This is a genomic window from Microvirga sp. GN3 (genome assembly GCF_055792825.1).
The window spans coordinates 113681-220760 of the sequence record NZ_JBVVAK010000002.1; the positions used below are offsets into that span (position 1 = coordinate 113681).

At 59.8% G+C, this 107080-nt stretch carries 108 protein-coding genes and 2 pseudogenes (1 of these 110 only partly in view); 40 read left to right on the forward strand and 70 right to left on the reverse strand.

Annotated elements, in window-relative coordinates:
• The 8 genes from ACS5Q1_RS01560 to ACS5Q1_RS01595 all read left to right on the forward strand — a co-directional run.
• Positions 1–488 carry the end of a putative bifunctional diguanylate cyclase/phosphodiesterase gene (locus ACS5Q1_RS01560; protein WP_473096546.1) on the forward strand. 1267 nt of this gene lie to the left of the window's left edge, so 488 of the gene's 1755 nt are visible here — the last part of the coding sequence; its start codon lies off the left edge, out of view; the stop codon is at positions 486–488.
• Between the two features lie 755 nt (positions 489–1243).
• A complete protein-coding gene (locus ACS5Q1_RS01565) occupies positions 1244–1711 on the forward strand; it encodes a Tat pathway signal protein (RefSeq protein WP_473096547.1) in 468 nt (155 codons plus the stop codon).
• Between the two features lie 22 nt (positions 1712–1733).
• A complete protein-coding gene (locus ACS5Q1_RS01570) occupies positions 1734–2408 on the forward strand; it encodes a MotA/TolQ/ExbB proton channel family protein (protein WP_473096548.1) in 675 nt (224 codons plus the stop codon).
• Entirely contained in the window at positions 2408–2854 is a 447-nt protein-coding gene (locus ACS5Q1_RS01575; RefSeq protein WP_473096549.1) for an ExbD/TolR family protein, read from the forward strand. The genes ACS5Q1_RS01570 and ACS5Q1_RS01575 overlap by 1 nt, the downstream gene beginning before the upstream one ends.
• Before the next feature lie 17 nt (positions 2855–2871).
• A complete protein-coding gene (locus ACS5Q1_RS01580; protein WP_473096550.1) occupies positions 2872–3744 on the forward strand; it encodes a TonB family protein in 873 nt (290 codons plus the stop codon).
• Between the two features lie 133 nt (positions 3745–3877).
• Positions 3878–4834: an MBL fold metallo-hydrolase gene (locus ACS5Q1_RS01585; protein WP_473096551.1), complete on the forward strand. Its 957-nt coding sequence runs from the start codon at positions 3878–3880 to the stop codon at positions 4832–4834.
• A gap of 30 nt (positions 4835–4864) precedes the next feature.
• A complete protein-coding gene (locus ACS5Q1_RS01590) occupies positions 4865–6469 on the forward strand; it encodes an FAD-dependent oxidoreductase (RefSeq protein WP_473096552.1) in 1605 nt (534 codons plus the stop codon).
• Positions 6466–6684, forward strand: a complete 219-nt coding sequence (locus ACS5Q1_RS01595) for a DUF2783 domain-containing protein (protein ID WP_473096553.1) — start codon at positions 6466–6468, stop codon at positions 6682–6684. The genes ACS5Q1_RS01590 and ACS5Q1_RS01595 overlap by 4 nt, the downstream gene beginning before the upstream one ends.
• 13 nt (positions 6685–6697) lie before the next feature.
• On the opposite strand, the gene ACS5Q1_RS01600 is transcribed toward ACS5Q1_RS01595, so the two are convergent.
• The 5 genes from ACS5Q1_RS01600 to ACS5Q1_RS01620 all read right to left on the reverse strand — a co-directional run bounded on the left by ACS5Q1_RS01600 (position 6698) and on the right by ACS5Q1_RS01620 (position 11241).
• Positions 6698–7402, reverse strand: a complete 705-nt coding sequence (locus ACS5Q1_RS01600) for an ABC transporter ATP-binding protein (protein ID WP_473096554.1) — start codon at positions 7400–7402, stop codon at positions 6698–6700.
• On the reverse strand, positions 7395–8177 hold the full coding sequence (locus ACS5Q1_RS01605; RefSeq protein ID WP_473096555.1) for an ABC transporter ATP-binding protein: 783 nt from the start codon (positions 8175–8177) through the stop codon (positions 7395–7397). Before ACS5Q1_RS01605 ends, ACS5Q1_RS01600 begins: the two co-directional genes overlap by 8 nt.
• Complete coding sequence (locus ACS5Q1_RS01610) at positions 8174–9121, reverse strand: branched-chain amino acid ABC transporter permease (protein ID WP_473096556.1); 948 nt, start codon at positions 9119–9121, stop codon at positions 8174–8176. The genes ACS5Q1_RS01605 and ACS5Q1_RS01610 overlap by 4 nt, the downstream gene beginning before the upstream one ends.
• Positions 9122–9123: 2 nt before the next feature.
• Positions 9124–9996, reverse strand: coding sequence for a branched-chain amino acid ABC transporter permease (locus tag ACS5Q1_RS01615; RefSeq protein ID WP_473096557.1), 873 nt, complete (start codon positions 9994–9996; stop codon positions 9124–9126).
• 78 nt (positions 9997–10074) lie between these two features.
• Positions 10075–11241, reverse strand: a complete 1167-nt coding sequence (locus ACS5Q1_RS01620; protein WP_473096558.1) for an ABC transporter substrate-binding protein — start codon at positions 11239–11241, stop codon at positions 10075–10077.
• 301 nt (positions 11242–11542) lie between these two features.
• On the opposite strand from ACS5Q1_RS01620, the gene paaG reads away from it, so the two are divergent.
• From paaG to ACS5Q1_RS01640, 4 genes are read left to right on the forward strand one after another with little or no spacing between them, the layout of a single operon-like run.
• A complete protein-coding gene (gene paaG, locus ACS5Q1_RS01625; RefSeq protein ID WP_473096559.1) occupies positions 11543–12337 on the forward strand; it encodes a 2-(1,2-epoxy-1,2-dihydrophenyl)acetyl-CoA isomerase PaaG in 795 nt (264 codons plus the stop codon).
• A complete protein-coding gene (gene paaI, locus ACS5Q1_RS01630; protein WP_473096560.1) occupies positions 12337–12798 on the forward strand; it encodes a hydroxyphenylacetyl-CoA thioesterase PaaI in 462 nt (153 codons plus the stop codon). Before paaG ends, paaI begins: the two co-directional genes overlap by 1 nt.
• 23 nt (positions 12799–12821) lie before the next feature.
• Positions 12822–14156: a phenylacetate--CoA ligase PaaK gene (gene paaK / locus ACS5Q1_RS01635; protein ID WP_473096561.1), complete on the forward strand. Its 1335-nt coding sequence runs from the start codon at positions 12822–12824 to the stop codon at positions 14154–14156.
• A gap of 9 nt (positions 14157–14165) precedes the next feature.
• Entirely contained in the window at positions 14166–14798 is a 633-nt protein-coding gene (locus ACS5Q1_RS01640; RefSeq protein WP_203442421.1) for a TetR/AcrR family transcriptional regulator, read from the forward strand.
• Positions 14799–14820: 22 nt separating this feature from the next.
• On the opposite strand, the gene ACS5Q1_RS01645 is transcribed toward ACS5Q1_RS01640, so the two are convergent.
• The 7 genes from ACS5Q1_RS01645 to ACS5Q1_RS01675 all read right to left on the reverse strand — a co-directional run bounded on the left by ACS5Q1_RS01645 (position 14821) and on the right by ACS5Q1_RS01675 (position 20460).
• Complete coding sequence (locus ACS5Q1_RS01645) at positions 14821–15624, reverse strand: Phenylacetic acid catabolic protein (protein WP_473096562.1); 804 nt, start codon at positions 15622–15624, stop codon at positions 14821–14823.
• A 28-nt stretch (positions 15625–15652) separates the two neighbouring features.
• Complete coding sequence (gene paaE / locus ACS5Q1_RS01650) at positions 15653–16729, reverse strand: 1,2-phenylacetyl-CoA epoxidase subunit PaaE (protein WP_473096563.1); 1077 nt, start codon at positions 16727–16729, stop codon at positions 15653–15655.
• Between the two features lie 17 nt (positions 16730–16746).
• On the reverse strand, positions 16747–17259 hold the full coding sequence (paaD, locus tag ACS5Q1_RS01655) for a 1,2-phenylacetyl-CoA epoxidase subunit PaaD (RefSeq protein WP_473096564.1): 513 nt from the start codon (positions 17257–17259) through the stop codon (positions 16747–16749).
• A gap of 13 nt (positions 17260–17272) precedes the next feature.
• Positions 17273–18031 (reverse strand): 1,2-phenylacetyl-CoA epoxidase subunit PaaC, encoded by a 759-nt coding sequence (gene paaC / locus ACS5Q1_RS01660; RefSeq protein WP_473096565.1) that lies wholly within the window; start codon positions 18029–18031, stop codon positions 17273–17275.
• Positions 18031–18321: a 1,2-phenylacetyl-CoA epoxidase subunit PaaB gene (gene paaB, locus ACS5Q1_RS01665; protein ID WP_201829897.1), complete on the reverse strand. Its 291-nt coding sequence runs from the start codon at positions 18319–18321 to the stop codon at positions 18031–18033. The genes paaC and paaB overlap by 1 nt, the downstream gene beginning before the upstream one ends.
• A gap of 14 nt (positions 18322–18335) precedes the next feature.
• Entirely contained in the window at positions 18336–19331 is a 996-nt protein-coding gene (gene paaA, locus ACS5Q1_RS01670) for a 1,2-phenylacetyl-CoA epoxidase subunit PaaA (protein WP_203442416.1), read from the reverse strand.
• A 235-nt stretch (positions 19332–19566) separates the two neighbouring features.
• Complete coding sequence (locus tag ACS5Q1_RS01675) at positions 19567–20460, reverse strand: PaaX family transcriptional regulator (RefSeq protein ID WP_473096566.1); 894 nt, start codon at positions 20458–20460, stop codon at positions 19567–19569.
• Between the two features lie 210 nt (positions 20461–20670).
• On the opposite strand from ACS5Q1_RS01675, the gene paaZ reads away from it, so the two are divergent.
• From paaZ to ACS5Q1_RS01690, 3 genes are read left to right on the forward strand one after another with little or no spacing between them, the layout of a single operon-like run.
• Entirely contained in the window at positions 20671–22698 is a 2028-nt protein-coding gene (paaZ, locus tag ACS5Q1_RS01680) for a phenylacetic acid degradation bifunctional protein PaaZ (RefSeq protein ID WP_473096567.1), read from the forward strand.
• Complete coding sequence (locus ACS5Q1_RS01685) at positions 22695–24785, forward strand: 3-hydroxyacyl-CoA dehydrogenase NAD-binding domain-containing protein (protein ID WP_473096568.1); 2091 nt, start codon at positions 22695–22697, stop codon at positions 24783–24785. Before paaZ ends, ACS5Q1_RS01685 begins: the two co-directional genes overlap by 4 nt.
• Before the next feature lie 57 nt (positions 24786–24842).
• Positions 24843–25262: a PaaI family thioesterase gene (locus ACS5Q1_RS01690; RefSeq protein ID WP_473096569.1), complete on the forward strand. Its 420-nt coding sequence runs from the start codon at positions 24843–24845 to the stop codon at positions 25260–25262.
• A gap of 304 nt (positions 25263–25566) precedes the next feature.
• On the opposite strand, the gene ACS5Q1_RS01695 is transcribed toward ACS5Q1_RS01690, so the two are convergent.
• On the reverse strand, positions 25567–26022 hold the full coding sequence (locus tag ACS5Q1_RS01695) for an Lrp/AsnC family transcriptional regulator (protein ID WP_473096636.1): 456 nt from the start codon (positions 26020–26022) through the stop codon (positions 25567–25569).
• 160 nt (positions 26023–26182) lie between these two features.
• On the opposite strand from ACS5Q1_RS01695, the gene ACS5Q1_RS01700 reads away from it, so the two are divergent.
• A complete protein-coding gene (locus tag ACS5Q1_RS01700) occupies positions 26183–29653 on the forward strand; it encodes an indolepyruvate ferredoxin oxidoreductase family protein (RefSeq protein ID WP_473096570.1) in 3471 nt (1156 codons plus the stop codon).
• Positions 29654–29843: 190 nt separating this feature from the next.
• Here ACS5Q1_RS01700 and ACS5Q1_RS01705 read toward each other — a convergent pair whose 3' ends face one another.
• A complete protein-coding gene (locus ACS5Q1_RS01705) occupies positions 29844–30257 on the reverse strand; it encodes a response regulator (protein ID WP_473096571.1) in 414 nt (137 codons plus the stop codon).
• A gap of 249 nt (positions 30258–30506) precedes the next feature.
• On the reverse strand, positions 30507–32177 hold the full coding sequence (locus tag ACS5Q1_RS01710; RefSeq protein WP_473096572.1) for a methyl-accepting chemotaxis protein: 1671 nt from the start codon (positions 32175–32177) through the stop codon (positions 30507–30509).
• Positions 32178–32344: 167 nt separating this feature from the next.
• Between ACS5Q1_RS01710 and ACS5Q1_RS01715 the strand changes: the two genes are divergently transcribed.
• Positions 32345–32968, forward strand: coding sequence for a hypothetical protein (locus ACS5Q1_RS01715; protein ID WP_473096574.1), 624 nt, complete (start codon positions 32345–32347; stop codon positions 32966–32968).
• Positions 32969–33060: 92 nt separating this feature from the next.
• Here the strand turns inward: ACS5Q1_RS01715 and ACS5Q1_RS01720 are convergent, their stop codons facing one another.
• A complete protein-coding gene (locus tag ACS5Q1_RS01720) occupies positions 33061–33735 on the reverse strand; it encodes a transglutaminase-like cysteine peptidase (RefSeq protein ID WP_473096575.1) in 675 nt (224 codons plus the stop codon).
• A gap of 330 nt (positions 33736–34065) precedes the next feature.
• Positions 34066–34203, reverse strand: a complete 138-nt coding sequence (locus tag ACS5Q1_RS01725; RefSeq protein WP_473096576.1) for a hypothetical protein — start codon at positions 34201–34203, stop codon at positions 34066–34068.
• A 191-nt stretch (positions 34204–34394) separates the two neighbouring features.
• On the opposite strand from ACS5Q1_RS01725, the gene ACS5Q1_RS01730 reads away from it, so the two are divergent.
• Positions 34395–34769: a hypothetical protein gene (locus ACS5Q1_RS01730; RefSeq protein ID WP_473096577.1), complete on the forward strand. Its 375-nt coding sequence runs from the start codon at positions 34395–34397 to the stop codon at positions 34767–34769.
• Between the two features lie 4 nt (positions 34770–34773).
• On the opposite strand, the gene ACS5Q1_RS01735 is transcribed toward ACS5Q1_RS01730, so the two are convergent.
• From ACS5Q1_RS01735 to flgF, 21 genes are all read right to left on the reverse strand, one after another.
• A complete protein-coding gene (locus tag ACS5Q1_RS01735; protein ID WP_473096578.1) occupies positions 34774–35562 on the reverse strand; it encodes a DUF1217 domain-containing protein in 789 nt (262 codons plus the stop codon).
• A 56-nt stretch (positions 35563–35618) separates the two neighbouring features.
• Positions 35619–36197, reverse strand: coding sequence for a hypothetical protein (locus ACS5Q1_RS01740; protein WP_473096579.1), 579 nt, complete (start codon positions 36195–36197; stop codon positions 35619–35621).
• A gap of 74 nt (positions 36198–36271) precedes the next feature.
• A complete protein-coding gene (locus tag ACS5Q1_RS01745; protein ID WP_473096580.1) occupies positions 36272–37204 on the reverse strand; it encodes a flagellin N-terminal helical domain-containing protein in 933 nt (310 codons plus the stop codon).
• Between the two features lie 401 nt (positions 37205–37605).
• Positions 37606–38457 (reverse strand): CheR family methyltransferase, encoded by an 852-nt coding sequence (locus ACS5Q1_RS01750; protein WP_473096581.1) that lies wholly within the window; start codon positions 38455–38457, stop codon positions 37606–37608.
• A complete protein-coding gene (locus ACS5Q1_RS01755) occupies positions 38454–39569 on the reverse strand; it encodes a protein-glutamate methylesterase/protein-glutamine glutaminase (RefSeq protein ID WP_473096582.1) in 1116 nt (371 codons plus the stop codon). The genes ACS5Q1_RS01750 and ACS5Q1_RS01755 overlap by 4 nt, the downstream gene beginning before the upstream one ends.
• Before the next feature lie 4 nt (positions 39570–39573).
• Positions 39574–39957 (reverse strand): response regulator, encoded by a 384-nt coding sequence (locus tag ACS5Q1_RS01760; RefSeq protein WP_473096583.1) that lies wholly within the window; start codon positions 39955–39957, stop codon positions 39574–39576.
• A 52-nt stretch (positions 39958–40009) separates the two neighbouring features.
• Positions 40010–40459, reverse strand: coding sequence for a hypothetical protein (locus tag ACS5Q1_RS01765; protein ID WP_246776736.1), 450 nt, complete (start codon positions 40457–40459; stop codon positions 40010–40012).
• On the reverse strand, positions 40456–40803 hold the full coding sequence (locus ACS5Q1_RS01770) for a hypothetical protein (protein WP_473096584.1): 348 nt from the start codon (positions 40801–40803) through the stop codon (positions 40456–40458). The genes ACS5Q1_RS01765 and ACS5Q1_RS01770 overlap by 4 nt, the downstream gene beginning before the upstream one ends.
• 41 nt (positions 40804–40844) lie before the next feature.
• Positions 40845–41357: a rod-binding protein gene (locus ACS5Q1_RS01775; protein WP_473096585.1), complete on the reverse strand. Its 513-nt coding sequence runs from the start codon at positions 41355–41357 to the stop codon at positions 40845–40847.
• A 50-nt stretch (positions 41358–41407) separates the two neighbouring features.
• Positions 41408–41806 carry a hypothetical protein gene (locus ACS5Q1_RS01780; RefSeq protein WP_473096586.1) on the reverse strand — a complete coding sequence of 133 codons (399 nt, stop codon included), beginning with the start codon at positions 41804–41806 and terminating at the stop codon, positions 41408–41410.
• A gap of 5 nt (positions 41807–41811) precedes the next feature.
• Complete coding sequence (gene fliR, locus ACS5Q1_RS01785; RefSeq protein WP_473096587.1) at positions 41812–42567, reverse strand: flagellar biosynthesis protein FliR; 756 nt, start codon at positions 42565–42567, stop codon at positions 41812–41814.
• A complete protein-coding gene (gene flhA / locus ACS5Q1_RS01790) occupies positions 42564–44639 on the reverse strand; it encodes a flagellar biosynthesis protein FlhA (protein ID WP_203442394.1) in 2076 nt (691 codons plus the stop codon). Before flhA ends, fliR begins: the two co-directional genes overlap by 4 nt.
• A 123-nt stretch (positions 44640–44762) precedes the next feature.
• Complete coding sequence (locus ACS5Q1_RS01795; protein WP_203444047.1) at positions 44763–45029, reverse strand: flagellar biosynthetic protein FliQ; 267 nt, start codon at positions 45027–45029, stop codon at positions 44763–44765.
• Between the two features lie 2 nt (positions 45030–45031).
• Positions 45032–45427, reverse strand: coding sequence for a flagellar hook assembly protein FlgD (gene flgD / locus ACS5Q1_RS01800; RefSeq protein WP_473096588.1), 396 nt, complete (start codon positions 45425–45427; stop codon positions 45032–45034).
• Positions 45428–45441: 14 nt separating this feature from the next.
• On the reverse strand, positions 45442–45864 hold the full coding sequence (gene flbT, locus ACS5Q1_RS01805; RefSeq protein WP_473096589.1) for a flagellar biosynthesis repressor FlbT: 423 nt from the start codon (positions 45862–45864) through the stop codon (positions 45442–45444).
• Positions 45861–46208 carry a flagellar biosynthesis regulator FlaF gene (flaF, locus tag ACS5Q1_RS01810; RefSeq protein WP_203442391.1) on the reverse strand — a complete coding sequence of 116 codons (348 nt, stop codon included), beginning with the start codon at positions 46206–46208 and terminating at the stop codon, positions 45861–45863. The genes flbT and flaF overlap by 4 nt, the downstream gene beginning before the upstream one ends.
• A 16-nt stretch (positions 46209–46224) precedes the next feature.
• Positions 46225–47274 carry a flagellar hook-associated family protein gene (locus ACS5Q1_RS01815; RefSeq protein ID WP_473096590.1) on the reverse strand — a complete coding sequence of 350 codons (1050 nt, stop codon included), beginning with the start codon at positions 47272–47274 and terminating at the stop codon, positions 46225–46227.
• Positions 47275–47277: 3 nt separating this feature from the next.
• Positions 47278–48741, reverse strand: coding sequence for a flagellar hook-associated protein FlgK (gene flgK, locus ACS5Q1_RS01820; protein ID WP_473096591.1), 1464 nt, complete (start codon positions 48739–48741; stop codon positions 47278–47280).
• Between the two features lie 32 nt (positions 48742–48773).
• A complete protein-coding gene (locus ACS5Q1_RS01825) occupies positions 48774–49973 on the reverse strand; it encodes a flagellar hook protein FlgE (RefSeq protein ID WP_473096592.1) in 1200 nt (399 codons plus the stop codon).
• Positions 49974–50069: 96 nt separating this feature from the next.
• On the reverse strand, positions 50070–51392 hold the full coding sequence (fliI, locus tag ACS5Q1_RS01830; protein WP_473096593.1) for a flagellar protein export ATPase FliI: 1323 nt from the start codon (positions 51390–51392) through the stop codon (positions 50070–50072).
• Positions 51393–51400: 8 nt separating this feature from the next.
• Positions 51401–52126 carry a flagellar basal-body rod protein FlgF gene (gene flgF / locus ACS5Q1_RS01835; RefSeq protein WP_473096594.1) on the reverse strand — a complete coding sequence of 242 codons (726 nt, stop codon included), beginning with the start codon at positions 52124–52126 and terminating at the stop codon, positions 51401–51403.
• A 201-nt stretch (positions 52127–52327) separates the two neighbouring features.
• On the opposite strand from flgF, the gene motA reads away from it, so the two are divergent.
• The 8 genes from motA (at position 52328) to ACS5Q1_RS01875 (ending at position 58327) form a co-directional block, all read left to right on the forward strand.
• Positions 52328–53209 (forward strand): flagellar motor stator protein MotA, encoded by an 882-nt coding sequence (gene motA / locus ACS5Q1_RS01840; protein ID WP_203442385.1) that lies wholly within the window; start codon positions 52328–52330, stop codon positions 53207–53209.
• Positions 53209–54141, forward strand: a complete 933-nt coding sequence (locus ACS5Q1_RS01845) for a flagellar motor switch protein FliM (RefSeq protein WP_203442384.1) — start codon at positions 53209–53211, stop codon at positions 54139–54141. Before motA ends, ACS5Q1_RS01845 begins: the two co-directional genes overlap by 1 nt.
• Positions 54122–54436, forward strand: coding sequence for a hypothetical protein (locus ACS5Q1_RS01850; RefSeq protein WP_203442383.1), 315 nt, complete (start codon positions 54122–54124; stop codon positions 54434–54436). Before ACS5Q1_RS01845 ends, ACS5Q1_RS01850 begins: the two co-directional genes overlap by 20 nt.
• Before the next feature lie 11 nt (positions 54437–54447).
• Entirely contained in the window at positions 54448–54813 is a 366-nt protein-coding gene (gene fliN / locus ACS5Q1_RS01855; protein ID WP_203442382.1) for a flagellar motor switch protein FliN, read from the forward strand.
• A 14-nt stretch (positions 54814–54827) separates the two neighbouring features.
• Positions 54828–55856, forward strand: a complete 1029-nt coding sequence (locus ACS5Q1_RS01860; RefSeq protein ID WP_473096595.1) for a flagellar motor switch protein FliG — start codon at positions 54828–54830, stop codon at positions 55854–55856.
• A 172-nt stretch (positions 55857–56028) separates the two neighbouring features.
• The gene (gene flhB / locus ACS5Q1_RS01865; protein ID WP_473096596.1) at positions 56029–57093 is read left to right on the forward strand and encodes a flagellar biosynthesis protein FlhB; all 1065 of its coding nucleotides are present in this window, start codon (positions 56029–56031) and stop codon (positions 57091–57093) included.
• Positions 57090–57593 (forward strand): hypothetical protein, encoded by a 504-nt coding sequence (locus tag ACS5Q1_RS01870; RefSeq protein WP_473096597.1) that lies wholly within the window; start codon positions 57090–57092, stop codon positions 57591–57593. Before flhB ends, ACS5Q1_RS01870 begins: the two co-directional genes overlap by 4 nt.
• 26 nt (positions 57594–57619) lie before the next feature.
• Positions 57620–58327, forward strand: coding sequence for a hypothetical protein (locus ACS5Q1_RS01875; protein ID WP_473096598.1), 708 nt, complete (start codon positions 57620–57622; stop codon positions 58325–58327).
• A gap of 31 nt (positions 58328–58358) precedes the next feature.
• Here the strand turns inward: ACS5Q1_RS01875 and ACS5Q1_RS01880 are convergent, their stop codons facing one another.
• The 16 genes from ACS5Q1_RS01880 to flgB all read right to left on the reverse strand — a co-directional run bounded on the left by ACS5Q1_RS01880 (position 58359) and on the right by flgB (position 71297).
• Positions 58359–58982, reverse strand: a complete 624-nt coding sequence (locus ACS5Q1_RS01880) for a transglycosylase SLT domain-containing protein (RefSeq protein ID WP_473096599.1) — start codon at positions 58980–58982, stop codon at positions 58359–58361.
• Positions 58927–59670, reverse strand: a complete 744-nt coding sequence (gene fliK, locus ACS5Q1_RS01885) for a flagellar hook-length control protein FliK (protein WP_473096637.1) — start codon at positions 59668–59670, stop codon at positions 58927–58929. The genes ACS5Q1_RS01880 and fliK overlap by 56 nt, the downstream gene beginning before the upstream one ends.
• A 662-nt stretch (positions 59671–60332) precedes the next feature.
• On the reverse strand, positions 60333–61592 hold the full coding sequence (locus ACS5Q1_RS01890) for a chemotaxis protein MotC (RefSeq protein ID WP_473096600.1): 1260 nt from the start codon (positions 61590–61592) through the stop codon (positions 60333–60335).
• 2 nt (positions 61593–61594) lie between these two features.
• On the reverse strand, positions 61595–62818 hold the full coding sequence (locus tag ACS5Q1_RS01895; RefSeq protein WP_473096601.1) for a MotB family protein: 1224 nt from the start codon (positions 62816–62818) through the stop codon (positions 61595–61597).
• A gap of 6 nt (positions 62819–62824) precedes the next feature.
• Positions 62825–63217: a hypothetical protein gene (locus ACS5Q1_RS01900; RefSeq protein WP_473096602.1), complete on the reverse strand. Its 393-nt coding sequence runs from the start codon at positions 63215–63217 to the stop codon at positions 62825–62827.
• Positions 63218–63471: 254 nt separating this feature from the next.
• Positions 63472–65109 (reverse strand): flagellar basal-body MS-ring/collar protein FliF, encoded by a 1638-nt coding sequence (fliF, locus tag ACS5Q1_RS01905; RefSeq protein ID WP_473096603.1) that lies wholly within the window; start codon positions 65107–65109, stop codon positions 63472–63474.
• 118 nt (positions 65110–65227) lie between these two features.
• Complete coding sequence (gene fliP, locus ACS5Q1_RS01910; RefSeq protein ID WP_203442371.1) at positions 65228–65965, reverse strand: flagellar type III secretion system pore protein FliP; 738 nt, start codon at positions 65963–65965, stop codon at positions 65228–65230.
• Positions 65966–66037: 72 nt separating this feature from the next.
• Positions 66038–66547 (reverse strand): flagellar basal body-associated FliL family protein, encoded by a 510-nt coding sequence (locus tag ACS5Q1_RS01915; protein ID WP_203442370.1) that lies wholly within the window; start codon positions 66545–66547, stop codon positions 66038–66040.
• 24 nt (positions 66548–66571) lie between these two features.
• Positions 66572–67270: a flagellar basal body L-ring protein FlgH gene (gene flgH / locus ACS5Q1_RS01920; RefSeq protein WP_203442369.1), complete on the reverse strand. Its 699-nt coding sequence runs from the start codon at positions 67268–67270 to the stop codon at positions 66572–66574.
• Complete coding sequence (locus ACS5Q1_RS01925; protein WP_473096604.1) at positions 67267–67782, reverse strand: MotE family protein; 516 nt, start codon at positions 67780–67782, stop codon at positions 67267–67269. Before ACS5Q1_RS01925 ends, flgH begins: the two co-directional genes overlap by 4 nt.
• Entirely contained in the window at positions 67779–68876 is a 1098-nt protein-coding gene (gene flgI, locus ACS5Q1_RS01930) for a flagellar basal body P-ring protein FlgI (RefSeq protein WP_473096605.1), read from the reverse strand. Before flgI ends, ACS5Q1_RS01925 begins: the two co-directional genes overlap by 4 nt.
• Before the next feature lie 2 nt (positions 68877–68878).
• Entirely contained in the window at positions 68879–69340 is a 462-nt protein-coding gene (gene flgA / locus ACS5Q1_RS01935) for a flagellar basal body P-ring formation chaperone FlgA (protein WP_473096606.1), read from the reverse strand.
• Between the two features lie 24 nt (positions 69341–69364).
• Positions 69365–70153, reverse strand: coding sequence for a flagellar basal-body rod protein FlgG (gene flgG, locus ACS5Q1_RS01940; protein WP_203442365.1), 789 nt, complete (start codon positions 70151–70153; stop codon positions 69365–69367).
• A gap of 10 nt (positions 70154–70163) precedes the next feature.
• A complete protein-coding gene (fliE, locus tag ACS5Q1_RS01945) occupies positions 70164–70493 on the reverse strand; it encodes a flagellar hook-basal body complex protein FliE (RefSeq protein WP_473096607.1) in 330 nt (109 codons plus the stop codon).
• A 1-nt stretch (position 70494) separates the two neighbouring features.
• Positions 70495–70911, reverse strand: coding sequence for a flagellar basal body rod protein FlgC (flgC, locus tag ACS5Q1_RS01950; RefSeq protein WP_203442363.1), 417 nt, complete (start codon positions 70909–70911; stop codon positions 70495–70497).
• Positions 70911–71297 (reverse strand): flagellar basal body rod protein FlgB, encoded by a 387-nt coding sequence (gene flgB, locus ACS5Q1_RS01955; protein WP_473096608.1) that lies wholly within the window; start codon positions 71295–71297, stop codon positions 70911–70913. Before flgB ends, flgC begins: the two co-directional genes overlap by 1 nt.
• A 388-nt stretch (positions 71298–71685) precedes the next feature.
• Here flgB and ACS5Q1_RS01960 point away from each other — a divergent pair.
• The 4 genes and pseudogenes from ACS5Q1_RS01960 to ACS5Q1_RS01975 all read left to right on the forward strand — a co-directional run.
• Positions 71686–72864 (forward strand): annotated as a pseudogene (locus ACS5Q1_RS01960) (PAS domain S-box protein); the annotation flags it as partial.
• A 3-nt stretch (positions 72865–72867) separates the two neighbouring features.
• Positions 72868–74433 (forward strand): PAS domain-containing sensor histidine kinase, encoded by a 1566-nt coding sequence (locus ACS5Q1_RS01965; protein ID WP_473096638.1) that lies wholly within the window; start codon positions 72868–72870, stop codon positions 74431–74433.
• On the forward strand, positions 74399–75019 hold the full coding sequence (gene fixJ / locus ACS5Q1_RS01970) for a response regulator FixJ (RefSeq protein ID WP_473096609.1): 621 nt from the start codon (positions 74399–74401) through the stop codon (positions 75017–75019). The genes ACS5Q1_RS01965 and fixJ overlap by 35 nt, the downstream gene beginning before the upstream one ends.
• Before the next feature lie 170 nt (positions 75020–75189).
• Positions 75190–77949 carry a heparinase II/III domain-containing protein gene (locus ACS5Q1_RS01975; protein WP_473096610.1) on the forward strand — a complete coding sequence of 920 codons (2760 nt, stop codon included), beginning with the start codon at positions 75190–75192 and terminating at the stop codon, positions 77947–77949.
• A gap of 115 nt (positions 77950–78064) precedes the next feature.
• Here the strand turns inward: ACS5Q1_RS01975 and ACS5Q1_RS01980 are convergent, their stop codons facing one another.
• From ACS5Q1_RS01980 to ACS5Q1_RS02000, 5 genes are all read right to left on the reverse strand, one after another.
• Complete coding sequence (locus tag ACS5Q1_RS01980; RefSeq protein ID WP_473096611.1) at positions 78065–78766, reverse strand: protein phosphatase CheZ; 702 nt, start codon at positions 78764–78766, stop codon at positions 78065–78067.
• Positions 78767–78785: 19 nt separating this feature from the next.
• A complete protein-coding gene (locus ACS5Q1_RS01985; protein WP_203442357.1) occupies positions 78786–79169 on the reverse strand; it encodes a response regulator in 384 nt (127 codons plus the stop codon).
• Positions 79170–79222: 53 nt separating this feature from the next.
• Positions 79223–79711, reverse strand: coding sequence for a chemotaxis protein CheW (locus ACS5Q1_RS01990; protein ID WP_473096612.1), 489 nt, complete (start codon positions 79709–79711; stop codon positions 79223–79225).
• 2 nt (positions 79712–79713) lie between these two features.
• Entirely contained in the window at positions 79714–82515 is a 2802-nt protein-coding gene (locus tag ACS5Q1_RS01995; RefSeq protein ID WP_473096613.1) for a hybrid sensor histidine kinase/response regulator, read from the reverse strand.
• A 696-nt stretch (positions 82516–83211) separates the two neighbouring features.
• A complete protein-coding gene (locus tag ACS5Q1_RS02000; RefSeq protein ID WP_473096614.1) occupies positions 83212–83898 on the reverse strand; it encodes a response regulator transcription factor in 687 nt (228 codons plus the stop codon).
• Between the two features lie 914 nt (positions 83899–84812).
• Between ACS5Q1_RS02000 and ACS5Q1_RS02005 the strand changes: the two genes are divergently transcribed.
• From ACS5Q1_RS02005 to ACS5Q1_RS02015, 3 genes are all read left to right on the forward strand, one after another.
• Entirely contained in the window at positions 84813–87809 is a 2997-nt protein-coding gene (locus ACS5Q1_RS02005; RefSeq protein ID WP_473096615.1) for a bifunctional diguanylate cyclase/phosphodiesterase, read from the forward strand.
• Positions 87810–87976: 167 nt separating this feature from the next.
• Positions 87977–88366, forward strand: a complete 390-nt coding sequence (locus ACS5Q1_RS02010; protein ID WP_473096616.1) for a response regulator — start codon at positions 87977–87979, stop codon at positions 88364–88366.
• A gap of 126 nt (positions 88367–88492) precedes the next feature.
• Complete coding sequence (locus ACS5Q1_RS02015; RefSeq protein WP_473096617.1) at positions 88493–89368, forward strand: aldose 1-epimerase family protein; 876 nt, start codon at positions 88493–88495, stop codon at positions 89366–89368.
• Positions 89369–89412: 44 nt separating this feature from the next.
• Here the strand turns inward: ACS5Q1_RS02015 and ACS5Q1_RS02020 are convergent, their stop codons facing one another.
• Positions 89413–89799: a response regulator gene (locus ACS5Q1_RS02020; protein ID WP_473096618.1), complete on the reverse strand. Its 387-nt coding sequence runs from the start codon at positions 89797–89799 to the stop codon at positions 89413–89415.
• Between the two features lie 71 nt (positions 89800–89870).
• Here ACS5Q1_RS02020 and ACS5Q1_RS02025 point away from each other — a divergent pair, with 71 nt between their 5' ends.
• The gene (locus ACS5Q1_RS02025; RefSeq protein WP_473096619.1) at positions 89871–90107 is read left to right on the forward strand and encodes a hypothetical protein; all 237 of its coding nucleotides are present in this window, start codon (positions 89871–89873) and stop codon (positions 90105–90107) included.
• 94 nt (positions 90108–90201) lie between these two features.
• Here the strand turns inward: ACS5Q1_RS02025 and ACS5Q1_RS02030 are convergent, their stop codons facing one another.
• The gene (locus ACS5Q1_RS02030; protein ID WP_473096620.1) at positions 90202–90411 is read right to left on the reverse strand and encodes a hypothetical protein; all 210 of its coding nucleotides are present in this window, start codon (positions 90409–90411) and stop codon (positions 90202–90204) included.
• Between the two features lie 264 nt (positions 90412–90675).
• On the opposite strand from ACS5Q1_RS02030, the gene ACS5Q1_RS02035 reads away from it, so the two are divergent.
• On the forward strand, positions 90676–91869 hold the full coding sequence (locus tag ACS5Q1_RS02035) for a YihY/virulence factor BrkB family protein (protein WP_473096621.1): 1194 nt from the start codon (positions 90676–90678) through the stop codon (positions 91867–91869).
• A 24-nt stretch (positions 91870–91893) separates the two neighbouring features.
• Here ACS5Q1_RS02035 and ACS5Q1_RS02040 read toward each other — a convergent pair whose 3' ends face one another.
• The 5 genes from ACS5Q1_RS02040 to ACS5Q1_RS02060 form a co-directional block, all read right to left on the reverse strand.
• Positions 91894–92181, reverse strand: coding sequence for a hypothetical protein (locus ACS5Q1_RS02040; protein ID WP_473096622.1), 288 nt, complete (start codon positions 92179–92181; stop codon positions 91894–91896).
• A 65-nt stretch (positions 92182–92246) separates the two neighbouring features.
• Positions 92247–92708: a hypothetical protein gene (locus tag ACS5Q1_RS02045; RefSeq protein WP_203442345.1), complete on the reverse strand. Its 462-nt coding sequence runs from the start codon at positions 92706–92708 to the stop codon at positions 92247–92249.
• A gap of 100 nt (positions 92709–92808) precedes the next feature.
• Positions 92809–94353, reverse strand: coding sequence for a SpoVR family protein (locus ACS5Q1_RS02050; RefSeq protein WP_473096623.1), 1545 nt, complete (start codon positions 94351–94353; stop codon positions 92809–92811).
• Positions 94350–95654, reverse strand: a complete 1305-nt coding sequence (locus tag ACS5Q1_RS02055; RefSeq protein ID WP_203442343.1) for a YeaH/YhbH family protein — start codon at positions 95652–95654, stop codon at positions 94350–94352. The genes ACS5Q1_RS02050 and ACS5Q1_RS02055 overlap by 4 nt, the downstream gene beginning before the upstream one ends.
• Before the next feature lie 29 nt (positions 95655–95683).
• Positions 95684–97630, reverse strand: a complete 1947-nt coding sequence (locus ACS5Q1_RS02060; protein WP_203442342.1) for a PrkA family serine protein kinase — start codon at positions 97628–97630, stop codon at positions 95684–95686.
• Between the two features lie 610 nt (positions 97631–98240).
• Between ACS5Q1_RS02060 and ACS5Q1_RS02065 the strand changes: the two are divergent.
• Together ACS5Q1_RS02065 and ACS5Q1_RS02070 are read left to right on the forward strand one after the other, a co-directional pair.
• Positions 98241–99304: pseudogene (locus ACS5Q1_RS02065) on the forward strand (NAD(P)-dependent alcohol dehydrogenase).
• Between the two features lie 177 nt (positions 99305–99481).
• The gene (locus ACS5Q1_RS02070; protein ID WP_473096624.1) at positions 99482–100384 is read left to right on the forward strand and encodes a YihY/virulence factor BrkB family protein; all 903 of its coding nucleotides are present in this window, start codon (positions 99482–99484) and stop codon (positions 100382–100384) included.
• Between the two features lie 15 nt (positions 100385–100399).
• Here the strand turns inward: ACS5Q1_RS02070 and ACS5Q1_RS02075 are convergent, their stop codons facing one another.
• Together ACS5Q1_RS02075 and ACS5Q1_RS02080 are read right to left on the reverse strand one after the other, a co-directional pair.
• On the reverse strand, positions 100400–102109 hold the full coding sequence (locus ACS5Q1_RS02075) for a catalase (protein ID WP_473096625.1): 1710 nt from the start codon (positions 102107–102109) through the stop codon (positions 100400–100402).
• A 238-nt stretch (positions 102110–102347) separates the two neighbouring features.
• The gene (locus ACS5Q1_RS02080) at positions 102348–102647 is read right to left on the reverse strand and encodes an HlyU family transcriptional regulator (RefSeq protein ID WP_473096626.1); all 300 of its coding nucleotides are present in this window, start codon (positions 102645–102647) and stop codon (positions 102348–102350) included.
• 187 nt (positions 102648–102834) lie between these two features.
• Here ACS5Q1_RS02080 and ACS5Q1_RS02085 point away from each other — a divergent pair, with 187 nt between their 5' ends.
• Genes ACS5Q1_RS02085 through ACS5Q1_RS02095 form a run of 3 tightly spaced genes read left to right on the forward strand, consistent with a single transcriptional unit; the run spans position 102835 to position 104554 of the window.
• Positions 102835–103188, forward strand: coding sequence for a DUF6152 family protein (locus ACS5Q1_RS02085; protein WP_473096627.1), 354 nt, complete (start codon positions 102835–102837; stop codon positions 103186–103188).
• Positions 103189–103195: 7 nt separating this feature from the next.
• Positions 103196–103663 carry a hypothetical protein gene (locus ACS5Q1_RS02090; protein WP_473096628.1) on the forward strand — a complete coding sequence of 156 codons (468 nt, stop codon included), beginning with the start codon at positions 103196–103198 and terminating at the stop codon, positions 103661–103663.
• 54 nt (positions 103664–103717) lie between these two features.
• Positions 103718–104554: a transglycosylase SLT domain-containing protein gene (locus tag ACS5Q1_RS02095; RefSeq protein WP_473096629.1), complete on the forward strand. Its 837-nt coding sequence runs from the start codon at positions 103718–103720 to the stop codon at positions 104552–104554.
• A 59-nt stretch (positions 104555–104613) separates the two neighbouring features.
• Here the strand turns inward: ACS5Q1_RS02095 and ACS5Q1_RS02100 are convergent, their stop codons facing one another.
• Positions 104614–105399, reverse strand: coding sequence for a hypothetical protein (locus ACS5Q1_RS02100; protein ID WP_473096630.1), 786 nt, complete (start codon positions 105397–105399; stop codon positions 104614–104616).
• Positions 105400–105815: 416 nt separating this feature from the next.
• On the reverse strand, positions 105816–107080 hold a 1265-nt coding region (locus ACS5Q1_RS02105), incomplete at its 5' end, for an aldehyde dehydrogenase family protein (protein ID WP_473096631.1).

A 107080-nucleotide genomic window follows, 5' to 3' on the forward strand; every position in this document is an offset into this window, starting at 1 on the left:
CCGCAGAGTTCCAGAGCGGTCGCTTCGCCGAGCAGGTGCTTGAAAGCCTCAGAGCGGCGGGCGTTCCGACGCACTGCCTGGAGCTCGAGGTCACGGAGACCGTGTTCCTCGGCCACAGTGCTGAGGATGTTGCCCAAGCGCTCAGAACCCTGAGTTCCGAAGGAATCAGCATCGCGTTGGATGATTTCGGAACCGGCTATGCGTCTCTTCTGCACCTTAGGCAGCACCCGGTCGACGTCATCAAGATTGAACAATCGTTTATCCGCAACCTGTCGAGCAGTTCCGAGGACGCGGCGATCCTGGCGGCGGTTCTGGATCTCGGGACAAACCTCAATCTTACAACGGTGGCCGAAGGAATCGAGAGTCCCGCGCAGGCCGCGTACCTCCGGGCAGCAGGCTGCGATCAAGGGCAAGGATTTCTGTTCGGCAAGCCCGTTCCACGGAACTCCATTGTTGATCTGATTGCGTCATGGGAACCGCACCTGTAGCACTCTTTCGGCCCAACGTGTTCCTGTGCAACGGCGTGGGACAAACTTAGCGTCTTACAAGCTTCGAAGGTGATGCTTCGGAACCAGCAGTAAGCGGGCATCCCGAACTCCAAGCGGGCTGATCCCATCCAGGGAGTGTGTTCCTGTTGGCGACGCCCGCTTGTGACTAAGCCGCCGGAGAACCACCGCTACGGAGCCCGCGCTGTGGCCGGTTATGCTCGAAACAGCCATCCTTATTAAAATGGGGTTATTGGGTAGCCATCGAACGTCAGAGCTGAGTATCAAGACTATCAAGCAAGAAAAAGTCATCGTGACCGTTGAAGCACAAGAAAAATCGCTTGAAATTGACCGCTGTCCCTCACCGTAGTCGCAAAACGGTATTCTCGTAAAACTGGTCCAATCGAACAAGGATGAGCGACACTCAGGGAGCAACTGGAGGCCATGTGCGAAGCCAGAATATGCCCTCCTATGTCTACGTAGCTTAAGAAATCTTACTTTGAAGCGCTTTTAAGGAAGCGAATTTCATCCCGATCTCAAAGCTCTAGCACCTGTTTTAGAATACCTCTGATTTTCTCCTAACCCCTTGATCAGACTTAATTCTTTCAGATATCTCATCAGGACTGTCCGCGGGAATTCTCCCGGTCTTGGGCATTCGATTGATCTGCCGAAGATACTCGCCCTCAGCACCTCCACGGAGACTCTGGAAGCGCGCATCACATCGGGCAGTCGCTCGCCAGCATGAGGAGAATGAGTTCATGGGCATGAGCACCTGGAATGAGCCTGGGTTTGCAGCTGGCAGCATCTTCGCCTGTCTGGCCCTGCTCCTGCCTTTCAGTGGGACGGCCCTTGCTCAGGACAATGCGACGGCCTCAAGCCCCTTGCGCATCGAGTTGAACAAGATCGAGGCTTCGGGAGAAAGCTGCGGGACCTACTTCCTCATCGACAATCAAAAGGGCGAGAACTGGAAATCCCTGAAGCTAGATCTGTTTGCTCTCGACACCGATGGCGTGGCCGCCAAAAGGCTCGCTGTCGAGGTCGGCCCGGTGCCTCGCCGCAAGACCCTCATCAAGCTCTTCGATTTTCCCGGACTGAACTGCTCGCGCTTCGGACGTGTTCTCCTCAACGATGTCCTTACATGCGAAGGCGCAACCAGTGCGCGGGAGGATTGCCTGTCTGCGATTGAGACGGTCTCCAAGATCGACACTGTATCCTTTGTGAAGTGAGATTGCCATCATGAACGAGGCCATGCCTGCAACAACACATGACATGTCCTTCCTCGGCCTGTTCCTGCAAGCCGATCCGATCGTCAAGAGTGTCATGATCCTGCTCGTTCTGGCGTCTCTCGGCTGCTGGACGATCGTCTTCGAGAAGCTTCTGCGCTTCAGAAATGTCCGTCGTCAGGCTCGCGCTTTCGAAGCTGCGGCCCGTTCGGGTGACAGGCTTCATCCGCAGATGGCCGGGGCCACCGGCCGGATTGTTGCGGCAGGCCATGAGGCCTGGCGCGATCAGGACGTCTCCGAGAGCCGCGCGGAGCGGCGGGAACGCATCGAGCGCGCCATGCGAGCTGCGCTCTCCGTCGATATGCGCCAGCTTCAGATCGGATTGCCCTTTCTAGCCACCATAGGCTCAGCCGCGCCCTTTATCGGTCTGTTCGGCACGGTCTGGGGTATCATGAACTCATTCTCCGCCATTGCCGCGAGCCAGGACACGAGCCTCTCCGTTGTGGCGCCCGGCATTGCAGAAGCCTTGTTCGCAACGGCCATTGGCCTCGTGGCCGCCATTCCGGCCGTGATCGCCTACAACAAATTGACAACCGATCTCGGCCGCCTGCAGCAATCCTTTGCTGCAGGCATTACCGCGCTCGGCGACCGTCTGGCGCGTGACCGCAAACCCCACGTTCGAGCAGAGGCTGCCGAATAATGGGTATGGGACCAATCTGGGCGCAGGATACGGACGACGAGTTCGGGGCTGTCCCCCTATCTGAGATCAACGTCACGCCGCTCGTGGACGTGATGCTCGTTCTGCTCATTATCTTCATGGTGGCCGCGCCACTCATGACTGTCGGCGTACCTGTGCAGTTGCCGAAAACGGCCGCCCCGAAAGTGGCGCAACCGAAACAACCGGTCGTGGTTACCATCGATGCACAGGGTCAGCTGTTCCTCGACAAGGAACCCCTTGCACCTGAGACCATGATGCCGCGCCTGCGGCAACTTGCAAGCGTGGATCCGAGCCAGGTTGTCCTGGTCCGCGGCGACAAGGCCGTTCCGTACGGCCGCATCATCGAGATCGTGGGCCAAATCAATGCCGCAGGCTTCAGCAAGGTGTCCCTGATCGCACAGGCCCCGAGCGGATCGGCCGCGCAATAGTACCTGTAGCAGATCCGATGTCCGTTCAAAGCATAAGATCGATCCAGGAGCCCAGCCGCCTCGGCATTGCCTTCATCACGGCGCTCATCCTGCACGGAGCCGCATTGACGGCCGTGACCCTCTGGCCGTCCGATACCACGGACACGCCGGGCGAGCAGGAGGTCACCATCAATCTCGCTCCCGCCATGGAAGAGCTCGTGTCGGTGGCGCCATCGCTTGAGCAATCCCAGGAAGTGCCGCCTGTTGAGACGGAGCCGCTGCCTGTCGAGGCAGAAACCGTCGACGAACAGCCTCCTGAGGAGATCATCGAGGAGCAGCCTCAGGAAGTGACCGAAGCGGTGCCTATTGAAGCGGAGCCGGTCGAACAGGAGACGACGCAGGCGGAGGCTGTTATCCTTCCACCGCCTGAAACTGTGGTCGCCAAACCTCTCGAGGAACCGCCTCCGCCCAAGCCTGAGAAGAAGCCTCCTCCGAAGCCGGTGGAGCGTAAGCCTCCTCCACGCCGGACGGTTGCGGAACAGAAGCCGTTTCCATCGGACGCGCGCCAAGGGCAAGCTTCAGCCTCTCGGGAAAATATGAGCGGTCAGGCAGCTTCGGCTGATCCGAACGCACGTAATCGCTATCTGGCCAGTCTTGTGGCTTCGTTACGTACTCGCCTGCGCTATCCAGACGTCGCACGCAACCAAGGCGTCACGGGTGTCGCAACCGTGCGGTTCTCCATGGACCGGTCCGGCCGCATCGTCAGCGCGTCTCTCGTGCGGAGCGCAGGCCATGCAGCCCTCGATCAGGCTGCGCTTGCTGCGGCAAGCCCTGGGTCATCCCTGCCACCCATACCGGACTTCATCCCGCAATCGACGTTCACCGTGCCGCTACGCTTTAACCTGCGTTGAGCCCAGGTCTGACCTGTCATAGCGAACTTGACGGTCGTCGGATCGAGGCTACCCTGTCCCCGTTGCACCAGCCATCGTCTTCGACATCGAAATGCGATGGCGTGAGACGCAGTTTGCGACAGGGAGAAGCGTCATGGCCGAGAAGGCTTTCGCCTCGACTGGGGACACGGCCGCTAAGACGGTGTCGTTCACGGAAATCGGGCCGGATCTGTATGCCTATACGGCCGAAGGCGATCCGAACTCCGGCATCATCGTCGGTGACGATGGCTGCATGGTCATCGATGCCCAGGCCACGCCCGCCATGGCCGAGGACGTGATCGCTCGCGTCCGTACCGTCACCGACAAGCCGATCAAGTATGTCGTGCTCTCGCACTATCATGCCGTGCGCGTGCTCGGTGCCTCGGCCTACCAGGCGCAGGGCATCATCGCGTCGAATGCCACCTACGATCTCATCGTCGAGCGCGGCGAGCAGGATAAGGCCTCCGAGATCGGCCGCTTCCCGCGCCTGTTCCGCGGCGAGAGCAGCATCCCGGAAGGCCTGACCTGGCCGACACTGACCTTCGAGAGCGGCCTGTCCGTGTTCCTCGGCAAGCGCGAGGTCAAGCTGTTCCACCTCGGCGCCGGCCACACGGCGGGCGATATCGTCGCCTGGGTGCCGGATGCCAAGGTGATGTTTACCGGCGATCTGGTGGAATATCACTCCGCTTGCTATTGCGGCGACGCTCACTTGCGCGAATGGCCGCAGACGCTTGATGCGATCCTGGACTTCCAGCCCAAGGCGATTGCGCCGGGACGTGGCGACGCTTTGCAGGGAGAGCAGCAGGTACGTGAGGCGGTGGCGATGACGCGCGACTTCGTCACCAGCCTGTATGGGGCGGCCGAGCTGTCGGTGGCGCGAGGCCACTCCTTGAAGGAGAGCTTTGCGGCCACGCGCGAGGTGATGGATCCGAAGTTCGGCGACTTCGCTATCTATGAGCACTGCCTGCCATTCAATGTCTCGCGTGCCTTCGACGAGGCCTCCGGCATCGACCATCCCGTCATCTGGACCGCCGAACGCGATCGCGAGATGTGGGCCGCCCTGCAAAGTTAAAGCAGGCGATCGCGAGGAAACGGACACGCCATGAACACCCGCAAAATCCTCTACCAGTACGGCTATCGCCGCAGCGCGGACCAGGATCGCCCCACCCCGGCCCGACATCCTGTCACCGTCGTCGGCGCGGGTCCTGTCGGCCTTTGCACCGCCATCGACTTGGCACAGCGCGGTGTGCCCGTAGTGCTGCTGGACGATGCGGATCGCATCGGGGAAGGATCGCGTGGCATCTGCTATGCCAAGCGAACACTCGAGATCCTCGACCGGCTCGGTGTTGCCGAAACCTGTCTCGAGAAAGGCGTGACCTGGAAGCTTGGAAAAGTGTTTCAGCGCGACGACCAGCTTTATGACTTCGATCTGCTGCCCGAGGCTGGGCACAAGATGCCGGCCTTTATCAACCTGCAGCAGTATTATCTTGAACATGCGCTCGTAGAGCGCGCCGCAGAGCTGCCCAATCTCGACCTCCGCTGGCGCAATAAGGTGAACGGTCTCAAACGCCGCAACGATGGTGTGGCGCTGATCATCGAGACACCTGAAGGCTCCTACGATCTCGATGCGGATTGGGTGGTGGCAGCCGACGGAGCCCGCTCCGCCGTACGAGGAATGCTCGGGCTCGACTTCCAGGGTGAGGTTTTCGAGGATCGATTCCTCATCGCGGATGTGAAGATGAAAGGTGACTTCCCACCCGAGCGCTGGTTCTGGTTCGATCCGCCGTTTCATGAAGGCCGCTCCGCCCTCCTTCACAAGCAGCCGGACGATGTCTGGCGCATCGACCTTCAGCTCGGGCCCGAGGCCGATGCAAAGGCCGAGCAGGCGCCGGAGCGTGTGATTCCCCGGCTACGGCAGATGTTGGGACATGAGGATTTTTCGCTCGAATGGGTGTCGGTCTACACGTTCCAGTGCCGGCGCCTGGAGCGCTTCGTGCATGGCCGTGTGGTCTTTACCGGCGACGCAGCGCACCAGGTTTCACCTTTCGGCGCGCGCGGCGCGAATTCCGGCATTCAGGATGCGGAGAACCTTGCCTGGAAGCTCGCGCTCGTCGCCAAGGGGGAAGCACCGGAGAGCCTGATCGACAGCTACGATCTCGAACGTTCGGCAGCGGCCGACGAGAATATCGGACATTCGACCCGCTCGACGGATTTCATCGCTCCCCGCTCGGCTCAAGAACTGCGGTTTCGCGATGCGATTCTTGCTCTCGCGCGTCACGCACCCTTCGCCAAGCGGATGGTGAATTCCGGCAGACTTTCGATGCCCTCGACCTATGAGACGTCTCTGTCGACCCCAGATGAAGGCGCTTGGTCCGGCTCCGCTCGCCTCGGCGCGCCCTTACCGGATGCCCCGATGCGCAACAGCCGCGGTCAGCCGGTGTGGCTGCTCGAGGCACTGGGCGGCGAGGAGACCCTCATCCATGTACAAAGCGTAGAACCTCGGCCAACGGGCGCTCGTGTTCTCGTCATCGGGGAAGACCTCATCGATGCGGAAGGCGTCTTCACTCAACGTTTCGACGCTACACCTGGCAGTACCTATCTCGTGCGTCCCGATCAGCATCTTGCAGCACGGTGGAGGCACGCGACAGCGCCGCTGATTGAGCGCGCGTCGCGCCGCCTGAGGGGTTTCGAGGGAGAGCACGCATGAGCACACTCGTCACCGAAAGCCGCTTTCCCGATCCGGATCGCGCCTACCGTGCGCTGATCGAGGCTCATCGTGGATTGTCGGATGAGGAGAGTGCCGCGCTCAACTCTTCCCTCGTGCTGGTCCTTGCCAATCACATCGGCGATCACGCTGTGCTTCAGGAGGCTCTCGTGCTTGCGAAGCAGAGCATGGATCAGACGAAATCCACGTCGGGCTGATGCGAAAGGCTGATCACTCGATGCCGAGATAGGCCGCCTTGATCTGGGGATCGGCAAGCAATGCTGAGCCCGCTCCGCTATAGGCGACCTTGCCGGTCTCCAGCACATAGCCGCGATCCGCAATCGCGAGAGCCGCGCTGGCATTCTGCTCGACGAGCAGCACCGTGATGCCATCCTTCTTGAGAGAAACGATGGCCTCCAGAATCTGATCGACGAGGAGCGGCGACAGGCCAAGCGACGGCTCGTCCAGCAGCAGAAGTTTGGGACGGCCCATGAGCGCGCGGCCGATGGCCAGCATCTGTTGCTGACCGCCCGACAATCCACCGGCCAGAAGCTGCCTTTTCTCGGCGAGAACCGGGAACATGCCAAAAATGCGGTCGCGATCCTGATCGATCTCCCTGTCGCGCCGTCGATAGGCGCCGAGCCGCAGATTGTCCTCGACCGTCAGCGGCCCGAACACCTGCCGGCCCTCCGGCGACTGTGTGATGCCGAGCTCCACCCTCTGATGAGGCGGCAGACGGTCGATGCGCTGTCCCTTGAAGCGGATCTCGCCGCCGGTCATCGGCTGAACGCCCGAGAGCGTGCGCAGCAGCGTGGTCTTGCCCGCTCCGTTCGAGCCGACCAGCGCGACGATCTCGCCCGTCTGAACGTCAAGATCGATGCCCTTGAGCACCTCGATCCGGCCATAGGCGCTGCGCAGATTCGCAACCTCAAGCACGGGCAGCCTCCCGTGCGCCGTGTTGTCCCAGATAAGCCTCAAGGACCCTTGGATCATCGCGTACCTCCCGCGGTGTTCCCTCGGCCAACGGGCGCCCGCGCTCGAGCACAAGGATCCTGTCGGAGATCTTCATCACGAGCTTCATGTCGTGTTCGACGAGAACGACGGCGACGCCTCTGTCGGCGACTTGTTTGATCAGGTGATCGATCTCCTCGGTCTCTACCGCATTGCAGCCAGCGGCGGGCTCGTCGAGCAGAAGCACACGCGGCTCTGCCGCGAGAGCGCGGGCAATCTCGAGACGCTTGCAGGCGCCGTACGGCAACGACCCGGCCGGAACGTCCGCGACCTCCTTCAAGCCCACATCGGCAAGAAGATCGAGCGCTGCGGTTCGCGTCTCGCGGTTCTGACGTGTGACGGAAGGGGTTCTGAACAGGGCCGGAAGAAGACTGCACTTTTCCTGCAGGTGGCGCCCCACCATCACGTTCTCGCAGGCGGTCATGCGCTGGAAGATCTGCAGGTTCTGGAAGGTCCGGGAGAGCCCGCGCGCGGCAAGCTTGTGAGGGGCAAGCCCCGTCACATCGTCGTCGACGAGATGGATCGACCCGCGGTTCGCGGCATAGACGCCGGATACGATATTGAAGAGAGTGGTCTTGCCCGCCCCGTTCGGGCCGATAATCGACAGGATCTGCCCGGGATCGACCGAGAAGCTTACACCATCGACAGCCTTCACGCCGCCGAAGGAAATGCCGATATCCGTTGCCTTCAGGATGCTCATGAGCGTGCCCTCCGGAAGACCAGAGCCGAGAGACTCAGCACGATGCCGTTGCGCATGAAGATCATCGCCACGATGATGATGAGGCCGAGAAGAAGATGCTCGTATTCCTGAAAGATCGTCAGTGCCTGCGGAAGCGACACGAGCACGGCGGCGCCGACGATGCTGCCGACCACGGATCCAAGACCGCCCAGCACCACCATGGTGACGAGTTCCACCGAATGCAGGAAGCCCGCCTGATCCGGGTTGATGAAGCCATTCATGAACGCGAGAGCGGAACCGGCCAGCGAAGCGTAGACGGCAGCGATCACAAAGGCCTGCAGCTTGAAGCGCGCCACATCGACGCCGACCACCTGTGCAGCCACCTCGCTGTCGTGCAGCGCGCGAAAGGCACGACCCGTCGGAGTCTCGTCGAGATTGAGGGCGACCCAGGTTCCGATGAGCAGGAGAACGCCCGTCACCCAGTACCATGTATAGGATCCGCTGACCCGCCAGCCGAAGAGAGACAATCTCTCGACCGGCATGCCATCCGGTCCGCCGGTCCAGCGGCTTTCCGTCGTGATGACGAGAGCGACCAGAACGCCGAGGCCCAAGGTGGCGATGGCGAGATAATGCCCTTTCAGACGCAGGATCGGGCGCCCCACCAGATAAGCAAGAGCAGCCGAGAGAACCGCCCCGATGAGAAGCGCGACCCACGGAGGAATGGCGAAATGAGTCGGCCCGATGGCGACCGCATAAGCGCCGATACCGAAGAACGCTGCGTGCCCCAGGCTGACCTGACCCGCCTGTCCCATGAGAATGTTGAGGCCGATGGCGGCCAGCGCCGACACCCATACGAGCGAGGCCACACGGAAATAGTAGCTCGACGGAAAGACGAGCGGGAGAGCGGCGATCACGACCGCCAGCACGACGAGCGTGATGGAACGTTGGTTGACGAGAGCACGCATTCTCACACCCTCTCCACGACACGACGCCCGAACAGGCCCTGAGGCGCTGCGAACAGGACGATGAGGATGACAAGGAAAGCAAAGGCATCCTTGTAGGTCGAGCTGATATAGCCTGCGCCGAACGCCTCCAGCAGACCGAGCAACAACCCGCCGACAACCGCACCGACCGGATTGCCCATACCACCCAGCATGGCGGCGGCAAAGCCCTTCAGCGCCAGCAGCGTCCCGACATCGTAGCTCGTCAGCGTGATCGGCGTCACCAGAATTCCGGCAACCGCACCGATAGCGGCCGAACCGCCAAAGGCCAGAGCCATGATCGTGGTCGTGTTGATGCCGACCAGACGCGCCGCAAGCCGGTTCGCTGCGGTGGCAAGAACTGCCTTGCCCACGATCGTGTGCTCAAGAAAGACGTAGAGCGCCAGCACGACGATTGCAGTCCCGCCGAGCACCCAGAAGCTCTGCGGCTGGACGGCTGCGCCCAAGATATCGATCGGGCTCTCGCCTGTGAAGGCAGGCAGCTTGTGAAACTGCTTGTCGAAGACGATGGCAGCGAGGCCGCGCAACAGGATCGATGCACCGATGGTGATGATGATGAGCGTCACGGCGGATGCACCGCGAGCAGGCTCGATGGCGAAGCGATGGAGCAGAAGGCCGATCGCGACGGCGGCGCAAATGGCAATGAGGGCGGCCAGTGGCAAGGGTATTCCGGCAGCCGACGCGAACACCGTCACCATGCCGCCAAGCATTACGAACTCGCCCTGCGCGAAGTTCACGACGCCCGAGGCATTGTAGATCAGGGTGAAGCCGAGTGCGACCAGCGCATAGACGGCTCCCACCGTCAGACCGGAAAAGAGGAACTGGAGGAACTCGGCCATGATGCTGTCCCGCGACCTTCAGGTTGCCGAACGGGAGGCCGACGAGCAGCCTCCCGTTCAATGGGTTGCAAGAAGAGATCAGCTTCCGGAGGCGACCAGGTTCCAGTCGCCGCCCTTGATCTCGAGCATGCGGAAGGCTGAAAGGTCGAGGCCAAGATGGTCGGTAGGCGACGTATTCACGATACCGCCCGTGCCGACAAAGCCCTTAGTCTTCTCGATCTCGTCGCGGATCTTCTGGGGATCGGTCGAGTTCGCGCGCTTCATGGCCTCGACCAGAATGAAGAGACCGTCATAGGCGTGACCGCCGAAGGTCGAGACCGGCTGCTTCGTGGCACTCTCGTAGGTCTGCTTGTATTCCGTCACGACCTTCTTCTGCGGATCGCTCTCCGGCAGCTTGTCGCCGACGAGGAGCGCCGCAGCCGGGAGCCGAACGCCTTCAGCCGCAGCACCGGCCAGATCGATGAAACTCTTCGAGGCCACGCCATGGCTCTGGTAGAACGGAATGTTCGTCATGCCGAGCTGGGCATAATTGCGGGTCACGATGGCCGGTCCCTGGCCGAAGCCCGGATTGACCACAGCCTGCACGCCGGCCGTGTTCTTGATTTTCGTGAGCTGGGCCGTCATGTCGCTGTCTCGTGGGCCATAATTCTCGTCAATCACGATTTGCATGCCGTAATTCGGAGCAACCTTGACGCATTGCGCACGCATGGAAGCACCGAAACCATCCGTGCCGGAAATCAGACCGATCTTGGTGAGGTTGCGTTTCTTCAGATCCTCGAAAATCTTCTCGCAGGCCATCTTGTCGGTATGCGGCGTCTTGAAGACGAACTTGCGCACCGGATCAATGACCTCGATGGCACCCGCGAGCGAAATGAACGGAACCTTCGCCTCTTCGAAGACGGGGATCATCGCCATCGTGCTTCCGGTGGTCGTTCCACCGACCATGGCGATCACCTCGTCGTCCTCGATGAGGCGGGTCGCGAAGGTGCGCGCCTTGTTGGCATCGCCGCCATCATCGTAGATCACCAGTTCGATCTTCTTGCCGGCAACGCCGCCAGCCGCATTGATCTTATCGACATAGATCCGCAGCGTCTTGTCCTCGGGCTCACCGAGGAAGGACGACGGTCCGGTGACCGAGAGAACCGATCCGATCTTGACGGTGTCCTGGGCAAGCGCGCCATGGGTGAGACCGAAGCCCATGACAGAGGCGACGAGCAGAGTTTTGAGAGTTGCCTTCGAGTTCATTTGTTTCCTCCGAGTGTCGTTGTCGTTTGTTGTTCTTATTGTTGCGCAAGGATCAGGCGGCCAGGAGCCTGCAGATCGTTGCGGGATGAGGGCAGTTGGGAAGGAAGGCGCAAAGCCGGCGTAGCTGCGCGCGCAGATCTCGCCGATCGTCGAAACATGCCATCCCGCGTTGCTCCCTGAAGGGCCGAGTGTTGGCTCATTGACGCTGTTTCTTCCATCAATATAATTGACCGGACGGTTGGTCAATAGTAAACAAGTCGCAAGACCATCCGCTTGCCATCAGCGAAAATTCGGGAGGGCCATGGTGGAGAACGATCTCATCATTACGGAGCGTCAAGAGGGCTATCGTGTCCTCACTCTCAACAGGCCCGACCGCCTGAACTCCTTCAATGAGGCTATGCATGCGGCCCTGATGTCGGCCCTCCTCGACGCAGAGGCGGACGACAGCTGCCGCGCTCTCTTTCTCACGGGTGCCGGGCGCGGCTTCTGTGCCGGTCAGGATCTGTCGGACCGGGTCTTCAGCCCTGGCCAGGTTCCGGACCTCTCCTCCACCCTGGAGCGTCTCTACAATCCTCTCGTCCGCAAGCTCCGTGCATTGCAGATGCCGGTCATTTGTGCTGTCAACGGCGTTGCGGCGGGGGCAGGTGCCAACATCGCGCTCGCCTGCGATATCGTCCTGGCGGCTCGCTCGGCCAAGTTCATCCAGGCCTTTGCGAAGCTCGGCCTCGTGCCGGACTCGGGAGGTACTTGGTTCCTGCCACGTCTTATCGGCCCGGCGCGCGCCCGTGCGCTCGCCCTGTTGGCCGAACCGGTTCCGGCGGAGCTGGCGGAAGCGTGGGGCATGATCTGGAAAGCGGTCGACGATGCCGCCCTGATGGATGAGGCTCATCGCCTTGCAGCCCATTTCGCGGTTCAACCCACCGTGGGCCTCGGGTTGATCAAGCAGGCGCTCGATGCCTCCGAGACGAACGATCTCGACCGGCAGCTCGATCTGGAACGCGATCTGCAGGGACAGGCAGGCCGCACGCCGGATTACCTGGAAGGCGTCACCGCCTTCTTCGAGAAGCGGCAGCCGAAGTTCTCCGGGAGGGCGTGATGGACGCACAATCGACCCGTCTGGAAAACGCGCCTCGCGAAATCGCCGAAGCATGCGCCGAAGCCATGTGGGCGGAGGATCAGGCGAGCCAGGGGCTCGGCATGGAGATCGTGCGCGTGTTGCCCGGCGAGGCCGTCATCTCCATGACGATCCGCGCCGACATGACGAACGGACATGGCATCTGCCATGGCGGCTTCATCTTCACGCTCGCCGATTCAGCCTTCGCTTTCGCCTGCAATACCTACAATCAACGCACGGTCGCGCAGCACTGCGCGGTGACGTTCCTGCAACCGGGACGCCTGGGGGACAAGCTCACGGCCCATGCGGTCGAGCGCAATCGCTCAGGACGGTCCGGCATCTATGACGTGACGATCCGCAATGGCAAGGGCGAAGTCATTGCCGAATTCCGTGGTCACTCGCGCACCATCGCCGGCACGCTTCTTGGCTCAGATACCCAATAAGAACGAACGAATGGGAGATTCCCTTGCTTCAGATCCCGCTTCGCAAGTTGTCCGAACTCAAACCTCAAGCAACCCAACTCGATCGTTTCGAACTGGCATCGCGGGACGAGCTTGCCGCCTGGCAGCGCGAGCGCCTCGCCTGGTCCTTGCGTCATTCCTATGAGAACGTGCCGCATTACAAGGCGAAGTTCGACGCGGCCGGCGTGCATCCGGATGACTTCAAGGATCTGAGCGATCTTTCCAAGTTTCCCTTCACCACTAAGGCCGACCTGCGGGACAATTATCCCTTCGGCATGTTCGCCGTTCCACAGAACCAGATCGCCCGCGTGCACGGCTCGTCGGGCACCACCGGCAAGCCGACGGTCGTGGGCTACACGAAACGCGACATCGACACCTGGGCCGACGTGGTCGCCCGCTCGATCCGCGCCAGCGGCGGGCGCCCGGGCATGAAGGTGCACGTGGCCTATGGCTATGGTCTCTTCACCGGCGGATTGGGCGCTCACTATGGTGCCGAGCGGCTCGGCTGTATGGTGATCCCCATGTCGGGCGGCATGACCGAGCGTCAGGTGCAACTGATCCAGGATTTCCAGCCCGACATCATCATGGTCACGCCGTCCTACATGCTGGCGATCCTCGACGAGTTTAAGAAACAGGGCCTCGATCCGCGCCAATCCTCGCTGAAGGTCGGGATCTTCGGCGCCGAGCCCTGGACGAACGCCATGCGGGCGGAAATCGAAGAGGCCTTCGACATCCATGCCGTCGACATCTACGGCCTCTCCGAGGTGATGGGGCCGGGCGTCGCCTGCGAATGCGTGGAAAGCAAGGATGGGCTTCACATCTGGGAAGATCATTTCTATCCCGAGGTGATCAACCCGGTGACGGGCGAAGTCCTGCCGGACGGCGAGGAAGGCGAACTCGTTTTCACGTCCCTGACCAAGGAAGCGATGCCTGTTATCCGCTACCGCACCCGAGACTTGACGCGCCTCCTCCCCGGCACGGCGCGAAGCATGCGCCGCATGGAGAAGATCACCGGCCGCACCGACGACATGATGATTGTCCGCGGCGTCAACGTCTTCCCGACTCAGATCGAGGAAAAGCTCCTCACGATCCCGGCCCTGTCGGGACATTACCAGATCATCCTGACCCGCGAAGGTCGGATGGACCAAGTGGAGATCCGGGCCGAGATCAGGCCGGATGCCGATTATCCCGAAACCCGAAAAGCGGCCGCCGAGCGCTTGAGCCAGGCAATTAAAGATACCATTGGCATCACGGCACAGGTAAATGTCCTCGATCCTGAAGGAATCGAGCGCTCACTCGGCAAGGCAAGACGCGTGATCGACCGCAGACCGAAAGAATAGAAGACACCCATGGCCCGCACCCGTGCCACCGATTATGACGACAAGCGCCGGGCGATCCTCGATCGCTCGGCTGAACTCTTTGCCGAGCATGGCTATGACCGTGCCTCGATGAGCAAGATCGCCGAAGCCTGCGGCGTCTCCAAGGCCAATCTTTATCACTACTACAGGGATAAGGAGGAACTGCTCTTCGACGTCATCCGCTTCCATCTCGAAGAACTGCTCGAGGTGGTGGAGGCGGCAGACCACCCGGATCTCTCCCCGGCAGCTCGCCTAAAGGCACTGGTCGCAGCCCTGCTGGAGGCCTACCGCGATGCCGATGCCCAGCACAATGTGCAGATCAATGGCATGCGTCTATTGCCGGCCGACCGCCAGGGCGAGCTCAAAGCAGTGGAGCGCGACCTGGTGCGGATCTTCTCGGATGCCGTGGCGGGCGTCGCGCCGCAACTCAAGGGAACCAAGCTGCTCAAGCCCGTGACCATGTCCCTCTTCGGCATGATCAATTGGCATTACCTCTGGTTCAAGAGCACCGGCGAGGTGACCCGCGCGGATTATGCCGAACTCGTTTCGCAGCTGATCATGGATGGAACCCGCAATCTTCATGCGGAACCCGCCCCGTCGCAACGCGTCAGCGCTGCGGAATAGGATTCCCTTTAGCGCTCAGCCGTCACTGCAAGGAGGCTTGCTCGCCGAGCCTGAGCGATGCTTGTCCCGGAACGCCAAGGCCAAAGCGCGAGAGCATCGGATGAACGAGACTCTGCCAGTGGGCGGTCAGCTCTTCCCTGCCCTTCCGACGCAATCCATACTTTCGATGCTGCGCGAAATGATCCGACGTGCTGCTGCCGAAGGTATCGGCCACGCGCGGATACCAATAATTGACTGAGGCCTGAGCGTCCGTCCTGTCGTGCCCCCTCTCCAACGCGGCCTGCAATCCATGCTCGCCAAGCGCGGCGTGACGCTTCTCGATGGGAAGAATCTCGACAAGGGTGTCGGCAAGAGGCTGATAGGAACCGCGCGTCAGCTCGTCGAGCTGCACCACGGTGGCCTGACCCATCAGGCAATTCATCACCACCGCGTCGACCCAGCCGTTGATCGGATAATGGAAGACGTTGAGGCGCATGTCGCCCTCTATGCGCCGTGTGCCGAGATTGACGCTGCGATCAAGGCGCGCCGCCCAGGGATGGGCACCGACATACTGCGCCGTATTGGCGCCGAACTGCTCCATCAGGTCGAGAACCTGCCGTGCATGATTGAACTTGTCGAAGACGATGCGGGTCGCAATGATCCGTTCCTTCAAGCCGGGCGCCAGATTGATGCAATCGGCGAAGCCCGAGGCGCCTGCCATCTCGGAATCGACGAAGATCGCCATCAGGCGCATGAGCTCGCCACGATAGCGAGGCGTGACGTTGTCCGGCGCGCTTAAGCGCCCGCCACCGGCCACGAAGTTGACGACGCTTTCTTCATCGACCATGGGAGCACCTTCCTGATTAGTTGCCTCATCACTTGTCGAAATCGACCAGGATCTTATCGCTCACCGGATAGCTCTGGCAGGTCAGGATATAGCCGCGCGCGATCTCGTAATCCTCGAGCGCGAAATTCGCATCCATGTCGACCTCGCCCTCGACCAGCATTGCGCGGCAGGTGGAGCAGACGCCGCCCTTGCAGGCATAGGGAAGCTCCAGCCCCTCATGCATGGCGGCATCGAGCACCGAGGCCGTGCCTTTCTCGAAGGACAGGGTGCGAGAGCGCCCGTCGATGACGATGGTGGCCTCGCACAGATTCTTATGGTCTTCCGCTGCTGTCCCCTCCGGCCTGCGCTGGCGGCGGCTCGGGGTCGAGGTGGCGAAGAGTTCGAACTTGATCTGCCGCTTGTCGAGCCCATGCTCTTCCAGGCTCTGGGCGACGCCCAGCATCATGTCCTGCGGCCCGCAGATGAATGCCGTGTCGATGGACGCCACATCGATCCAATGGTCGAGAAGCTGGTCGCACTTCTCCTTGCTCAGCCGTCCGTTGAACAGATCGATATCCTGCTGCTCGCGACTCAGAATATGGATGAGGCTGAAGCGGTCGAGATGCTCGTTCTTCAGATCTTCCAGCTCCTCGCGGAACATGATCGAGCTCGAGGCGCGGTTGCCGTAGAACAGGGTGAAGGACGATTGAGGCTCCGCGACGAGCGTCGTCTTGACGATGCTGAGCAGCGGCGTGATCCCGCTGCCGGCGGCAAAGCCCACGAAGTGCCGCTTGCGGGCCTGATCGAGCGGCACGAAGAAATTGCCCATGGGGGGCATGGCTTCGATCGTCTGCCCGGGCGACAATTGCTCGCTCGCCCAGTTCGAGAAGGAACCGCCTGCGATCTTCTTGATGCCGACCCGGAGCTTGCCGTCCGTCGGCGCCGCGCAGATGGAATAGGAGCGCCGCACCTCGTCGCCGTCGATCTGGGTGCGCAGGGTCAGATACTGGCCGGGCGAGAAATGGAACGCGTCCTTATGCTCCTCCGGCACATTGAGGGTGAGGACGATGGCGTCTCGGGTCTCGCGCCTCACATCGGCGACGGTGACGGGATAGAACCTGGTCATGGAGCGTCCGCTCGTTGTCAAATGCACTTGAAATAATCGAAGGGCTCGAGGCATGCGCGGCACTGGTACTGCGCCTTGCATGGGGTCGAGCCGAACTCGCTGATCCGGGCCGTGTCTTCCGAACCGCAGCGCGGGCAGGCGATCGTCAGAGGCTTGCGCAGGAAGCGGTCGAAGGGCGAAGGCCTGTCCGCCTTCTCGGCCGGCGGCGCGATGCCGTAGGCTTGGAGCCGCTGCCGCCCTTCTTCAGTGATCCAGTCCGTCGTCCAGGGCGGCGAGAGGCGCCGCTCGATCCGCAGGTTGTCGAGGCCTTTCGCCCGCAGCGCCATCTCAATATCGAACGCGATGACGCTGGTCGCGGGGCAGCCGGAATAGGTCGGCGTGATTGCGACGACAAGCTCGTCGCCGTCCCATCGCACATCGCGGACGATCCCGAGATCCGTCACCGAGACAGCCGGCACTTCCGGGTCAGGAACGTCTCCCAGCCAGGTCCTGATCTGATCCAGATCCGGCCGCGTCAGGCTGTCCGTCATGGCATCCCGCTCCTTACCACGTCGCGTTGGGATAGGCCCGCTGCAGGAACTGGAGATCGGCGAGAATATAGCCGAGATGCTCGGAATGGAGCCCCTGCTTGCCGCCCTTCTGCGCCCAGCCTGGCTGTTGCAGGCTCAAGGTCGCCTCCTCCGCCGTCGCGCGCACGAGGCCGAGCCACGGATCACGCAGCGCCGCAGGATCGGGACCCAGTCCCTCGCGGATGATCGCCGCGTCCACCGCATCGGCCTCGAACAGCTCGCCGGTATACACCCAGAGATCGTCGATCGCCGCCTGCATGCGGCGATGGCTCTCCTCTGTGCCGTCGCCGAGGCGCAGCACCCATTCCTGGCTCCGCTCCAGGTGATATGTGACTTCCTTGAGCGCCTTCGCGGCGATCTCCGCGATGCGGCTGTCCGTGGAGCCGGTGAGTTCGCGCAGCAGCAGATAGTGCCAGGCATCGAAATAGAACTGGCGTGCCATGGTCATGGCGAAATCGCCGTTCGGCTGCTCGACCAGAAGCACGTTGCGGAAGTCGCGCGCATCGCGCAGATAGGCGAGCTTGTCGGCATCCCGCCCCTTGCCTTCGACCTCGCCCGCAAGGTTCAGCCAGAGCTGCGTCTGGCCGATGAGGTCGAGGGCGACATTGGAGAGCGCCAGATCCTCCTCGAGCGCCGGAGAATGCCCGCACCATTCCGACAGGCGATGCCCCAGGATCAGCGCATTGTCGCCGAGGCGCAGAAGATAGTCGAAAAGCGCGTCCTTATCGGCCATCACATATGCCCCAGCTCTTCAGGGATGTCGTAGAAGGTCGGGTGGCGATAGACCTTGCTGTTGGCAGGATCGAAAAGCGGGCCCTTCTCGCTCGGCGAACTTGCCGAAATGTCGGACGCCCTTACGACCCAGATGCTCACGCCCTCGTTGCGCCGCGTATAGACATCGCGCGCATTCATGATCGCCATCTCGGCATCCGGCGCATGCAGGGAGCCGACATGCCGGTGAGACAGGCCGTGCTGGCTACGGATGAAGACCTCCCAGAGAGGCCATTCCTTCTTATCGGTCATCGATGCTCTCCCGCTCACGCCGCCTTGGCTTTCGCCTGTGCCGCCTTCTTCGCCGCATAGGCGTCCGCGGCATCGCGCACCCATTGGCCCTCTTCGTAGGCCTTGACCCGCGTGCGCAGGCGCTGGCGGTTGCAGGGGCCGTTGCCGGCGATCACCTGATAGAATTCGTCCCAGTTGATCTCGCCGAAATCGTAATGCCCACGCTCGGCATTCCACTTGAGATCCGGATCGGGAACGGTGAGGCCGAGATACTCGGCCTGTGGCACCGTCTGATCGACGAATTTCTGACGCAACTCATCATTGGAATTGATCTTGATCTTCCAGCGCATGGACTGCGCGCTGTGGACCGATTCCGCATCGGACGGCCCGAACATCATCAGCGACGGCCACCACCAGCGGTTCAGCGCATCCTGCGCCATCTGCTTCTGCTCGGGCGTGCCCTGGGCAAGCTTGGTCAGTGCGTCATAACCCTGACGCTGATGAAAGCTTTCTTCTTTGCAGATGCGGATCATGGCGCGGGAATAGGGGCCATAGGAGCAACGCTGCAGCGGCACCTGGTTCATGATCGCGGCACCGTCCACGAGCCAGCCGATGGCGCCGATATCGGCCCAGGTCAACGTCGGGTAATTGAAGATGCTCGAATACTTGGCCTTGCCGCTGTTGAGCTGCTCCATGAGTTCGTCGCGGCTCACGCCCAGCGTCTCGGCGGCGCAGTAGAGATAAAGGCCGTGACCGGCCTCGTCCTGCACCTTGGCGAGCAGGATGGCCTTGCGCTCGAGGGTGGGGGCACGTGTGATCCAGTTGCCCTCCGGCTGCATGCCGATGATTTCGGAATGGGCATGCTGGGAGATCTGCCGGATCAGGGTCTTGCGATAGGCCTCCGGCATCCACTCCTTGGGCTCGATCTTGATGTCGGCATCGACACGGTCCTGGAAGGCGCGCTCCTCCGGAGACATCTCCTCCTTGGACTGGAGGTGCTCGACGCCCGTTTTCACCATCTGTGCGTACACGGCGCTTCTCCCTGCCTTCTTAAAAATCTGTTCTGTCGCCTCGGCCGGGCGCTCATTTTCCGCCGAAAGACCAAGCCTGACCGGGGGGGCATCTCGCATCGCCCTGCGATCACTGATTCAACGCGGATCGGGCACTCGTCGCCTCAAGCGCGCGCAAAATCCCTCGCAGGCCATGGCGCTGATCTCAATATGTCACAAAAATTTTTCTTTTCAACATTTTTTGTAACACATCTTTTCAGATGACCTGCCGCGGAGCCAAAGGGCGGACCGCCGCGAACCTCTGCCCGAAATCTCGGTCGACTGCAGGCAAGCCCCCCCGATCGTTCTGGGCATAGGCGTCGAGCCATCGCTCAGCAGCCGGAAGCAGGGTCTTGTAGATCGCACCGCACAGATCTCGCGCAGCGGTCCCAGCCCAGGGCTTCGGTAGAAGCTGAGCGGGCAGCAGCGGGTCCTTCAGAACCGCCCGGCGATAATCGTGGATCAGGAGGATCCGAACCAGGAGCGCATGGAGATCCGTGAACGAGGCGCCCCGCTCCAGCGCCGCGAGCGTCTCAGAATAAGTATTGATGAAGCACCTGTACCGACCTTCGATCTCTGCCAGGGGCCAGGCGCGCTCGGCCAGGCGCCGGGCGGTCGGCAGGTCGGCGGGCGATCCGGACAGCCGCAGGAAAGCACCTTCCCTGGCCGCAGCAGCCGGCGCGATCAGGAGGTCCGGGCCGAGAGAGCCATAGCCCGCCCCCGAGAGTTCGCTCCGAAGGGGACCTCGCTCCTGGCCGTTGTCGAGAAGGAGGAGATCGAACGTGCCGTGCCAATCCTGCGGCGGCTCGGCATAGATCCGCAGAGTTGCCAGGGCAAAGGCCTCCTGCCCCTGTTCCGTGAGCCGGTAATAGCTGTTGCGTCCCACCTTCCAGCGCTCGAACCAGCCCTCCGAGACGAGACGGGACAGGGCGGTCCTGACGAGAGTGTCGCTGATGCGGAAGGCGCGCATGATGTCGTGCAGAGAACTCAACGACAGCACCCCGCCTCGGGGTAGGACCGCGTCGCCGAACACCGTCACGATCAACGAACCCGCCCGGATCGGCGTCCGCTCGTGGAATGCGTCCAGGAGAGTTTCGACAAACGCGGCCATTCAGCTCACTCCGGTTGCTCCAAGCCCCGGACCTCATCGATCCACGAGCCATGCCTAATCTCGTCTATCCACGCCCGACTGCAACTGTCGAGCCTTGACGCCCGGCGGGGCGTCTCCCAAAATTCCTTGACTAACCGGCCGGTCGGTTAATAATACAGGCAGGATAGCAGCATCGCCAATGCGGCTGCGCGGATCATCCCAAGGTGCCCCATGAGACTTGAAAGCTTCGTTCGCGGAAGTTGGATCTCGCCCGGCCAGGACCTGGCCCAGATCTGCAGTGCCGTCACCGGCGACGTGGTTGCCGAAGTGGCGAGCGGCGGTCTCGACATGGGCGGGGTGCTCGCTTACGCCCGGCAGGTCGGCGGCCCCGCCTTGCGTCGGCTGACCTTCCATCAGCGCGCTGAGATGCTGAAACGTCTTGCCATTCATCTGTCAGAGCGCAAGGACCAGCTCTACAAGCTCTCGTACCAGACCGGGACTACCCGCACGGACAACTTCATCGACGTGGATGGCGGCATCGGCACGCTTTTCGTCTATGCCTCCAAGGGCCGGCGCGAGCTGCCCAACACTACCTTCCTTCTGGATGGAAATGTCGAATCCCTTTCGAAGGGCGGCAGTTTCGTCGGCCAGCATGTGATGACGCCGTTGCATGGCGTCGCCGTTCACATCAACGCATTCAACTTCCCCTGCTGGGGCATGCTCGAAAAGCTCGCGCCGGCGATCCTGGCCGGCGTGCCGGTGATGACGAAGCCCGCCACGATCACCTCCTATGTGGCACATGCGCTCGTGCGCATGATCGCGGAATCCCGCATCCTCCCCGATGGCGCACTCCAGTGCATCGTCGGTTCCACGGGCGATCTGTTCGATCACCTGACCTGCCAGGATGTCGTATCCTTCACCGGCTCGGCCGACACGGCTCAGAAGCTGCAGCGGCATCCGGTCATCGCCCGTGAATCCGTGCGCTTCGTCGCCGAGCGCGACTCCCTGAATTCGGCGATCCTTGCACCTGACGCCGGACCGGGCACGCCGGAATTCGACCTCTTCATCAAGGAGGTCGCGAAGGAGATGACAGTCAAGGCCGGGCAGAAATGCACGGCGATCCGGCGCGCCATTGCCCCCAGCGCCCATGTATCTGCCGTGATCGAGGCTTTGGATGAGCGGCTCTCCAAGATCAAGGTCGGCAACCCGGAGCTCGAGAGCGTCCGCATGGGGCCCGTCGTCGGCCTCGGCCAGCGCCGCGATGTGCTAGCGCAGGTGGCGAAGCTGCGGGGCGAAGCGGACATCGTTGTGGGCGATCCCGATAATTTTGCGGTCGAAGGCGCGGACCGCGAGCGCGGCGCCTTCCTTCCCCCTCTCCTGCTGCATTGCCCGGACCCGATCCGCGCCACCAACGTGCACAGCGTCGAGGCTTTCGGGCCCGTCTGCACGGTGATGGGCTATGACGGGCTCGATCAGGCCGTGGCCCTGGCCAATCGCGGCGACGGCAGTCTCGTCGCCTCCCTCTATACCTACGATCCCGCCACGGCGGCCGACCTCGTCTTCGGCGTCGGCGCTTTCCACGGGCGCCTCGTGCTGATCGACCGCGACTGCGCCAAGGAGCAGACCGGGCACGGCTCGCCGATGCCGCACATGGTTCATGGCGGGCCCGGACGCGCCGGCGGCGGCGAAGAACTCGGCGGCATCCGCGGCGTGCACCACTACATGCAGCGCACAGCCCTGCAGGGCTCGCCCGCGATGCTCTCCCGCGTGACGCAAAGCTGGATCAAGGGCGCTCCGACCATCGAAGAGGGACGACACCCCTTCCGCTACTATTTCGAGGATCTCGCCATCGGCCAGACTTTCGTCTCGAAGGAGCGCACGATCACCCTCGAGGATATCGAGCATTTCGCGGAATTCACCGGCGACACCTTCTATGCGCATATGAGCGAGGAGGCGACGAAGAACCATCCGTTCTTCCCCGGCCGCGTCGCCCATGGCTATCTGCTCCTGTCCTTCGCAGCAGGCTTGTTTGTCGATCCGGATCTCGGACCGGTGCTTGCCAATTACGGTCTCGATTCCTTACGGTTCATCAAACCCGTACAGCCGGGCGAGACCATCAAGGTCCGGCTGACGGCCAAATCCAAATCGCCGCGCAACGAGCAATACGGCGAGGTACGTTGGGACGTGGAGATCATGACGGACAAGGGTGAAACGGTCGCGACCTATGAGCTCCTCACGATGAACGCGGTGCGCCCATGACGGCGGCAGTCACACCTGATGGGACAGAACCTGTCAGGCTGGTCCAGACGACTCCTATCGCCCTGATTGAGATCGACAATCCTCCGGTCAATGCCACGTCGCAGGCGGTCAGAGCGGGATTGCTCGCAGCAATTCAGGAGGTCGACCGCAATTCGCAGATCAAAGCTGTCGTGATTGCCTGCGCCGGTCGTACCTTCGTGGCGGGAGCGGACATTCGCGAATTCGGTCAGACTCCTCGGGAGCCTCATCTGCCCGATGTGATCAACGCCGTCGAGGCCTGCTCCAAGCCGGTCGTGGCGGCGGTTCACGGCACGGCTCTCGGCGGCGGCTGCGAGATTGCGCTGGCATGCCATGCCCGTGTGGCCGTGCCTGACGCGAGTTTTGGCATGCCGGAGGTCAAACTCGGGCTGGTTCCGGGAGCCGGAGGCACGCAGCGTTTGCCTCGGCTTGTCGGCTTGGAAGCTGCCCTCGATCTCGTGACGAGCGGAAGAACCGTGAAGGCGGCGGAAGCTCTGCGCCTCGGCCTCATTGACCGCCTCTCCTCCGGCGATCTGCGTCAGGATGCGGTGGAACTCGCGCGAGAACTGATCGGCCAGCCGCTGCGCCGCACCGGTGAGCAGACTGTGACCGATATGGAGGCCCAGGCTGCCGCTGCAAAAGTCGCGGACATCCGCAAGAAGGCCCGAGGCGCCGAGGCGCCCGGCAAGGCTGCGGAACTTGTCCTGCTGTCTGCTACTCTGCCGCTGAGCGACGGCATGGCACGGGAGCGTGAGACGTTCCTCGCATTGCGTTCGTCCGAGCAGTCGGCCGCCCTGCGCCATGCCTTCTTTGCCGAGCGGGAAGTCACACGCCTTCCGGGGCTCGACTCAGTTGAGCCGCGTCCCGTCCAGAAGGTCGGGATCGTTGGTGCCGGAACGATGGGCTCCGGCATCGCCATTGCCTTTGCCGATGCAGGCTTCGACGTCAAAGTGGTCGAGACGAGCAAACAGGCCCTCGCAGCCGGGCAGGCGCGGATCGCGGACGTTTACGACAAGCAGGTTGCGAGCGGCCGGCTCACAGCTGCGGCAAGGGACGAACGCCTGCAGGCCGTTAGTTATGCGGTCGGGACGGATGCCCTGTCGGATCGCGATCTCGTCATCGAGGCGGTGTTCGAGGATCTGGAGGTCAAGCGGGCGCTGTTCCGCGATCTCGATGCGATCCTGAAGCCCGGCGCAATCCTGGCAACGAATACCAGCTACCTTGACATCAACCTGATAGCCGACGCCACATCGCGGCCGGTCGATGTGGTGGGGCTGCACTTCTTCAGCCCCGCCAACATCATGAAACTCCTCGAGATCGTGCGCACCGATACGACGGCCGACGATGTCGTCGCCACGGGCCTGAGCCTCGCCAAGCGTCTGCGCAAGATTCCGGTCGTCTGCCGCGTCTGCGACGGCTTCGTCGGCAACCGCATCCTGTCGCGCTATCGCCAGCAGGCGGAGTATCTGCTCGAGGAAGGCGCTCTGCCGCATGAGGTCGATGCGGCTCTCGAAGCCTTCGGATTCCCGATGGGGCCGTTTGCCGTATCGGATCTCGCGGGCCTCGACATCGCCTGGGCTCGCCGCAAGCGTCTGGCGCCGACCCGCGATCCGCGCGAGCGCTATGTCGACATTGCCGACCACCTTTGCGAAGCAGGCCGCTTCGGGCGCAAGACCGGAGCCGGCTGGTATCGCTATGAGGGCGGCAAGCGAGAGATCGATCCCCTCGTCACCGCGCTCGTGGAGGAATCCTCGCAGCGGCGCGGGCTGACACGGCGCTCGATTTCGGCAGACGAGATCCAGTCGCGCATCCGGGCCGCCATCGTCAACGAAGCCTGCAAGATCCTCGACGAGCGCATCGTCGAGCGTCCGCTCGATGTCGATGTGGTGATGATGCACGGCTATGGCTATCCGGCCTGGCGCGGCGGGCCGCTGTTCGAGGCGGACCGCGTGGGACTGCAATCCATTCTCGATCAGGCGAGGGAGCGGGCCGAACGGGACGGTCCCGGCTGGGAGGTCGCCGACGGCCTCGCCAGCCGCGCGGCCTCGAACGCGAAGTTCTATCCGTAAACCCGCGCCTCAAGAGCGCGGAATGAACGATAAAAGCCAATGATGGGGGGATCATTCATGTTCGACAGAGCAACCGCCGAGGAGATGATCACGGGCGTCTTCGCGCCCTGGGTGCAGGAGCTCAACCTCTCAATCGAGAGCCTCAGTAATGAAGGCGCCGTCCTGCGCATGCGATTTTCTGAAAAGCTCTGTCGCGACAATGGCGTGATCTGCGGCCAGGCGCTCATGAGCCTTGCCGATACGGCGATGGTGTTCGCGGCCTCCTCTGCCGGAGGCGCCTATCGCCCCATGACGACGGTGGACCAGACCATGCATTTCCTGCGTCCCGCGGCCAATGCCGATGTGCTGGCGGAGGCAAAGGTCGTTCGCCTCGGACGGACCATGGCGTTCGGGAGCGTGACGCTCACCACCGACAGCGATACGCGCCCCGTGGCGATGGCACAGCTTGCCTATGCTCTGTTGCCGGAGAGCAAATAGCGTCTCGCCTACCGCTCAGAGACTGGTTCATAAAAGCTGTACACTGTCTTCCTCTTCCTTTGCAGGGAAGAGATGGCTCGACTGAGTGAGACCTTCTCGTCATGGCCGGGCTTGTCTCGGCCATCCCGATGCTGTGAAGCACCGCTCTTTTCCAATCGGGATCACCGGCACAAGGCCGGTGATGACGTGTAGAGGCGGCTTGTGTCTTGAATCAAATGCAGCGTTCTAACTTTCCGCCCCCACCCTTCATCCCTCCCCATAAGGGGGAGGGAAACACGCGTTTCGTTGTCCATAAGCCAACCTCTCAGAACGGCAGCGCCACACTGGTCTTGATCTCCTTCAGGACCACGTTGGTGCGGACATAGCGGATGCCGGGCAGTCGGAACATGAACTCGTCCAGGAACTCGTTGTAGGCCTTCATGTCGCGCACCACGACGCGCAGGTGATAATCGGCATCGCCGGTGGTCGCGAAGCACTCCATGACCTCGGCGCGCGCCGTGACACGAGAAACGAACTCGTCGACGAATTTCGCATCGTGCCGCTCGAGCGATACATGCAAGATGGCGGAGGTCGCAAACCCCGCCTTCTCCCGGTCCACGAGGGCCGAATAACCCACGATCACGCCCGATTCCTCGAGTGCGCGCACGCGCCGCCAGCAGGCCGAGGTGGACATGCCCACATCCTCCGCCAGTTGCTGGTTCGTGGTGCGCCCCTCCTTCTGAAGCTGCGCCAGAATGTGCTCGTCCTGCTTCTCCAGCATGACACCCTCTATGGTATTTTCTACCATTTATAGGTCCTACTCGCAGAATATCTACCGGAAAGCGCCTTTGAAGGGGAATGAATAGAAAGCACCTACCAGCAGTTCAGGATTATTCTAGAGAAGCCGGCAAAGTGGCGCTTCTCGTTCCGGGATCAGGCTCATGGACCACGCTTCCTCACTCGATTCCTATCGGCTCGCCGACCGATACAGCCGTGAAAAAGGCAGGGTCTTTCTGACAGGCACACAGGCCCTCGTCCGCATCGTGCTCGATCAGGCCAAGCGGGACAAAGAAACAGGGCTCGATACGGCAGGCTTCGTGTCCGGCTATCGGGGATCGCCGCTCGGCGGCGTCGATCTCGAACTCTGGCGTGTGAAGGATCAGCTGAAAGAGCACCGGATCGAGTTCCTGCCCGCCGTCAACGAGGATCTCGCCGCCACGGCGGTTCTCGGCTCGCAGCAGGTGGAGACCAATCCCGAAAGGCAGGTCCAGGGCGTGTTCGGCCTCTGGTACGGCAAAGGGCCCGGCATCGACCGCTCGGGCGATGCGCTCAAGCACGGCAACGCCTATGGCTCGTCGCCCCATGGCGGCGTGCTGGTGATCGCCGGCGACGATCATGGCTGCGTATCCTCGTCGATGCCGCATCAATCCGACGTCGCCTTCATGAGTTGGTTCATGCCGACGCTCCATCCGGCAAGCGTCAGCGAATATCTCGAGTTCGGCGAATACGGTTATGCGCTGAGCCGCTTCTCCGGCATGTGGGTCGGCTTCAAGGCGGTCTCGGAGATCGTCGAATCCGGCGTCTCCGTCGAGTTGCATCCTCCCCGACAGTTCCGGGAACCCGACTTCACGCCTCCGCCCGGCGGCCTGCATTATCGCTGGCCGGATCTGCCGGGGCCTCAGATCGAAGAGCGCATGGAGGCGAAGAAGCATGCGGTCTATGCCTTCGCCAAGGCCAACCCCATCGACCGCCGCATCTACGATATTCCGCAAGCGACCTATGGCATCGTGACCGCCGGCAAGGCCCATCTCGATCTGATGGAAGCGCTGCGGCTGATCGGGCTCGATGAGGCCGCATGCCGCGCGCGCGGGATCGACATCTACAAGGTCGGCATGGTGTGGCCGCTCGCCCTGCACGATGCGCTGGAGTTCGTGAAGGGCAAGCGCGAGATCCTTGTGGTCGAGGAAAAGCGCGGCATCATCGAGAGCCAGTTCAAGGAATACTTTTACGATTATCCGGGCTCGAAGCCGGAGCGCATGGTCGGCAAGCATGACGAGACCGGCGAACGGCTCATCCCGTGGACGGGCGAGCTCTCGCCACGTTTCCTTGCCGGCGTTCTCGCAAGGCGCCTCGATCCGATCTTTCCCGATCTCGACCTGACACAGCGTGCGGCGGCGCTCACGCCAGACGCAGAGCGCGTGATCGCCGTGCCGGGCGCAACGCGCACGCCCTATTTCTGCTCCGGTTGTCCGCACAACACCTCGACGAAGGTGCCGGAAGGCTCGAAGGCGCTGGCCGGCATCGGCTGTCACTTCATGGCGAGCTGGATGGATCGCGAGACCTCGTCGCTGATCCAGATGGGAGGCGAGGGCGTCAACTGGGCCGCATCATCGAAATTCACAGGCCAGGGGCATATCTTCCAGAATCTCGGCGAGGGCACCTATTACCATTCCGGCTCCATGGCGATCCGGCAGGCCATCGCGGCAGGCGCCAACATCACCTACAAGATCCTGTTCAACGATGCAGTCGCCATGACCGGCGGCCAGCCGGTGGACGGTCCGGTGAGCGTCTACGCCATTGCGCACAGCGTTCGCGCCGAAGGCGTGTCGCGCATCGCACTGGTGTCGGACCATCCTGAAAAATTCATCCCGGCGGACCTCCCGAAAGGCGTGACGATTCATCCGCGCGAGGACCTCGATGCGGTGCAGAAGGAGCTGCGCGACATCACCGGCGTCACGGTGCTGATCTACGAGCAGGCCTGCGCCACGGAAAAGCGTCGCCGCCGCAAGCGCGGCCAGATGGAGGACCCGAAGCGCTTCGCCTATATCAATGACCTCGTCTGCGAAGGCTGCGGCGATTGTTCGGTGGCGTCCAATTGCCTGAGCGTCGAGCCGAAAGAGACGCCGTTCGGCCGCAAGCGCAAGATCAACCTCTCCACCTGCAACAAGGATTTTTCCTGCCTCGAAGGCTTCTGCCCCAGCTTCGTCACGGTGGAAGGCGCCACCCGCCGGGCCAAGACCACGACGGGTTTCGACGCTGCTGCGCGGGCCGCGACGCTACCATCCCCTGCCCTGCCCGCTCTCGACAAGCCATTCGATCTGCTGGTGACCGGCGTCGGCGGTACCGGTGTCGTCACCATCGGCGCGCTCATCAGCATGGCGGCGCATCTGGAAGGACGCGGCGTGTCGGTGCTGGATTTCACCGGTTTCGCACAAAAATTCGGCCCCGTGCTGAGCTATATCCGGCTTGCAGCGAACCCCGACGCGCTTCATCAGGTCCGCATCGACCAGGGTGCCGCCGATGCACTGATCGGCTGCGATCTCGTCGTCAGCTCCTCGCCCAAGGCGTCGGGCACCTATCGCCATGGCGCGCGGGCCGTGGTGAATACGGCGGAGATGCCGACTGGCGACGTGGTGCGTTTCCGCGATGCGGATCTCGCCAGCCGCACGCGCCTGCGCGCCATCGAGCGGGTGATCGGAACTGGGAACATGGCGACGCTCGATGCCAACGCGCTTGCCGAGACGCTGCTCGGCGACACCGTCTATGCCAACGTGATGATGCTCGGCTTTGCATGGCAGCAGGGGCTCGTGCCGGTTTCACTCGCAGCCCTGTCGCGCGCCATCGAACTCAACGGGGTCACCGTCGAGCGCAACAAGCAGGCCTTCGCCTGGGGCCGGCTGCTCAGCGCCGATCCTGACGTCGTGCACCGGGCGGCCGGCGACAAACCGGACGAGATCGAGACGCTCGATCAGGTGATCGCGCGGCGGGTCGCGTTCCTCACCGATTATCAGAATGCTGCCTATGCCGCTCGATTTGCGGCCATGGTGGCGCGCGTCCGCAAGGCGGAAAGCGCGCTCGGGTCCGAGACGCTGACCGACGCCGTGGCGCGCGCTCTCTTCAAGCTCATGGCCTACAAGGACGAATACGAGGTCGCGCGCCTTCACATGGAAACCGGCTTCCTCGATGAGCTGCAGCAGAAATTCGAGGGCGACTTCACGGTACATTACCATCTGGCGCCGCCGCTTCTGCCCTCGAAGCTCGATGCCCGCGGCCGCCCGAGGAAGCACAGCTTCGGTCCCTGGATCCAGACCCCGATGTCCGTTCTCGCCAAGCTGAAGATGCTGCGCGGCACGCCGTTCGACATCTTCGGCTACACGGCCGAGCGGCGCACGGAACGGGCCCTGATCGGCTGGTACGAGAATCAGATCGACAGGATTCTCGGCAATCTCGATCAACAGCGCTTCACCGACCTGCTCGCCATTGCCAAAGCCCCGATGGACATTCGCGGCTACGGCCCGGTCAAGGACGCCGCCATTCATCAGGTGCAGTCGCATGTCGAGCGCCTGTGGGAGCGTCTGGCCGCGGAGCCCGTGATGATGGACAACCGCGAGCCGCAGCAGCTTCGCGCGTGATGGCCACCTCTCCCCACCATCACCGGCCTTGTGCCGGTCATGACGTGGGAGAGGAGGCAACAGTGTCATTCCCGGTCGGAGCGCAGCGGAGGGGAAGGGAATCCATCGCGCTACGCCTGATCGTGAATCCCCTTCCCTCGCTTCGCTCGCCGGGGATGACACGCGGGTCTGTTCTCTGAATGACTTGGCTTTAAGATTCCTGAGTCATGCTGCCTTGCGGCGTTGTCGCCATGACCTTGACAAGGGCCGCCACCAGATCGTCCGGGCGAATGGGTTTGTGAAGAAAGTCGGTGTTGGGCGGCAGATCGCCCGGGCCGGGGCCGGTTTTGCCGGAGATCACGAGCACCCCCACCTCCGGCCATCCCTGCCGGACGAGACGCGCAAACTCGAATCCGTCCATGGAGCCTGGCATGTTCACGTCCGTGAGCACGGCCGAGATGTCGGGGCGCGTCTTCAGCAGATCGAAGGCCTCGTCGGCATCCTGTGCCTCGACGACCCAGAACTCGGCCTCCCGCAGGATATCGACCTGGGTGAGACGAACGAGGGGTTCGTCTTCGACCAGGAGGACCACCGGCTGCTTGAGGATCCTACGGTGCGGCTTCATGCAGCAGAAACGGGCCTGCCCCGATCCAGTTCCCATCGGTCGCACAGGCGTGAGCCGTCCAAAGGCTCGCGCCGTGACAGGAATCTTGTCAGGGACGGCGAGCCCTGACCGCGAGCTGTTTGATGCGATCCACGATATCCTGTGACGGATAGGGCTTCTTCAACTGGGGCCGGCTTCGCAGAAACGGAAAGTGCCTTTTGAAAACAGGATCCGGCTCTGACGGAGCCAGATCCTGCTCACCGCTCAGGTTCAAGCGGCGCGGACATTCTGGAGGAAGCCATCGACCTCCTTGCTCAAGGCATGCGAGTTGGATGCCAGCTCGCCGGCCGCGGCCAGAACCTGGGACGCGGCCGAACCGGCATGGGTTGCGGCCCCCTGAACCTGGACGATGCTCTCGCTCACATCCTGCGTACCCCTTGCCGCTTCGCTGACATTCCGCGCGATCTCCTGCGTGGCAGCCTGCTGCTCCTCGACGGCCGCGGCAACGCTGGTCGCAACCTGATGCACCTCTTCGATGGTCAGACCGATATCACGGATGGCCTCGACCGCGTCCTTCGTCGATTGCTGGATCTGATGAATGTGGGAACTGATATCCTCGGTCGCGCGCGAAGTCTGGTTTGCAAGTTCCTTGACTTCCGCGGCCACGACGGCGAAGCCCTTGCCGGCCTCGCCTGCTCTGGCAGCTTCGATCGTGGCATTGAGCGCGAGAAGATTGGTCTGGCTCGCGATCGTGTTGATCAGGGCGACGACCTCGCCGATCTTCTGCGCACCATCGGCCAGCGTTTCCACGAGTTCGTTGGTCTTGCGCGCATTCTGCACGGCTCTCGCCGCGGCAATGGACGTCTGCGAAACCTGCGAACCGATCTCGTTGGAGGAAGCCGCGAGTTGCTCCGCAGCTGCCGCGACGGCCTGAACGTTGCTCGAGGTCTCCTCCGCCGCGGCCGCCACCGAGTTCGATTGCTGGTTGGTCTGCTGAGCGGTCACGGCCATCGAGCGGGCTGTTGCTTCCATCTGCTGGGCAGCCACTGAAAGATGCTGAACGAGACCGCCGACGCTACCCTCGAAGCTCTGGGCCAGCGTCATCATCTCGATCCTGCGTCGCTCGGCAGCCTGCTTCTCGGCTTCGGTCTGCGCATGTCGCAGATGTTCCGCCTCCTGCATGGCGCCGGCGAACACCTGGGTCGCCTTCCAGATATCGCCGACCTCATCCTTGCCGGCTTTCGCCTGCGGCAGGTTGTAGTCACCCGCGGCGAGCTTCTGAATGGCTTCGGTCACGCGTTTCAGCGGCTGCGCGATCTGGCGATGACCAACGAGCCAGCCGATCAGAAGCGCAATGAGAGTACCCGCCAGCGCAATCGAGATGAGCAGCATCAGGCGCTGGTCATACAATTCGGTTGCTCGCCGATCGACAGCAGCGATCTCCTCGCTTCCCCGCTTGGTCAGGGCATCGATGCTGGCCTGGAAGGCTTTCCGGTTGGCGCGGTTGGCGTCGTTGTTGCCCTGCGCATTGGCGGCCACGGGCGAGACATCGGTGCCCAGGCGAACCGTCTCGGAACGGAACTTCTTGAACTCCGCGGCATCCTTGACCACGGCGTCGAACAGCGCCTTGCTGTCGTCCGGGACGATCGGTTCCCATTCTTTCAGGAGACCATCGATGTCCTTCAGCGTCGCAAGAAGCCCGTCGCCGAACTTACGTGCTTCGGTGGTATCCTTCGAGGCATAGATGCCCCTGGCTTCCATGACGACATGGGTGACCAGCCGATTGAGACGCTCTCCATAGAGAGCGCCGGTCGCCGCGAGCCTGACATCCTCGACAGCCTGGTTGTAGGTTTGCAGCGTGCTGATGCCGACCGCAGCCGTCATGACGGCGACAACGCTCAACGCCGCGACGAGCGCAAAAATTTTCGTTCTAATCTTCATTATCAACCCCGAAGCACCAAAGCCACCGCGCAACATCCATGAATGGCATTTCAGGATATCGCGCGGATGCTTGTGTGAGGCTTGTCTTATCCTTCAGGTGGATACGGCCAAGTTTCTCCAGATCAGGTGACGGATTGTTAAGTATAAACCCATAGGAATGATTGCACGTGATTCTCAACGTGGCGGTTTCCATGGGCATTCGGTTCGACAAGGTTTTGGAGCAGGTGGCCAGGGCCGGAAACGTCAAGGGCCCGGTCTCCACGGCCGAACAACGAGAGCGCAAGGTTCAACGCATCGAAGAATCCATCCGCGCCCGCGAGGCGGTGGGCGACCGGATCGTGATGTGCTTGGGCTTGGCCCTCACCCTCTCGGCCATTGCCCTGCCGGTCTATGCCCTGCATTTCAGCGATAGCTATACCTATCTCACGTCGGCCGTGACCGACACGACCATCGGCAGAGCCGTCCCGGCGAACGCGACGCGCTCCGTCGATCTGAGCCCCGCGACAACGGGTTCGCTGACCAAGAAGGACGCGGAACTGGCAGGGCGCACGGGAAGCACGGCAGCGCAGAGCATCGACAGAAGAGCGCAGTTCCAGCGCTACGTCGTCCATCGGGCGACAGGCGGATCCGCTCTGATCGAAGGTCCCGAAGGCCTCTGGTGGGTCACGCCCGGAATGACGCTGCCGGGAATCGGCCAGGTCATCTCCATTGAGCGTTCCGATGCCGGCTGGGTGGTGCTGACCACCGAGACCATGATCACCCAATCACCGGCTGCGCGAGTGTCGAGCTAAGAGCGCAAGGGCACAATCTCAATGCCCCGCATGATGCCTTCGCGCCGTCTTGAGCGACGCTGAAATCGGGCTTTGTCCTACAGTCTCATGGCTTATTTCGTCGCCGTCACCATCGGTGCCGTCTGGTTTCCAAGCCAGACCCAGTCTGCACTGTCGGTCCCTTCCCGCTTCACATAGCGATAGCCTGTCTGCTGCCAGGGCAGGACGGCATTGCGCTTGTTGTCGAGAATGTAATCGCCGCGATCCGTTCTCGCCATGAGCACGGCATGCCCGGCTCCAAGCTCGTCGATGACCACCGTCATGCGCAGGGCTCGTTGTGGCAGGCCCGCTTCGGTGAGACGACGGCGCTTCAGCAACTGGATGTCCTCGCAATCGCCGAGTCCATCATCCGGATAATCCCAACGATCCGCGACCCCCCAATGATCCTGATCCGTTACCGGCAGGATCTCTTTGTTCACCCGCTCGTTCACATCGACGATGGTTTTCCAGATCTCCCGATCGAGAACGATCGTGTCGGGTTCGGAAAGGTTGTGAGCGCATTCCTGAGGTTGCTGCGTGCAGAACTCGACCCAGGCCGGGGTCGGCCCAGCCGCTCCAACCGAGAACAGAGCATCGCCGTGCACGGGCATTGCGGATTGAGAAAATGCAAGAGCCGAACCGGCTCCGACCATGACGGACAGGACAACAGCGCCGAGGCCGGCCGAAGTGAGAATGCGATTGAGGCGTTTACTCCGCCCCCCTAAAATCTCGAAAGTAATCCCGCACATGCCCCGCACCTGTTCAGCATTATTCTTTTCAATAAAGCTGTCAGCAGCGGAAGCTCAGCGCAAGCAGGAACTCGTCGCAAGGTCACGAACGACCTGACACTGTTGACTTCCAGCAACAGAGCAAGCAACCAGTTCCGAAGACCTATTTGAATGAAGAGGAAAGATCAGTGCCGAGCGTTTCCAAATAAATTCGGCCTATTCGTCTCCCGATCGGTGTCCGGACTCGGTGAAATGGTCACTCCAATGAGCGATCGGGATCTCACTCTCTAACTTCAATCATGATCGGCGCATGTCAATTCAGCGCCTCGACCCATGGGGGCATCGTTTCGTTCAGTATCGGCTCTGTGCCATGCTGCGACTTCTGGCCCAATGCTTCGTTCTCTTCGAAGAGATCATGAGCCGCATGACAGGCATTCCAATAAGCCCGACCAGGGATGCAGCGACGACCGGCACGAGAATGACAGCCATGGAACTCTCCTCATCATTTAGAGGTACTCCTTTGTATGGCATCGCAAGCTTGCCCGAACCTGACGAAGTGCTTTTACAGCGTCATCGCGCGGGCTCGAGGTTTACTACGTTCATAGGAACGGCTTCAGCTCATCTGAATCAGGCATATATTGTTGAAACAAAGACCATTGAGAGTTCCTTGGGAGATCTGCTTGAGAACGCTCTTCGTAACGCTCGCAGTGGCCATCGGCGCCGGCGGCTGTGTGCCGATCGCCCAGGAAACGGTCGCCCTGTCGTGTTCGGACTATATCGGCAAGCCCATTTCCGCGCGCATCGCCGCCTGGGGACCACCTCGAACGGTCTATCGGATCGACCCAATCCAGGTCGGCTACATCTTCGAAAGCAAGCAGACTACCTTCATTGGCGGCGAGCCCTTTTACACGGTGAATTACTTGATCGGCGCCGACAAGCACCGCACACCGGTCCGCAAGGTCACGACAACCTGCAGCGGCGTCTTCGTCGTAAGAGCGCCGTCCGATGCAATACCCGCCAACGAGCGGATCGTCGTCGACGTCGTTTCAAAATAGCGGGTTATGAGCCGCCGAGCCTGAGCTTGGTGATGCTCATCATCAGGTCCACGCTGAACCCCTGCTGCACCGACGACTGATCGAAGAGCGTCAGAACTGGCGCAGCCATGGTCGTGCTGGCATTGTTGATATCCCACATGGCGCTGAAGCGCTGAATGAGCTTGTCGACCTTCTTTGGATCCTGTAGATCCTTTACATTCAGATGCTTCTCAAGGTTTCTCACCTGGATATCGAGATCAGCCCTTGAAGCCGATTCCGGAATACCAAACGTAGTCTGTACGAACTTGAGCAAGGCTTTATCGGCTAGAATGCCCATCGTCTTCGTGACTGACGAAGCTTTCCGCTTGAAATACATGGCAAGCTGAACGCCCTGGTTCTGCTCTCCCTCTTTCGTTTCGAGCGTCAACTGGACATATTTTTCAACCGCCTCTGTCGTGGCGCTCGCGGCGGATGTCGCGGCAGCCCCCTTCCCGACGAAATCGAAGGCCTTGGCAAACTCCTTGTAGAGTGGATTCGTCATCTTGTTCGCCATGCTTGTCGAACTCGAGACGCCCTCTTGGAGCAGTTTCTTGATGAGGCCTTTGCCGAAAGCCATGTCCTCAAGCCCATAGGCCTTCATGGCGAACTTGAAGATCCGGTCGTTCTTGATGAATTCATCAATCGTTTTGATGTTCTTGATGTTGGCTTGATAGTACCCGATCTCCCGCTTCGTCGCAGGATCCTTCTCGATCAGGGCCTTGGTCCGGGCGAGATTGTTCGAAATGATCTGGTAACGTGCCGATGTGCTGATCATGGAACAGCTTTCCGTAGCTTGGTTGCGAGGGGGCCTGACTCAGGGATTGAGCGGATTCATTCGACTGACTCGCGGAGAATATCCCGGCAATCCTGCCTGAACCTGTCGGCAACGTTCCTCGTATCCCCTGCGTTGAGATGGAATTCGAGCTTGCGGGTTTCATAGCGGTAATTCGACAGCTCAACCGTCAGGCTTTGCGCCCGCGCAAGCTTATCGACGAAAGCATGAACCTGTTCGGGCTGCGGGATCTGGCCGTATCGGTCACGATAGATCCAATGGCCGACCTCCGGAGAGCCACCGTCAAACCAGTAGACGGTGCTCCTTCCGCGAGAATCGCTCCGGCCGAGAAATTGCTTCTGGGCAATAGCAGCGGTGATGAACGATACCGGCAGCTGGTCGCTGTCCAGCACCTGGCGCCGGCAGGTCAGCCACAGGAGGGAACCGTTCTCCCCTCGCAGGCGGGCAAAAGCCGCCAGAGGTTGTCCCTCGGCATCGTGCCTGAGCACGTAATCCCATGATCCGAACCAGTTCGCCACGGCACCCGCTTCGTTTGAGGTGGCGAGCAACGCCCCGATGGAGGCGAGACCAACCATCCGCGCCGTAATACGGGAACGGAACGATAGCTTCTTCAGCATCGCAATACCCTCTTCAACGAAAGAAGCCTCGCCCTTTGCAAGGCGAGGCTCCCTTCAGGTAGATGCCAGAACTCTTACTGGAAGAGCTTCAGGATCATCTGGCTGTTCTGGTTCGCCATCGAGAGAGCCTGCACGCCGAGCTGCTGCTGGGTCTGCAGCGCCTGGTTGCGGGTCGAAGCCTCGTTCATGTCGGCATCGATGAAGGTGCTCACACCGGCCGTCAGCGAGTCGGAGAGAACGCCGATGAACTCTTCCTGCGTCTCGAGCAGGGCCTTGTTGGCGCCAAGCATCGCCGAGCCCTTCGTCACCGCATCAATGGCAGTGTCGATGGTCTGCAGCATTGTCTTCAGATCGGCTTCTTTGGCAGCAGCCGTGCCGGCCGTGAAGGTTGCGTTGGTTAGATCGATGTCAACAACTGAAGCCTTATACGCATCTGTTGCAGTGGCCTTCAGGATGCCACCGACCGTTGCTGTGTCGGTCTCGAAGAGCTGGATATCCTCGACCTGAATAGCAAGCGTTCCAACCGCGTTTGTGGAAGCATCGTAGGACGTGACGAGCTTAACATCTAGAGCTGCAGTTCCGGCAGCAGCGCCTGGCTTGGTGACGAGCCAGTTCTGGCCATTGAACTGCGCCGAGGTAGCGGCGCTCTTCATACCTTCGATATTGGCTTTGAACTCGGTTTGAATCTTGGCGAGGTCCGCGCCCGGCTGCTGGGCGGAAACCAAGCCTTCCTTCATCTTGTTGAGGTAGACCAGCGTCTTGCCCAGCGCCGAGCTGAAGGTGTTGATCATCGCCTTGGACTGGCCGATCGCGTCCTTCACTGCGCTGTGAGCGCCGTTGTCGGACTTCATGGTTGTGGCGATCGACCAGTAGGAGGCATTGTGCGAGGCCTCGCCGACGCGCAGACCCGTGGAGATCTGGTTCTGGTTCTTGTTCAGCGCATTCTGCGTCGCCTTCAGCGACTGCAGGGCGGTCATGGCGGAGAGGTTCGTGTTGATCGAAGACATGTGCTTCTTCCTTGAATGAGGTGATTGTTCAGGGAATGTCGGAGTTTAACCGACCCAGCGGAGTGGCCTCATGCCTCGAGGGAATCTCGATCCGCTGCTCACATGGCATCCGGGCTTTTACCGGCAAAATGGATTGGCATCATGCCTGGCCTTCATCGGAAGGCGTACCATAGTGCTTTCTTGGCACCTGAAGTGAATGAGCACTTCATCAGCGGTGCTTGTGCTTCACTGTTTACCGATGCCCGTCCGTCCCGTCAAGCAGAAGGATAACAACTTTCGCAAAAAAACTATGTATTTACAGTTTGTTAACTATAGCAGCACCTTGCCCGGAATGGAAAAAGCGCCCAGCCATAGGCCGGACGCTTCTCATGAAGGAGCCAGTATTCGGTTCCTGGAGAGGCCTAACGTGCCCCGACGGCAAACATTTTCGGCGCAGTCGCCGTCAGGGCTTTCGCGTAGAGACCGCGATGAGCCGGATCCAGCGCCAAGGCGTCCGTGACCCCGAGCACGGTCTCGGATGCCCCGAGGAGGAGCGAGCCGTCCGCCGCCATCGTGTTGGCGATCCTGCGCAGCACATCGGCTTTGAGAGGCGCGTCGAAGTAGATCAGAACGTTGCGGCAATAAACGATGTCGAACGGTCCCAGACGGCTGAAATCGTCGAGGAGGTTCAGATAGCGGAAGTCCACCATTGACCGGATCTCGGGTGAGATCTGCCACTGATCACCCACCTGCGTGAAGTACTTCACGAGAAGGCGGATCGGCAATCCGCGCTGCACTTCGAACTGGTTGTAGAGACCTGCCCTGGCCTTCTCCAGCACGTCCGTGGAGATGTCAGAGGCAATGATATCGATGTGCCATCCCGGCATCCGGGCAGAAGCTTCCTTCAAAAGCATCGCCAGAGAATACGGCTCCTGGCCACTCGATGCCGCGGCACACCAGATCCGCAACCTGCGGCTGGACGCCCGTTCCTTGAGATACTTGGGAAGCAGGACATCCTGGAAGAGATCGAAAGGCGTCTTGTCGCGAAAGAAGAAGGTCTCGTTCGTCGTCATCGCCTCGATCGTCGCCTTCTCGAGTGCGATCACGCGACCAGTCCTGATCTCACGGACGAGGTGCGACAGGCTCTCGATCTTGAAACGCGTGCAGACGGATGAGAGGCGGCTCTCGACGAGATATCGCTTGTCAGGCGAGAGGGCCAAGCCCGACCGGGCCTTCAAAAAGACGCGCAGGGCTTCGAATTCGGATTCGGTCATTTCGAAGCTCCAGTCATGAGGCCTTTCAACGAGCGGCCGATGGATTCCAGGGGAAGAACCTCGTGAGCGAGGCCCGCCTTCACGACGCTGCCCGGCATTCCCCAGACGATGCTCGTCGCTTCATCCTGGGCGATCACGGCCGCACCCGCCTTCGTGAGGAAGCGCGCGCCATGCGTTCCGTCCGAGCCCATGCCGGTCAGGACAACGGCAAGCGCCGATGCGCCATAGACCGCCGCGGCCTCTCGGAACAGGACATCGACGGCTGGACGGCAGAAGTTCTCGGGAGGTCCGTCATTGAGCCGGATGATCGCCTTGCCGCCGGACGATGCGACTCCCATATGCCTCCCGCCGGGAGCAACGAGAATCGTTCCGGGGACGATAGCGTCTCCATCTCTCGCCTCTCGTGCCGGAATGGACAACAGAGCTTGCAGATGTTCTGCAAAGACCGCAGTGAACATTGCCGGCATATGCTGAACAATCAGCACTGGGATACTCGGCAGCACCGGCCGCATGTCTGACAGAACCCGTTCAACAGCCCGTGGACCGCCCGTGGAGGAGCCAATCAGAAGACATTGTGGCCGCGTGACACTGGATCTTACGGGAGACAGCGGAAGCGAAGAGACAGCCGTCGGAGTCAGCGCTGCATAAGTCCTGGGTTGGCGAGTCCTTGTTTCACTCAACGCTCGCATCTTCTCGACGAGGTCGCGGCGAAAATCATTCGCCGCCCCAGCCGCCCGCGCGCTTTCAGGCTTCGCCAGATAATCGACAGCGCCGAGCGAGAGGCATTTTAGGGAGATCTCGGCATTCCTCTGTGTGAGGGTCGAGATCACGATCACCTTGCTTGCCGGGTGCGCCTTCAGGATCAGCGGCAGAGCCGCAAGGCCGTCGACTTCCGGCATCTCGATATCGAGCAGGATAATCTCGGGTTTCGAACGTTCCGCGGAATCGACCGCCATTCGGCCGTTGGATGCCGTGGCGACAATCTCGAAGCCGCCCGCTTCGGTGAGCCATCGACCGATCATGCCGCGAATGACGGCACTGTCATCCACGATCATCACGCGGGTGGAGCGACCAGGGCTCGAGCTTGTCCGGGATACAGGAGCGAGCGCCATCGTCTTACACCGAATGCGATGTGGAAAGAACGCCCAGCTCTTGGAACTTGGCCGCGAGAATGCCCTTGTCGAAAGGCTTCATGACATATTCGTCTGCGCCGGCCTCCAGCGCACGCGTAATATGATCCAAGCCGTTCTCCGTCGTGCAGAAGACGACTTTCGGCGCCTGACCTTCCGGAGTGCTGCGCAACTCCTTGAGGAAGCTGTAGCCGTCCATGACGGGCATGTTCCAATCGAGGAGAATCACGTCCGGCATTTCAGTCTGACAGGCCTTCAGGCCCGCCTCACCGTTCTCGGCCTCCGAGACGCGGAATTCGAGGCTCTCGACGATTTCGCGGGATACCTTCCGGATCACGCGGGAGTCATCAATGATCAGGCAATAATTCATGAAAGAAATTCCCAGGCCTCATCGCCCTGCTGCTTCAGATGGAAGGCTGGCATCAGGAGCGAATGTCGGATTTATCGACGAAGTTGAAATTCTCGACCAAGATCTCCTTGACGATCTCGGCTCCTAAACGCTTATTGATTTTCTCCCGTACATTACCGATCATTCCATTGACGTTGTAGCGAGAGAGCTTTTTGAAATCGAGCGTCTCATCGGCATAGACATGGCGAAAGACCTCGTCCTGGATGAAGGCCTCTGGCGGCACTGAGATTTCGCGCAGGGTCTTGGCATCAGCCGTGAAGACCAGATTCGCGATCACATAGCCCTGCACGGCCCCTTCCGCGACAATCGGGATATTCATCGGGGGCAGCTTCTTATACTGCAACCCTTCGTAATTTCCCTTCTCCTCGGCAGGTGCCTTGCCGACGGTCCAGGTCACGGCCGCATAGCAGGATGCCAGCGTTACGGCACAAACCCAGAACCCTGCCATGACGTTCTTCATCATGCGCCGTAGCCCGCCTTGTTCATATGCGCCGAATAGGTGCTGTCGGACTCCGCGCTTTGGATCGCATTCGAGATGATGCTCGCGACCTCCTGCACGGCATGCATGTGACGCCGCAGAATATCCTGGTTGACCTCGATCTTTGACTGGAGATCCTGAAGACGCTTCGTTGCCTTCTGATCGAGGGTGTGGATTTCGGCAGTCCGGACGATTCGGCTGATCTCAAGAAGGCATTGGCTCTTGCGCCGGTTGAATTCCTCGAGGTTGGATAGGTCCCGTGCCATGAGAGCAGCGGTTTCCATATCCAGAGTTTCTTCAAGACGATCCAGGGACTTCATCAGCATCATGTTGCTTCCTGCTTTCTGGCGATGATCGGCCGCCAACCTCGTCAAATCTTTTGGGGTGCAATCTTACCGGAGAAATTCGGCGCCAGCGGAGCGGTTAGGATATCTGATGACGGGGCTGCATCTCTGGAACCGAGAAACTGCTTTGCAATGCCTATGCCACCTGCCTTCGAAATCTGCGCTCCGATCTGCTCAGCCATCATGGACTTCCAGATCGATCCGGCGTTACCCTTGCCATAGGTGTTCTCCGCATCCTTCGGGAGCATGGACTCGACGAATGTCTGAAGAATATAGGCTTCGAATTCCTGGTGGGCCTTCTTCGTTTTGGTGGCACTGATTGACTCAGCGTCGTTACGAAGCGAGTTCCGGAGGGTGTAAACATCGGCACCGGACGCCATCAGAGGCTGACCGGCCACGGACTTCACGGCATCCTCGAAGCTGGCTCCATCCACGGCAGACGCGCCATCAAGAAGCTTCTGCGCCGCGGCTTGATAGCGCGCGGGATCTGCTGCCCTCGCGACGTCATTGACAATATCTGAGGGCGGGCTGATCGCCATCTCGCATCTCTCAAGTTTCTCGACTTGAGACAACATGTAACCTGGCTAGCTTACGGGAAGCTTGCGCTCTTTCCCTTTGCGAGCGTCTCAAGAATGGAAGCGAGATCCTTTTTCTCGACATCCCGGCGGTCCTGATCCTTGAGGCCGGACAGCATCTTCTCCGTCCGCTTCGACTGCATCGCTTTGTCAAGGGTGACGACCTTCTGCACCGCCTTCGCCTTCTCGACTGCGCTGGCTTGAGACGCCAATCCTTGCAGGCGCTTGGCGGCGACATCGACGAAGAGGCCGTGAAGCGTCTCATGATCGTTCATCGTCTGAATGAGCGTCTCCTGGGCAACCTTGAGCTCCGACGCTTCCCTCTGAAGATTGGCGAGCTTCAGCTCGGCCTCCTTCTGAAGATGCTGCTGGACCTTCAGGATGCGGTCGATTTTTCGAATTCTCTGTTTCATCTACCCTACCCGTCCCGCAACCAGGTTGAGAACGCTTCCATGAAAAGGAGAATGTAATCGCTTGCGGCAAAGTAGACGATCAGCAATCCACCGATCATGATGAAGGGAGTCGCCAGGAAGTAAACCGGGATCTGCGGCGTGAGCTTGTTGGTCAACCCGACCGCCAGATTGACGATAACCGAATACAAGATAAAGGGGCTGCTGATCCTGAGGGCGAGCACGAAGGCGACGCCAATCTGGTCGACCAGCTGCGTCAGCGAGAGCCTCGTGCCGAAACCCTCCCCCATTGGCAGCCGTGAGTATGAGGCGATGAGCCCGCGAAACAGCTCCCAATGAAGGTCGGATAGGAAGAGAACGGCCGTCGCCACCATCATGATGAAGGAACTGATCGGAGGCAGAGGCTCCGCCTCATCGATCGGTGTTCCCGGCATGCTGCCGAGGCTCAGCGCCATCGCGACGGCACTCACCATCGTTTGCAGCGCCAGGAAATACACGCGCCCCAAAAGACCGATCAGGAGGCCGGTCAGCAACTCCGACCCGATATAGACCAGAATCGCGGCAGGAGCCTGAGATGTGATGCCGGCCTGAACTTTCTCCAGAAGGACCGGAGCCAGCGCCAGACTGGTGGCCAATCCGATAAAGAGCCGCACCTGGATCGGAATCCGGCTGCTCGAAAAGCCCGGAGCGATCATGAGGCACCCGCCGATCCGGCAGAAGATCAGGAAGATCCCCAGCAGGATCTCAGGGGTTACCTGGCTCACGAGATCGTACCAAGCGAGTTGACCTCGACCCCCCGGGCGATTTCCAGATGCGACAGAACCGGCAGGGACGAGAACATACGCTCGATGATCATGCGCACATAAGGACGAGCATCCGGCGCCGTCACGACGGCAAAGGTATGAACCTGTCCCATGCGGGTCTTGATGGCGTCGGATGCCTCGGCTCCGAACTGCTCGACGAGACGCGGATCGATGTCAAACTCGATGACGTCACCCTTTACATCCCGCTTCAGGCTCTGATGGAATGCGATATCCCACTTGTTGCCGAGCCGGAGCACATTCAGGGCGCCTCCCTCTGCGAGATCGCCGCAGATCTGCTGAGCGATCCGCACCCGCACATGTTCCACCAGTTGCTCGGCCCGGCGAGCGTGAGGGGCAATCTCGGCGATTGCCTCGAGGATCAGGCTCAGGTTGCGGATGGAGACCCGCTCGGCCAGCAGGAGCTTCAAGACGGATTGAAGTCCGGAATAGGAGATCTGCGACGGGCAGATGTCGTCAAGGAGACGCTTGTATTCGGAATCGAGACCGTCCAGGAGATTGCGAACGTCCTTGTAGGACAGAAGCTGAGGCAGGTTGTTGCGGATCACTTCGCTCAGATGCGTGAGGAGAACCGAGGCCCCGTCCACGGCCTGAAAGCCCTGTCGCTTGATCTCGTTCAGATAGACGTCCGAAACCCACAAGGCTTTCATGCCGAAGGCCGGCTCCCGTACCTCATCTCCCGGAACGTCGGGCGTTGGGCCATCGCCGAGCACGACGAGAAGATCGCCCGGGCGGACTTCCTGCGTCGCCACGACGGTGCCGTGGATTTTGATCTGATAGCTCTTCGGCGGAATCATGAGGCTGTCGGAGAGCTTCACATCCGGCAGAACGAAACCGTAATCCTGAGCGAACTTTTTGCGCATCTTGCCGACGCGGTGCGCCAAGTCCCCGTGCGAGCTCGCAAGATAGGACGCCAGATGCTTGCCGAGGCAGAGCTCGATCTCGGCGAGCTTCAGAGATTCCTTGACCGAGTCACGCGATTCCAAAAGGTTCTGCTGCTGCTCCTGCGCCAGCTTGGCCTGAGCCTGCGCTTCCTGATCGGCCCTCTGCTTGGGGATCGAATAGGCGATGAAACCCATGCAGCCGCCGAGCACCAGGAATGGGATCATCGGCAGACCTGGCACGATGGCAAAGACGAACATCAGGGCAGCAGAAACCATGAGGGCCCTGGGATAGGCACCAAGCTGCCCGAGCACGGCCTGTTGTGCCTGCCCCCTCGTTCCACCCTTCGAGACCAGGAGACCCGCAGCCAGGGAGACGACAAGAGCCGGAATCTGGCTGACTAGTCCGTCACCGACGGAGAGCTGGACGAAAACATCGGCTGCCTTGGACAGAGGCATACCGTGACGCGTGACGCCGATGACGATGCCGCCAAAGATGTTGACCGCGATCGTGATCAGGCTTGCGACAGCCTCGCCGCGGACGAATTTCGAGGCACCGTCCATGGATCCGAAGAAGGCGCTCTCCTCTTCGAGCTCACGCCGTCTCTTCTGGGCTTCCTTCTCATCGATCAGGCCCGCGGACAGATCGGCATCGATCGCCATCTGCTTGCCGGGAATGGCATCGAGCGTAAACCGGGCGCCCACCTCGGCGATACGGGTCGCGCCCTTGGTGATGACCAGGAAGTTGACTGTGATCAGGATGATGAAGACGACGATGCCGATGACAAAATCGCCGCTCATCACGAACTGGGAGAAGCCACTGATCACATGACCTGCGGCATCGACGCCTTTGTGGCCATCGGACAAGATGAGACGAGTCGAAGCGATACTCAGCGCAAGTCGCAACAAAGTTGCAATGAGGAGGACGGTCGGGAAAGCGGAAAACTCGAGAGGCTTCTGAATCCAGAGCGCCACCATCAGGATCAGGACGGACAGCGCAACCGAGAGGGCAAGACCCATATCGATCGCAAGCGGTGGAATCGGGAGAAAAAGAATGGCAAGGATGCCGACCACGGCGCCGGCGAATGCCAAATCCCTGCCGCGCCCTTGGGCTGTAACTTCACTTGCTTCCATGTGCCTGTCAGCTCAACGAATGAACGGTGAGACTGACACATGAACCATGAAGCTTGCGCGAGGGTCGCAAACCCGCCTTGAGGAGCTGCTCCTCACCCCGCATGCCGTTCCAACGGCGACGATTTAGAACCCTGTTACAATTCGGCCATAAACCAGTTCGGTAAAGGCGAAGATCTGCGACCCGACGAAGGATCCCGTCACGAGGGCCACTACCAGAATGGCGATAATCTTCGGGATGAAGGTGAGAGTGACTTCCTGGATCTGCGTCAGTGCCTGAATGAGGGCAATGACGATACCGATGATCATTGCCGCGGCGACGGCAGGTCCTGCAGCAATGATGACGGTCCAAATGGCTGCCCGCACAAGCTCAAGGGCATCGACCTCGTTCATCGTCAGCTCACAACAACGCCTGGGCCGAGAAGGAGATGAGTCCCATCCTTGAGCCTTGCGACGGCCCCCTCGCTGGTGATCGTGACGGAGGATACCTCGCCCGAGACCTTGCCATCGGCGGTCGAGACCTTGCGACCGATAACACTGTCAGCCTGCGACCACGCGGAAGACGTTAGCAGGGCATCGAGCTTGGAATTGCTTTTCACGGTCTGCTCGACCTGAGAGAAGGTCGCGAGCTGAGCCATGTAGTCGGTCGACTTCATGGGCTCGGTCGGATCCTGGTTCGTCATCTGCGCCATCAGCAGCTTCAGGAAATTGTCGTAGTTGACGGTCGAAGAACTTTCGGTCGTGGTCGATCGCTGCGTGGTGAAAGCACTTGAGACTGAGGAGACGTTCATCGTGAGGCTCCTAATTATGCCGCCTGAACTGCGGCGGCTTCCTCTGGTGTGGGTTGATGAGCCTCGACCGGCTCGAACAAGGTTCGGATGAGCTTCAGCGCCTCGAATGTCCGGTCGGCCTCCACAAGATCGCCGACCTTGCGCAGGGTATCCTTCACGCCCTCATCGGTTGAGACCTGGAGCAGAGCATCGTGCAGCTTGCGGAACGCACCCATGACCTTGCCCGCTTCCTGCGGATTGATCAGGAGAGATTGCACGACGAAATAGAGCTGACGCATCGGGGTCGTCGCCTCCGTGACCTGGAGAACATGGCTCTCCAGGAGAAAGCGCGCTTCGTTCAGAAGACTCAACGTTACCTTCTGACTGACGGTCAGGACGGCGCCATTGATAAAGATGCGCTCACCGGCCTTGAGGGAGAATCGCATTTTGGCTTTCATTTCAGACCTTCCTGGATCATGGCATTGATATCGATCAGCGCTTCGAGACTTTTCTGCTCACCCCGGACTACACGATCCGATTCACGCATCACCCAGAGGCCGATGGAAATGAGCTGCCCTTTCAGCTGATCGGACAACCCGTTGTCAGGATGCCCCAGATCTTTGATCAGGAAAGTCCAAAGCCGTTGAACGAAAACGATTGCATCGATCATTTCAGGGGATTGCGAGGGCTTCCCCTCGGCGCCTTTCATCAGGTTGATGGCGCGATCAAAGAGTTCGTATTCACGTTGACGGCCTTCTCTGGAAGAGTCTTCGATAACTTCTGCGTAGGAAAAACGATACATTACTGAACTCCGACAATCAGATGAAGTTGATCAGACTCAAATTCTTGAGTTGCGCCGTTAGGGAGTAGGATGTTTGAAGTTGAGTCGACAGCTGATCGATTCTGATCTTTGCCTCCGCAGGATCGACCGCTTCTAAATGCATGATCTTTTCGTCAAAGATGTCTTTCTGCAGGCTCATCCTCTCGCCCGCCTGCTCGATCTTCTCCTGCACGGTTCCCAGCTTCGCCTGCATACCGGTCATGCCTGTGGTGGCACCAGAGAAAGTTTCGATGGCCTTATTGATCAAGACCTCTTTCGTCTCGTCATTGAGCCCGCCAAGGCCAAGATCGAATATCATCGTATAGGCCATCGACAATTTCTGAATCGCTTCATCGTTGGCATTGGCGGACGTCTCGAGTCTCTCTTGTGGAGAGATCCGGCTCTGGATGTTCTCACTTGAGGCGTTCGACCAGTTCTGCCAGTTGGCACCCTTGAAGAGATCAGCGAACGGCCCGTCTAGAAACGCTTCCATCTGAGCGGGAGTGATCGTCGATACAGCTGCGGCGTCCTGATTGAATCCGAAGCCAAGCGGCGGTGCTGCCGCGAAAGCCGCATCCACAGCGGCTTTCGCAGCTCCGCCCTCATAGCTGTTAAGAGGCTTCTCCTGGGAGTTCAGGCCGCCGAAGATGTATTGACCACCAGCTCCGGTGTTCATGGCCGATATCATGTTGGCAAGATTGGCTTTCGCCTGATACGCGATCGTCTTAGCAGTTGCTTCGGTTATCGGCGTGGAGATCAGAGCCTCCATGAGCTTGTCCGCAGTGGTTCTGATCTGATCCAGCGCCTTTGTCGTCGACTTGATGCGCAGAAAAGCGGACGCATTGCTATCGGTTAGGGCATCGAGCTCGGCGCGATCCTGACGCAAGGACAATGTGGTTCCCGTCTTGTAGCCGAGCTTCAGGCCGACATCGGCCTCGCGCCCGGAAACGAGCTCCTTGTTGGCCTTCACCAGATTGGCCTGGAGCTTGTCCAGGGACGATTTGGACGAATTCCAAAGGGACATTGTTGAGACGAAAGTCGTTCTCATGGCTTAGCCTACGACGCTGAGAAGGGTTTTGAGCATTTGGTCGATGACCGACAGCAATTTTGCCGAGGCCGAATAGGACTTCTCCAGCTGCAGCATGAGCGCTGTCTCATCGTCCATGTTGACGTCGGTCGCATTCGAGAGCGCCTCGGACGCATGTCCGAGGAGTGTCGTCTGATAATCGACGCTCTGGCTTGCGCTCTGGCGTGAGGCCTCCAGCCAACTCCCGGTCAGGGAAGCAAAGCCCTGCAGGGACGCGGTCGGCCCGAAGCCCAAGCTAGGATCGAACGGGCGCTGGGCGACCATGCCCTCCGTCAGGGAGGAAAGCCGCTCGGAGAATGCGGCGTTCGCATTGCCGTCCGGATTGTAGACGTAGTCGACGCCGTTGATTCCGCCATCGCGGATATTCTCGAACTTGCCGCCTTTTGTCGGATCGATGGCATCGTTGACCCGGATCAATCCGGCAAGTCCCGCCGTCGCAGGCATCGCGGGAATGCCCGTGGCACCGGCGAAAGTGAAGACGCCGGGCATATCCGGCTTTCCCGCGCCGCTCTGATCGCTCTCGGCAAAAGTCTGGATCAACCCGCGGGCGAGTTCATCGAGCTGCTTTTGGTAGGTGACCGCAACGTCGTCCCGCAAGCGCGCCAATCCGACAAGATTGCCGGAATTCAGCGGCATGAGTGCCCCTGGTCCCGTCACGCGGATCCCGTCGATGAAGACGTCCCCACCTGTCGTAGCCGGCCCGTAGACCGTCGTCGGGTTGAACGTCACCGGCCGTGCCGTACGTTCGAACAGCGGCACACCACTATCCGTGTACAGCGCGATGTCGTTGCCGGCGCGCGGCACGACCGTAATCCCGATCTCCTCGGACAGCTGTGCGATCAGGCCGTCGCGCGTGTCCATGGCGTCGCTGACGTCGGCGCCAAGAGCGGAACCGCTCACGACCTGCTGGTTTGCCTTTTCGAACTTGAGAAGGAGATCATTGATCCGGGCAACCGAGCCGGCCATTCCTCCATCTGCCTCCAGGCGGACGGATTGGATCGTGGCAGTGGCCTGGTTCAAGGTATCCGCCAGGTCCGATGCAGCCTTGACGAATGCCCGTGCCAGAACTGGATTATCGGGTGCGTTGGCATATTGCTGCAGCGCGCTGTTCAGCGCACCAACCCGTGCCGCGGCGGATTGATCCAATTCCGTATCGCCGACCGTCTGACTGAGCTTCTTCAACCCTTCAAGCAGGGCCTTCTGGGTGGCGGAATCGGACGTTGTTTCCAACATCTTCGTCAGGAGCGCCTGATCGCTGGCCCGGAGGACCGTGATGCGGGCATACCCGCCTGTCGTTGTGAGGGCAGCGATCTTGCGCGAATAGTTCGGGTCGGAGGCCCCGGACGTGTTGCGGGATACGATCGCCATCTGCGATTGCGATGCCTGCAGCGATGAGCGCGCCGTGTTATAGGCTACTGACAGAGACATGGATCAATGATCCTTGAGCAAAGGTGAAAGAGTTACCGCTTCAGGTTCATCAGGACGTCGAGCAGTTCAGATCCGGTCTGGAAGACCTTCGAGTTCGCCGTATAGCTGGTCTGCGCCTCGATCATCGCCGTGAGCTCGGTGCCGATATCGACATTCGATCCTTCGAGAGCACCGGATGCGATGGACCCGAAACCGGAGGTTTCCGGGAAGCCGACCTGATAGCCGCCAGAGGCAGCGGTCGTCTCATAGACGTTGCCGGCACGAGGGCTCAGGTTGTCCGGGCTCGACACATTCGCCAGCGGGATCCGATAGGCGCCAACCCGGGTTCCGTCCTCGTAGACCGCATAGACCGTGCCATCTGCGGCAAACTCGACATCCTTCACCGCAGACGGGGCGTTGCCATTCGCCTCACCCGTGACGTTGTACTCGCCGGCCAACTGCGTCATGCCCGCCATATCAAGGGCAAATGGTTCGCCGCCGGGAATGCCGAAGTTCAGCACGGATGGTCCTGTCAGTTGACCATCCGCGTCGAAGGTCAGGGTCATCGTTGTCGTTCCGGTCAGCGGATCAGCGCTCGTTCCATTCGCAACGCTGATGCTCCATTGAGTATCGCTGATCTTCGACAAAGAAATGTCGATCTTGATCGGATTGCCGACCTTGTCGTAGACCTGAAGCGAAGATTGCTTACTGACGGCCGGAAGTGCAACGACAGGCGCGCCATCCGGCAGATTGCCCTTGAAGGTTCCCTTCGTCGATCCGGTTGCCTGCATGGCAAAGGAAGCCATATTGACCGGCTCGACACCGTCGAGGCTGTTCAGAGAGGGATTAACGGCTCCCGCTCCCAACTTGTAGCCCATCAGGGTGAACCCGGATGCATTGACAAGATTGCCCGTCCGCCCGTCCTTGACGAAGTTGCCGGCGCGCGTCAGGTAGGGGGATCCGCTTGGGTCGCTCACCACGAAGAAGCCGTTACCCGAAATCGCCAAATCCGACGCCGACGTCGTGTAAGCAATGGGGCCTTGATCGGCGATCGTGTAGCGAACCCTGCTGGTGACCGAGCCGGAATTATAGTTGCCTTCGCTTGAAGGAAGAATAAGGGATGAGAACTCCGTCGAAGCGCGCTTGTACCCATTCGTGCTCGAGTTCTGGATGTTCTCGGCGACGGTACCCAACTTGTTCGACTGTGCGTTCATGCCAGAAACGCCGCTACGAAGAACGCCATAAAGACTCATCTGAAGCTCCTACGGTTTCAAACTGGACCTAACACCATGACGCTTGTGCGAGGCTGTATTCCGATCCAGGGTCAATGCTGCGGGACGTGAACAACTCTATTGCTTGAGGGCCTGCGCCAGATCCATGAAGGCATCACGGCTGGCAGGCATGGACGGATCCTGCCGAAGCGCTTCGTAGATCTTCGGGACGAGCACGACCGCTTGGTCGAGCTCCTGATCGTTGCCCGGGTGATAGCCGCCCATCAGTCGGAGATCCCGCGTATCCTCGAAGCGGGCGATCATCCCGCGAAGGCGACGCACGAGTTCCTTCTGATCCGGGGACCAGACATGATCGGCCAGACGCGAAATCGATCCCAGGACATTGATGGCCGGATACCGCCCCTGATCCGCGATCGAGCGGTCCAGAACGATGTGACCGTCGAGCGTTCCGCGAATATTGTCGGCGACAGGGTCGTTGTGATCGTCACCGTCGATGAGGACGGAGAAGATGCCCGTGATGGAGCCTTTTCCCTCCGCCCCAGGCCCCGCCCGTTCCAGCAGACGGGGCAGGTCGCTGAAGACGCTAGGAGTATAGCCACGGGCGACCGCCGGTTCTCCGGCTGCCAGGGCCACGTCGCGGGCGGCATGAGCATAACGCGTCACGGAATCCACGATGAGCAGAACCGAATCGCCGCAGTCGCGGAAGTATTCGGCGAGTGCCACTGCCGTTCTCGGAGCCTGGCGCCGCATCATCGGACTCTCGTCCCCGGTCGACACCACCATGACCGATTTATGCAGGTTCGCGTGAATGGGCCCTTCCAGGAACTCCCGCACCTCGCGGCCGCGCTCCCCGACCAGAGCGACGACGATCGTGTCAAAGCCCTCGCACTTGGCAAGCATTGTCAGCAGCGTGGACTTGCCGACGCCGGAACCCGCGAAAATGCCGATGCGCTGCCCCTGGCAGATCGGCGTGAACAGGTCGATGGCTTTGACGCCGGTTTTCAGAGGCGTCTTGACCCTCGCTCTCGTCATGGCGGACGGTGGCTCAGCGTCGTTCTGTACCGGCTTGTGACCCGGAATGAGAGGTCCCAGATCATCCAACGGCTCACCGAGAGCATTGATGACCCGCCCCCGCCAGTTGTGATCGGGGCTCAAGCCGGTATCGCTCACAATGAAGGCAGGCGTTCCGATACCGGTCTCGATGCGCCCATTGAAGGGTTTGACGGTAATGCCGCCGTCATCGATGCGAACGACCTCTCCGGTCTGCGTCTTTCCTCGAGCTGCAAAGCCGACACGGTCCCCGAGCTTCACGAACTGCGACAATCCCGAAACCCGGTAATAGCTGGGATTCACCTCGCGGATGGTCCCGCTGATCTGAATCTTCCGCCGCCCGAGGGCTTCGGTCAGAACGAATTCTTCAAGCTTTTGGAGAGCGTTCATCGCTGCCATCAGGAGCTGGGGCCAAGGGTCCGGATGGCATCCATGAGGGTCGACTCGCTCTCCTGGATCGTCGTCGCCGCGCTATCGAAATTTCTCTGGACCGCGATCATCTTCGTCATCTCCAGAACGGGATTGACGTTCGATCCTTCGCTGAAACCCTGCTGAACTCCGGTAGAGTTGAAGTCCTGAACGACTTCACCCGGAATGTTGGATATGACACCAGAATTTCCGAAGCGGCTGAGCTTGCTGTCATTTCTCAGATTGAAGAGACCGATCGCTCCAACCTGGTTGGTTCCCTGCATGATTGTGCCGTCACGGCTGACGGTCGGAGAACCTGCCATGGGATCGAGGGCAATGGGTGCGCCGCCGGCGTCAAGAACCTGATAGCCTTCGACGGTCAGAAGATCGCCGTTCTCGTTCATCTTGAAGCGGCCATCCCGGGTATAGACCGTTCCATTGGGGCCATTGAAGGCGAACCAGGCCTCTCCCTGAATGGCGACATCGAGCGGATTGTCGGTCTTGGTGATAGGGCCGGTCCGCCGCGACACGAAGTTTTGCCCGGAGGACGCGAAGGACACGTTCTCCTTCGCTGCGAGCGAGAGAATTTCCTCAAACTTCACCTCGTCCGCCCGGAATCCGCCCGTGTTCATGTTTGCAACATTGTTCGCAATCGTGTTGAGGCGCTTTTCCATGGCCACCTGGGCGGACAGCGCAACATAAAGCGAAGATTGCATCGAGGAGCTCCGGCCTTTCTCTCATGAGGGCAGCCTGCGAGGCCGGCCCTGATGGCGCGACATCTGTCTGCCGCATGAACCTGGCCGAGGGGTAATCGAACAGCCTTGCACGAGGCTTGCTCCCCTGTTTCCAGCTTCGCGCAAGCCTCCGCGCTTAAGACATCCTCAACAGGTTGGACTTTCACAAAAGGGACCACAACTTTGGGCGTTTTGATCGGATTGGCAGTCGCCATTGGCTCGCTCGTGAGCGGCTATGTCGCCATGGGCGGTCACTTGGCTGTGATTTGGCAGCCTTGGGAATACGTGATCATCTGCGGCATCGCGATCGGCACATTCATCATCGCGAACCCCATGTCTCTGGTGAAGGACACGGGTCGGGCCGCGCGCGAGGCGATTTCCGGCACCGTCCCTAAGAGAGATCATTATCTTTCGATCCTGGGGCTTCTTTATGCCCTCATGCGGGAACTGAAGAACAAGCCCCGCAACGAGGTCGAAGGCCATATCGATCAGCCCGAAGAATCGGAGATCTTCAAGGCTTTTCCGAACGTTCTCAAGGATAAGGACCTCACGCTCTTCATCTGCGACTACGCACGGCTGATCATCATTGGAAATGCACGCCCTCATGAGATCGAGGCTCTCATGGAAGAGGAAATCGGGACTCTCAAGCGTGATCGCCTGAAGCCCTATTATTCCATCAATACCGTCTCGGAGGCGCTTCCGGCCCTCGGCATCGTTGCAGCCGTGCTGGGAATCGTGAAGGCTCTGGGCGCCATCGATCAATCACCCGCGATTCTGGGCGGATTGATTGCTTCCGCGCTAGTCGGAACCTTCGTCGGCATCTTCATCTCCTACGCATTCCTGTCGCCGCTAGCGAACAAGGTAAAGTCGACTCGCGAAAAACAGACCCGCGTCTATGTCATCGTCAAGCAGGCTCTCATCGCCTACATGAACGGCGCCCTCCCCCAGATCGCCGTGGAACATGGCCGTAAGGGCATCTCCGTGGAGTATCGCCCGACCATCGACGAAGTTGAAACCGCGACGACGACCGGTGGCCGTTCCGAAGACCTGAAAGAGGCCGCGTGATGATGAGCGGAGCACAAAGCGCCACCGACATTCGCGACATGCTTCTGGATGCCGCAGGCCTCTCTCTCGATCGCCTGCCGATGCTTCATGTGATCTTTGACCGCATGTCGACCAGTTGCGCCGAGCACCTGCGCCACATGGCGGCATCGCCCATGTACTACTCGCTCAGCGGGCTCGAGAGCGGGCGCATCACCGAAATCCTGGAGATGTACGAAGCGAACGCCGTCGCGGGAATTTTTCATGCTCCGGAGTGGGATAGCCATATCCTAATCGGTTTCGACCGTGACTTCATCTACACGATGGTGGAGGTGCTCTTCGGCTCCGATGGCTCAGAACCGCCGGTGGAGGAAGCGCGGGGCTTCTCGAACATCGAGCTCAGGATGGCTCAAACGCTCTTCGAGCAGGTCGCCAAGGCTCTGCAGGCATCATTCTCGCTGATCGTCGACACGAAATTCAAGCTCGAGCGCATCGAGACCCGTATGGACTTTGCCGTCATCGGGCGGCGGAACAATCAGGCTGTCGCAGCCAAGTTCCTTCTCCAGGCGCTCAACCGCGGCGGCGAAATGTTCGTCATCATTCCGCAATCGGTCCTCAACCCGATGCGGAAAGCCCTCTCCCATGTGGTGACCGGCGAATCGTCAGGCCGCGACCCGCGGTGGATGAAGCAAATCGCCACGGAAGTGAAGAAGACCGAGGTCACGCTCAAGGCGGTTCTCGAAGAGCGCTTCCTGTCACTCGGCGAGATCGCCGATCTCAAGATCGGGGACGTCATCGAACTGCAGGCAACCCCGCGCAGCCGCGTCAAGCTTGAAAGCAATCAGCAGGGTCTCTTCTGGTGTCATATCGGGCAGTCGGAGGGATCATATGTTCTGAAGGTCGATGAACTCATCGACCAGGAAAAAGAGTTTCTGGATGATGTCCTCCCTCGCTAACGCAATCCTGTTCCTTGCTCTCGTGACGACTGCCGTCATGGTCGCGGTCATGTATCGAAAGCTCAAGAGGCTTGATCGCTACCATGCCGAATATCAGCAGATCTTCGACAAAACCGGAGTCGCGCTGATGACCGCCCAAAACGCCGTGGCGAGCTTCGGCGCGGAGGGAAAAGAGACCCTCGTTCTTCTCAGTCAGCGCATCGAGGAAGCCCAGGCCATTGCTACGCGGCTTGAGCACCTCACTCAAGAGGCCCGCCTGCAAAGGCAGTCATACTCCGGCACATCTCACTCATAAGGCCCAATCCGATGACGAATCCCTTCGAGCCCAAACCCCAAGACAAGGCAGTGTGGCAGCAGGAGAACGCCTTTGAAGGCTCCTCTCTGCACGACGACAAGCTGGGTGGCGGAAAGAATCTCGACTCGATCCTGCGCATTCCAGTCACGATCCAGGTTGTCCTCGGTTCCGCAACGATGCCTGTTGCCAATCTGATGAAGCTCGGGCGAGGCGCGATCGTGCCCCTCGATCACAGGGTCGGCGAACCGGTCGATGTCGTCGTGAACGGACGCATCATCGCCCGCGGTGAGGTCGTCGTTGTCGAAGACGACAATTCCCGATTCGGCATCTCACTGACCGAAATTGTCGGTCCTCCTACCAACGATCTTAACGGCTAAGTTGGTTTCACGACATGGTCGCTCACGTTCCCATGAAGGCGAATGGCACAAAGGTTCTGAAAGGACCTGAGCGCGTCGCAACCCTCCTCTTTGCTATGGGAAAGCCTGCTGCGAGCAGGATCCTCAAGCACTTCAGCGAGGAGGAGATTCGCCTTGTCACCAAATCCGCTGCTCAACTTGGGCCGGTATCTCCGACCCAGATCGAGCAATTGGTTGAGGAGTTCGCATCGAACTTCACCGACGGCGCGGACCTGGTCGGAGGTGCGGCTCATATCGAAAAGCTGCTGACGGGAATTCTGAGCCCGGAGCAGATCGCCAGCATCATGAGCGAGGTCGTCGGAAACGCGAACAGAAGCATCTGGGAGCGTATATCGACCGTCAGTGAGAGTGCGATTGCCTCCTATCTCATGAAGGAGCATCCGCAGACGGCGGCGCTCATCCTGTCGAAAGTGAAGCCGTCCTGTGCCGCGAAGGTCATGACGCAGTTGCCGCAACCGCTGCGAAACAATCTCATGCGGCGCATGCTGAGCATGAAACCCATCGTCGACGAGACGATGAAGAACATCGAGAAGACGTTGCATGAGGACTTCATGGCGAACTTCTCAAAGAACGCCGGGGCCGACACGCACGCGAAGATCGCCGACATCATCAACAAGATGGAACGGGACCACATGGAGGATGTCCTGAGCAGCCTCTCGTCCGTGCGCCCGAAATCGGCGGAGATCCTCAGAGGCCTGCTCTTCACCTTCGACGATATCGTGAAGCTGACGCCGAAGGATCGCACCACCCTCTTTGACCAGGTGCCTCCGGATCGTGTCGTCCTGGCTCTGAAGGGCACGAACGACGATTTCCGCAAGGTCGTCCTGACCGCTCTCTCATCGCGCGTTCGCCGTATGATCGAGCACGAGCTCAACAGCAAGGAGCCCTCCGCTCACCGCGACATCGCGGAGGCCAGACGTACTATTACGGATCTCGCGCTGGAGATGGCCGGTCGAGGGGAGATCGTCATCAACTCAGAAACCGAGGATGAAGCCTACTTCTAGCGCGACGTGCGGAACCATAGGTCCGCATCTGCGCCCGAAGGGCCACGCCAGTGAAAAGTGGACCCGCTTTTCGTAACCAACGAGGCGCAAGCCCAAGAAATGAGCATCGGGTTAGATCCCAAAAGTGGTTCCCACTGTTGGGTCCGATGCTCTAGCAGTCGAACCTCGGATCATGTCTGATACGGACGATAAGGACAGCAAAACAGAAGCGCCTTCCGATAAGAAGGTTCGCGAAGCTCTCGAAAAGGGAAACATTCCCTTTTCGAGAGAAGCGCCCATGTTCGCTTCTATTCTGGGAATTCTTCTCGTTCTCGCGTTCTCGGCGCGCAGCACCACCAAGACCCTGACCGAGAAGCTGTCGCTCTTCGTCAATCGTCCGCAGGACTTTCGCCTTGAATCCGGGCCGGACGCGGCTGCGCTGATCCAGGCAATAGCCCTTGAGGTCGGTGCATTCCTCCTCCCGATCATTATCATTCTGGCAAGCTGCAGTCTTGCTGCATCGATATTGCAGAATGTGCCATCCGTTGTCTCCGAGCGGATCAGACCGCAGTGGAACAGAATTTCACCTGTGAGCGGGTGGAAGCGGATCTTCGGCCGCCAGGGTTTAGTGGAATTTTCAAAGTCATTGTTCAAATTCGCAACGATGACAATCGTCAGCCTCCTGCTTCTGAAGTCGGAGCAATATAAGGTTCTGAATGCCATGTTCACCGATCCCTCCCTCCTTCCGGAGTTGATGTTGACCATGGCAATGCGTCTTGTCTCCGCCATCGCCATTGCGACGATCGTCCTTGTTGCGGCGGATCTGCTCTGGGCCCGTTTCAAATGGCACAGCGATCTGAAGATGACGAAGCAGGAGGTTAAGGAAGAGTATAAGCAGATGGAGGGCGATCCGATGGTCAAGGCGCGGATGCGCTCCTTGGCTCAGGACCTGAGCCGCAAGCGAATGCTGGCCGCGGTTCCCAAGGCTACCTTCGTGATCGCCAATCCGACCCACTTTGCCATTGCCATGCGCTACGAGCGCAGCGAGGCGAGCGCTCCGGTCGTCGTCGCCAAGGGCAAGGATCTCATCGCACTGAAGATCCGTGAGATTGCCGAGAAAAGTGGCATCCCGGTGATCGAAGACAAGCCTCTCGCAAGATCCATGTACGATCATGTTGAGGTCGATCGGATGATTCCTCCCGACTTCTATAAAGCCGTCGCTCAGATCCTGTTCTACATTCTCACGAGGTCGAAATGAGAGGCCTTCGCGTCGTCGAAGTTGCTGCTCCATTGAGAGAGCATTGGGACATTCAAGCCTTCGAAGAGGTCTTGGCGTGCAACATCAAGGATGTCATCGCCGATTTCTGCCTTGCAGATGCTGAGATCATTCGCTTCTATGCCGATAATCAGTTGCACGGCAATATGGACGAGATGATCACGTCGTCCACCGAACTCTATTTCAAGGGCGAAACGCTATCCTACGGCTATGTCGCTCACGTAAATTCAGGACAAGAAGATTCGTCGTGTATCGTTCTCGAAATGGAATTCGTACATGATTCCATCACGGTCTTCTTCCAGCTCATCTTCGGCAACTATTACATCGGCGTAAAGATCAACAAAGTTCTCTTGGACGCAACATTCCACAAAGCGGATTTCAATCCATCTTCCTTTGAGAGGATTCTTTCATCCGCCCGCTTGCGGCCACTGCCATCCCGGTTCAAGTCGTCCTACTGCCTTGCCGGAACCGTGCGCCATTGAGCGCAGGACGATCACAGACCGATTCAATGCAAAACAAACTTCTGACAGCGGCGAGTCTGATGGCAGTGGCAGGGGTGATTTCGGGCTGCAACTCGACCGATGCCTCATACAGTCAAGGACCTTGGGGGCCTGGACATGTCCGTCGGAATTACCCGGAATATTCCGCACCATGGGGCGGGCGGCTGCCCGCATCGCCCGAATATGCGATCGGCGGCCCCGTTATCGCTGCGGCCAATCCGATCGAACTCGACATAGCGCGCCCCGAAAGACGGCGCGAAGTCCATCTTGAAGCGGATATAGGTCCTGCCCCCACGACCCAGGACATCGGCATCGCGCCCCCTTCAGATCAGGTCATCCTGGCCGCCCCGACGCCGATTACGCCCGATCGACCATCACGCGCGGCAGGCCCAGCCCCTGCTGATAGCCAGTCGAGCCCTCCGGGCATTTTCACGGCACCTCAACGCGCTTCTTCCTACGCAGGAACCTGGAATGCTCGCGTCGGCGCGTCCTCCTGCAAGGTGCAGCTTTCCAGCGTCCCGTCTCTGGATCTTTACAAGGCCTCAACGCAAGGGTGTACGCATGAGACCATGCGGAGCGTGAACGGTTGGAGCTTCCGCGAGAACCAGGTCATCCTTTTCTCGCGCGGCCAGCTGGTTGCCCGCTTGTCAGGAGCGGAGGCCGCGCTTGCCGGAACATTGAACAGCTCCGGCTCGGAAATCAGGATGTCACGCTAGAGCATCATTCGATGCTCTGGATACCGCTGCCTCAACCGTCCGAAGCCGTCTGTCCGCTGCTCAAGCCAGGAGCATCCGCGCAAAAAGCTCTGGCTCCTGGGGTCCACTGACCGAATCCGGTTGCGACCATGTTGGCAATGACGCGACAGACATATCGCTTTTGTGCCGGATCGTTGTTCGGCCCCGCGTGATAGCGCGCGACGGCCATCGTCCAGGTGTCATGACGCGTCTTGAGCTCACTCAGGAAGCGCGCGGCATATTCCACGTTGGTGCGTGGATTCAACATGCTTTCCAGTGATGGAAAGTTCTCACGATGATAAAGATGATTGATCTGCATGCAGCCGAGATCGATGAGCCTCGCGCCGCCTCTGCTGGCTTCCTGGAAACGCTGCATTGCCTCAGCCGCGTTGCTCGAGAACACGGCCTTTCCTTCAACATTCATGGCGTAGGGCTGCAGGCTGCCGCGACGTCCCGTTTCGGTGAGACCGACGGAATAGAGCATGCCCAGGGGAACGCCATATTTCGACGAGGCTCGCATCATTTCTCGTTCGCATAGGCCGCTTGGAGACTGCGCCATGCTCGAGGTGGCGATCCCAATGTTAAAGGTAGATCCCGCCAGTACGGCTGCCGCCAGGAGGCAGGCTCTCTTTCCCATCCCTGCGGAGTTCCGGCCCACCTCTGCCATACCGCTCGTCCTGATGACGCGAGGAGTTCCCCTGACCTGCCGCCGCGCCCTGGTCAAAGGCCTGGCCCTGTGACTGAGTTCCTTGCTGAGGACGTTGGAATGAAGAGCGGTCATGAGAGGCAGCTTCAGTAGATTGAATGTTGATTGCATCGGGGCGATAACCGGATACCCGGAGGAGGCTGGACAGCTTCTCCGCATCATTCCTCAGGAGTTCGGCCGTATCCTCGTTTTGAGCTTGAATCTCCATTTCGATACCGTCGCCGGCAAGCCGCATCCTGATCGTCACGAGGCCGAGTTCCGCCGGCTTCAACTGAAGATCCAGGACTCTGAGAACCCCAGCGGATGCTCTCGCTGTGGCGACCCGATTCAAACCATCCTGCTGAAAGGACGGCTGTTGAGGTTCTGTCAGTCCCCTGACATCTTCGATGATGGATTTTGCGAGATGCTGAAGTGTTGAAGGTGGAAGAGAAGCTGTTTCCGATTTCGATCCGCCGACCGGCGACTGCTTTTGCAGCTCTGCGCGACCGGAAGCGCGATCCAGGGAAACGTCTTTCACGATTCCCTCTTCCTCGCTTCTCTTTGCAGCCTCGGCTTCGGCAGCCATATCGGCCAAAGCTTGATTCAACCCATCGCCATTGCCTGACAGCTGGCTTTTCATCTCAGCGCCCTTGGGCTTCGCAGGGAGCAGAGTTTCCGTTGTCGGATCTGTCCCTTCGTCTGGAACTGTCGCGCCTGACTCAGTCGATGAGTTGCTTAACCCTTCGACAATAGGCCTGAAATGCGTTTCCTGGTTCTGAACCGATACCGCAAGCTTCGATCCCAATCCTGAGCTCGCCGGACTCAGCTCGTCCACCTCGTGCTGTGGCATGGCCAAATTAGCAGATGCAAGGGATGCACCCGACTGTCCTGCATCGGCATTGCCCCCATTCCCGGTCTGCACCAGAATGCGGGGGAGAAGATTCTCCAGAATCGAAAGTATGGGACTTCCCGACTGAAGCGCTGACGTGCCTGTAGAGCCGTCGCTCGGTGCCACGTCAGGCAGGAGGGCCTGCAGCGGATCGATTTCGGCGCCATCCAGTTCCGGACTCACCTTGTCCGTTTCACTGCCGAGAAGAACTGTCTCCTGCTGAGACGCGCCGACACCCTCCTTCTGCGAGCGCCCTGAAAAGCCATCCAGGAGCGAACCGAAGTCAGATGTCGCTGCATTGCCCGAATTCTCTTGGGCGTCCGAATTCACGGATGCGTTGCGCGACTGGGTGTCCACAATCCTCGGCGTTGTCTGTGACAGAAGATCTAATCGGCTCATCGGCTTGCATACGCCTAGTTCTTAATCAACTTGTCGACGCGGCTTAAGGCGTCACGTGCTTTAGATAGCGCGTGAAGCTGTTCCAGCCCTTGCGCGGAAGCAGAAGCTTCCATCGGCTGCCCGGCTGCGACCTTGGTCAGCTCCGGTTTTGCTGGAGCGACCTGCTGGGCCTGGATGTCGGGCATTTTGCGTATCTGGCCTGCCATGGTGAGGGCAGAATCCAGCAAGCCGAGGTCACTCTCTGCGAGAGCCGACCGGTCGAGGCTGCGAAGATCGCTGACGGCGCCATCGATGGCCTGAGGCGACGTGATCAACGATGCCGCACGATAGAGCCTTGCTCTTACGGCACTCGCCTTGTCTGATCCTACCAATTCCTGAGCCTTGTCGGCCAGCAATCTGGCCGAGGTGGTGAATCCCTGTTCAATCGATGAGCGCGCTGCCAGAAGATAAAGATCGCGTCTTGCTTCCGGTTCAAGCTCGGACATCATCGCCACGACCCCTTCAAAGCGCGAAGCCTCCTTCCCGAAATCGATTCGCGTCAGCACGGAGGCCAATCGCTGCCGGAAGTTGCCGGCGTAGATCGAGTGGCGATAGCGTCGCAGGTAGTCGGTGGCGAGTGACTGGAACTTCTCCATATTGTTGGTCTGGCTCACCACGAAGACCTGCCTGCGCAGAGCCGCCTCCTCAAGGAGCGTGCCGGGTGCCTGAAGTCGAACGAAGTCCAGCAACTCGTCGGATTTCGCAGCATTCTTTCGCACGACCAGAGCCGATTGAACCAGGGCCAACTGAGCTCCCAGGGTCGGAGGAAGGAAGTGAGGGTCCAGGGATGACAGCGAATTCTGCGCCGCCTCCTCTCTGCCCTCGACATAGGCCAGTGCGCCCTCAATCAATGGCCGGTCATTTTCCGCGATGACGGAGGAGCCTAGTTCCAGCAGTTTTCTCAAGATCCCTGGATTACCGCCGCTGAGGACGAAGGACACCGCTGCTCGAACATTTTTGCTCGTCTGCCAGGTCTCCGGCTCCAGATTCATGAATCTGTCGTCCAGGATTCCGAGCAGGCCGCGTTGCCCCATATGAGCCTCGGTGGATCCGATCGCAATCTGATCCTGCATCAGATGCAACGTTCGCACGAGCTGCACCGGACTGGGAACTGACGCCGTCTCGGCCCTCTGCTCTCCAGCTTCCTGTGAAGGCGCGGTGTTCTCAGCCATCGCCGCCTGTCCGACGAGGAGCAAAGAGATCGCAATGAGAGGCAATGAAAGACCTTTCATCATGATCACTCCTGAAGAAGGATCTCGACCCGGCGGTTCTGATCCGCATTCGGATCGCTCGGGATCTTCGGCTCACGATCCGCATGTCCCTCGACCCGCACGATTCTGCTCTCGCTCAACCCACCGCGAACGAGCATGTAGAGCGCCATCTGGGCCCGCGCATGGGACAGCCGCCAGTTATCGTAATTGGCCGATTTGAAAGGCCGGGCGTCCGTGTGGCCGCGGATGACGATCTTGCCCGGGCGTGACTGCAGAATTTTCGCGATCTCGGCCATGGCCTTCACAACCTTTGAATGCGGCTCGGCGGAGCCCACGGCAAACATCGTGAAGTCGAAATCATCCGTCAGGCTGATCAGGGTTCCCGCACCGGTCCGGCGCACTTCGATGTGCGGCTGCGGTGAGACATCCTTCGAAGGCTGGACAGCCTTCAGGATTTCCCTCTTCAGCTCTGCGGCCTTCAGGTCCGCCATCGTGGCCGCATTCGGATCGACATTCGATGCCTGACCGCCTGAATCAGAAGACGTGCCATTCGGCTGGCGCTCCTGACCTTCATTCGGCACAGAGGTCTTTGAGTCCGGTTTGCCGTCAGTCGGAGATTTCCGGCTTAAAGCCGTGATGGCATCTATGACGGCCTTCGAAGGAGCTGGCGCTGCGGTTCCCGGCTTCGAAGGTGTGTCCGTTTTCAGTTCTTCGACCGGGGCGACCTGCCAATACAGGGGATCGAACGGATCCCTGAAGGCCTCCCCTGCCTTGAGGCCAGGCACATCGCTCTCGCCTGGAGTGACATCGGCACCAAGAGTGTCGTGGGGGTTTGCTTCGATCTCATCGGCGATCTTGGCCAAAACGGCATAGGGATCCTGGAAAAGAGCCCCTTCCTTGAAACGGGGCTTCCGTAACTGGTGAGACTTGCCACCCGTCCCCTCGCCGCTTCCCTTCTCCTTGCCGTCCTTGGTGTTGTCCGTTTCATTGTCAGGCGGAACGTTCTGTGGGTCGTCGAGCCCCTTCTTGTTCGGAGTCGACTCGGCCAGTTGGACTGGATTGAAGTAATTGGCAACGCCGCTTCGGGTCTCCTCATCGGTCAGACTGATGAGCCACATCACGAGGAAAAACGCCATCATGGCCGTCATGAAGTCTGCATGGGCAATCTTCCATGCGCCTCCTTTGACGATATCCTCGCCATCGTCGTTCCTGCGAACGATGACGATCTCCTGCTTATTTGAATTCGCCATCGATCATCAGCTTTCTAACGCCTGGGCCAACCGAACCGACCAGGAATGCAATTGCGTTTGAACAAGCGTATCCTGCGCCACGGCACTGACCTCAACGTGCTCGCTCGGAAGAAACTCTATCAAACTCTCGTAATGTCCAAGATGCGACTTCATGGTCGAGAGAAGATCTTCCGGCCCGGAGATCCTCAAAAGTCTTGCATCTCGCCCGGAAAGCAGCGTCGCAAGGACATCCTTGAACTCGGCAAGAGTTTGCTGACGGAAAGCTTCCGAGACAAAAGGCCTGAGGATATTTGCAACTCTCTCCGAGAGGTTCTCCTCGATGCGCTCGACCGCCGCTGAGATCTGAGCCGACATCTGCAGCGCCTGCTGCTCGACCCAGATCGTCCGCTGATCATTCATCTCCTCCAGATGGCGGCCCCTTTCAGCGGCAATGGCATCCTCAAGCTCTCTGTGAGCTCTCTCTCTTTCCTCAGTCCTGACTCTGGCTTCTGCAGACTTGATGAGCTCTGCCTGCCGATCAACGATAGGCGGCGGGGGCTGCGGCGGCTCAGGATCGGGCGTGACCTTGACGGCGCGCAGGAGACCGATTCCCGAAGGAGCGCCAGAGGCTGGATTTGAGAAGTCCGCCAAAAGTCTCGCTATCGTGCCCGCCATTACGCGGCCTCCCGTCCGAGCCACTGCTTCAGAACGGCGGCGGCCTGCTCCTCACTGAGTTCGATGATCTGCTCCAGTTTCCGCTGCGGAGTCCGCGGCATCTCGATCAAGTTCTGTTCATCCGCTTCGGAAGCAATCTGCAAAGCAGCTTCCTTTCTGGCTTCGAGGGCTTCCTCAGCCTCGGCCGCAGCCAGCGCCGCCGCCTGCTCACGCTGGAGCTCGAGCTCGGCCTGATGACGGGCCATGAGCATCCGCACTGCGGGACGCAAGCCGAACCAGATCATCATGGCGCATAGAGCCAGGATGGTCAGGGCGTTCACAACCGTTCCGAACTGGCGCATGACGATTTCAGTCAGCGATGGACCCGGCACCGGTTGAAGCATTCCACCGTCATCGACAAAGCTGACAGCGGCAACCTTGATCTGGTCGCCGCGGGGCTTGCTGAAGCCTGCCGCGGATGACACGAGCTGCTCGATCTCTGCGATCTTCGCATCGATCTCGGCAGGCGTTGCGCTATCGCCGAGCAGCGACGCGATACGGGACTTGTTCACCAGAACGGCTACGGAGAGATTCTTGATCTGATAGCCGTCACTGATCGTCTGGACCGTCTTGGACGAAATCTCATAGTTCGTCAGCTCTTCGCGCCGCTGATTGTCCTCGCTCGAGCTGTCACTGGAATCCCCCCGAACGTTCTCATCGGGAAGGTTCTGCTGAACAGTGGTTGGCTTCTGGCCGCTCCTGTTCTGCGAGACTTCGGTTTCCTTGATCGTGCGCGTCGAGCGCTCGACCTTCGATTCGGGATTGAAGATCGTTTCGTTGGTGCTGACCTTATCCGTGCTCAGACGGGCAGCCACGCTGACTTCGAAGTTGCCGGTCCCGAGATAGGGCGCAAGCGTGCGGCGCACACTGTCCTGGATTTCCAGGCCGACGGTCTTTTCGAGCCGGGCCATCTTGCCGGTCGCGGCGTTGGCGGCATCATCACCGGACATCAGAAGCGTGCCATCCGTATTCATGACGGTGACCTTGTCGACCGCCATGCCCGGGATGGCGGCTGCCACCAGATGCCTGATCGCCTGCGCGGACGATGCATCATCGGAGGGAACGGTACGAATCACGACGGAGGCAGAAGGCGGCTGCTGCTCACGGCGGAAGGAGCCGCGATCCGGCAACACGATGTGAACGCGTGCGGCCTTGATTCCCTTCATGCCCTGAATCGTGCGGGAAAGTTCGCCTTCGAGGGCCCGCACCTTGGTGACTTCCTGCATGAAGGAGGTGAGACCGAGCGAGCCGAGATCGTTGAACAGCTCGTAACCGGATTTCGTGCTGTGCGGCAGTCCCTTCTCAGCGAGCAGCATCCGGGCCTGGGCCGTATTGCCATAGCTGACGAGGAGGGCTGTTCCGTCGGCGCTCACATCGAAGGGAATGCCTGCGTCCTTCAGGACCGCTCCCATCCGCCCGACATCCTCACGGTCAAGTCCCGTATAGAGCGTTTCTTGGGCGGGCCGGCTCAGATAATAGGCGCCGATGCCGACGGACAGGAAAACAGCAAGACCGATCGCGGCCAAGGCAGCCAGGCGGCGGGCGCCCAGCAGCATCAAACTACTCCACAATCTTTCAGCGTGTTGACGACCAGGCATAGAGAATCTCGGTACTGGTGGGAAGTGTCGAGATCACTTGTGCGTCGTCAACCTTGTGCGAAGGTTGCTGCTTGTCCTTTGGCATCCAAGATTGCGCATTACCGTGAAACGAGGACGATCAGAAATATGATCGCACCAGGCCGCTCACGAGAATGTTCCAGCCATCGATCAGGACAAAGAACAGGATCTTGAACGGTAGCGCCAGGACGGTTGGGGGCATCATCATCATGCCCATGGACATCACCAGAGTCGCCACGATCATGTCGATGACGAGGAAGGGCAATGCGATCAGGAAGCCGATCTCGAACCCGCGCCGCAGTTCGGAGATCATGAAAGCGGGGATCAGGATCCGCAAATCGATCTTCTCCCCCTCGTTGGGCTTGGGATAGTTGACCGCGGCCAAGTCGCTGAACATCTGGAGATCCTTGGGCCGCACATGAGTCAGCATGAACTCGCGGAAAGGTTCCGTCGTCTTGGTAAACGCCTCGCCCTCGGAGATGCGATTCTCGGTCAGCGGCCTGACCCCGTCATTCCAAGCCCGGTCGAAGGTCGGCCCCATGACGAAGAAGGTCATGAACAAGGACAGGCTGATCAGGAAAAGGTTGGCAGGCGTGCTCTGGAGACCGAGGCCGGAACGCAGAAAGGAGAAGGCCACGACGAACCGGGTGAAGCTGGTCACCATGATCAGCAGGCCAGGCGCCAGGGATAGAACGGTCAGGAGGACGACAAGCTGAATGATCCGGCCGCTGACCGCACCGTCGCCGGCGGGAATGAGCGATTCGAGGCCGGCGATCTGGGCGTGCGCGCTCGTTGCCGCTAGGAAGAATGCACTGGCGAATATGAAACGGAGGGGCATCGGTCACTATGTCTTTCAAGAAAGTGGAGAGGCATCCGCCAAATGAACTGCGAATGCGCCAAAGACTGCTTCCTACTGAACAATCAGGGTTTCAAGCACCAATTCCTGGATCACGCCCTTTGAGCGCAATCTCGCACGCTCATTGAGATCCTCCCGCAGGTGGAGGAGACCGCTCGGACCTTGGATCTGTGCCAATGACATGGTGCGGATATAAGACAGGATGTCCTGCCTCGTCTCGGACACCAAGACATCGGGATGCTGTTCGTCACGCGGCTTATAAACAATCGACGCCTCGATCCTGACCCAGTCGCTTTCCGAGCCCGTCAGGTTGGTCACGACCGGGGCGAGTTTCTTGATCGCAATGTTGCCCGTATAGGGGCTGACGATCTCGGTCTTCTGATGCAGAGCCTTGTACTTTTCCTCGACCTGCCTCTGAATTCCGGACACCATGACCAAGCCAAAGCCTCCGCCGATGGCGGCGGACAGGAGGGTCAGGAGGCCGAGTGTCAGGAGCCAGCGGAGCGACCCCTCTTTGCTCGACACGCTCCCGGAAGGCGCTGGAAGTTCTAAAGCTTTGGCCATTCTTCTCTCGTCCCAAGGATCTGGTTAGAAGGGCGCCACGGCATCGTAGATCTGCTGCCCATAGGCCGGCTGCTGGACTTCCATCAGGCGTCCGCGACCGCCATAGGACACTCGAGCCTCCGCAATCTTGTCATAGCTGATCGTGTTCTTCGGCGAGATATCCCGCGGCCGCACGATCCCGGCAATGTTCAGGATGCGGAGCTCATAGTTCACGCGCACTTCCTGCGACCCGCTGATCACGACGTTTCCGTTCGGCAGAACCTCATTAACGACAGCGGCGACGGAAAGGCGCAGTTTCTCCGATCGATCGATCGTTCCCTGGCCAGTCGAGGAGGAGGATGAATCGAGACCGATGTCTCCGGTTCCGTCGGAGTTCCAACCTTTGAAGGAGAACGCATAGGCCAATCCCGCGCTGATCGAGGACTGCCTCGACCTATCGCTCGCATTGTCGAATTCAGCCTTGTCGTCGATCTGGATATTGACCGTGACGATATCACCGACCTGCCTTGCCCGCGGGCTCGTGAAGAGATCGGCGCTGGCATTGCTCCAGGTGGAGTTCGCCGCAGTCCGGCCGGTGGCTTTGAACAGATGAGGCAGCGGTTCACGGTCGACGACGACGCCCGAACCGACGGGCGTCATTGCTGGCTCGCGGCCGATCTCCTCAGGCCGCGTCGCGCAAGCACCAAGAAAGCACAGACCGGCAATCAGGAAAAGATGTTTCAATTCTGCCTCACGGTGTTCTTGTCCCGCTTGGGGGCATCGGTGATGACATTCGCCAGCTGAGCGGCGCGGCCAGGCTCCATTTCATTCAGGACAGCGCTCGCCACTCGCGGATTGAGCTTGGCGATAACTGCCGCCGCAATCTCCTCATCCATATTGGTGAGTTGCAAGGCGGCCGCATCTGGACGCATGCGCGAGTAGATCATGACGATGGTCTCGTCCGCCTTCTCCAGGACCTCGTTCCGGCGGCGCAGCCATTCCTCATATTCGGCGCGCTTGGCTTCCAGGACCTTGAGACGACCTTCGATCTCCTTCTCCATATCGGCGAGAGCCTGCTTCTGGAGTGCAAAGCGCGCATCGGACGCCGCATCGGCGATATTGGCGCAGTATTGATTGTTCCTGGTATCCGCCTTGACATCCTGTGCCAGGGCGGCTTGGTGGCCAGCCGTCCCGAGAAACACGCCAGCGACGAGTGCCGTCTGTCGGAGAGATTTGATGATCTTGGTCGCGGTCATTGGATCACCAGTTCGGCTTGAAGGGCGCCGGCCGTCTTCACGGCCTGGAGGATGGCGATGACATCGGACGGCTTGAGACCCATCTGGTTGAGTCCCTTAACGAGCGTCTGCAGATCCGCCCCCCGGACAATGGCGAGCGGCACCCGCTCCTCGGTAGCTGTGATCTGAGTGCGCGGCACGACGACGGTCTGTCCGAAGGAGAATGGATCCGGCTGCGCCACTTCGGGAGCTTCGGTCACGCGAATCGTCAGAGCTCCATGGGTGATCGCCACCGTCGAGATCTGAACGTTCTTTCCGATTACGACCGTCCCGGTCCGTTGATCCACCACGATCCGCGCCGGCGTGTCCGGCCTGATCTCGAGATCGCCCAACTCAGCAATGAATCGGGTCGCGGCAACATTCTTCGGCTTTTGCAGAACAACCGTGCGGAAATCGCGCGGAGATGCGACGCGAATGCCATAGCGCTGCTGGGCATATTGGTTGATCGCATCGGTGATCAGCGTAGCGGTCTTGTAGTCAGGGTTCTTGAGCTCGAAAGCCAAGGGACCGACGGCATTGAATCCGCCTTGGACTTCCCGCTCGATCAGAGCACCATTGGGAATGCGCCCTGCCGTCGCCACGCCTGAAGTGAGCGTCTCGGCCTGGCCCTGCGCGGAAAAGCCGGAAACGGCAATCGCACCCTGCGCGACGGCATAGACCTGTCCATCGCCGCCCTGCAGGGCCGTGAGCATCAAAGTGCCCCCCTTCAGCGAGGTCGCATCGCCCATCGATGTGACCGTCACGTCGATGCGCGATCCTGCTCCCACGAAGGGAGGAAGGTCAGCCGTGACGATAACAGCCGCGACGTTGCGGGTCCGCAGGTTGATGTCGCGGACATTGACGCCCATGCGATCCAGCATCGATTGAAGAGACTGCTCGGTAAACTGGGAATTTCGAAGCGTGTCTCCGGTTCCCTGCAGGCCCATGACGAGGCCATAGCCGATGAGTTGGTTGTCGCGCACGCCTTGAACGGCGGCCACGTCCTTGATGCGTGTCGCGGCATGGACTTGGAAAGAGGCAAGAACCGCGAGAAGGAAAAGGATCGTGCGGAGCATCACTAAAATCCGATCCGAATCCGGCCATCCGGCTGAACCCGACCTGTAATGATCCGGCCACTATCGACATTCTTGACCTGGATTGTTTCACCCAGAGTGCCGGATTGCAGCGGGATGCCGATTCCCATGATCGACAGTCCGCCCTCCTCGAACATGATCTGAGTCTGGACGCCGCGTGTCACGAGCTTGGGATCGTCGACGGCATTCATCGGAATCGGCTCTCCGGGTAAGAGAGTCCGACGCGCCATCTTGCCGGCGAGAACCCGGGGGGATTCGATGACAGCCGTCCGGTAGCGGTAGTTCTCCGGAAATGTCCGATCCTTGAGCATCGATTCATTGATCGTATCGCCGGGATAAATGGTGACCGAGGGAACCGGGAGAACGCGCTCCTCGGCCCTGACAGCCTGGAAGCCTGCCAGGGCTACGGCGCATGCCGTGAGAGCAAGATGAAAGAGATGCTTCATGAGACTATCACCCAGCTTCCAGCTTTAGCGGATGCCCTTGGAAACGGTTCCGGCCATGTCGTCCGCGGCTTGGATCACCTTTGAGTTCATCTCGAAGGCGCGCTGAGCGGAAATCAGGTTTGTGATCTCCTTGATCGGATCGACGTTGGAAGCCTCAAGATAACCCTGATGGATCTTGCCGAATCCTGGGTCCGATGGAATGCCCACCGCCGGCGCACCGGAGGCCAGCGTCTCGCGATAATAGTTGCTGCCAATCGGTTCCAGACCGGAGTCGTTGGCGAAATTCGCGAGCGTCAGCTGACCCAGATTCTGAGGCTGAGCCTGTCCGTCGACCTTGGCGAAGACTTCGCCGGATTCGTTGATCGTAACGTCAAGCGTGTTCGCCGGAATGATGATCGGCGGGTTGAGCGTGTAGCCGTCGAGGGTAACGAGCTGCCCGTCGCCATTCTTGTTGAAAGATCCCGCGCGCGTGTAGACGATTTCACCGCTGGGCGCGTTGACCTGAAACCAGCCGCGACCATTCAGGGCAAGATCGTACTGGTTCGATGTATTCGTCAGCGATCCCTGCCGATGCAGATTCCGGATTGCAGCCGTGCGAACGCCGAGACCCAACATGGCTCCCTCAGGAACCGGGCTCGATCCGGCCTGATTGGGAATAGCCTGGGACCGCTCGGTTTGGTAGAGAAGATCCGTGAATTCCGCCCGCGCTCCCTTGAAGGCGGTGGTGTTCACGTTCGAGATGTTGTTGGCAATGACTTCGACATTAAGCTGCTGTGCATTCATGCCCGTGGCAGCGATCGCGAGCGCTCTCATTTCAATCTCCTTAAATCGCCATCCGAGCAATTTCTTGATAAGCCGCGACCACCTTGTCACGGATGGCGATGGCCGTCTGAAGCGTCTGCTCCGCGGACATCACCGCCTCGACGACCTGCTGCACCGAGGCCTTGCCTTGAATTCCGGCGATCGACGCCGCTTCGCCCGCCTTCATGGTATCGACCGCCGATGTGGCCACCTGGGCCATCATATCGCTGAAGCTTGTCTGGGACGCGCCGGACACGGCTCCTGCGGCGGGCGAAGTGCCGAAGGTCGGAATCGCTGCGACCGCCGACGGGCGATCAATCATCGAAGAGATTGAGGAAACTGCGCTGACCATATCAGCCTCTCATGAGATCGATGGTTGCGGAAATCATGGCTCTGGCCTGCTTCATCATCTGCAGGTTCGCCTGATAGGATCGATTGGCTTCCCGCATGTCTGCCATTTCGATCAGCATGTTGACGTTCGGCTTCTTGACCATGCCGTTCTCGTCCGCAGCCGGGTTACCGGGATCGTACTCGACTGGAAAAGCGGACTCGTCCTGTCCGACATCCTTGACCGTGACAGAGGCTGCTCCGAGCGTGCGGTCGAGCTCGGATTTGAAGGTGATCGTCTTGCGGGTATAGGGATCGGAACCAGGCGTGCGGCCCGTCGATTGCGCGTTGGCGACGTTTTCCGAAATAACCCGGAGGCGGGCCGACTGAGCCTCCAGACCGGAGCTCGACAGCTTGCTGGATGCAACTAAGGGATCGATCATCACGAAGTCCTCACGCTCGACATCAGCATTCGGTGGAATGACTTGACGATGCTTGTGTTCAAGGAGTGCTGCCGGCTGACCTCACCGGATTTGATGAGTTCCTGCTCAAGGCTGACGGAGTTCTTGGAATAGACCGTGTCCCAGCTATCCGCCTTCTTGACCTTGCTCGCTTCGGCTTTCGACGGGGTGAAGCCGATATGGCTGTCGTTCGTCGCGGCCATGGTCAATTTGGTTTTGTCCAGAACGTCGGCAAAAGGCTCAACGTCCCTGGCCCGATAGCCAGGCGTATTGGCGTTCGCGACATTTCCGGAAATCGTCGTTTGGCGAGCGGCTAGCCATTGAGCCTGTCGCGATGCCAAATCGAACAGATAGACAGGTGCCGTCACAGGGATCTCCAGGCGAGTATGGTAAAGAGGCGTTTAATCCTCCAACCTTGCCCGAGGCTGACTTGGCTGCCGATGAGCGGTTCTTAGGGATTTTTGGGCGTGGGTGCGGCCTGTAGAATCTGGACCGATCTGCGTAGTGCTCGCTGAGGTTGGGAAGAAGTGCAATTAAACGTTATATAGATTCAAATTTGATGTGTTGGTGCACAGCATTCCCGGCGCGACAATATCGCGACAGCTTCAGTTGATTTTTTGATTGCTGATTTCGTCACGTTGATGCAATCGCAACGGTGACTTTTATTGCCGAACCGGCGTATCAATTGTTGTTCAAGGCGATTCTTCGCCACTAAGCTTAGATCCTGCATGCAACGCAGCACATGGGTTGGGGGGAATGACTCATACTTCTGCGTTAAACGACCGATTCAATACGCGATCAGAGCAAGGCGCTCGACAGGTCGCCGATGCCGACCGCGTTTTCAACTCTGTTCGCGACTTTGCATTGATCACGCTCGACCCTCATGGGAATATTGTATCGTGGAACAGGGGCGCGGAGCACATCTACGGCTGGAGAGCGGATGAAGTCCTGGGTCGCCCTTGCTCGCTCCTCTATTCATCAGATGCTCTGAGTCGCAATAAATCCGTTCAGGCTTTGAGAATTGCCGAGCATCTCGGCCATTACGGCGATCAGGTTCGCTGCACGACGAAGGAAGGTGTTTTCCTCTTATGCAGGGTAACGATCGATGCCGTCGAGGATGAATCGGGACGTATCTGCAACTTTGTTCTGACATCTCGCGATGTCAGTCGTTTCATGGCCGCAGAAGCTGCACTGAAAACCCAGGAGGAGCGGTACCGGGCCCTGATCGAGGCGAGCGCGGCCGTTGTCTGGCGCGCCTCGCCAAACGGTTCGATCATTGATGGTGCATCGGGCTGGGAAAGTTCGAACAGTCAAACCCTGAGCGATCTCAATGACTATCCTTGGCTGGAGAACGTCCACCCGGATGATCGTGAGCGGGTGACGTCGACTTGGCTGGAGACACTGGCATCTGAAGAACCCGGCACAAGTGAGTACCGTGTGCGCCGGTCCAGCGGCGAGTACCGCTGGGTCCTGACGAGGGCCGTTCCCCTTCGGGATCCTGATGGCATGGTGCAGGAATGGGTTGGGACAGTCGCCGATATTCATGAACAGAAGTCAGCGGCCGAGCGACTCCGTCAAAGCGAAGAACAGTATCGCGCCCTGATCGAAGCAAGCGCCGCCGTTGTCTGGCGTGCGACGACGGATGGATCGATTACGAAGGTCTGGGGGTGGGAGGCGTTCAGCGGTCAGGCCAAAGGGGAATACACGGGCTACGGGTTTCTAGAAGCCGTTCACCCGGACGATCGCGACAAGCTGTTCTCCCAGTGGCAGACCGTTAGGACCTCAGATGAGCCGCGCATCTTCGAGTATCGCGTTCGGCGCTCGGACGGAGAGTATCGCTGGGTACTGGCGAGAGCCGTTCCTCTTCTGAACGAAGATGGGACCGTCGCAGAATGGGTGGGAACGGTCACTGATATTCACGACCAGCGATTGGCGGAAATGAAACTTCGCAGCAGCGAGGAACGTCTGCGCCTGGCCATTGAAACGACAGCTTTAGGGATCTGGGATCAGGACCTTGTGACAGGTTGCCGACAGTGGATGCCGGAAGCCCGCCAGATCCTGGGCCTGGCACCGGATGTCGACATCACCCGTGAGCTCGTCCTCGGCTGTGTCCATCCCGACGACCGCGAGCATGTGGAGAAGACGTTCTATGCCGATGAGCCCGGCGCCAGCTTGACCTATAGCGGCACGTTCCGGGTCATCCGTGCCGACACCGGTAACGAGCGCTGGGTTACGGCAATCGGCCGCACGATGGTGGATGAAAGTAGCCGGCCCATTCGCAAGATCGGAACGATCCAGGATATCACGGAACGCAAGCTCGCGGAGAATGCCCTTCGCTCAAGCGAAGAGCGGCTGCGCACGAGGGAGGCCCACCTCCGATCCATTCTTGAGACCGTCCCCGACGCCATGGTTGTCGCGGATGAGAGCGGCATCATTCGCTCCTTCAGTGCCACGGCCGTGCATATGTTCGGCTATCAGCCGGAAGAGGTCATCGGGACCAACGTCAAGTTTCTGATGCCCCTGCCCTACCGGGAGCAGCATGACGGTTATATCCGCCGTTATCGCGAAACGGGGGAGCACCGCATCATCGGAAGTGGCCGCGTGGCCGTTGCCCAACGCAAGGACGGCTCGACCTTTCCAATGGAAGTACAGGTCGGCGAGATGGAATCCGATGGAGAGCGCTTCTTCACGGCCTTCATTCGCGACCTGACCGAACGCCAGAGAACCGAAACGCGCATGCAGGAGCTGCAATCCGAACTCGCCTACATGTCGCGCTTCACGGCATTGGGCGAGATGGGGTCGACCTTGGCCCATGAGATTAACCAGCCCCTGACTGCGATCACCAGCTATCTCAAAGGCTGCGGAATGATCCTGAGCGGCGTCGATGGCGAGAAGGTTGATCTCGTTCGACATGCGGTCAACGAAGCGGCTGAAGAGGCTTTACGTGCCGGGGAGGTTATCCGGCAGCTGCGCGAATTCGTCGCCCGCGGAGGCAGCGAGCACCAGATCGAAGGGCTCCAGCGACTTGTCGAGGAGGCTAGCGCTTTGGCTCTGGTTGGGGCCAAAGAGAAGGACGTGAAGGTCGAGTTTGACTTCCCATCGGAAAGCCCGTTGGTCTTTGTGAACCGCGTTCAGATCCAACAGGTTCTGCTCAATCTCATCCGCAATGCCATCGAGGCGATGCAGGATGTGAACCTGCGTGAACTGACGATCAGAGCCAGGACCGTACAATCTGACGCCCTGGTTCAGGTCAGTGTGCAGGACACGGGATCCGGGATCCCGCCGGAGGTCTTGAAGAACCTCTTCAGGCCGTTTACGACCACGAAACAGAGTGGCATGGGGGTTGGCCTCTCGATCAGCCGAACAATCGTGGAATCGCACGGCGGTAAGATCTGGGCAGAATCCGTCCCTGGTGAGGGAACAATCTTCCATTTCACTCTTAGGACTGTCGATAAGGAGGACATGGCCAGTGTCGAACACGCCGATCGTGTATGTGGTGGATGATGACGTTGGAGTGCGAAAAGCTCTCTCGTTTCTGCTGGTATCGGCTGGTCTGAACGTTCGTCTCTACGAGTCTGCAAAAGCGTTTCTCGATGAGGTCAGCGACCCTGGCAGATGCTGTATCGTTACAGACGTGCGCATGCCTGGTATTGATGGCCTCGAGTTCATTCGCCGTCTTCACGGGCGTGGCCTTAATGTTCCGGTTGTCGTCATGACGGGTCACGCCGACATTCCCCTCGCTGTGGAAGCCATGAAGGCGGGAGCCATCGACTTCCTTGAAAAGCCGTTCAGAGAAGACCGCTTTCTGGAAGTGGTGCGCTTCGCGCTGGTTTGCGACGAGAAAAGTGTCCGCAAGAACCAGGAACTCCTTCGGACACAGGCGCGGCTGCAATCGTTGTCTCAGCGGGAACGTCAGGTTCTCGATGGCCTTGTCGCTGGAAAAGCCAATAAGATGATTGCGCACGAACTGAACATCAGCATCAGAACGGTAGAAATCCATCGGTCCAATGTGATGTCAAAAATGGAAGCAAAGAGCCTCTCCGAACTGATCCGCATGGCGTTGTTTCTCGAGGTTGCAACCGGCAATTAAGCGAATACGCCCGCATCGATAGCCAAGGCTTGAGCCACACTTCACGGCTCAACCTTCAACTCAAAAACAGATTGTTCTCATCAATAACTGTACTGCGGCCAGAGTCTGAATTGATGGAACCCCAAGCCCTCCCGCTCAATACCGTTTCCCCATAAGGCTCTGGTATCCGCATGCCTGAAGTTAGATGCATTCCCCCGGCTCCTCGCGATCAGGTTGCGGAAGATTCGCCAAGTTCTGCCGGCGATGCTCATGTCGTTACAAACAACAATCGCTGGTCGCGCATCGTTTTTGACTTCAAGGAGGTTTCCGGTGACGCGTGGTGCGAGCTCAATTTTCAAGTCGCCTGGCATCAGGATGAGGAGGCTCGGGCCGTTCATGACTTTGCATCCGTCGGCATCGATTTCTTGACGGAAGATGGCTCAAGCATTGACTTCGCGTATGTTCCAGGACTGTCGAGAACCCAGATCGACCCTCATAGCTACTATATAGCTGGACCGGCTTACTATGAACGAGGCCGCGAGCCTTTGCAGTCAGGTCGCGTGCAATTCGCCTTTTTCATCCCGGCTCCGGCACGGCATCTGACGATCACAATTCGCAGCTGGCGCAACTCGCATCCGTTTACGGTCAGCGATCTTAAAATCCACCAAGCCGTTCAGCCATCAAAAGACAGCCAATCAACGCATGTCAGCTCTCAGGTCAAGCGCTCGATCATACCGGTTTCACGCCGCACCTGGTGGGATCTAAGCACAACGCCGCAGTGGCAGCGCTACGGCATCGTTCCAGGCCAGCCTTTTGTCGTTCGCGGACAACTCATCAACTGGGGCGCAGAGAGTGGCGGGACCTTGGCCCGCATCACTTTCCGTGATGCCCAGGGCAAGGAGCTGGCACCTCCCTATGAGGGCGTCCCATCCTCTCCTGCGGTTGGAGCCTTTATCGATATTCCGGTCCACCGACAGACAAGGCGCTTCACGCTCGAACTGACACCTCCTGCACAGGCTGCAACAGTCGAGCTCGGCTTTCAGGTTTGGAAAGACGAGTCTCTGATCAGTTTAGTGCCCCCCCTTGAGGTCTCCGTTGGAGACGATCTCCTGCTTGAGAATATTCTGAGAGAAGATAACCCAAGTGCACTTAGCTTCGTGGAAGATGTGTGCACTCGGCTCGGATGCCTGCCGAACTCGGAAGCGCTCAAGATACGCGCGAGCCCGGTTGATCAATTTATCTCTCCCGAAAGTCTCGGACCTCTTGTCACCTTTCATGATCGCCTCAGGGTCATCCAACATGGCGAAGCATCGGCAATTATCGATCGCCACCTAGCCCTTTGCGACCTTGAGCCATGGCCGATTCCTGAGGTCTTTGAGTGGACGGAAGATCCTTATCGATCTTCCGCTTGGCGCCTGGAGTTCCAATCGCTTTCATGGCTTCTCGATCTTGCAAGAAGTCCGGAACTCGGCGGGCCCGCGAGGGCAGCGGAACTCGCGATTTCCTGGTCACAGACCAATCCTTGGGGCCAGCCCAAGGATCCTCTGAGCACCTATCCCTTGTCGATGGCTGTGCGCGCCGAGGTGTTGCTGCACCTGTTGACCTTGGGTGCAACCTCCAAAAGCGGCAAGGATCTCAAGCGTCAACGGGAGCTCTTTGCCGAGATCGTAAGATATGGCTTCGCCCTATCGGAAATCGTAAGTCAGAACATCTTCTCGCCCTCGATCTTTCAGCTCCGCACAGCGTGCACACTGATCGCCATCTCCCGTGTGTTTCCTCGCTTTCCTATAGCTCCATACTGGATATCCGTTGCCCTTGCCCAGCTCCGAAGCGGTTTCGATCAACTGATCGGACCTGACGGTTCATCAATCGAACAATCTCTGCACTACCGACTTGAGATCGTTTCGATCGGTCTTCTTCTGGTTCATAGTCTCGCAGATGTACCGGGAACTGAAGAATTTCGAGAGCACATCAGCACGCGATTGAAGAATAGCCTCAAGGTCATCGTCGGGATTACAGATCCTGCCGGCATGCTTCCATCTTTTGGAGACACGCTTCGCAGCCGCCATCATGCATCCTGGCTGCGTCGGTTGATCTCCGGCTACGGCCGAGCTCTCCTGTCGGACGCGAAGCTGGCGGAGGAACTGTCGTATCCAACAGGTCCAAGAATGTTTGCCCCCGAAGGAGATGGTATCGTCGCCTTCAGGAATTATGATCGCAAACCTCATTGGAGTTATTTGTGTGCGCCATTCACTGAGCAGCGCCATGAGAATGGCCATTTCGACTGCTCGTCATTTGTGTATACGGCCCGTGGCGTCCAGTGGATCTCTGATCCAGGAGGGGCAAGCCTTTATGATTCCGGTCCAGCCCGGCATTACCTGACCTCTTCAAGCGCCCATAACGTTGCGGCTCCTGACGGGCGCGGGCAATCGTCCGGCATTGGCTGGATGGAAGCTCAAACCTCGCTTAACGATGCCAATATCGTCCGCATTGGGACGAATGTGTACGGCCCAAGCTACAATCACGCCCGGACCTTCATATGCTTGGACAATCTTGACGCTGTCGCGGTCTTTGATCGCTTCCAGAATTCCGGGGGGCTCATTTCATTCGAAGGACTACTTCACTTCGAAGAAAATATTGCGGTTGCTTTGGCGAATTCCAAGCTTGCCATCGGCTTTCGCAACAAAAGCCGCCTGCGCATCATCCCGCATCCGATCGCGGGCGAGCACAGCGGCATGGCCATTCACAATGGTCGCAATGACCGCCCGGGATCTCTGCAGGGTTTTGTTTCTCACCCCCTCGGAGGCCTCCAACCAGCCAATGTCCTGAACTACAGGTTCTCTGGTTCCGACACTGTCTGCGGAGGGGTCATTCTTACCATGACCGAGCAAGGGCTTCGGAGGATCGTGGATCTTTTGGCGCACCCGGAGGTAAAGAGGCTTCTGGGGTGACATACGCAAATATCAAGAGACCAGGCGCCCGCTGAAAGGCCTGCCGGGCGATATCTGCAAAAAACTACCCGGCCTCCAGAGAGGCCGGGTAGCGGATCGCACATTGATAGCGATGTCAGCTGAAAAGCGCGTCGATATCGTCCTGAGATGTCACGCCTTTGTCCGTTGTAAGAGCAGGACCATTCAGGAGAGCAGCATCCCCTTGCCGCCGCGCGTCGTCAATCGTCTCAACATCCTTGAAGCTCTCGAGGCCGCCCCAGATATCGATCATGTGATGGACACGCTCTTCGACAAATCTCATCGCATTGACGACTTTGCTGATACGTTGCCCGGTGATATCCTGGAAGTTGCAGGCCTCGAATATGCTGATGACATGATCCAGGATCTCGCGGGCGATCTCCTGATCACCCCCGGAGAGACGGGACGATAAGTTGCTGGACAGTTCGTCGACCTTCTCAGCCGCGGCCAGAATTGAATTGGTCGCAGTTTCCGTGCCGAGAACGATAGCTCCGAGCTCATCGGTCACTCTCGTGATTTCCTGCCCTTGAGCGCCTGCGTAGCGAAGCGTCGCGATCTCTCTCTTCGTCCGCTCTATGGCCTCATAAATCGAGTCCAGCTCCACCTTGAGGCGGAGGGCTTCCTGCATATCCCGACGATGCTCTTCCAGCAGAGAGGTCGATATCTCGCGTGCCGGAACGATCGATTCCTTGATCGTTCCGAGCATGCTCATGATTTCGGAGTGCCGCTCCTGCGTTCCTTCATCAGACGAGAGCGTGGCCATGCTCGCCTCGATGCGATAGCTCTTATGTGGCTTCATTGCCGTCGCTCACAACCGGTTATCCGCTGAAGACAGCGCTGATCTTGGTTCGCAGCGTTTCAGCATTGAACGGCTTGACGATGTAGTTGTTGACACCAGCCTTCTTGGCCGCGACAACGTTCTCGGTTTTTGCCTCGGCCGTGACCATAATAAACGGCAGCGAGCTTAGCTCGGCGTCAGAACGCACTTGTTGCAGCAGTTCATAGCCCGTCATGGGGGCCATGTTCCAATCGGAGATCACAAGGCCGTATTTCTTGGCCTTCAACTTCTCCAGCGCCGCCTGCCCATCGGAGGCATCGTCCACATCATTGAAGCCGATCTGCTTGAGAAGATTGCGAAGAATTCTGACCATCGTCTGATAGTCGTCGACGACGAGGACAGGGGTAGAAAGATCAAGACTCACGGCATTACACCCTCAGTAAACATAGAAGTGGAGATGGGCCCGTAGACCCCTTTTTATGCGGCTTCCCGCTCGGTTTCGAATGCCAGAACGGCATCCACGTCGAGAACGATCAGCAGTTTGTCGTGCAGCTGATGCACCCCTTGCGAGAGACCAACCCAGCCTCGGTCCATGTGAACCGGGTTGGGCTGCATCTCATTCGCATCGAGCTTGAGCACCTCTCCCACTTCATCCACGAGCAGACCGTAGGCCTCCCCATGGTTTTCAAGACCAACGGCCATCCGCCGTTCTGCACCGCTGGAATCCCCCAAGCCGAGACGACGGCGAAGCGAAACGGCAGTAACCACGCGGCCGCGCAGATTCAGAAGACCTGCGATTTCTCCTGGCGCGAGTGGAACCGTCGTCATTTCACTGACGACGAAGACATCGTGAACACGGCTTATCGGGAGGCCAAGTAACTGTCCTGCAACCGTGACCGTCACGAATTCCATCTGCTTGGAATTCGCTTTCGTTGCACCGGAAGTGATCGGTTCGATTGGTCTCATGGTTACGCAGCCTCTTCAAACGATGCATTGATCTCAGCCAGTGCGGAGAGCAGGCCCCGGCGGTCAATTTTCGAAACAATCTCGGAAATTCGCAATTTCCTCGCCAAAGCGATCTGCTGCGCATCAGGTTTGACGGTCATCCCGATAACGGGTGTCGAGCTATGATGCGGATCGGCGCGCAACGACGCGACGAGCGCAAATCCGGAATGCCCTGAAAGCTCCAGATCCGTCACGATCACATCGACCTGCAGTCCATTGGACAGGAGGCGAACTGCCTCCTGGGCCGTCGCTGCCGTCTGAACGCGATAGCCGGAGGCCTTCAGAACCGGAACAAGCATGTCGCGGAAGAAAGTCGAACTGTCGACCAGGAGCAGAGACTTATCCGGCCCATCACGACGATCCTTGCGCGACCAGGTCTCGAGGACCATGGGCAGGTAATGCGCAACGTTGACGATCTCGGTCGTGCGACCGCGAACGACCGCCGACCCGACCAGATCGGATCGCTCCGCAAGCAGTTCCACATCGAGTTTGTCCTCGACGATATCCACGATCTCGGCAACGGCAAGGCCCATGGAAACGTCGCCATCGGAGAAAACCAGCAGGGATTGCATGCCTTGCCGCTTGATCGCGAGCTCCTCATCGCAGGAGACCAACGGCATCAGGCGTCCACGGTATTGAACGACCGGCCGACCGCTCGACCACTCGATGGTAGAGGCCTCGATTTCCTCGAGGCGCGTCACGAGGGAAAGCGGGACCGCCTTGAGGCTCTCGCCTCCGCCGCGGAAGACAAGCAGGCTTGTCATTTCGTCTGCCGCCACGATCGTCTGCTCGAGACCTGCGTCGCTCTGGAACTCGTCACTGTCAGCGCCCGATCCGACCATCCGGGCAAGCCCGTTGGGATCTATGATGAGGACGACGGCACCGTCGCCCAGGATCGTGTTGCCGGAGAAGAGCTGGATGTGCCTGAGCTTGGAGGACATTGGCTTCACGACGATCTCCTCCGTATGGAAGACACCGTCGACGAGAATGCCGAAGCGCTGGTGGGCAACCCGGGTCACAACGACGAAGCCATGATTGGCATCCTCGTTACCGGAAAGGCCCATGACCTTCGAAAGCGGGACAATCGGCAGCAGCCGATCGCGCAGGCGCAGGATCGGCGTTCCGTTGATGCGCTCGATGGAATGCTCCGAAGAGGGCGATACTCTCACCAACTCCGAGACGGCCACCTGCGGGATAGCAAACCGCTGGTCCTTGGAGGCCACGATGAGGGCTGCGACGATGGCCAGGGTCAGCGGGATCTTGATCATGAAAGTCGTTCCACGCCCCTGTTCGGAGCGGATATCGACAGTGCCGCCAATGAGCTCGATATTCGTCTTGACGACATCCATGCCGACGCCACGGCCCGACACCGATGTGACTTTCGCTGCTGTCGAGAATCCAGGATGGAAGATGAACTTGGCCACCTGGGCATCGCTCATGCGTTCCACTTCGGCATCGCTGGCGATACCTCTTTCGACAGCCTTCTTCCGGATGGCCGCGAAATTCAACCCCTTGCCGTCGTCGGCAATCTCAATCGTGATCGAGCCACCTTCATGATAGGCATTGAGACGAATCGTTCCCTTCTCGGGCTTTCCAGCCGCCTTGCGGTCGGCCGGGCTCTCGATGCCATGGTCGGCCGAGTTGCGGACCATGTGAGTGAGAGGATCCTTGATGACCTCCAGCACCTGCCGGTCGAGCTCGGTGTCGGCGCCCTGCATGACAAGCTCGATTTTCTTCGAAAGCTCGTTCGAGAGATCGCGGACGACACGCGGAAGCTTCTGCCACGCATTGCCGATGGGTTGCATGCGGGTCTTCATGACGCCGTCCTGCAACTCGGCCGTGACCTGCGACAGGCGCTGCAAGGGCACCTTGTAGCCGTGGTCCTCGGAGCTTCTCCGAGCAATCTCAAGCAACTGATTCCGAGTCAGAACGAGCTCGGACACCATGGTCATCAGGTGCTCAAGCGTATCCACATTGACGCGGATGGTTTGAACCTTACCGGAAATCCCTTCTCCGCTCTCGCTTGAATCCGAAGTTTCGGCGCTCTTTTTGGACGCCTGTGAGGGAGGCGGAGGAGCCGCCGCCTCCACCTTCGCGGCGCTTGCAGCGGGCTTCTCGATGACGAGGGGAGCGGGACCCGGAGCTTCGCGGAAAGCGCGCTCAAGTTCGTCAAGAGAAACTTCGCCAGGCTTCAAGGCTCGTTCGAGGACCTGATATGCCAGCGTACCGGAGGTCGAAGCCTTTTCCGGTCCTGGCGCCTCTTGGAAAGCTCGCTCAAGCTCGTCCAAGGAGACTTCTCCCGGCTTCAGCTCACGTTCGAGCACCTGATAGACCATCTGTCCCGAAGTTTGCTGTGGGGCCGACTGAGGAGCGGGTGCTGGAGCTACGGCTTCCTGCGAGGCCATCTTGTCTAGCATCTCGATCAGGTCGTTGTCGGAGCCGTCCGGCTCTGCGCCTTGGCGCTCCAGCTCACCTAGGATCTCCTTGATCCGGTCGAGGGTCGCGAGAATCAGCGAGACGGCTGGAGTCGTGACGGGCATCCCATCACGGAACTTGCCCATGAGGGTCTCGGCCGCATGCGCAAGTGCTTCGAGACGCGGCAGACCAAGGAAACCGCAGGTTCCTTTGATCGTATGCACCAGGCGGAAGATGTTACTGAGGATGGCTTCGTTGTTAGGATCTTGCTCGAAGCGGACCATCTCCACGTCGACCGTTTCGAGATGCTCGTTGGTCTCGGTTAGAAACTCCAGAAGAAGGTCGTCCATTGCCGTATCTCAACTCTTACTACGCGACCTGACGGGCACAGATCATCGAGCCCCTCAAGATGGGTGAATCGTGCGGCCTTCACGCCGGCAAGAAAGAGCTGGACCTCATGTCCACGCTTGGAGAGTCGAAGGGCAGCATCCTGGTCTGCACTCAGGAACCGGCGAACATCAACCCAATGGCGAATGTCTCCGGACGGAGATTTGCAGCGTTCTTGTTGCGACTTTGTCTGGACAGCCCGGCATCTCTGAGAGCCGAGAAACAAAGATCCGGAACGCTTCCCCTACCCTTTGAGCCTCAATTATGACGTTGAGGAAGAATATGTCTCCGTTCCCTGCAATAAAGTTAACGCATTGAGGAACCGATCAACTAATTTTAGAATCTCAGGCCAATTACGGATGAATTTTTATGCTGCTGCACTTGACGGCATCCAGCCAGCGTATCAGCGCGTTTGGGCGAACGATCCGTGGTCACGCATCAGAGACCGCGCCTGACACCCGCTGGAATGAAGGAGCATGAGATCCAAACTCCTTCCTTCGAACCCTGCGTGATGATCGCATCATGGCCGTTGAAAATGAACAGCCACCCGCGAAGGTTCTATTTCGCGAGTGGCCCGTTTTTATCGTTCTAATTGTGAAACCGCGCCTACTCTCGGTTCGTCGGGCCGCTTTGTCTCCAGCGAGCCGTCAACACTCAGGCTAGGAAGCCGCACCGACGTAGGAGTAACCGATGTAGCGCTTTGCATCGATCGGATCATATCCAAGACGCTGGCGGAGCTTCTTGCGCAACTTGCTGATATGCCCCTCGACGACGCTGTCTTCGACATCGTCGCTGTAGATCCCATAGACCGCATCGAAGATCTGCTTCTTGGTCAGGCGATGGCCTCTCTTGCGAACCAGGTATTCGAGGATGTGCCGCTCGCGGCGCGGGAGCGCCAAAGGCAATCCATCGACCTCCGGATCGCGGCCGTCGAAGAAGACTTTGAGCCTTTCTGCATCGTTCTGCGGTTTCTTGCCGGCATTCGCATTCACTCGCCGCCAGACAGCTTCCGAGCGGGCAAGGATTTCGCGGACATGGACAGGCTTGCGAACGACGTCGTCAAACTTTGCGGTGAAAAGCTCCAGCGTCTCTTCAAGGGAGCGGACATCGCTCAAGGCAATGATCGGCGCTTTGGAGTAGCGACGAATGCTTTCCGCGGAGTGCACCCGTTCTTCGAAGCTGCCAAGCACGAAGCCCTGAATGGCTTCGAGATCGGAATCGGAGGCCGATTCCAGCCAGTCGTTAAATTCGTCTGCAAATAAGCCAAGGGAGGATATGCCTTCACGCTTGAAGCTCGCAACATATCCGGACGTTACCATCTGCCGGTCATCGACGACGATATACATTTTCTTCTGCCCCGCCTTAGTAATTAAGTGCGTTTTACGTATCTATTATTGCCGCCTGCAATTTTTTTACTCAACTTGTTCGCGATCTGCGGCGATGTCCAGAAGGTATATTTCGTTGCTCCCGCGGACAATACGTAAATAAAGGGAGCGCTCTCAGGGTTATGGTTAATGCCCCTTAACGAACCTTAAGCAGTTCTTACGACAGGCTTTGAGGGAAGCGGCCGACAGGCGCTTTCTCCGGCAGGCACACCAAGAGTCTGACAAGACAGATGTTTTTCCAGGAGCGACGTATCAGAGTTGCGAAGCCGTTCCCATACAGGGTTGCTTCGAAGCTGAATCACTACGTAGTTCCCGTAATTTCATCATACGTAGTTACACTCAGTCAGAGACGGGGCCGGCCTTCAGCGATGGAAGCGGTCTGACCGAATCTCATGGTGGGAGATCAGGATTCCACTACGCCCCAGCTAACCGTGTATGATTTAGTGCACGATGAAGGTTGCGTGAGGCATGTCTCTCTTCATGGCTGCAATTTAGAATCCTGACCTAAACTCCTGAATTGAGGTTTGCTGTTTCAAGACAAGCGTCAGATCCAGAGGTCATAACAAGCCCCGAGTGCGGTTCTTTGTTAACTGTAAATGATCGAGGAGTTCCGCCGCTTCTTGACCACGACCGGGCCAAAAAGTTATTCCTTAAACCGACTATAGTTCAAATTATTGCGGACAATACGTCAGTCAGCACTATGGCACGCCCTCTCTATGGGCCGGCATGACGCTCTGCCATTTTACCGGTTTTAAGCCCGGATATTCTGCAAGCAACGGATAGAGTTTCGCTCGAGGCATGATGCCGTTCCGTTGTGTCGGTCAGACTCCGACATGTCCTGAATACTCAGATGCTTCCGAGCGGGCAGTTTTCGAATGGTGGAATGTTCTGGTCACAGCACTCTGCCTCCATGGAAGGAGGTCGACCGTCTTGCTGCGCTCCAGAAGTTCGACATTCTGGATACCGGCCCGGAAGTTGAGTTCGACAGCATTGCAAAGATAGCAGCACAGATCTGCGACGCTCCAATCGCAGTCATTTCCTTCCTGGATGAGCACAGGCAGTGGTTCAAAGCCAGGATCGGCCTTGAGTTCGCCGAGACGCCCCGCGAGATTTCCATCTGCAACCATGCCATTCATCAGCCGGGATTGTTCATCATTCCCGACATGGCTGCCGACCCTCGATTTCGAGACAGACCCGCTATCGAGGAGTGTGCTGAACTGTCCTTCTATGCGGGGGCGCCTTTAAGGACGAAGGATGGCTTGCCGCTTGGGATGCTATGCGTCCTCGATCGTGAAGCGCGCCCTCAGGGGCTGAACGAACGGCAGAAAGAGGCGCTGACGGGCCTCGCTCAGGCCGTCATGACTCAGCTGGAGTTGAAACTCGCCACCAGGGCTGCAGCGGCCAGCGAAGAGTTCACGCAGCGTCTGCTGTCAAGTTCCGACGATTGTATCAAAGTCTTCGATCTTCAGGGTCGCCTCCGCTTCATGAGTCAGGGGGGCCTGCGTGCGATGGAGGTGACAGACTTCAGCACGATCGAGGGGCGCACCTGGACAGATCTCTGGAGCAGCATTGCCGGAGAAGAGGCATACGAAGCAGTCGAAAAGGCCAAGGCCGGCGGGACCGGACGCTTTCAGGGCCCCTGTGCAACCGCGACAGGGACGCAGAAGTGGTGGGATGTGGTCATAACCCCCATTATGACCCGGAATGGAAGTCCACAAGGCTTTCTGTGCATTTCTCGTGACATCACGGAGTTTCGGCGAACTGAGCAGAGCTTACGCAAGAGCGAGAAGCGTCTCCGCACGCTGATCGACGTCATGCCGCTCTCTTTCACATCGCCACAGGTGGTCTGGTTCAGCGATCCGGGCGGCGAATTCACATACTGCAACGATGTCTGGTACGAGTACACAGGATTGCAGCCTGACAGGGGAAGCAAAGGATGGATCGCGGTCATCCATCCTCTCCATCGTAACCGGGTTATGGAGCGATGGAAGGAGACGCTCGAAAGCGGCATATCCTTTGAACTGGAAATGCCTCTTCGCCGTGCATCCGACGGGATGTATCGCTGGTTCATTGTTCGGGGACAGCCCCTCAAGAACGAGCAAGGCAAGATTGAACAATGGTTCGGCATTGCCATGGATATTCATGAGCGCAAGCAATCCGAGCAGGCGCTCAGCGAGAGCGAGGAACGTCTTCAGCTTGCCCTGAAGGCTGCGCATATGATCGCGTGGGAGTTCAACCCACTCACAGGAGCCACGACACGGTCCGAGAACTCGCTTGCTCTCCTGGGCATCACGTCCGGAGCCGACAAGACCTTCATGACCGGGATTCATCCGGAAGATCGTCAGAGGGTAGAGAACTTTCTGGAGCGGATACAGATCAGCGGCTCGGACTCGGTTGAATGCCGCTATGTGATGCCGGGCGGTGAAATCCGATGGCTGCGGGCGCGGGCAGAGAAGGCGGGCCCCGATCGAATCGTAGGCGTCACGTTCGACATCAACGAGCAGAAGGAGGCGGAAGAGGAAATCTGGCGCTCGGCCAATCACGACGCGCTCACAGGCCTCCCCAACCGCAATCTCTTCCAGCGTCGCCTCGAGACGGCTCTTACCGCAGCCAAGCAGTGCGGCACGAGCGTGAGCCTCCTGCTGATCGATCTGGATGATTTTAAGGATATCAACGATACCCTCGGTCATGACGCGGGCGACGCCCTGTTGCAGGAGACGGCGCGCCGTCTCTCCGCCATGGTCCGAGGGTGCGATACCGTGGCTCGGATCGGCGGCGATGAGTTTGCCGTGCTCGTCGTCGATCCGCTCAAGCTCGAGAATGCGACGCGCCTGGGTGCCCTGATTGCGGAGACGTTGCGCCAACCCTTCACTTACCAGAAGCGAACCCTCGTCAGTCGCGTGAGCATCGGCATCGCGGCCTTCCCCGATCACGACGGGACACCGGCAGAGCTGGTCAAGGATGCTGACATTGCCATGTACCAGGCGAAGTCTCAGGGCCGCAACCGGGTCGTTACCTACTCGCCCGAGATGCGCAGGGTCATCGAGCAGCGCGTTTCTCTAGGCCGAGGAATGCGTGAAGCAATCGCCAACGATGAGATTATCCCGTTTTACCAACCGAAGGTGAGCCTCTCGACAGGTGAGATCGTCGGTCTCGAAGCGCTGGCGCGCTGGCAACATCCGAGCAAGGGCATTCTAACACCAAGCTTCTTCGGAGCCGTCTTCGAGGACCATGAAATTGCAACCTCCGTCGGCAAGCTTCTGATCTCGAAGATTGCAGCGGATGTGCGCCATTGGCTCGATCAGGATCTGTCCTTCGGCCGCATTGCGCTCAACTTGTCTCCAGCTGAGTTCGGCCAATCGGGTCTTGTCGATAACATGTTGAGAACACTCGAATGGCTTAAGGTTCCGGCCGCCTTCTTCGAGGTCGAGGTCACGGAAACGGTCCTTCTTGGAAGAAACTCAAGCAACGTTTCTTCCGCACTTGCGCAGTTTCGCCAGCATGGCGTCCAGATCGCTCTTGACGATTTCGGCACCGGTTACGCCTCGCTGACCCATCTGAAGCAGTTCCCAGTCGATCACATCAAGATCGACCGAAGCTTTGTGCGGGATCTGGAGCATGATTCCGATGATGAGGCCATCGTCGCCGCCGTCATCAGTCTCGGCCGAAGCCTGCAGCTTCAGGTGACGGCGGAAGGCGTGGAAACGCACGGTCAGGCACGGCGCCTGCGTGAGTTGGGCTGTGACCATGCTCAGGGTTATCTCTATTCAAAGCCGATGGCCGCATCGCAGGTTCCAGGTCTCCTGACACGCTGGAGTACAATGCTCGTGAAGCCCCGCAACGAGAGAAACGTCGAGCTGCTGAGCGGCTAGCGCATCGTGCGGACCCGAAGGGCCAGCCAAGAGAAAAGAGCATTCCCGCCTTCTGATCCTCGCGGCGTCGCTTGGAACGCCAGTCCTTGACCCATGTTATCCTTCAAAGCGCTCGAACGAGCCGATCAAAGGAGAATGCGGTCAAAAGGCTGGACGAGGAAAAGCGTATGGAGTCTCCTGTATTCAATCAGTCTTTAGCCCGTTGCCGGATCCTGGTGGTCGAGGACGAGTATTTCATCGCTGACGATATGGCCAAGGCCCTGGAAAAGCTTGGTGCAGAGGTCGTCGGGCCAGCGTCGGATCAGGAGAAGGCTTTGGCTCTTCTCTCGTCAGCGGAGCTGATCGACGCGGCCGTGCTCGATATCAACCTGCGCGGGGCGACTGTTTTCCCGATTGCGGACATCCTGATTGAACAGGGCGTGCCCTTCGTGTTTGCAACCGGCTATGCTCCGGCATCAGTGCCTCTAGTCTATGCCGGCATTCCCCGGTGGGAAAAGCCCTTCAATCCGGGCGACTTGGTCAGATCCCTGCCGCAGCTGGTCAGGGAAGCACAATAGTTCCCGGATCTGAGGCCACTGCTCCGCATGGCCTTCTTTCGACCCTGCCTGAACCTCCCAAGCTTGCATCGGTGTTGACCGCTGCGTCGTGCTAAGGTTGGGATGACAAGGCAAGGAGTCGTCCGGATGAGCGTTACCATTTCGAGCCCACAAATGCAGGCCCAGATATCTGAGAACGGCGCTGAACTCATTCGACTCCAGGACGAGGAGGGCCGGGATCTTTTATGGGACGGCAACCCTGCCTTCTGGACTGGGCGTTCTCCCCTGCTCTTTCCTGTCGTCGGCTGTGTGAGGAACGACCGCATACAGGTCGCTGGATCGGAATACGAGCTGCCGAAGCACGGATTTGCGCGCATTTCCCGCTTCGAGATCGTGGAAACAAGCTCCTCCCAGTGCCGCTTTCGCCTTAGGTCCAGCGAGGCCACGCTCAAGCAATATCCATTCCCATTCCAGCTCGATGTGTCCTATGAAATCGAGGATGCCACACTGACGATCACGGCATCGGTCACCAATACCGGCTCCGCAATTATGCCCGTATCCTTCGGCTTCCATCCGGCCTTTCGCTGGCCTCTGCCCCATGGAGCGCCGCGCGACGCCCACGCAATCCGCTTCGAGCGTGATGAGCCGGCTCCTATCCGCCGGCCTGTCGACGGCCTTATCGGCCGCAATGCCGAGACGAGCCCCGTTCAGGGACGCGTGCTGTCCTTGCGCGACGATCTTTTCGAGACGGATGCTCTTGTCTTCGACCGTCTCGAGAGCCGCTCCGTCACATATGGCGCACCAGATGGCGGTTCGATCCGTGTCGATTTTCCGAATATGCCGCATCTGGGCATTTGGACCAAACCCGGCGCCGGCTACATCTGTATAGAGCCATGGCAAGGCCATGCCGATCCCGAAGGCTTCGAGGGCGAATTCGCCACCAAGCCTGGCGTCGTTCTCGTTCAGTCGGGTGACACGCGAAGCTTCAAGATGACCATCACCGTCAGCAGCGCAGGCCTCTGAGAGATTTACCGCAAAGCTTGGTTTGTCGAGATATGAGCCTGACCTCAATGGCTCGTCACGAGCTCGCGGATGTGTTGGACCACATCCTCGCTGGAATATGGTTTTGGCACAAAGCGCCCGTCATCGGGGATCTGCCCGCGATGGGGTTTGTGATAAGCGGATGAGATCAACAGAGAAATGTGCGGCCACCGCTGCTGAACGCTTTCAGCAAGGTCGAGACCATTCATGGACCCGGGCATGTCGATATCCGTGAAGAGCACCTGTACGTCATCGGAACAGGATTCCAGCACGGCAAGGGCTATATCGGCATTGGCAGCTTCCAACACATGAAAGCCGGCATTCTGCAAATCGTCAGCCGCTGCCATCCGCACGAGGAGTTCATCCTCAACAAGCAGGACGACTGGGCTGTTATCTGAATAAGTGTTCATCATGTGCGATGGAACGAAACTAACCTATGTTAGTTCCTACTGCTCAGGTAGTTTTCCAGGCGGGGGAGCGGAATATGACGTCGCACAAATTCAAGATTGGAGACCAAGTGCGCTTGGTCAAGTTCGCCAGCACGAATACCGTTGAGGCCTTTCCCAACATGGTGACGACCATCGATGTCACGCGGCCGCAGGAGACATGGGAGGTCACCCGCCTGCTGCCGGCGGATAGCACCGGCTTCCAGTATCACATCAAGGGCAACCAGGAAGGCCCAGAGCGCCTCGTACGGGAGGAGCAGCTCCAGCCCGCCTGACAGATCGGCCCTCTCATGAAGCGAGACCGGAAGCGCCGCTTGGCAGCGAAGTTACTGGCGGCGCTCCCTTTCAAACGTTGCAGCAACAGCTGTCTCAGCCCGCCTTGCGAAGCGGGGTTTCGGCAGCCTGATCGGGTACGGATTGGCTCCGCTTCCGGAAATCGTGCAGCTCCTGCCGAACCGTCTCAAGAACCGGATTGAAGGTCGGCCCGTGCTCCTTCGCAATCTCGACGAGCACATCGATCGCCCGGAGCAGACGCTCCTCGGTCACCGGCTCCCACTTGCGTCCTGACCACTCATCCATCTCAGATCCTCCTCGGTGGATTGAGACAGACACTGGTCCAGAGAATCTTGCATCCGGGTTAAAGCCCGCGATCAAAATACCGGCATGCACAGCCCGGTTAGCCCCTTCCTGGCCCCGGTCGCGCTCGCGGCCAAGCCCAGCGGTATGAGCGATCCCGGAACCGCTTGTGTCCGATAAGTGCGTGGAACCGCTGCGTGAATCGGGCAGTTTACGGTTGAGCCGGGCCATCGGGCCGGCACCCGATAAACGAGGCTGTGTCCGAGTATGGCGAATAACCCGGCTATTCAGCAATCTGGAGTGCGGCAATCCTCCTCCTCCTCGGCGGTCACAACCATGTGGGCCGTGGTTCTCGGATGGGCGCTCGTGCGCCTCGTGGCTGGCGGAGAGCGCCGTTCCATCCCGGCCGATGCCGGACGACCATCCTCGCACCCGGCACGGGCCGCAGGACAAGCACGGAATACCGACTCGGACTTTGCGGAAAAGCAGCATGCTCCACCACAGGCCGCCGCAGAAAAGGGGCGTGGACGGAGCGCCGATACGCCAGCCGAGATCCCGGCGCGCGGATGGAAGGACATTCTCTGGCGCACCTATGAAGAGTTCGGCAAGGACCGCATCATGTCGGTTGCGGCCGGCGTGACCTATTACGCATTGCTCGCCGTCTTTCCTGCGATTGCAGCCCTCGTCTCCATCTACGGTCTCTTCGCCAATCCGGCTACGATTCAGGATCACCTGAATACCCTGTCGGGCGTTCTCCCCGGAGGGGCTCTCGATATCATTCGCGAGCAGATTATCCGCATCGCCTCCCAGGGCGGCGGCACTCTCGGATTCGGATTCATCTTCGGCTTGGGGCTGTCCCTCTGGAGTGCCAATGCCGGCATGAAGGCCATCTTTGATGCCCTCAATATCGTCTATGGCGAGGAGGAGAAGAGAAGCTTCATCAAGTTGAATCTTCTGTCTCTGACCTTCACCCTCGGCGCCATCGGCTTCATTCTGTTTGCGCTGGCCGGAATCGTGGTTCTCCCGATCATCCTCAACTTCGTCGGCATCGGTTCGGGAGCGGAGACGTGGCTCGCGCTCGCGCGCTGGCCACTGCTTCTGATCGGGATCGTGCTCGGTCTGTCCCTGATCTATCGCTTCGGCCCCAGCCGCGACAAAGCCGAGTGGAAGTGGGTGACGCCCGGCGGTCTCATCGCCGCTGTTCTTTGGCTCGCCGCCTCCATGCTGTTCTCATGGTATGTGGCGAGTTTCGGAAGCTACAACGAGACCTACGGTTCGCTCGGCGCCGTCATCGGCTTCATGACCTGGATCTGGATCTCGACCATCATCGTCCTGCTCGGCGCCGAGATCAATGCTGAGATGGAGCATCAGACGGCCAGGGACACCACTGAAGGCGTTCATCAGCCCATGGGCGTTCGCGGTGCGAAGATGGCCGATACGATCGGTGTGGCCAAGACCTAACACTTCGATCGGGGAGAAACGTCTTCAGTCACTTTCCTGAGCGCATCTCTCGGACACATAGTCTATGCGCGCAGCACTGCCGGGCTCGACACCTCTTTCCGTGCACCACTTCGTAAAGCTATCTGGCTCGATGATGATGCGTGCGATCCGAAGACCCGCCTGCCGGCCGACATCTTCGTTGTTCTGAGCCGCAGCCAGCCAGGCATCGTAGGTTGGGGCAAGATTGTGTCGATCGGCCATCATGTCACGGATGCGGGGATAATCCTCTCGACGGTACCAGGGCAGTCCGATCCGACGGGGCGCATCCGCCATTCACGAATCTCCGGACAATCGGCACCGAACCCACCTCGAAGAAGGTCCGGTGCCGCAGCATTCTTTCAGCTCAGCAAGTAGAACACCGCCGGAGCGGCCGTCAGCAGCCCGGCCGTCGTGAACAGCATGAGCCGATGATCGGGATTCGCGATGCGATGAACCTTCCGTGCCGTTGAGCCTGCTTCCATGCTCCAGCCGTTCATGCAGGAACAAAGAAGGCGATGAGAGGCCCCCTCGGACAATTCGAAGAATTCCATGGCATCCCCGAGCGTGTCGCCCTTGAGGCCAGCAGCCCGCAGGACCGGATCCTCGAAGGCGACCGTGATGGGGGATTCGTCGGACCTCAGCTCCGGCCGTTTGTCCTTGGGGACGAACTCGATTTCGCCCAGAGACCTCAAGCGCCGTTTCGGCTGGCGCTCCAGAACTTCGGCCCAACGCTCGAGGCGTTCGCGGCGGGACAGGAAACCTTGATTGAACTCATGCACTTCAGCGACGCTACGCAGCTTCTCTACAGGCTTGTGTTCCATAGGTATTCTCCTGCAAGGGAGCCGACCCTCGAAACCAGGGCCGAGCCCAGGGAACCCTATGATCGCGCAAGTCCCTGGCTTTTTTGCGTCAAAGTATCCTTCAAAAGAGTGTCTCGTGCGGGTGGGCCACGTGCTCCTGGAAGATCGCACCGGTGGTGGGCTCCACCTCTTTCAGCACCACCGCATAGCCCCAGAGATTGGCCACCATCTGAAGGACCCGCTGAGCGTCGTCCTTGTGCAGCAGGGTCCGGTTGAGGACGTGATGGTGCAGGATCAGGCGCCGGTCTCCTGCGAGGTCGACATCGATCACCTGGATGTCGGGATCGCTCCAGCCGACATCGTAGTGGCGCGACAGGGAGCGCCGCAGACGGCGATAGCCCCGCTCATCATGAATCGCCTCGATCATGAGCTCCGGCTGATCCGGATCATCGACGAGATGGAACATGCGCCATTGCCGGATCAGGTGCGGACTCAAATATTGCGAGATGAAGCTCTCGTCGCGGTAATTTGCCCACACCTCGCGCAGCACCGCCATGGCATCGCCGCTGCCGGCAATGTCAGGGAACCACTCACGATCCTCCGCAGTCGGCTTCGTGCAGATACGTTCTATATCCTGCATCATGCCGAATCCGAGCGCGTAAGGATTGATGCCGCCGTAATGCGGATCGTCGAATTGAGGCTGCCGGGTGACATTGGTGTGCGACTGCAGGAATTCGAGGAAAGCGCCGTCGCTGATCTGTCCCGTCTCGTGCAGGCGGGTCATGATGCGATAATGGCAATAGGTGGCGCAGCCCTCGTTCATCACCTTGGTCTGGCGCTGCGGATAGAAGTACTGCGCGATATGGCGCACGATCCGCAGGATCTCGCGCTGCCAGGATTGCAGTCGCGGCGCGGACTTCTCGAGGAAATACAGGATGTTCTCCTGCGGCAACTCGAGAAGGGCACGGCGGCGTTCCTCGCTCAGTTGCGGCTTTGCCGTCGATCCCTTGGTCGGCACCGTGCGCCAGAGATCGTTAAAGGTCTGCTCCTGGTGACGGTGGCGCTCTTCTTCCCGCCGCTCTTCCGAGCGGAGATCCGGCCGCTTCTTGCGCGGATAGCGGTGGACGCCGTGGGACATCAAAGCATGGGCCGCATCGAGCACCCGCTCCACAGCCGCATGCCCATAACGCTCCTCGCAGCGCGTGATGTAGCCCTTCGCGAACTCGAGATAATCCAGGATCCCGTCCGCGTCAGTCCATTCCTTGAACAGGTAGTTGTTCTTGAAGAAATGGTTATGGCCGAAAGCGGCATGGGCGATCACGAGGGTCTGCATCGTCGCCGAGTTCTCCTCCATGATGTAGGAGATGCACGGATTCGAGTTGATGACGATCTCGTAGGCCAAGCCCATGAGCCCCTGGCGGTAGCTCGATTCATGCATGGCGAAGCGCTTGCCGAAGGACCAGTGCTTGTAGAACAAGGGCATGCCGATCGAGGCATAGGCATCGAGCATCTGCTCGGCGGTGATCACTTCGATCTGGTTGGGATAGACGTCGAGCCCCAGCTCGCCGACGCCGATGGCCTCGACGGCGTCATGGATGCGCTGGATCGTACCGAAATCCCAATCGGCCCCATGGTAGAGCAGGTTGTCATGCGCGATCGCGTTCATGGCACCCTTGCTCCGACTTCCGCATCGCGCCGGCGGAAGAGCTCGCGGAAGACGGGATAGATCTCGCGGCGGTGGTTCACCTTGCGCATGGCGAGGTTGGCCCCTCCGTCCTGCAGGGTCTCATAGGTCTGCCATAGGGACGTCTTGTGGTTGATGAAACCTGTCTGCATCCGGTCGCTGTCACTGCCGACTTCGAGATAAGCGTAGTACTGGCAGACCGGCAGGATCACATCGCGCAGAAGAGTAGCGCTGGTGGTGCCGTCATTCGGCGAATTGTCGCCGTCCGAGGCCTGGGCCGCGTAGATGTTCCACGCATCCGGCGAATAGCGCTCCTCCACGATCCGCTGCATCTCCCGCAACGCCGAGGACACCACCGTGCCGCCTGTCTCGGGGCTGTTGAAGAAGGTCTCCTCGTCCACCTCCTTGGCCTCGTGAGTGTGACGGATGAAGACGATCTCCACGTGTTTGTAGCGCCGCGTCAGGAAGATGTAGAGCAGCATGTAGAAGCGCTTGGCCAAGTCCTTCATGTGCTCGGTCATGGAACCCGACACGTCCATGAGGCAGAACATCACCGCTTGGGCGACTGGCTTCGAGACCGGCTCGAAGCGGCGATAGCGCAGATCGATGGGATCGATATAGGGGAAGCGCTTGGTGCGTTGCTGCAGCAGCTCAAGCTCCTGCCGCAGGGCGGTGAGGCGCTCGGAGGGGCCTTCCTGTTCTTCGAGACGGTCGATCTCTTCCTGGAGGCGAAGCAGATCCTCCGTCTTCGGCCGCCGCATGGCGATGCGGCGGGACAGGGCGTTGCGCATGGAGCGCAGCAGGGCGAGGTTCACGGGAGAGCCGGTGACCGTATAGCCCGCGCGCCGGAGGCCTTGCGTCTCCACGGTCGCGACGCGCCGCTTGGCCAAGTCGGGCAGCTCCAGGTCGTCGAGGAAAAGATCGAGAAACTCGTCGCGGGTCAGGACAAAGCGGAAATCGTCCTCGCCCTCACCACTGTCGCCGCCGGCCGCGCTGCCGCCACCGCCGGGCGGCCTGTCGATGGTGTCGCCTTCCACGAAGCGCTTGTTGCCGGGAAGGATGTGATCGTGCACTCCGCCCTCGCCGGACCGCCGGAAGCTGGGTTCGCGAACACCATCGGCGGGGATCGAGACCTCCCCTCCCCGTTCGAGATCGGTGATATCCCGATCGCCTGCGGTCTGGCGTACGGCCCGCTGAATCTGCGCCTTGGCACGGCGCAGGAAGCGTTGACGGTTCGCCAGACTCTTGCCCCCTGGGTTGAGGCGCCGGTCGATGATGTACATAGGAACGCCTGATCTGCCTCCGTCTTCTGTCAGCCCGCCTGCTTCACACGCATGTACCACTCCACCAGACGCCGCACTTGGCGCTCGGTGTAGCCACGCTCCATCATCCGCAGCACGAACTCGCCGTGCTTTTTCTCGGTCTCGCTGTCCTTCTTGGAGCCGAAGCTGATCACGGGCAGGAGTTCTTCGACCTGCGAGAACATCCGGCGCTCGATCACGTCGCGGATCTTCTCATAGCTCGTCCAGGACGGGTTGCGGCCATGGTTGCCGGCCCGGGCGCGGAGCGAGAACTTGACCACCTCGTTGCGGAAATCCTTCGGATTGGCGATGCCCGCCGGCTTCTCGATCTTGGTCAGCTCCTGGTTCAGGAGCTCCCGGTTGAGAAGCTGGCCGGTATCGGGATCCTTGAAGTCCTGATCCTCGATCCAGGCATCGGCATAGGCCACGTAGCGGTCGAACAGGTTCTGGCCGTAATCGTGGTAGGATTCGAGATAGGCCTTCTGGATCTCGTGACCGATGAAATCGGCGTAGCGCGGCGCCAGCTCGGCCTTGATGAACTCCAGATATCGCCGTTCCACGTCCTGGGGCAGCTGCTCGCGCCGCAGCGACTGTTCAAGCACGTACATGAGATGGACCGGATCGGCCGCGACCTCGATCGTGTCGTGGTTGAAGGTGGCAGACAGGACCTTGAAGGCGAAGCGGGTCGAGATTCCATCCATGCCCTCGTCGACGCCGGCCGAGTCCCGATATTCCTGCAGGCTGCGCGCACGCGGATCGACCTCGCGCAGGCTCTCGCCGTCATAGACACGCATCTTCGAGTAGAAATTCGAGTTCTCATGCGCCCGCAGCCGCGACAGAACCGAGAACCGGGCCAGCATCTCCAGCGTAGCCGGAGCACAGGGAGCGCCGGCCAGTTCCGAGCTGCGGATCAGCTTCTCATAGATCTTCTGCTCCTCCGTGACGCGCAGGCAGTAGGGCACCTTGATCACGTAGATGCGGTCGATGAAGGCTTCGTTGTTCTTGTTGGTGCGGAAGGTCTGCCATTCCGCCTCGTTGGAATGCGCCAGAATGATGCCGCTGAACGGGATCGACCCGATGTTCTCCGTGCCGACATAGTTGCCCTCCTGCGTCGCCGTGAGCAGGGGATGCAGCATCTTGATCGGTGCCTTGAACATCTCGACGAATTCGAGAATGCCCTGATTGGCGCGATTGAGGCCGCCGGAATAGCTGTAGGCGTCGGGATCGGCCTGGGACAGGGTCTCGAGCTTGCGGATATCGACCTTGCCCACGAGAGACGAGATATCCTGGTTGTTCTCGTCGCCCGGCTCCGTCTTGGCAATGGCGATCTGCCTCAGGCGGGACGGGTTGATCTTGATCACCCGGAACTTGGAGATGTCGCCCTTGAACTCGTCGAGGCGTTTGATCGCCCAGGGGCTGAGCAGATTGGTCAGCCGACGCTGCGGAATGCCATAGCGCTCTTCGAGCATCGGACCCATCTGTTCCGGATCGAAGAGGCCGAGCGGGCTCTCGAAGACCGGGCTGATCTCGTCGCCCGCCTTCAGCACGTAGATGGGATTGACCTCCATCAGGGATTTCAGGCGCTCGGCAAGGGAGGATTTGCCGCCGCCGACGGGGCCGAGCAGATAAAGGATCTGCTTGCGCTCTTCCAGGCCTTGGGCGGCGTGACGGAAGAAGCTGACGATCATCTCGATCGTCTCTTCCATGCCGTAGAATTCGGAAAAAGCCGGGTAGACCCGGATGGTGCGGTTCATGAAGATGCGGCCGAGACGCGCGTCCTTTGACGTATCGACAAGCTGGGGCTCGCCGATCGCTGCCAGGATGCGCTCGGGAGCGCTCGCATACATCATGGGATCGTTGCGGCACCCTTCCAGGTATTCCGCGAGGGACATCTCCGCCTCGCGGCGGGTTTCATAGGTCTTCAAGAAACTCGAGAACAGGTCGTCGGAATGATGCATGGCGCCACCGAAATCCAATCCCTCTCAGAGATAACTATTGTGCACCGCTAAGGTTGCTCAGACCATGCGATACTATGATGCGGTCGAAATGATGCGGCGTACTCCTTTTGTCATGGCGGAGAAAAAGCAGGTCGCGACAGGTTCAATTCTGTTGGAGTGACCTGTGTGCCTTGAATAATATGCCCGCCCTCAACAGCTAGAGTCGCGGATTGCGGGCGGGACAGCAAGTTAAAGTTTCTCAAAGACACCCGAAATCCACTGTGCCTCATTGCCGCCTGCACCATCGTGCCTCGGCTTTCCATGAGCCATCGCAAGGCCTTACCCAAGAGATTGGATTGGCAGAGTCGGAATACTAGACACAGGCGGTCAATTGAACGTGACCTTGTGCATAAAGACGATCGCACTGCGACACCGGGCTCCTTCAACCACCTCCCAGGGGTCCTGGCCCGGCTCCCATTCCGGTCCGATTTTGCGGGAAGAAACCTCCTGTCCCTCCGTTGACGATGGTCCGTTCGAGCCTATCGTCTGTTGCACTTCAGTGCCTCTGCGCGCCCCGTCGCGCCGCTAGGTCTTGCATTCCCCGCCGCCCGAAAATTCGGAGAATATTCCCGTGACCAAAGCTTTTGGCTATGCCGCCCAGGACGCGACCACACCGCTTGCCCCTTTCCGCTTCGAACGCCGGGAGCCGCGAGAGAACGACGTCCAGATCGAGATTCTTTATTGCGGCGTCTGTCACTCCGACCTGCATACGGTCCGTGCGGAATGGGGTGGCACTCTCTTTCCCTCACTGCCAGGCCACGAGATCGTCGGCCGCGTCACGCGCGTCGGCGACGGCGTGCAGAAGTTCAAGGTCGGCGATCTTGTCGGCGTCGGCTGCATGGTGGATTCCTGCCGCACCTGCAGGAGCTGCCGCGAGGGCCTGGAGCAATACTGCGAGGTGGGCTTCACCGGCACCTATAACGGCCCGGAGCAGGGCGCGGGCGCCAATACCTATGGCGGCTATTCCGACCTCATCGTGGTCGATGAGAACTTCGTCCTGAAGGTGCCGGAGGGCATGGACCTGGCCGCAGCGGCGCCTCTCCTGTGTGCAGGGATAACCACCTACTCCCCCTGCGCCGCTGGCGCGTGCAGCCCGGCCAGAAGGTCGGCGTGGTCGGCCTCGGCGGCCTGGGCCACATGGCGGTCAAGCTCGCGCGGGCCATGGGGGCGCATGTGGTGCTGTTCACCACCTCCCCCAACAAGCGCGAGGATGCCCTGACCCTCGGCGCCCATGAAGTTGTCGTGTCCAAGGATCCGGAGGCCATGAAGGAGCACGTGAACAGCTTCGATTTCATCCTCGATACCGTCGCCGCGCCGCACGACCTCGACGCCTATCTCGTGCTTCTCGCCCGCGATGGCGCCATGGTGCTCGTCGGCGCGCCGGCCGAGCCGCACCCGGCCACGACGGTGTTCAATCTGATCATGAAACGGCGCCAGCTTGCCGGCTCCCTGATCCGTGGAATCCCGGAGACGCAGGAAATGCTCGATTTCTGTGCCCAGCACGGCATCACAGCCGAGATCGAGATCATCCCGATCCGGAAGATCAACGAAGCCTATGAACGGATGCTCAAGAGCGACGTGAAGTACCGCTTCGTGATCGATATGGCATCGCTGAAGCAGGAAGCGGCTGCTTAGCCCAACAGGTCGATCCCATAAGCCTCGCATCGTGCGGAGGGCCGCAGCCGTTTTCCGCACGATGCCTCGGCAACGGTGACCGCCTCTCCTTCGCAGGAACAGAGAAAGTTCCTGCCCGTTAACGGCCAAGTCACTCCGTTTGCGGCGCCGGCTCGCCCGGCGGGATCGGTCCCATGCATGTTTTCTGAAACATGGCGGCTCTTGAAGGTGGCATTCGCGGGCTGGTGGAATAACCGCGCCATGAGCCTTGGCGCCTCCATCGCCTTCTTCACCGTCTTCTCGCTGGCTCCCATGCTGCTTGCCGCCATCGCGGTCGCGGGACTGGCCTTCGGACGGGAGGCGGCCCAGGGCGCCATCGTGGCCGAGCTCGGCGATCTGATCGGGACCAGCGAGGCGTCTGCCCTTGAGGCCATGATCGCCAGTGCCAGCAACATGGGCTCCGGCATCCTCGGCACCACCATCGGCATCGTGACCTTTCTTCTGCTGGTCACCGGGACCGTGGTGGAATTGCAGGACAATCTGAACATCATCTGGAAGGCGAAGCCGCCCGCGAATTACGGCGCTCTGGATTTCATCCGCACCCGGCTCGTCAGCCTCGCCATGGTCCTCGGGATCGGCTTTCTGCTGCTGGTGTCGCTCGTCATCGACACGGGGCTGACCGCCGTCGGACACTATCTCGAGGCCAATTTCTCGGGCGCCACGATCATCCTGCGCTTTCTGAACAGCCTCGTCGCCTTCGTCATCGCGACCCTCCTGTTCGCGATGATGTTCAAGCTCCTGCCGGCCGTGGATCTGCGCTGGAGCGATGTCTGGACTGGATCCCTGGTCACCGCGCTCCTGTTCACCCTCGGCAAGTTTTTGATCGGATACTATCTCGGCAAGAGCAACATCGCGTCGAGCTACGGTGCCGCCGCGTCCATCATCACGATCCTGCTCTGGATCTATTACTCGTCCCTGATCCTGCTCTTCGGCGCCGAATTCACGAAGGCCTATGCCGAAAGCCGCGGGAGCCTGGGTTCCGGGCATGTGCCAGAGCCGAAACAGAAAACGAGCCGGGATTTCCCGGCTCGTTTCCCATAAATCATCGCTTGAGGCTTATTCGGCTGCCTGCCCCATGGCCGGGGTGACATCGTGGAGGCCGCCCAAAACCTCCTCGGCCGAGGCCTTGTAATTCTTCACCGAGCTCGTCCACTGCCCCCAGATATTCGAGTCGATTGTGTCGCCGTTCCTGCCGAGATTCTGCAGGCGGCGCTTTTCCTCGTCGGTCAGGATCTGCTTCAGCAGCGGGGGCAAATTTTTCACGTCATCGGCCGTGATGCCGAGCATCTTCCCGACACGGGTGCCGTAATCGTCATGCACCATCAGGAAGTGCCACACCATGCGCCCCTGCACGTCGCGCTCGCACTGGCCGAGCAGCGTGCCCATGTTGTGAACGAGATCGTCGCGCTCCCAATCCATCATGGTGCAGTAGCGGCCACGAGCATGGATGTAATCGTTGCGCCGCTCGATCACGCTGCGGGTCAGACGCCCGCGCACTTCCGGTGGATTGTTGGGCTCCTCGCGCGGCGTCTCATGCAGGCCGTGATGAATCGACGGCTCGTAATTCACATGTGGATTCTGTCCCGGCGCCAGATCGCGGCGATAGGCCATCGTCCCACCGTTCAGGTTCGTGTGCACCTTGGCATTCTTGGCCTGATTGACGGGCAGCTGCAGATAGTTCGTGCCGACGCGATAACGCTGGGTGTCGGAATAGGAGAAGGTGCGGCCTACCAGCATCTTGTCGTCGGAGAAGTCGAGCCCGTCGACGAGGACACCGGTGCCCATGGCGATCTGCTCGTTCTCGTTGAAGTGATCGTCCACATTCCGGTTCAGGGTCATGACGCCCAGGTGCCGCAACGGGAAATCCTTCTCCGGCCAGATCTTGGTGTCGTCCAGCGGATCCCAGTCGAGCTCCGGATGGTCATGATCCTCCATGATCTGCACGTACAGATCCCATTGGGGATAGTCGCCGCGCTCGATGGCCTCGAAAAGATCCTTGGAGGCCGAGCCGAGATCCTGTCCCTGCACCTTGGCCGCCTCGTCCGCCGTCAGGCTGGCGACGCCGCAGCGCGGATGGAAATGGTACTTGACCAGGACGGTATCGCCTTGCGCGTTGACCATCTTGTAGGTGTTGACCCCAAAACCCTCCATGTGCCGGTAGCTCGCCGGAATGCCGCGCGGGCTGAACAGGTGGGTCAGCATGTGCATGGATTCGGGCGTCTGGCTCATGAAGTCGAAGATGCGGTTCGGCTCCTGGCGGAAGGTGACCGGATCCGGCTTCAGGGAATGGATGACATCGGGAAACTTGATGGCATCGCGAATGAAGAAAACGGCCAGGTTGTTGCCAACCAGATCCCAATTGCCGTCTTCGGTGTAGAATTTCACCGCAAAGCCGCGCGGATCGCGGGCGACCTCGGAAGAATCGCGACCGCCGATCACGGTCGAGAAGCGGATGGCGAGCGGCGTCTTCTTGCCGGCTGTCTGGAACAGCTTGGCTCGGGTGTATTTCGACGCGGGCTCGTCGCCGATCTTGCCGGTCACCTCGAGCTCGCCGTAGCACACGAAGCCGCGGGCATGGACGACCCGCTCAGGGATGCGCTCCCGGTCGAAATGGGTGATCTTCTCAAGAAACTGATAATTCTCCAGCGTAGCCGGGCCGCGACTGCCCACAGTGCGCTGGGACTGGTTATTGGCAACGGGATGACCCTGCCTGTTCGTCAGGACCCGATCGGATGCTTCCGAAGGCGTTTTGGGGTTCTTGGCCATGGCGATCTCCCTTGACTGACGGTTTGATTGCGACACGCCCCCGCGAGATTGTAAGAACCCACGGCAATCAGCGCCAATCGATAATCCTGAGACGCATGATCAGATTATCTGATTGAGAGCTGTCCGCAGAAAGGCGCGCGTTTACGGAGGCAACCTCCGCAATCGGCAATGGTTGCGCGCCTCTGCGCACGAAACGCGGAAACCGGTTCAATGCGGCGCAGGTCGGGGATCGGTGCGTTCAGCGAAAGATGCGGTCGCCCTGCTCGTCGATGATCTGCTTGCCCTTGGTGACCGCAAACATGGCAGCCTCATCCTTGCTGGGATGGGTTTCCGCCCGCACGAAGCGGTGCTCCTTCATGCCCGTCTCGAAATCCTTCTCGATCACCCCGGCCGTCTGGAATCCGCCCTTGGAGGAATAAGGCGCCGGCCGGATGCGAAAGCCCTTGTATTCTACAGCCTCGGCGGCAGGTTCCTCGCGTTCGCCAGCATTGCCTCCGCCTGCGAGACGGTTCCAGAGGTCCTTGAAGATCGATACCATTGCTGTCCCTGAACAAGGGTTGATTCGAGAACCGCAGCATAGCCGGGACGCCGCAGACGGGCGAATCCTCCGGGCCATCCCATCACGATCCGATGATCGGGGTGAGCCTTGCCTTCAAACGCCTTGACGCCACGCCCCCTGCGGCCAACTCTGGCCATCTGTCTGGCTCAGAGACCAGGGGTTTATCATGAAACTTCCTCTGTTCGGATTATGTCTTTCCGGAGCCCTCCTGACCGGCGGCATCGCCGTCGCCCATCATGGCTGGGGCAGCTACGATGCAGGCCGGGTCATGACGATCGCTGGTAATGTCGAGCGGGCCGATTGGGAGAACCCACACGTCATGGTGATGGTGCCCTACCAGGGGAAAAGCTGGGAGGCGGTGCTCGCGCCTCCGTTCCGCATGAACGCACGCGGGCTGAATCCCGACATGATCAAGCCCGGAACGCAGATCAGGCTCGAAGGCTATCCCTCCACCCGCACCGCAACGGAAATGCGAGCAGAACGGATCGTCGTGAGCGGCAAGACCTACGAACTGCGCTAGGCCTCCCATGTATCTCGATTTCCTTGCCGCACTGGAGGGGTCCTGGCTCGGCCATACGGGACGTCATTCCGCTTGGCTCTATACGATCTCAAATTTGCTGCACGTGCTCGGGGCAGCCTTCGTCGTCGGCGGCATTGCGGTCTTCGACCTGAAGGTTCTGGCCGAGCACGGTAAGCATGCATGGCAGGTCGGGCGCTATGCCATCCCCCTCGCCGCCGTCGGCCTTGCAATACAGATCCCGACCGGAACGCTTCTCCTGGCCGTCGAAGCGCGCGCGCTCGGGGTAAATCCGGCTTTCTACGTGAAGCTCGCCTTCATTGCCCTGGGGCTCGTCAACGTCGCCCTCTTTCACGCCCGTTTCGGAACGGCCATGCGGGCAGGTGCCTTGCCGCCGGAAGCCCGTGTCTACGCCCTTGTTTCCCTCGTCGCCTGGATTGTCGTGCTCTTGGCAGGGCGAATGATCGCCTATTTGTAGCTTGGCACGTCATCTTCATTGTTCGATCATCAACTCTTCCGAGCGGGGTTCTTCATGCGCTTGTGGCTGGCGCTTTGCGGAATTGTCCTCTGCGGCGCCGCCTGGGCCAACCCGGGAGCGTCAACGGAGACCGTCGAGCAGGCCCTATGCCGGTTGATTGAAGGGGCGGCTCGGACCCAGCAGATCCCGCACGATCTGCTCACCCGGCTGATCTGGCAGGAGAGTTCGTTTCGCCCACGCGTCGTCAGCCCTGTGGGCGCACAGGGCATCGCCCAGTTCATGCCGGGCACGGCTAAGGAAAGAGGTCTGACCGATCCGTTCGATCCCGAGCAGGCGATCCCCAAGGCCGCGGAATTCATCGCCCATCTTAGCGAGCAGTTCGGCAATCTGGGGCTTGCGGCCGCCGCCTATAATGGAGGACCTGCCCGCGTGACCTCCTGGCTCGCCGGCCAGGGAGGGCTGCCTGCCGAGACTCGGAACTACGTGTTCGTGGTGACGGGCCGTTCCGCCGAGGAATGGGCGGCGGATGCCAAGGAGCGGAAGAACGCCGACGATTGGCAAGCGTCAGAGCAGAGTTGCCAGCAGATCGTCGCCACCCTGCGCATTCCCGGCCGTGGCGATACCATCGAGGCACCCTTCGCCCCCTGGGGCGTTCAGCTTGCCGGCAACTTCTCGAAGGAACGGGCCCTCGCCACGTTCAGGCGCGCGAGCCAAGCCTACGCTTCACTCCTGAAGGACATGCGTCCGATGATCATCGGAACGCGGCTGCGCTATCGCGGCACGCGGACCTTCTACCGGGTCCGGGCACCGGCCGAAACGCGGCAGGCGGCGGAGCAGTTGTGCCGGAACATTCGCACGGCCGGCGGCAGCTGCATCGTGCTGCCGAGTTGAAAAAAACCTGCACCACGCGAATGGTGCAGGCTTTCTTAGAACCTGAATGGAACGAGCGATCAGCGGCGCTGAGGCCGGAGCGAGCGGGCGAGCTCGCGAATGACATTGTCCTCGATGTTGAGGTTCAGATCGTTGTCGTCGCCGGCATCGTCATCGCCCAGATCCGCATCGACCGGAGCGGCGGGCCTGGACAGGACGCCCCGTTGAGGCTGCGCCGTTCTCTCGCCTGCTTGCGCGGGTGCGGCTGGCGCGTTGCGCTGCCCTGGTGTGGCTTCCGCCGCGGCGCGCGCGGGCGCGTGCGGGGTATAGCCACGCGGGGCGGAATAACGGTTCTCAAGCGTATCGAGCAGGCTGTTGAGGGCGGCGTTCGACATCGGAACGTCGGGCGCCTGCGGTGCGCCTTCCAAAGCGATGGACCGATTCTGATAGGCTACTTCCGTCGTCACATCCGAACCGAACCAGGACAGGGGCCGGAAATCCCTGGCCTCCTCGTCGCTCTCGAACGGAACGGAGATGAGGTCCAAGGGGCCCGGCGTCACGAAGCGGACGATCTGGATGTCTCGGGTTCCGACAGTCAGGTGGGTGAGAAGATAGTCAAGCTTGCCGGGCGTCACGTCGAGAAGCGCCTCGGCATGAGCGCGCGGAACCTCTGTGCGCTCCTCGATCGGCCCATTGGGACCCGCATGAAGCAGGACAAGGCTGCCCTTGTCGCCTTCCACGACCACGAAGGAACTGCGGTCAGCCTGGTTGGGGAAGTGGCCTTCCGTCACACGATTGCCCCCCCGCTCCTTGCGGATCAGACGTGCAAGGGAAGAAGCAATGAGATAACGCCGGGAAGTAACCATATTAAGTTCTCTACTATTAACGGAGCGCCACTCACCGGCTCGCAGAACTGGCAGCATCCATTCTCAATAGAACGAAATTGCAATTCAATTTTCCACGCCAACAGACCTGGATTTGAACGCAACAACGTTTGCCACTGCAGAAATTCGAGCTTGTAAGTGCAAGTTCTCTTGGAGGCCTATGATGGCGTTCCCATGGCAAAGTTCAATGGATTGGGCCAAAAGCTGCCTGAGTTTTGTCGATAAAGTTAACGCCACTCGGGATGCCGTGCCGGCAGCCCCTTGGAATCCGAAAGCGCATACCGCTTCGCCCGGCAGAAACCGCGATTCCGCAAGCTCAGCTATCACATAAGTTAATGGCCTCGGCATCTCGCAGATTGAGATGCCGAGGCCGCACAAGTTGTGAGAGTACTCGCCTTTTACTCGCTTCCCTTGGTCTTCGGCACGTAAGGCCCATTGCCGTCGAAGGTGTAGGCGGTCTTCACCGTGGTATAGAACTCCTGCGCGTAGCGGCCCTGCTCGCGCGGACCGTAGGACGAGCCCTTCCGGCCGCCGAACGGCACGTGATAGTCCACGCCGGCGGTGGGCAGGTTCACCATCACCATGCCGGCCTCGGCATTGCGCTTGAAGTGGCTGGCGTATTTCAGGCTCGTGGTGCAGATGCCCGTCGACAGGCCGAACGGCGTGTCGTTGGCCAGTTCCAGCGCCTCGTCGTAATCCTTCGCCCGCGTCACGGTCGCCACCGGCCCGAAGATCTCTTCGCGGGCCACGCGCATCTGGTTGCTCACCTCCGTGAACAACGCCGGTGCGAGATAGAAGCCGGGGGTGTCACGCTTCAGAAGCTCGCCGCCGGCCACCAGCTTGGCGCCTTCCTCCTGACCGATCTTGATATACTTCAGATCCTGGTCGAGCTGGCTCTGGTCGACCACCGGGCCGATCTGCGTGCCGCTTTTAAGGGCGTCGTCGATGACGAGCCCCTGCATGCGCTCCTGCATGGCCGCCACGAACCGGTCGTGGATGCCGTCCGTCACGATCAGGCGCGAGGAGGCGGTGCAGCGCTGGCCGGTGGAGAAGAAGGCCGAGTTGACGGCGCAGTCCACCGCCACCTTCAGGTCGGCATCGTCGAGCACCACCATCGGGTTCTTGCCGCCCATCTCGAGCTGCACCTTCTTCATCGGGTCGGAGGTGACGCAGGTCTGGGCGACCTTGCGACCGGTCGGCACGGAGCCGGTGAAGGAGATGGCCGACACCTTCGGGCTGTTCAGCATGGCCTCGCCGACCACCGAACCACGGCCCATGACCAGGTTGAACACGCCCGCCGGCACGCCGGCGCGGATGATGATCTCGGACAAAGCATGGGCCGAGCCCGGCACGAGGTCGGCCGGCTTGAACACCACCGTGTTGCCATAGGCGAGCGCCGGAGCGATCTTCCAGGCCGGAATCGCGATCGGGAAGTTCCACGGCGTGATCAGGCCGACGACGCCGACCGGCTCGCGGGTGATCTCGACATCGATCAGCGGCCGCACGGACGGCACCTTCTCGCCGGCCATGCGCAGGCACTCGCCGGAGAAGAACAGGAAGATCTGGCCGGCGCGGGTGACCTCGCCGATGCCCTCGGGCAGGGTCTTGCCTTCCTCGCGCGAGAGCAGGCGGCCGAGTTCCTCCTTGCGGGCGAGGATCTCGT

Excerpts from the sequence above, each read along its gene's own strand:
- ACS5Q1_RS02000 (WP_473096614.1), bottom strand. The coding sequence starts at position 83,898 with ATGTATATCGTCGTCGATGACCGGCAGATGGTAACGTCCGGATATGTT.
- flbT (WP_473096589.1), bottom strand. The coding sequence starts at position 45,864 with ATGAAAGCCAAAATGCGATTCTCCCTCAAGGCCGGTGAGCGCATCTTT.
- ACS5Q1_RS01880 (WP_473096599.1), bottom strand. The coding sequence starts at position 58,982 with ATGGGAAAGAGAGCCTGCCTCCTGGCGGCAGCCGTACTGGCGGGATCT.
- ACS5Q1_RS01975 (WP_473096610.1), top strand. The coding sequence starts at position 75,190 with ATGCCTGAAGTTAGATGCATTCCCCCGGCTCCTCGCGATCAGGTTGCG.
- ACS5Q1_RS02090 (WP_473096628.1), top strand. The coding sequence starts at position 103,196 with ATGTATCTCGATTTCCTTGCCGCACTGGAGGGGTCCTGGCTCGGCCAT.
- ACS5Q1_RS01575 (WP_473096549.1), top strand. The coding sequence starts at position 2,408 with ATGGGTATGGGACCAATCTGGGCGCAGGATACGGACGACGAGTTCGGG.
- flgA (WP_473096606.1), bottom strand. The coding sequence starts at position 69,340 with ATGAAGCATCTCTTTCATCTTGCTCTCACGGCATGCGCCGTAGCCCTG.
- ACS5Q1_RS01895 (WP_473096601.1), bottom strand. The coding sequence starts at position 62,818 with ATGGCGAATTCAAATAAGCAGGAGATCGTCATCGTTCGCAGGAACGAC.
- ACS5Q1_RS01980 (WP_473096611.1), bottom strand. The coding sequence starts at position 78,766 with ATGAAGCCACATAAGAGCTATCGCATCGAGGCGAGCATGGCCACGCTC.
- flhB (WP_473096596.1), top strand. The coding sequence starts at position 56,029 with ATGTCTGATACGGACGATAAGGACAGCAAAACAGAAGCGCCTTCCGAT.
- ACS5Q1_RS02035 (WP_473096621.1), top strand. The coding sequence starts at position 90,676 with ATGGCGAATAACCCGGCTATTCAGCAATCTGGAGTGCGGCAATCCTCC.
- ACS5Q1_RS02070 (WP_473096624.1), top strand. The coding sequence starts at position 99,482 with ATGTTTTCTGAAACATGGCGGCTCTTGAAGGTGGCATTCGCGGGCTGG.
- ACS5Q1_RS02080 (WP_473096626.1), bottom strand. The coding sequence starts at position 102,647 with ATGGTATCGATCTTCAAGGACCTCTGGAACCGTCTCGCAGGCGGAGGC.
- ACS5Q1_RS01705 (WP_473096571.1), bottom strand. The coding sequence starts at position 30,257 with ATGAAGCCGCACCGTAGGATCCTCAAGCAGCCGGTGGTCCTCCTGGTC.
- ACS5Q1_RS01870 (WP_473096597.1), top strand. The coding sequence starts at position 57,090 with ATGAGAGGCCTTCGCGTCGTCGAAGTTGCTGCTCCATTGAGAGAGCAT.
- ACS5Q1_RS01770 (WP_473096584.1), bottom strand. The coding sequence starts at position 40,803 with ATGATGCTGATGAAGTCCCTGGATCGTCTTGAAGAAACTCTGGATATG.
- paaD (WP_473096564.1), bottom strand. The coding sequence starts at position 17,259 with ATGACGGACAGCCTGACGCGGCCGGATCTGGATCAGATCAGGACCTGG.
- ACS5Q1_RS01860 (WP_473096595.1), top strand. The coding sequence starts at position 54,828 with ATGGTCGCTCACGTTCCCATGAAGGCGAATGGCACAAAGGTTCTGAAA.
- ACS5Q1_RS01900 (WP_473096602.1), bottom strand. The coding sequence starts at position 63,217 with ATGAATGATCAGCGGACGATCTGGGTCGAGCAGCAGGCGCTGCAGATG.
- ACS5Q1_RS01590 (WP_473096552.1), top strand. The coding sequence starts at position 4,865 with ATGAACACCCGCAAAATCCTCTACCAGTACGGCTATCGCCGCAGCGCG.
- fliN (WP_203442382.1), top strand. The coding sequence starts at position 54,448 with ATGACGAATCCCTTCGAGCCCAAACCCCAAGACAAGGCAGTGTGGCAG.
- ACS5Q1_RS01570 (WP_473096548.1), top strand. The coding sequence starts at position 1,734 with ATGCCTGCAACAACACATGACATGTCCTTCCTCGGCCTGTTCCTGCAA.
- ACS5Q1_RS01755 (WP_473096582.1), bottom strand. The coding sequence starts at position 39,569 with ATGGCGCTCGCTCCTGTATCCCGGACAAGCTCGAGCCCTGGTCGCTCC.
- ACS5Q1_RS01740 (WP_473096579.1), bottom strand. The coding sequence starts at position 36,197 with ATGCTGAAGAAGCTATCGTTCCGTTCCCGTATTACGGCGCGGATGGTT.
- ACS5Q1_RS01845 (WP_203442384.1), top strand. The coding sequence starts at position 53,209 with ATGATGAGCGGAGCACAAAGCGCCACCGACATTCGCGACATGCTTCTG.
- ACS5Q1_RS01925 (WP_473096604.1), bottom strand. The coding sequence starts at position 67,782 with ATGACCGCGACCAAGATCATCAAATCTCTCCGACAGACGGCACTCGTC.
- ACS5Q1_RS01735 (WP_473096578.1), bottom strand. The coding sequence starts at position 35,562 with ATGATCAGCACATCGGCACGTTACCAGATCATTTCGAACAATCTCGCC.
- ACS5Q1_RS02010 (WP_473096616.1), top strand. The coding sequence starts at position 87,977 with ATGGAGTCTCCTGTATTCAATCAGTCTTTAGCCCGTTGCCGGATCCTG.
- ACS5Q1_RS01915 (WP_203442370.1), bottom strand. The coding sequence starts at position 66,547 with ATGGCCAAAGCTTTAGAACTTCCAGCGCCTTCCGGGAGCGTGTCGAGC.
- ACS5Q1_RS01765 (WP_246776736.1), bottom strand. The coding sequence starts at position 40,459 with ATGATGAAGAACGTCATGGCAGGGTTCTGGGTTTGTGCCGTAACGCTG.
- flhA (WP_203442394.1), bottom strand. The coding sequence starts at position 44,639 with ATGGAAGCAAGTGAAGTTACAGCCCAAGGGCGCGGCAGGGATTTGGCA.
- ACS5Q1_RS02085 (WP_473096627.1), top strand. The coding sequence starts at position 102,835 with ATGAAACTTCCTCTGTTCGGATTATGTCTTTCCGGAGCCCTCCTGACC.
- ACS5Q1_RS01640 (WP_203442421.1), top strand. The coding sequence starts at position 14,166 with ATGGCCCGCACCCGTGCCACCGATTATGACGACAAGCGCCGGGCGATC.
- ACS5Q1_RS02060 (WP_203442342.1), bottom strand. The coding sequence starts at position 97,630 with ATGCATCATTCCGACGACCTGTTCTCGAGTTTCTTGAAGACCTATGAA.
- flaF (WP_203442391.1), bottom strand. The coding sequence starts at position 46,208 with ATGTATCGTTTTTCCTACGCAGAAGTTATCGAAGACTCTTCCAGAGAA.
- flgD (WP_473096588.1), bottom strand. The coding sequence starts at position 45,427 with ATGAACGTCTCCTCAGTCTCAAGTGCTTTCACCACGCAGCGATCGACC.
- ACS5Q1_RS01620 (WP_473096558.1), bottom strand. The coding sequence starts at position 11,241 with ATGAACTCGAAGGCAACTCTCAAAACTCTGCTCGTCGCCTCTGTCATG.
- ACS5Q1_RS02040 (WP_473096622.1), bottom strand. The coding sequence starts at position 92,181 with ATGGCGGATGCGCCCCGTCGGATCGGACTGCCCTGGTACCGTCGAGAG.
- ACS5Q1_RS02045 (WP_203442345.1), bottom strand. The coding sequence starts at position 92,708 with ATGGAACACAAGCCTGTAGAGAAGCTGCGTAGCGTCGCTGAAGTGCAT.
- paaB (WP_201829897.1), bottom strand. The coding sequence starts at position 18,321 with ATGACCGATAAGAAGGAATGGCCTCTCTGGGAGGTCTTCATCCGTAGC.
- paaC (WP_473096565.1), bottom strand. The coding sequence starts at position 18,031 with ATGGCCGATAAGGACGCGCTTTTCGACTATCTTCTGCGCCTCGGCGAC.
- ACS5Q1_RS01645 (WP_473096562.1), bottom strand. The coding sequence starts at position 15,624 with ATGGTCGATGAAGAAAGCGTCGTCAACTTCGTGGCCGGTGGCGGGCGC.
- ACS5Q1_RS01685 (WP_473096568.1), top strand. The coding sequence starts at position 22,695 with ATGACGGCGGCAGTCACACCTGATGGGACAGAACCTGTCAGGCTGGTC.
- paaG (WP_473096559.1), top strand. The coding sequence starts at position 11,543 with ATGGTGGAGAACGATCTCATCATTACGGAGCGTCAAGAGGGCTATCGT.
- ACS5Q1_RS02005 (WP_473096615.1), top strand. The coding sequence starts at position 84,813 with ATGGTGGAATGTTCTGGTCACAGCACTCTGCCTCCATGGAAGGAGGTC.
- ACS5Q1_RS01610 (WP_473096556.1), bottom strand. The coding sequence starts at position 9,121 with ATGCGTGCTCTCGTCAACCAACGTTCCATCACGCTCGTCGTGCTGGCG.
- ACS5Q1_RS01710 (WP_473096572.1), bottom strand. The coding sequence starts at position 32,177 with ATGAAGATTAGAACGAAAATTTTTGCGCTCGTCGCGGCGTTGAGCGTT.
- ACS5Q1_RS02055 (WP_203442343.1), bottom strand. The coding sequence starts at position 95,654 with ATGTACATCATCGACCGGCGCCTCAACCCAGGGGGCAAGAGTCTGGCG.
- ACS5Q1_RS02025 (WP_473096619.1), top strand. The coding sequence starts at position 89,871 with ATGACGTCGCACAAATTCAAGATTGGAGACCAAGTGCGCTTGGTCAAG.
- ACS5Q1_RS02015 (WP_473096617.1), top strand. The coding sequence starts at position 88,493 with ATGAGCGTTACCATTTCGAGCCCACAAATGCAGGCCCAGATATCTGAG.
- ACS5Q1_RS02100 (WP_473096630.1), bottom strand. The coding sequence starts at position 105,399 with ATGGTTACTTCCCGGCGTTATCTCATTGCTTCTTCCCTTGCACGTCTG.
- ACS5Q1_RS01775 (WP_473096585.1), bottom strand. The coding sequence starts at position 41,357 with ATGGCGATCAGCCCGCCCTCAGATATTGTCAATGACGTCGCGAGGGCA.
- ACS5Q1_RS02095 (WP_473096629.1), top strand. The coding sequence starts at position 103,718 with ATGCGCTTGTGGCTGGCGCTTTGCGGAATTGTCCTCTGCGGCGCCGCC.
- ACS5Q1_RS01585 (WP_473096551.1), top strand. The coding sequence starts at position 3,878 with ATGGCCGAGAAGGCTTTCGCCTCGACTGGGGACACGGCCGCTAAGACG.
- flgF (WP_473096594.1), bottom strand. The coding sequence starts at position 52,126 with ATGCAATCTTCGCTTTATGTTGCGCTGTCCGCCCAGGTGGCCATGGAA.
- paaE (WP_473096563.1), bottom strand. The coding sequence starts at position 16,729 with ATGACCAGGTTCTATCCCGTCACCGTCGCCGATGTGAGGCGCGAGACC.
- ACS5Q1_RS02050 (WP_473096623.1), bottom strand. The coding sequence starts at position 94,353 with ATGAACGCGATCGCGCATGACAACCTGCTCTACCATGGGGCCGATTGG.
- flgG (WP_203442365.1), bottom strand. The coding sequence starts at position 70,153 with ATGAGAGCGCTCGCGATCGCTGCCACGGGCATGAATGCACAGCAGCTT.
- paaZ (WP_473096567.1), top strand. The coding sequence starts at position 20,671 with ATGAGACTTGAAAGCTTCGTTCGCGGAAGTTGGATCTCGCCCGGCCAG.
- ACS5Q1_RS01700 (WP_473096570.1), top strand. The coding sequence starts at position 26,183 with ATGGACCACGCTTCCTCACTCGATTCCTATCGGCTCGCCGACCGATAC.
- ACS5Q1_RS02020 (WP_473096618.1), bottom strand. The coding sequence starts at position 89,799 with ATGATGAACACTTATTCAGATAACAGCCCAGTCGTCCTGCTTGTTGAG.
- ACS5Q1_RS01580 (WP_473096550.1), top strand. The coding sequence starts at position 2,872 with ATGTCCGTTCAAAGCATAAGATCGATCCAGGAGCCCAGCCGCCTCGGC.
- ACS5Q1_RS02075 (WP_473096625.1), bottom strand. The coding sequence starts at position 102,109 with ATGGCCAAGAACCCCAAAACGCCTTCGGAAGCATCCGATCGGGTCCTG.
- flgI (WP_473096605.1), bottom strand. The coding sequence starts at position 68,876 with ATGCTCCGCACGATCCTTTTCCTTCTCGCGGTTCTTGCCTCTTTCCAA.
- ACS5Q1_RS01595 (WP_473096553.1), top strand. The coding sequence starts at position 6,466 with ATGAGCACACTCGTCACCGAAAGCCGCTTTCCCGATCCGGATCGCGCC.
- ACS5Q1_RS01720 (WP_473096575.1), bottom strand. The coding sequence starts at position 33,735 with ATGTGCGGGATTACTTTCGAGATTTTAGGGGGGCGGAGTAAACGCCTC.
- fliE (WP_473096607.1), bottom strand. The coding sequence starts at position 70,493 with ATGGTCAGCGCAGTTTCCTCAATCTCTTCGATGATTGATCGCCCGTCG.
- ACS5Q1_RS01815 (WP_473096590.1), bottom strand. The coding sequence starts at position 47,274 with ATGAGAACGACTTTCGTCTCAACAATGTCCCTTTGGAATTCGTCCAAA.
- fliI (WP_473096593.1), bottom strand. The coding sequence starts at position 51,392 with ATGAACGCTCTCCAAAAGCTTGAAGAATTCGTTCTGACCGAAGCCCTC.
- paaI (WP_473096560.1), top strand. The coding sequence starts at position 12,337 with ATGGACGCACAATCGACCCGTCTGGAAAACGCGCCTCGCGAAATCGCC.
- ACS5Q1_RS01615 (WP_473096557.1), bottom strand. The coding sequence starts at position 9,996 with ATGGCCGAGTTCCTCCAGTTCCTCTTTTCCGGTCTGACGGTGGGAGCC.
- ACS5Q1_RS01995 (WP_473096613.1), bottom strand. The coding sequence starts at position 82,515 with ATGGACGACCTTCTTCTGGAGTTTCTAACCGAGACCAACGAGCATCTC.
- fliF (WP_473096603.1), bottom strand. The coding sequence starts at position 65,109 with ATGCCTGGTCGTCAACACGCTGAAAGATTGTGGAGTAGTTTGATGCTG.
- flgC (WP_203442363.1), bottom strand. The coding sequence starts at position 70,911 with ATGATCGATCCCTTAGTTGCATCCAGCAAGCTGTCGAGCTCCGGTCTG.
- fliP (WP_203442371.1), bottom strand. The coding sequence starts at position 65,965 with ATGCCCCTCCGTTTCATATTCGCCAGTGCATTCTTCCTAGCGGCAACG.
- ACS5Q1_RS01825 (WP_473096592.1), bottom strand. The coding sequence starts at position 49,973 with ATGAGTCTTTATGGCGTTCTTCGTAGCGGCGTTTCTGGCATGAACGCA.
- ACS5Q1_RS01795 (WP_203444047.1), bottom strand. The coding sequence starts at position 45,029 with ATGAACGAGGTCGATGCCCTTGAGCTTGTGCGGGCAGCCATTTGGACC.
- ACS5Q1_RS01695 (WP_473096636.1), bottom strand. The coding sequence starts at position 26,022 with ATGCTGGAGAAGCAGGACGAGCACATTCTGGCGCAGCTTCAGAAGGAG.
- ACS5Q1_RS01675 (WP_473096566.1), bottom strand. The coding sequence starts at position 20,460 with ATGGCCGCGTTTGTCGAAACTCTCCTGGACGCATTCCACGAGCGGACG.
- ACS5Q1_RS01965 (WP_473096638.1), top strand. The coding sequence starts at position 72,868 with ATGAAACTTCGCAGCAGCGAGGAACGTCTGCGCCTGGCCATTGAAACG.
- ACS5Q1_RS01745 (WP_473096580.1), bottom strand. The coding sequence starts at position 37,204 with ATGTCTTCGATCAACACGAACCTCTCCGCCATGACCGCCCTGCAGTCG.
- ACS5Q1_RS01875 (WP_473096598.1), top strand. The coding sequence starts at position 57,620 with ATGCAAAACAAACTTCTGACAGCGGCGAGTCTGATGGCAGTGGCAGGG.
- ACS5Q1_RS01890 (WP_473096600.1), bottom strand. The coding sequence starts at position 61,592 with ATGATGAAAGGTCTTTCATTGCCTCTCATTGCGATCTCTTTGCTCCTC.
- ACS5Q1_RS01780 (WP_473096586.1), bottom strand. The coding sequence starts at position 41,806 with ATGAAACAGAGAATTCGAAAAATCGACCGCATCCTGAAGGTCCAGCAG.
- ACS5Q1_RS01760 (WP_473096583.1), bottom strand. The coding sequence starts at position 39,957 with ATGAATTATTGCCTGATCATTGATGACTCCCGCGTGATCCGGAAGGTA.
- ACS5Q1_RS01565 (WP_473096547.1), top strand. The coding sequence starts at position 1,244 with ATGGGCATGAGCACCTGGAATGAGCCTGGGTTTGCAGCTGGCAGCATC.
- flgK (WP_473096591.1), bottom strand. The coding sequence starts at position 48,741 with ATGTCTCTGTCAGTAGCCTATAACACGGCGCGCTCATCGCTGCAGGCA.
- ACS5Q1_RS01750 (WP_473096581.1), bottom strand. The coding sequence starts at position 38,457 with ATGACCGAATCCGAATTCGAAGCCCTGCGCGTCTTTTTGAAGGCCCGG.
- ACS5Q1_RS02030 (WP_473096620.1), bottom strand. The coding sequence starts at position 90,411 with ATGGATGAGTGGTCAGGACGCAAGTGGGAGCCGGTGACCGAGGAGCGT.
- ACS5Q1_RS01990 (WP_473096612.1), bottom strand. The coding sequence starts at position 79,711 with ATGAGACCAATCGAACCGATCACTTCCGGTGCAACGAAAGCGAATTCC.
- ACS5Q1_RS01690 (WP_473096569.1), top strand. The coding sequence starts at position 24,843 with ATGTTCGACAGAGCAACCGCCGAGGAGATGATCACGGGCGTCTTCGCG.
- fliK (WP_473096637.1), bottom strand. The coding sequence starts at position 59,670 with ATGAAAAGCCAGCTGTCAGGCAATGGCGATGGGTTGAATCAAGCTTTG.
- ACS5Q1_RS01605 (WP_473096555.1), bottom strand. The coding sequence starts at position 8,177 with ATGAGCATCCTGAAGGCAACGGATATCGGCATTTCCTTCGGCGGCGTG.
- ACS5Q1_RS01725 (WP_473096576.1), bottom strand. The coding sequence starts at position 34,203 with ATGGCTGTCATTCTCGTGCCGGTCGTCGCTGCATCCCTGGTCGGGCTT.
- ACS5Q1_RS01850 (WP_203442383.1), top strand. The coding sequence starts at position 54,122 with ATGATGTCCTCCCTCGCTAACGCAATCCTGTTCCTTGCTCTCGTGACG.